We start from the raw sequence: 115,343 nt of genomic DNA on the forward strand, positions 1-115,343 counted from the left end.
GCAAGCGCATGGTCAATGGCGGCCGGCTGTCGGTGCCCTCGGTCTATGATACGCCGCTGTCGACGGAGGACCGCGACGAATGGCGCGGCGGCCCGCGGCCCGGCGCCTCGATGCTGGATGCGCCTGTTGCGGAGCGCGACGGTAAGCCCAGCTTCCTGACCGAGGCCTTCATCAAGCAGGGAACACGTTTCACGCTGCTGGCGTTTGGCAATGGAGCGGTCGCCGACGTGCCTGAAGGCGTCGGCAGGATCCAGGTCGGCGGCGAGGGCGGCTTGGTCGATGCGCAAGGTCTTGCCGCCAAGCGCTACGACGCCGCACCCGATACGGCCTATCTGCTGCGGCCCGACGGCTACGTCGCCGCGCGCTTCCGCAAAGCGCAGCGGCCGGCGCTCGATGCGGCGGTGGCGCGCGCATCCGGCCTGAATTGAGGTGTCGCGCATGGCGCTGTCGACCAGTTCGAATTTCGCAAGGCCCGATGACGCCTTCCGCGCCATCGTCGAGGCGCATCGCGGCCTCACCGAGGCCCAGAGCGCCGATTTCGCTGCCGCGCTGGTTCTGGTGCTCGCCAATCACATCGGTGACATCGATGTGCTGCGCGAGGCGATCGCGCTCGCGAAGCGACGGACGCTGGATGCGGGCCAACAGCAGCAACAGCAACAACAATAGCTCGACTTAAACGAACAGGATTGAACTGATGGCCAAAGGTTTCGCCTCGACCACCGACCTCGCGGAGAAGAAGGTCACCTTCTCCGAGATCGGAACCGATCTCTATGCCTTCACCGCCGAAGGCGATCCCAACACCGCCGTGATCGTCGGCGAGGACGGCTGCCTCGTGTTCGACGCGCAGGCGACGCCCGCGATGGCCAACAAGGTGATCGAGCGGGTGCGCACCGTCACCGACAAGCCGATCAAATATGTCGTGCTGTCGCATTATCACGCCGTCCGCGTGCTCGGCGCGTCCGCCTATCACGCGCAGGGTATCGTTGCCTCGCAGGAGACCTATCGGCTGATCCAGGAGCGCGGCCAGCAGGACTGGGATTCCGAGTACGGCCGCTTCCCGCGCCTGTTCCAGGATGCCGCGAGCATTCCCGGCCTGACCTGGCCGACGCTGACCTTCGAAGGCGAGATGTCGATCTATCTGGGAAAACGCGAGGTGCGGCTGATGCAGCTCGGCGCCGGCCACACCTCCGGCGATATCGTCGCCTGGGTGCCGGATGCCGAGGTGATGTTCTCCGGCGATCTCATCGAGTACCACTCGGCCTGCTATTGCGGCGACGCGCATTTGCGCGAATGGCCGATGACGCTGAACGAGATCCGCGCCTTCAATCCGAAGGCGATCGCGCCGGGCCGCGGCGATGCGTTGACCGGCCTGTCGACCACGCGCGATGCGATCGCAATGACCCGCGACTTCGTCACCACGCTCTATGGCGCCGCCGAAAGCTCCGTCGCCAAAGGCCGCACGCTGAAGGAATCGATGGCCGCGACGCGCGAGGTGATGGATCCGAAATTCGCAAGCTTCGCGATTTACGAGCATTGCCTGCCGTTCAACGTCTCCCGCGCCTATGACGAGGCGTCCGGGATCGACGATCCCGTGATCTGGACCGACAAGCGCGACCAGGAAATGTGGGCCGCCCTGCAAGGAGGAGGATGACCATGAATATCAACACCTCGCCTGATCAGATCGTTCGCAGCACCGCGCAGGTGACGCCGGGCTATATGTCCGGCTTCGGCAACAGCTTTGAGACCGAGGCGCTGCCCGGCGCGCTGCCGATGGGGCGCAACTCGCCGCAGCGCTGTGCCTACGGGCTCTACGCCGAACAGCTCTCGGGCTCGCCGTTCACGGCACCGCGGGGCACCAATGAGCGCTCCTGGCTCTATCGCATCCGTCCGTCGGTCAAGCATTCCGGCCGCTTCGCCAAGGTTGGTGCCGGGCTGTGGCGGACCGCGCCGTGCCACGAATACGACATGCCGATCGCGCAACTGCGCTGGGACCCCGCGCCGATCCCGAAGGAGGACAAGACCTTCCTGCAGGGCGTGCAGACCATGACCACGGCGGGCGATGCCAACACGCAAGCCGGCATGGCGGCGCACGTCTATCTCATCACCAAATCGATGGTGGACCAGCATTTCTACAATGCCGATGGCGAGATGCTGTTCGTGTTGCAGCAGGGCAATTTGCGCTTCGTCACCGAGTTCGGCCGCATCGATGCCGAGCCTGGCGAGATCGTGGTGATCCCGCGCGGCGTCAAGTTCCGCGTCGAGATTCTAAATGGTCCGGCGCGCGGGTATCTCTGCGAAAACTACGGCGGTGCGTTCACGCTGCCGGAGCGCGGCCCGATCGGCGCCAACTGCCTCGCCAATTCGCGCGACTTCCTGACGCCCGTTGCGTCCTATGAGGACAAGGACACGCCGACCGAGCTCTACGTGAAATGGGGCGGCTCGCTGTTCAAGACCACGCTGCCGCATTCGCCGATCGACGTGGTCGCCTGGCACGGCAATTATGCGCCGTACAAATATGACCTGCGCACCTTCTCGCCGGTCGGCGCGATCGCTTTCGATCACCCCGATCCCTCGATCTTCACGGTGCTGACCTCGCCGTCGGAGACCGCGGGCACCGCGAATATCGACTTCGTGATCTTCCCGGAGCGCTGGTTGGTGGCCGACAACACCTTCCGTCCGCCGTGGTATCACATGAATATCATGTCGGAATTCATGGGCCTGATCTACGGCGTCTACGACGCCAAGCCGCAGGGCTTCGTGCCCGGCGGAATCAGCTTGCACAACTGCATGCTGCCGCATGGCCCCGACCGCGAGGCCTTCGAGCACGCCAGCAACAGCGAGCTCAAGCCGGTGAAGCTGACCGGCACCATGGCCTTCATGTTCGAAACGCGGTTTCCCCAGCGCGTGACCAAGCATGCGGCGACGTCGTCGACGCTGCAGGACGATTATTCGGATTGCTGGAAGGGTCTGGAAAAGAAGTTCGATCCGAGCAAGCCGTAGAATTCATGTCAATCGTCCATCGCCGGGCTTGACCCGGCGATCCATCGGGGTTCCTGAAGATGGATGCCCGGGTCAAGCCGGGTATGACGACTTTCTGATTGGAGAAATCCGTGCCCCACCCCAACGACCCCAAACTCCGCTCCTTCATCGACGTCGCGCCGACCTCCGACTTTCCGATCCAGAATCTGCCTTATGGCGTGTTCTCGGCGAACGGATTGGCCCCTCGCGTCGGCGTCGCGATCGGCGACTATGTGCTCGATCTCTGGGAGCTCGAGCAGGACTCGCGGCTCGATGTCGGGCCGCTCGGCGTTTTCTCGCAGCCGTCGCTCAACGCCTTCATGGCGCTGGGGCCGAAAGTGTGGTCGGCGACGCGGGCGCGGATCAGCGAGCTGCTGCGCTCCGATCACCCGGAGCTACGGGACAACAGGGAATTGCGGGCGCGGGCGCTGGTGCCGATGGCTGACGTCAAGCTGCACATGCCGTTTGCGGTCTCGGGCTACACCGATTTCTATTCGTCGAAGGAGCACGCCACCAATGTCGGCGTCATGTTCCGCGGCAAGGACAACGCGCTGCAGCCGAACTGGCTGCACATGCCGATTGGTTACAACGGCCGCGCCTCGACCGTGGTGGTAAGCGGCACCAAGGTGCGCCGGCCGCGCGGCCAGCTGAAGCCGCCGACCGCTGAGGTGCCGAGCTTCGGCCCGTGCAAGCGGCTCGATTTCGAGCTGGAGATGGGCGTGGTCGTGGGACAGGCGTCGCCGATGGGCGAGATGCTGACCGAGAAGCAGGCCGAGGAGATGATCTTCGGCTTCGTCATCCTCAACGACTGGAGCGCGCGCGACATCCAGCAGTGGGAGTACGTGCCGCTCGGTCCGTTCCAGGCCAAGGCGTTCGCCACATCGATCAGCCCCTGGGTGGTGACGCGCGAAGCGCTGGAGCCGTTCCGGATGCAGGGCCCGGCGCAGCAGCCGGAGCCGCTCGCTTATCTGAAGCAGACGCAGCCGAACAATTACGACATGCAGCTCGATGTCGCGCTGCGTGCCGGGTCGATGAACGAGACGAAGACGATCTGCAGCACCAATTTCAAGTACATGTACTGGTCGTCGGTGCAGCAGCTTGTGCACCACGCCTCATCCGGCTGCGCCATGAATGTCGGCGACCTCTTAGGGTCGGGCACGATCTCCGGCCCGGAGAAGCATCAGCGCGGCAGCTTGCTCGAGATCAGCTGGAACGGGACCGAGCCGGTCGAGCTTGCCGGCGGCGTCAAGCGCTCGTTCCTCGAAGACGGCGATTCGCTCGTCATGCGCGGCTGGTGCCAGGGCGACGGCTACCGCGTCGGCTTCGGCGAGGTTGAAGGGACGATCGTCGCGGCGGAGTGATTCTGTTCGACGGTCGCAGCCGGTCGCTTAGCCTCCCCTTGAAAAGGGGAGGTCGGTTTGCGCTGAAAGCGCAAACCGGGTGGGGATCTTGCCTCTCCACGAACGCCGGCACCCGTGGCTGACCCCCACCCCGCCCTCCCCCTTTGCCGGGGGAGGGAGCCGGAGAGCGGGGCAAGCCTCACCGCTCCTCGGGGCGAATATCCTTCAGCCGCGCCGAATGCGCGGCGACATCCTCGAGGCTGTATTTCAGATGCACCCGCTTGTCTGACGGTGGCTGTTTCGCCGTGCACACGCCCGGCCGCCACTCCTTCGCGGGCCGGATCGGCCGCGGCGCGAAGCCGCCGCCGCAGTTCGGGCAGACATTGCCGAGCTTGGTGTCGGCGCAGTCCGCGCAGAACGTACATTCATACGAACAGATCCGCGCGTCTGTCGCGTTCGGCGGCAGGTCCTTGTCGCAATATTCGCAGTTCGGTCGCATCTGCAGCGCCATCGTCGTCCCTCTTGCCGGATGTTGGAGGAATGATCGCAAATCGGTCCGGGAAAGCGAATGACGGATTTCCCTCGATTTGCGCCAGAGCAGAGCGTTTTCCAGCGAAGTGGGACCGGTTCGCGTGAAGAAAACGCGCCAAAAAGGACTACCCCTGCAACGCCGTGAGCGGCAGCTTTGAGCTCTCCTTCAGCCGATCGAGCACGATCGAAGAGCGCACATGGGCGACGCTCTGGTGCGGCATCAGCACATTGTTGACGATGTCGGACAGGCTCTTGAGGTCGCGCAGCATCACCTTGAGCACGTAATCGGCATCTCCCGTCAGCGCATAGGCCTCCTGGATATCGTCGACGCGGTTGACCAGCTCGCGAAACCGCTTGGCGTTGTCGGGCGAATGGGTCGCCAGCGTGATGTGGATGAAGGCGATCAGGCCGAAGCCGAGCGCTTCGCCGGCAAGATCGGCGTGATAGCCGGAGATGACCTTTTCCTCCTCCAGCCGCATCCGGCGGCGCGAGCATTGCGAGGCGGACAGGCCGACGAGGTCGGCCAATTGCTGGTTGGTCAGCCGGCCGTCGTCCTGTAGCGCGGCGAGCATTTTAAGGTCGAAGGTGTCGACTTCAGTCATGCGTCAAGATCCAATTCTGTGCACATATCGTGCGCAATCTTAGCAAATCGTGAAGCATTTTGCACGCACCTTGCGCAGCAGGTGACGGAAACTGATCTCCAGACAAATCAGGGAGATATCGCCATGGGTCCGTTTCCGCACGATGCGCCGCCGGCCGAGATCAGCGCCGACAACCCGATGGGCACCGACGGCTTCGAGTTCGTCGAATATGCGCACCCAAATCCGGGCGAGCTGCATGCCCTGTTCAAGCTGATGGGCTTCGTCGCGGTCGCCCGCCACAAGGCGAAGAAGATCACGGTCTATCGCCAGGGCGACATCAACTATCTTGTCAACGAACAGCCCGGCACCCACGGCTTCAATTTTGTCGCCGAGCACGGACCGTGTGCGCCATCAATGGCGTTCCGCGTGGTCGACGCCAAGCAGGCCTATGAGCGCGCGATCTCGCTCGGCGCCGAGCCGGCGGAAGCCTCATCCGCGCAGAAGACGCTCGATGTGCCCGCGATCAAGGGCATCGGCGGCAGCCTGCTCTATTTCGTCGATCGCTACGGCGCCAAGGGCTCGGCCTATGATGCCGAGTTCGAATGGCTCGGCGCGGAGAATCCGCGGCCCGCGGGCTCGGGCCTCTACTACGTCGATCACCTCACCCACAACGTCCATCGTGGGCGCATGGATGTCTGGACCAGCTTCTATGCAAAGCTGTTCAACTTCCGCCAGATCCGCTTCTTCGACATCGAGGGCCGCGCGTCAGGCCTGTTCTCCCGCGCGCTGACCAGCCCGGACGGCAAGATCAGGATTCCGATCAACGAGGACGCCGGCGATTCCGGGCAGATCGAGGAGTATCTCAACATTTATCGCGGCGAGGGCATCCAGCACATCGCCTGCGGCGCCCGCGATATCTATCGCACCGTCGAGACGCTGCGTGACGCCGGTCTGCCCTTCATGCCGTCACCGCCCGACACTTATTTCGAGCGGATCGACACCCGCCTGCCGAAGCATGGTGAAGACGTCGCGCGGCTGCAGACAAACGGCATCCTGATCGACGGCGAGGGCGTGGTCGAGGGCGGCCAGACCAAGGTGCTGCTGCAGATCTTCTCGGCGAACGCGATCGGGCCGATCTTCTTCGAATTCATTCAGCGCAAGGGTGACGACGGCTTCGGCGAAGGCAACTTCAAGGCGCTGTTCGAATCGATCGAGGAGGACCAGATTCGCCGCGGCGTGCTCAAGGTCGATCACGCGGCGTAGGACTTCGTGGGTACGGCGCTACGCGTCCTTATCCACTCTGCGTTCTCTGCGCCGTCATTGCGAGCGAAGCGAAGCAATCCATTTCGCCGTTCGCGGAACGATGGATTGCTTCGTCGCTTCAGCGCAAAATTGCCTTGCATTTTTGTCGCGAGCTCGCATGACAGCGGAAGTTACCTCGCGACCTTCCACGCGCTCGTCACATCCCCGATCTTCGCCACCTCCGGCTCGCGGATCGCGGAGGGGGTGCGCGAGAAGCGCGGCGCGGGGGCGGGCTGGGTGACGCCGTGGCGCTTGACGAACACGTTGCGCGCCGCCATGTGCGGATGCTTCGGCGCCTCCTCCATGGTGAGTACAGGCGCGAAGCAGATGTCGGTGCCTTCCATGATCTTGCACCAGTCCGCGCGCGTCTTGCTCTTGAAGACCTTGGTCAGCTTCTCCTTCAGCGCCGGCCACGCCTTGCGATCCATCTGCGCGTCGAAATCGGCGTCGGTCAGATCGGCATGCTTGCGCAGCAGCGCGTAGAATTGCGGCTCGATCGAGCCGATCGAGATGAAGTTGCCGCAAGAGCATTCGTAGACGCCGTAGAAGTGCGCGCCGCCGTCGAGGAAGTTCTGGTCGCGGCCGCCGCTCCAGCGGCCCTGTGCGCTCATGTCGTAGAACATCGACATCAGCGATGCCGCGCCGTCGCACATCGCGGTGTCCACGACCTGGCCCTTGCCGGATTTCTGCGCTTCCAGCAGTGCGGCGAGCACGCCGACCACGAGATACAGCGCGCCCCCGCCGAAATCGCCGACCAGGTTGAGCGGCGGCACCGGCCTCTCCTTGGTGCCGATCGCTGCGAGCGCGCCCGTGATCGAGATGTAGTTGATGTCGTGGCCGGCGGCGTGCGCCAGCGGGCCTTCCTGGCCCCAGCCGGTCATGCGGCCATAGACCAGCTTCGGATTGCGCGCGAGCACGACGTCGGGGCCGAGCCCAAGGCGCTCCATTACGCCGGGGCGGAAACCTTCGATCAGGGCATCGGCATGGCTCAGCAGTTCGAGCACCTCTGTGATCGCGGCCTTGTTCTTCAGGTCGAGTTCGATCACCTTGCGACCACGCGTTGCGACCGCCTTCAGGTTCTTGCCGGCGCCGACGCGATCGAGGGTGATGACCTCGGCTCCCATGTCGGCGAGCAGCATGCAGGCGAACGGGCCGGGGCCGATGCCGGCGAATTCGACGATGCGGAAGCCGGCGAGCGGGCCGGAGGTGCGGGCGGCGGTTTGGGAGGCTGGTTTATCGAGCACGTTGTTGGTCCGTTGTAGTTAGGAGTTATGCGGATGAGGTCTCGTGGCTGCGGCGGTATCGCTGCGCGTCACCTGACGTCGGACTCATTCCACGGTCGTGGCAAACGGTGTGCGTCGGTGATGCCGAATGTCATGCGCGTCCTCGCCCCGTCCGTGCGACGGTATTTTTAATTAGCTGATTAGCTAAATTGTCTCGCCGAATACGCCGTGTGGCAAGCGGCTTTTTGTCCGTGCTCATCCGCAAAAAACGAACGGCGCGCATCGCTGCGCGCCGTTCTTGCACTTGTGTCTAGACGCTATCAACCCGCGGCGGTAACCGCGCGCTGTCCCATCACCTTGATCAGGTTGGCGCGATAGTCTGCCGAGCCGTGGATGTCGGCGAGCAGCCCGTTCGACGGGATCTTGACGCTATCGAGCGCACTGGGCGACCAATTCGCCTTCAGCGCGCCCTCGATCGCCGGGACCCGCATGACGCCGCTCTGCGATGCGCCGGTCGCCGCGGCGCGGACGTCGCCGGCGTTGGTCTTGGCGACGAACACGCCGGTCAGCGCGAAGCGCGAGGCCGGGTTCGGAAATTTCGCATAGCCCGCCTTGGCCGGAACGGGGAACGAGACCGCCGTGATGATCTCGCCGTCCTCAAGCGCGGTCGCGAACAGGCCTTTGAAGAAGTCCTCGGCGGCGATCGACCGCTTGTTGGTCTTGATCGTCGCGCCAAGCGCCAGCACCGCCGCCGGATAGTCCGCCGCCGGATCATTGTTGGCGAGCGAGCCGCCGATCGTGCCGCGATAGCGCACGGCGGGATCGCCGATCATCGACGCCAGATTGGCGAGCGCCGGGATCGCTTTCCTGACCGCATCGCTCTGCGCCACATCGTGATGCGGCGTCGCGGCCTTGATGGTGACAGTGTCGCCCGAAACCTCGATGCCGATCATCTCCGGCACCTTGGAGAGGTCGATCACGTCGGACGGCGCGGCGAGACGTTGCTTCATCACGGGGAGCAGGGTTTGTCCGCCGGCAAGGAATTTTGATTCCGTGCCCTTGGCGAAGGTTGCCGCGGCGTCGGCGACCGAGGAAGCGCGGTGATAATTTGTCTCGTACATGGCTCTTCCTCCCTCAACCGTGAATGGCGTTCCAGACGCGATCGGGCGTCGCCGGCATTTCCAGCTTGTTGTTGCCGATGGCGTCCGTGATCGCATTGATCACGGCAGCCGAAGCGCCGATCGCGCCGGCCTCGCCGCAGCCCTTGACGCCGAGCGGATTGCCCGGACACAGCGTCGTGGTGTGCGAGAGCTGGAACGACGGCAGGTCGTCGGCACGCGGCATGGTGTAATCCATGAAGGATGCGGTCACGAGCTGACCGTTGCCGTCATAGACCACGCCTTCGAGCAGGGCCTGGCCGATGCCCTGCGCCAAGCCGCCATGAACCTGGCCCTCGACGATCATCGGGTTGATCAGCCGGCCGAAGTCGTCTGCCGCCACGAAGTTGACGAAGGAGGTCTTGCCGGTGGTGGGATCGACCTCGAGCTCGCAGATATAGGCGCCGGCCGGGAAGGTGAAGTTGGTCGGGTCGTAGAACGCCGTCTCCTTCAGGCCCGGCTCCATGCCTTCGGGCAGGTTGTGCGCGGTGTAGGCCGCGAGCGCGACCATCGGCAGCGCGATCGACTTGTCGGTGCCTGTGACCTTGAACTCGCCGTTCTCGATCACGATGTCGCTCTCGGAGGCTTCGAGCGCGTGCGCCGCGATCTTCTTAGCCTTGGCCTCGACCTTCTCCATCGCCTTCACGATCGCGGTGCCGCCGACCGCGAGCGAGCGCGACCCGTAAGTGCCCATGCCGAACTGCACCTTGTCGGTGTCGCCATGGACGATCGAGACCTGGCTGAGCGGCACGCCGAGACGCTCCGCGATGATCTGGCAGAACGTCGTCTCGTGGCCCTGGCCGTGGCTGTGCGAGCCGGTGAGGACCTCGATGGTGCCGACCGGGTTGACGCGGATCTCCGCGGACTCCCAGAGGCCGACGCCGGCGCCGAGGCTGCCGACCGCTTTCGATGGCGCGATGCCGCAGGCCTCGATGTAGCAGGAGATGCCGATGCCGCGCAGTTTGCCGTCGGCCTTCGCCTTGGCCTTGCGGCCCGGGAAGCCGGCGTAATCGATCGCCTTCATCGCGGCGTCGATCGAAGCGTGGAAGTCGCCGACGTCATACGCCATGATCACAGGCGTCTGATACGGGAACTGGGTGATGAAGTTCTTCTTGCGCAGCTCGGCCGGGTCGACCTTCAACTGCCGCGCCGCGGTCTCCATCATCCGCTCGATCAGGTAGCTGGCCTCCGGGCGGCCGGCGCCGCGATAAGCGTCGACCGGCGTCGTGTTGGTGTAGACGCCCATCACCTCGGCATAGATCGCCGGGATCACATACTGGCCCGACAGCAGCGTCGCATAGAGATAGGTCGGCACCGCCGAGGAGAACAGCGACATATAGGCGCCGAAATTGGCGTGGGTCTTCACCCTGAGACCAAGGATCTTGTTGTCCTTGTCGAACGCCATCTCTGCCTTCGAGACATGGTCGCGGCCATGCGCGTCGGTGAGGAAGGCCTCGGAGCGGTCACCGGTCCACTTCACCGGGCGGTTGACCTTCTTCGAAGCCCACAGCGCCACCATCTCTTCCGGATAGATGTAGATCTTCGAGCCGAAGCCGCCGCCGACGTCGGGCGCGATCACGCGCAGCTTGTGCTCCGGCGCGATGTTATAGAATGCCGACAGCACCAGGCGGGCGACGTGCGGGTTCTGCGACGTGGTGTAAAGCGTAAAGTGCTCGTCGGCCTGGTCGTAATGCGCGATCGCCGCGCGCGGCTCCATCGCGTTCGGCACCAGGCGGTTGTTGGTGAGCTCGAGCGTCACCACGTTGGCTGCCTTGCTGAAGGCCTCCTTCACCGCGGCTTCGTCGCCGAGGTGCCAGTCATACACGACGTTGCCGGGAGCTTCGGGGTGAAGCTGCGGCGCGCCGGGCTTGATCGCGGCCTTGATGTCGGGCACCGCGGGAAGCTCTTCATAGTTGACGACGACCGCTTCGGCCGCGTCCCTGGCCTGATTCTTGGTTTCGGCGATCACGACCGCGACCGCCTGTCCGACGAAACGCACGGTCTCCGGCGCCATCGCCGGCCACGCGCCCATTTTCATCGGCGAACCATCCTTCGAGGTGATCGCCCAGCCGCAGATGAGGTTGCCGACCTTGTCGTCGACGAGCTGCTGCCCGGTCAGCACCGCGATCACGCCGGGCATCTTCATGGCCTCGGCTGAATCGATGCCCGTGACCTTGGCATGCGCATGCGGGCTGCGGATGAAGTGAGCATAGCTCATGCCCACCATCTTGATATCGTCGACGTAACGTCCCTGTCCGGTTATGAACCGGCGATCTTCCTTGCGCACGACACGTGCGCCGATTCCTTCAACACCCATGGTCTAGTCCTCCCGACCGGAGATTTCGATTTGCCGCCGTTTCCATCGAGATCGGCGGTGATGAGCTTGATCGTGCGTGGTCCTGTACAGCCCTTGGGGCTGCTATTCGGCGGCCTGCGCGACCTTCATGCGGCCGGCTGCATCGAGCACCGCTTTGACGATGTTGTGGTAGCCGGTGCAGCGGCAGATATTGCCTTCGAGCTCGTGGCGGACCGTTTCCTCGTCGAGATTGCCGCCATGGCGGTGCACGATATCGACAGCGGACATGATCATGCCGGGGGTGCAGTAACCGCACTGCAGGCCGTGATTGTCGCGGAAGGCCGCCTGCATCGGGTGCAGCTCGTCGCCCTTGGCGAGGCCTTCGATCGTGGTGACGTTGCAGCCGGCGGCCTGGCCGGCCAGCATGGTGCAGGATTTGACTGCCCGTCCGTCGACATGGACGACGCAGGCACCGCACTGGCTGGTATCGCAGCCGACATGGGTACCGGTCAGGTTCAGGTTTTCGCGCAAGAGATGCACGAGGAGGGTCCGGTCCTCGACGTCGACCGAGACCGCCCTGCCGTTTACCGTCAGTTTGACTGTAGACACGCGTTCCTCCCAAAGTCTCAATTATTGGCTCAGTAGAGCACGCTTCATGGGGGGCGTAACCGCGATCTAAGTCGTAGTCGCGACCCTGTCATGAAGGGTGCCGGGCCTGTGCTTCGATCCTAGCAGGCCGCCGGTGGATGGGCAATTTACAAGCCCGCACCGATCGTCCCAAGCGCACGTGATGCACCCGCCTTTATGGCGCTTGCGATCGCCAACCTGTCGATCGCGACGCGCGGCAAAGCACCGTCCGCGATGGCTACTACCTTCCGCCTATAACGGCCAAAAAACGTTGCTGTCATTTTCATCGGCGATGCAGCGACGAAAGATCGCGCGTTCATGAATTGGTTAGAAAGCCGCGCCCGCGACGCATCCGTCGCGGCAACGAAACCATATTGGAGGAAACAGATGAAGCTGAGGAGCGGGACTTTCTTTGCCGGCGTGTCGCTGGCCGCCATGCTGATGGCGAGTGTCGGCGTGTCGAGAGCGAATGATTCCGTCGTAAAGGCGGCATCGGATCCCAACGGGTGGGCCGTCGCAGGCCACGACTACGGCAATACGCGCTTCAGCCCCCTGAAGCAAATCAACTCCGAGAACGTCGGCAAGCTGCAGCTGGCCTATTCGATGTCGCTGGCCTCGCTGCGTTCCAACGAGTCCTCGCCGATCGTGATCGGCAAGACCCTCTACGTCTCGACCTCCTGGGGGCCGAAATACGTCTATGCGATCGATGCCGCGACCGGGGCGCGCAAATGGACCTATCAGCCTGATATCCCCGACGACGTGCTTCAATACGCCTGCTGCGACGTCAACAATCGTGGCGTGTCCTATGCCAACGGCAAGATCTTCGTCGGCCGGCTCGATGGCAAGCTGACCGCGCTCGATGCCGAGACCGGCAAGGAGCTCTGGACCTCGACCGTCGTCGACTACAAGCAGGGCTCGGTCATCACCTCGCCGCCGCTCGTGGTCCGCGACAAGGTCATCACCGGCTTCGGCGGCGGCGAATACGGCGTCCGCGGTGCGCTGCAGGCGTTCGACCTTAACACCGGCAAGCTGCTCTGGCAGACCTACACGGTGCCAGCGCCCGGCGAACCCGGCAGCGAGACCTGGAAGGGCGACACCGGCCTGCACGGCGGCGGCGCAGCCTGGCTGGTCGGCTCCTACGACGCCAAGTCCGACACGGTCTATTGGGGAACCAGCAATCCGGGTCCCTGGAACACCGGCGTGCGCTCCACCGGCGACGGCAATTTCGGCAAGCTGACCAACCTGTACACGGCGTCCACGCTCGCGATCGATCCCAACACCGGCAAGATCAAGTGGCATATCCAGGGCACGCCAGCCGACGCCTGGGATTATGACGGCGTCAACGAGCTCGTGCTCGCCAACCTGAAGATCAAGGGCGCCGAGACTCCGGTGCTGATGAAGGCGGACCGCAACGGCTTCTTCTTCGTCGCCAACCGCGAAACCGGCAAGGTGATCTCGGCCGAGAAATATGTCTTCGCGAACTGGGCCAAGAAGTGGGACGTCAACACGATGCGGGCCGAAGAGGATCCGGACAAGCGGCCCGGCCCCGGCCATCCCGCCAAGGACATCTGCCCGAACCTGATCGGCGGCAAGAACTGGCAGCCGATGTCGTTCAACCCGCAGACCGGCCTCGTCTACATCCCGACCAACAATGTCTGCATGGACTGGTCGGTCAGTGACGTGAACTACAAGCGCGGCGTGTTCTATCTCGGCGCCGAATTCCCGACCAAGGCAGGTCCCGGCGGCTTCCTCGGCGAGCTCGTGGCCTGGGATCCCATCGCCAACAAGAAGGTGTGGGGCCTCAAGGAAGACCTGCCCTTCAACGGCGGCACGCTGACGACGGCCGGCAACCTGGTGTTCTCGGGCAATCTGCATGGCGACTTCCGCGCCATCGATGCCAAGAACGGCAAGGTGCTGTGGAGCAAGAACCTCGGCAGCGGCATCGGCGCCGGTCCGGTGACCTACTCGGTCGACGGCAAGCAGTATGTCGCGATCGTGGTCGGACGCACGGCGTCGATCCCGGCCTTCCTCGGCGACATCGGCAAGAAGATGACCGCCGCGGCGCCCGAGGGCGGCTCGCTGTTCGTGTTCACCGTGCAGTAACGATTGTCGAGAACGGAGGCAGCATGTCCGTGTTCAGCATGACCCGAAACGAAGTGCGTGGATGTTCGCGTGACGCGCGGTTGGGACAGGCGATCCGTGCCGTGCTGCTCTCCGCAATATTGATGGCGCCGGCTCTGTCGGCCGGCGCCGAAGAGATCAAGCCGCTGCGGCTCTGCGCCGACCCGACCAACCTGCCGTTCTCCAGCGACGACCCCGGCAAGCCCGGCCTGTATCTCGAGATCGGCCAGGCGGTGGCCGGGAAGCTCGGCCGTGCGGTGAGCTACAACTGGTACAAGTCCTATTTCGGCAAGCGGACGGTTCGCGAAACCCTGCTCAGCAAGCAATGCGATGCCATGGTCGGCCTGCCGCTGGTCGAGGATTTCATGGGGCCGGCCGTGATCTTCTCGAAGCCGATCGCCCATGAAGGCTATGCACTGGTCGGCGCCAGGGATCGCAAGCTCGCCGGCGTCGACGACCTCAAGGGCCTGCGGGTCGCGGTGCAATACGAATCGGCGCCACAAAACCTGCTTGCGTCGCGCGACGACATCCAGAAAGTCACCGTGCTCAGCCCGGGCGAAGGGATGGCGGCGCTTGCGAAGGGAACGGTGGACGTCGCCTTCATCTGGGCGCCGGTGGCCGGCTGGCTCAACAAGACCGCCTATGGCGACAAGTATCAGGTCGTATCGACCGAAGGCGACGGCCTGCTCTGGAAGACCGCAATCGGCTTCGCCAAGGCGTCGGGCGCGCTGCGCGATGAGGTCGATGCCGTGCTGCCGTCACTGCAGCCTGACATCGCCGCCCTGTTCGTCAAATATGGCGTGCCGAACGGCGCACCGGTGAAGTTCGGCCAGGCGACCCAGGCTGCGACGTCGTCCACGGGGGCGAGCGAACCCGTCACGGTCGGGCAGGCTGCCGCGCCGGACAAGCCCATCCAGACCGCGGCAGTCACCGGAGACGCCAAGGCCGGGCGGGAAACGTTCAACGGCACCTGCGCCCATTGCCACGGCCCGGACGCAGTGCAGAGCGAACGGCGCATCGATCTGCGCCTCCTGAAGAAGCGTTACGGCAACGACATGGAAGCAACCTTCTGGAAGACGGTCCATGAGGGCCGGCCATCCAAGGGAATGCCGGCGTGGAAGGACGTTTTTAGCGACGACGAGCTGAAAAACGTATATGCCTATTTGCGGACACTGCAGGACTCCGACTCGTCGAACTAGAGCATTTTCGAGCGAAGTGGGCACCGGTCCGCGTGAAGAAAATGCGTCAAAACTAGAATCTGGAGCTTCGGTTCTGATTCAATCAGAACCGAAATGCTCCAGGGCACGACGGCGGCAACATCCGTACGAGGCTCCTTATGATGGGCTTCCTGATCATCGACGATCATCCATTGTTCGGTGAAGCGCTTGGCAACGCCATTCGCATCTCGCATCCGGACGCCCGCATCTACGAGGCCACCTCGATCAAGGGCGCGCTCGGTATCCTTGCGACCGAGCCGAATATCGACCTGGCTCTGCTCGACTTGCTGCTGCCTGATGTCGTCGGCTTCTCCGGGTTCCAGAAGATCCGGGATCGCTATCCCCGGCTTCCGATCGCCATCGTGTCGAGCGAGGAGGACAAGCATACGATCCGCGAGGCGCTGGAGATGGGCGCGGTCGGCTATCTGCCGAAGTCGACCTCGCTCGCCGAGCTGTCGGAGGCGATCGCCCGGGTCCTGAGCGGCTCGGTCTCGGCGCCGCGGGATTTCGTCGCGGTGGGCGCACTGGAGCAGTCGGAGACGGCGCGCACGTTGCAGGAACGGATCCAGAAGCTCACGCCGCAGCAGATTCGCGTCCTGCACCTGATTACCCGCGGCCTGCAGAACCGCGAGATCGCCGCGGAGCTCAAGCTCGCGGAGTCCACGGTGAAGGCCCATGTGACCGAGATCCTGCGCAAGCTGAAGCTGTTCAGCCGCAACAAGGCGATTATCGAGCTCGGCAAGGTCCCGCTTCCGCTTCCCGAGTCCTGCGCAGGTTCAAAGCCCGAGAAGGCGCCTTAGGGTTGCTGCGCTGCAAGGCGAGGGCATCGAACGTTCTATAGGCTGCACGTCGGCTTTGAGATAACGTCATGCCCGCAATGGCAGTCATGAGCGATCCGGGAGAGGACGGCGCAGCTTTGACCACAACCGCGCCTTTGGACGAACAGCCGGTGAGCAAGGCGGGTGCCCCTCGGCTGCTGATCGTCGAGGATCACCCGCTATTTCGTGCCGCCCTGATCGGCGTGATCGACACCGAATTTCCCGATGCCGAAGTGCTGCAGGCGACGTCGATCGACGGCGCGCTGGATGTCATCGCCGCGCGCGACGGCCTTGATTTGATCCTGCTCGATCTGTCGATGCCCGGGACCACCGGGCTATTGGGAGCCTATCGGGTGCGCGCTGCCGCGCCGCGCAGCGCGCTCGTCATCGTGTCGGCGCATGACGATTCCCGAATCATCGGCAGCGCGATCTCGCTCGGCATTTCCGGCTATATTCCGAAATCCACGCCGAAGGCCGAACTGGCGCGCCTGTTGCGCGGCATCCTCGAAGGCGCCGTGTGCCTGCCGACGCGATTCCGCGATGCCGCCGCTGCCCGGAAAGGCCAGGCCGATACGCGGGAGCTGATCCAGCAGCTCGGTCAGCTCACCTCGCAGCAGCTGCGCGTGCTCGACATGATCTGCCACGGCCTGCAGAACAAGCATATCGCCTATCAGCTCGATATCTCGGTCACGACCGTGAAGGTGCATGTCTCGGAGATCCTGCGGAAGCTCAACGTGCGGAGCCGGACCGAGGCGATCATCGCATTGTCGAAGCTGGATTTTGGCAAGCACGATCACGCGCCGGTCACGGCTGCGCCGTCGCGCGGCGACCAATCATAGCCGCGTTGCCGGCTGCTCCGCGGCCAGCAGGAACGACAGCAGCGAGCGCATCTCAGCGGGCTTGATCGGCTTCTTCAGCAGCTCGTGGCCGAAGGCCGACACATCGGAGGCCGCCTTGGCGGAGTAGTCGGCGGTGACGATGATCGCCGGAACGCCGGTCTTGATCTCGTTGCGGATCACGTCGACGGCCTCGATCCCGGTCTCGCCATTGTCGAGATGCAGATCGGCGATGATGGCGTCTGGAATTCCATCCAGCGCCCGGATGCGTTCAAGCGCCTCGGTCTTGGAGATCGTCACCGCGACGTCGCAACCCCATTTCTCCAGCAGGCTGGCGAGGCCTTCGGCGCTCGACAGGTCGTTCTCGATCAGCAGGATCTTCGCACCCTCCATGCCGCCATACCGATAATCGACGCTGGCCTGCTCGCGCGCCGGAATTGCGACTGGGTCGGCGGTGCGCGGGAGGGTGACGGAGAACACCGAGCCCTTGCCCGGACGCGACGTCAGCCGGATGTCGTGGCCCAGCACGTTGGCAAAGCGGCGCACGATGGAGAGGCCGAGCCCGATGCCGGCCTTGTCGCCGGCGCCGGCCTCGCCACGTTGGAACTCGACGAAGATGGCCTCGCGCTGCGTTTCCGGGATTCCGGGGCCGGTGTCGTGCACCTCGATGCAGATGTTGTCGCCGCTGTTACGGCAACCCATCAGCACGCTGCCGCGCTGGGTGTAGCGCAATGCATTGGCCAACAGGTTCTGCAGGATCCGGCGCAGCATCAGCGGGTCCGAGCGGACCACACCGGACGACGGCATGATCCGGAGCGAGAGGTTGCGCTTGGCCGCGACAGGGCTGAATTCCTGCTGCAGCGGTTCGAACAGCGACGCGATCGCGACCGGTCCGAACTCCGGCTTGAGCACGCCCGCATCGAGTTTGGAGATGTCGAGCAGCGTACGCAGCATGTCCTCGAGCGTCGCCAGCGAACGGTCGATCTGGTCGGTCAGGGCGACGCCCTTGGGCTCGGTGACCATTTCGGTCAGCGCCGACAGCGTCAGCCGCGCCGCATTCAGCGGCTGCAGCAGATCGTGGGTGACGGAGACCAGCACGGACGATTTCAGCGAGCTTGCCGCCTCCGCCTGTTGCTTCGCCTGCAGCAGCCGGCCATTGGTCTTTTCCAGCGACTGCAGCACCTGCTTGAGCTGCTGGGTGCGGTCGCGAACCTGCTGGTCGAGCGCGATCGCGGTCTCGAACAGCGAGAATGCGTTGAGCTGCTGGTCGGTCGAGCGCTCGACGCGCGACATCAGCGCCGCGTTGATCTTGCGCAGCTTCTCGGCCTCGCGCTCGAGCGTTGCAATGCGACTGGTGCCGGTATCCGTCATTGCGGAGCAACAGCTCGCTTGCCGATGGCGACGCCGGTCAGCGTCTGATTGACGTGCATGGAGCGATATTGCTCGCCATAGGTTTGAAAGCCAATCACATTGTTGCGGCGATAGAGTTCCGACATCTCCCGCGACAACTGGTGCTGCTCGACGTCGAGCCGTCGCAGCACGCATTCGAAGCCGATGAAGACCGAGATCTCGCCGAGTTCGTCGGTGATCTCCTTGAGCAGGTCGCTCGTCGCATCAATCGGATCGCGCTCGCGCGCTACCGTCAGCACCATCCCCTCGTCTATGGCGCAGAAGAACTGCAGCGACCCGTCCGGGTTGGTGCACTGGATCGACCGTGCGTAATACGCGCCGCCGACCCGGACCAGCAAGGGATGGGCGGCGAAGGAGAACAGTTCGAGCTTGGAATCGCTGAGGCCGACCGCGCGCGAATATTCCAGCGCGGCCGGCTCGGCGTTGATCTCCTTCACGATCCGCCGCTCGATGTCGGCGTCGGTCACGACCATCTTGGTCGCGGTCGGCTCGAAGTGATCGCATTTGAACAGGCGGAACGGCAGCCGGGTCCTGATCAGGATCACGACGGCGGCGTCGGTGTGTGCCTTGCCGTTGTGGAAGACCCAGGATTTCTCGAAGCGCAGGCCGTCGCCGGCCGAGCCGCCGACGATCGGAATGTCTCCCAGCGAGGCGTAGATCGCCGACATGATGGTCTCTTCGCGCTGGCACATTCCGTCGATGAACAGCAGCCCGAAGGACTCGTCGGCGGGATCGCATTGCTCGGTGCGTTGCGCGAACTCCTGCTGCAGCTCGGTGCAGATCGAGCGGCCGCGATCGACCCGGAAGGTCGAGAGGTCGAGCAGCGGGCGGGCCGCGATCACGAAGTCGGCCGCGTTGAAGCCCATCGCGACCACGCTGTCCTCGTCCCAGCCGGCCGGCGAGAGCTCGCCGGCCGTCGTGCAGCCGAAGATCGGCGTGTCCGGCATCCGGCGCGACAGCTCGGCGATGAAGGTCTCGGGATCGTAGAACGGCGAGACGAACACCGTGACCATGGCGAGCTTGGCACGCGCCAATTGACGGGCGATCTCGTCCGCGGCTTCCCGCGGCCCGTCGGTCTTTGCCTGCGCCACGACAATACTGTCGGCGGCACCGCTGTGCTTCTCCGCCAAAGGCTTTCTCCCAGACCAGGTCACTTTATTCTTCTTGGCGCGGATGGTTCCGCGCATACCGCGACGGCGGCTCAGGCCGGACGCGATCGAGGTACCGTTGGGTACCGTATCGTAGTGGGAGACATCATTGGCCGGCCAAGCTGCCGGCACGCCCATTTGACGCAAGCGCCGATAATAGCGCCATCCGCCGCAATGACATGGGACGCCTCCCGATATGTTTTTCCCGGCTGCGGGCAGCGGCCGGGCCTGCTTATAACCAGTCTAAATTAAAGAGGCCTGCTTTCCCGTCAATCGCGAATGCGAGGGACCAAGGTCGTAGGAGGCGCGTCCGGGCCGGTCTGGAATGCCAGCGGTCGGTGCACCGGCCTGCCGGTATCGCAGGGGGATCAGGCCGGGCGCTCGGCTGCCTCGAGCTCCGCGACTTCGTCGTCGCTGAACACCCGGCTGCGGGTCAGGAAACGGACGCCTTCCGGCGCCTCCAGCGAGAGGCCGGCGCCGCGTCCGGGCACCACGTCGATGATGAGCTGGGTATGGCGCCAGTATTCGAACTGGGCGGCGCCGATATAGACGTCGCAGCCTGCGATCCAGTCGAGATGCACGTCCTGGCCGCCGACCCGGAATTCGTTGGCCGGGTAGCACATCGGCGCGCTGCCGTCGCAGCAGCCGCCGGATTGGTGGAACGTCAGCGGCCCGTGCAGCGCCTTCAGCCTTCGGAGTGACTTCGACCCGGGCAACCATCATCCTGCTTCCGCTCGCATGGTTCGGAGTGATGCAGCGACCGCTCCAGGCCGCTGAATTCGCGTCCCGCGATGCCCGCCAAAGGGAGCGGGCGCGCCTTGGGAGGAGGAAGGGCGCGCCCGCGTGGTCGCCGCCGCCTCAGAAGAATCCGAGTGCGTTCGGCGAATAGCTGACCAGGATGTTCTTATTCTGCTGATAGTGCGACAGCATCTTCAGGTGGTTCTCGCGGCCGATGCCGGACTGCTTGTAACCGCCGAACGCCGCTCGGTGACCGAAGTCTTGCCCCAGGCTTCCCTTGCTTTGTGCGCGGCGTCGAGCGCGAGTTCGATGTCCTCGGCCGTCGATCGCGCCACCTGGCACAGCCGCCTACCCGTCACCGGGCTCGGATTGTCGAAATACTGGCCCTTGACCAGAGCAATCCACTTTCCGCCGATGAAGTTCTCGAACTTGTCGCGGATCAGCTTGGTTCGTCACCTTCGCAAGTGCTTCCTGATACATCGCTTCCTCCGTTATCGCCGGCGCTTGACGGTGCGTGTTCAAGCCTTGGTCCATGCGGTGCCGGACATTGCGATATATACATGTGAATACAACGGTGGCCAAGGTAGTAGTCGCCCGACGTGCGCCTGACGGCGCGGCGGGAGTAGTCCTGCGAGGCGGCAAGGGCGGCGGAGAGCTGCTGCGACGGGTCGAAGCTGGGGCGGCGCGTGGCGGACCCCCGCCTCCGCCCGTCGATTCCCGTATTCCGGCGCGCATCGGCGTTTACACAGCTTTATCCATTTCTGCCCTAGGTTTGCGCGCCGGGTTCGGGGCGGGGCGCCTCCGGACACCGCATGGTTTTCAGAATGAAGACGAGGGGGTGGGGATGCCGGGGTTCAAGCGATCGCGTTCGATCAAATTCCCAACCCTCAGGTTCCGCGCCAAGATCATGCTCGGCTTTGCCGTGACGCTGGCGATCTCGGCGGCCAGCATGGGTTTTGCCTATATGGGCTTCGAGCGGGTCTCGGCCGGCGTCGCCTCCTACCGCCAGAGCGTCGCGGAAGCCGATCTTGCTCGCAACATCGACCGCGAGCTGATTTCCTATCGTTCGCTGGCGCGGTATTTCGTGGTCACCGGCAAGGAGGACGACGCCAAGGCGGCGCTCGCCGCGGAAGCCAGCCTGAAGGACGCCATCCTGGCCGCGATGAAGGGCACCACCAACCCGGCCCGGCTCGATCAGGTCACCAAGCTGGAGCGCGAGTTTCGCACCTTCTCCAAGATCTTCGCCGACATCGTCAAACTGAAGGACGAGAGCGCACGGATCGCGCAGAACAATCTCAACCGCAGCGCAAACTCGATGCGCTATAAGCTCGACGATCTCCCGAGCAATGCCGACGATTCGGAGCTCCAGTCGATTCAGTTCGGCTCCAAGAAGGTCGCCGACCAGTTCCAGGCGGCGACCGCGCTCGCCAACATGTTCCTTGTCAATGCCGACAAGACGGTCGCGACCAGCGCGATGGCGCGGCTGAAGTTCGTCGAGAACTCGCTGCACGCGCTCTCCTCGAAGACCGAGCGGATCAATCAGGGGCTGAAGGAGGTCGCCGGGCTGCTCGACGAATACCGGCAATCGCTGGCGAAGCTGATCGAGAACTCGAAATCAATCGATGAGCTGACGGTCGAGATGACGGAATCCGCAACCGCCATCAGCCAGGGCTCGGCCGCGATGAAGTCCAACCTGCTCGCCGATCAGAAGCGGCTCGAGAACGAATCCCATGCCACGATCGGCGAGACCGAGCGGCTGATCCTGATGCTTGCCGCTGGCGGCTTCGTGCTGGGCCTCGCCTGGGCGTTCCTGCTCGGCAAGGGCATCTCGCGGCCGATTGCCGCGATGTGCGCCGCGATGCGCGAGCTCGCCGCCGGCAATTTCGACGTCGTGCTGCCCGGCCTCGGCCGCCGCGACGAGCTGGGCGAGATGGCTGGTGCGGTGGAGGAGTTCAAGGTCCAGGCGATCGCCAAGGCCGAGCGCGACGCCGCGACCCAGGAAGCGCAAAACAAGGCAAGCGCCGCCGCGCGGCGTGCCGAGCTGATCCGTTTCGCCGACGAATTCGAATCCGCCGTCGGCTCGATCGTCTCCAACGTGTCGGCATCCGCCGTGCAGCTCGAATCGGCGGCCGGCACCCTGACGCGGACCGCGGAGACCACGCAGAATCTGTCCAGCCAGGTCGCCGGCGCTTCCGAGGAGGCGTCCAGCAACATGCAGTCGGTTGCCTCCGCCACCGAGGAGCTGTCCGCTTCGGTCGACGAGATCGGCCGCCGCGCCAAGGAGTCGAGCCAGATCGCCGATTCCGCCGTGCGCCAGGCCGAGCAAACCGATGCGCGGATCGGCAAATTGTCGCGTGCCGCGCAGGAGATCGGCGACGTGGTCAAGCTGATCACGGCGATTGCCGAGCAGACCAATCTGCTGGCGTTGAACGCCACTATCGAGGCGGCGCGCGCCGGCGATGCCGGCCGCGGCTTCGCGGTGGTCGCGGCCGAGGTGAAGTCGCTGGCGAGCCAGACCGGCAGGGCCACCGAGGAAATCTCCAACCACATCTCGGGCATGCAGGCCGCGACGCAGGAATCGGTCGCCGCGATCAAGGAGATCGGCGGCACCATCTCCCAGATCTCCGGCATCGCGACCAACATCGCGAGCTCGGTCGAGCAGCAGAGCGCGGCGACGCAGGAGATCGCCCGCAGCGTGCAGAACGTCGCGCAGGGCACGCAGGAGGCCGCCGCCAGCGTCACCCAGGTCAATCGCGGCGCAACCGAGACCGGCGCAGCCTCCGAAGAGGTCCTGAATTCGGCCCGCTCGCTGTCGGTCGAGAGCGCGCGGCTGCGCGAGGAGCTCGACCGCTTCATGGCGAACATCCGCGCGGCGTAGGCGGGTACGCCCGAGCGGATAGACAATCGTCGTCCCGGCGACCCAGGGGCCCCATAACCACCGCTCGTTATTGCTGTAGACGCAACTAGCCGCGCGCCTGTTGCCATGGCTGCGGCGTATCGGTCCTGGCCTTCGCCAGGACGACGACATTAATCGCGGCCGAACTGGTGCTTCAACTCGACCTTGGCACGTTCGAGCCGCGAGCGTTGCGCCTGCGGCAGCGTCTTGCCGGCGCGGTTGATATAGAAGGTTAGCATCGACAATGCGGACCGGTAGGCGCCGCTCTTGCGGCGCTTGCTCTGTTCGGCGGACCGCTTCAGCGATGCCGCGATCTTCTTCGCGCTGGTCAGCTTGAACACGCCGCGCTTGAGGTCGAGCGCATCGCTCTCTTGCGTCACTCGCTGCGACCAGCGGTTGGGCGCCGTCTTTCGCGTTGCGATCTTGCGCCGTGCCGCGCCGGTCTTCCGTGTGGTGGACTTTCGTGCGGTTTTCCGCGTGGCTTGCTTGCGTGCCGCCATGGCTGGCTCCTTGACATCTCAGCGGGCAACTGTGGCCGCCATGTTCCGTTCCTGTCCATCGATATGGGAACCTCTGCACGACGCGGGCGTTATCGCCGCGTGGCGGGCATCCAGTTTGCCGCAATTCCGGCGGTGAGAGCCTTGGAGCGTTTCGTTCCGGGGTTTTTCCCATTACTCAGGCGCGATGACTCTGCAGCGGACACAGCTCAGCACTGCGACAACGGGCGAGGCGGCGGCGCCGGCCGCGGAGAGCGATGATCGCATCATCGAGACCTCGATTCCGCTTCGGCTCGACAATCTGTACTGGAGCGGATTCCATACCCGCGTGGTGCTGGCGCTCGGCATCACCTGGATCCTCGACGGGCTCGAAGTGACGCTCGCGGGCGCATTGTCGGGCGCGCTGAAGGACAGCCCGGCGATGCGGTTCTCCAACGCCGATGTCGGCTTTGCCAGCAGCGCCTATCTCGCCGGCGCGGTGCTCGGCGCGCTGGGCTTCGGCTGGCTGACCGACCGCATCGGGCGCAAGAAGCTGTTCTTCATCACGCTGGCGCTGTATCTCTCGGCAACCGCGGCCACCGCGCTGTCGTGGAATGTTGCGAGCTACGCGCTGTTCCGTTTTCTCACCGGCGCCGGCATCGGCGGCGAATACACCGCGATCAATTCGACCATCCAGGAGCTGGTGCCGGCGCGCTATCGCGGCTGGACCGATCTCGTCATCAACGGCAGCTTCTGGATCGGCGCCGCGATTGGCGCCTCCAGCGCGATCTTCCTGCTCGACCCTGCGGTGCTGGCGCCGGACCACGGCTGGCGGATCGCCTATTTCACCGGCGCCGTGCTCGGCCTCGTCGTGCTGTTCATGCGGATGTGGATCCCCGAGAGCCCGCGCTGGCTGATGATCCACGGCCGCCCCGACGAGGCGCACCGGATCGTCGACGGCATCGAGACCTCCGTCCTCGGCAATACCCAGCCGAGCGGGGATTTCGACAAGATCAGGATCCGGATGCGCGATCATACGCCGCTGCGCGAGGTCGCAACCACACTGTTCTCCACCTACCGGCAACGCTCGCTGGTCGGGCTCGTGCTGATGGCGGCGCAGGCATTCTTCTACAATGCGATCTTCTTCACCTTCGCCCTTATTCTGACCGACTTCTTTGGCATTCCCGCGAGCGATGTTGGCTGGTACATCCTCCCCTTTGCTGCCGGCAATTTCCTCGGGCCGCTGCTGCTCGGCCGCCTGTTCGACACGCTTGGCCGCCCCACCATGATCACGCTGACCTATGGCGTGTCGGGCGTGCTGCTGGCGCTGTCCGGCTATCTGTTCTCGATCGGCGCGCTCAGCGCGCAGAGCCAGACCATCGCCTGGATGGTGATCTTCTTCTTTGCCTCGCCGGCCGCGAGCGCCGCCTATCTGACTGTCAGCGAGAACTTTCCGCTCGAGGTCCGCGCGCTCGCGATCGCTGCGTTCTATGCGATTGGCACCGGCATCGGCGGCGTGGTGGGGCCCGCATTGTTCGGCGTGCTGATCGACACCGGATCGCGCAGCAGCGTTTTCGCCGGTTACCTTCTGGGGGCGGCGCTCATGGTCGGAGCCGCAGTCGTGGCGTGGCGTTACGCCGTCGCGGCCGAGCGAAAATCGCTCGAATCTGTCGCGCGACCGCTGGCAGTTGTGGAGTAGAATGACATGAAGCATGACCTGGCCGAAATGCCCGTGGATGACGACATCGCCCCTGACGACAATCTGGCGCCGGACAGCGTGCCGGTGCCGGCATCGCTGGTTCCGCGTCTGAAGGAGACCGCGGTGCTGCTCGATATCGACGGCACCTTGCTCGATTTCGCGTCGACGCCGCGCGAGGTCTGGGTGCCGCCGGATCTGGCGGAGACCTTGAGGCTTCTGCACGAGCGCACTGACGGCGCGCTGGCGCTGGTCAGCGGCCGCTCGCTCAACGACATTGACCTGATCTTCGCGCCGGATCTGTTTCCCGCCATCGGCGGCCACGGCGCCGAGATGCGGCTGCAGCCGGACAGCGACGAAGCAGTCGCCGCGCACGCCCCGGCGCTGGACAAGGAGTTGAAGCGCCGTCTCGCCGCGATCGCCAAGCTCAGCCCCGGGATCCTGCTCGAGGACAAGGGCTACTCGCTGGCGCTGCACTACCGGCTCGCGCCGCACGCGGAGAAGGCGATCTATGAAGCGGTGTCGCTGATCCGCGCCGATCTGCCGAGCGCGCCGATCGAGGTGATGCCGGGCAAGAGCGTGTGCGAGATCAAGCAGGCCGGCTTCACCAAGGCGAGCGGCGTGCGCGAACTGATGACGCACGAGCCGTTCAAGGGACGGCGTCCGTTCTTCATCGGCGACGACGTCACCGACGAGAGCGTGTTCGAGATCATGCCCGACTTCAACGGTCTCGCATTTTCCGTGGGCCGTCGCGCGACCGGGGTCGCCGGCCATTTCGACACACCGAGCGACGTGCGCGAATTCCTCGCGCGTCTGCTGGAGCGATGACGAAAGGCATGTGAGCCCGTCCTAAGCGGCTCACCGTATCTCGCCACCTCCGAATCGAATGCGGTGCTTTTGCGTCGCAGGCGCCACCTCGCGCGCAATTTTCTTTTCGCGAGTTCCCGCGAGTTCCTGCCGTCTTCGCCAGAATTTGGTTTCATTTGGGAGATTCCTTGATGAGGAACCATCTTGATGAATGGTTGTTAATACGCGAGTTGAGCAACAGGAGGGAACCGGGTGAACCTCGTCGTCGTTTCGAACCGCGTGGCGCGCGGAAAACCCAATGAACCCATGACGGGGGGGCTGGCTGCGGCACTATTGCCGGTGGTGGAAAAGACAGGGGCGATATGGGTTGGTTCCAGCGGCCGCGTCCGCGACGGGAGCTTGAAGGAGCCATTTGCGGAGGTCGAAGCGCTCGGCGCCGGCGCGCTGGCGATGCTCGACCTGCCGGCCGCGCATTACGGCGGCTACTACGAAGGATTCGCCAATTCGGCGCTGTGGCCGGCCCTGCATTCACGTGCCGATCTGATCCGCGCGTCGCGAGACGATTATGCGAGCTATCGCGAGGTGAACGCCTTCATGGCGCGCGCGCTGCTGCGATTCCGCAAACCCGATTCCGTGTTCTGGATCCAGGATTATCATTTCCTCGCGCTCGGCGCCGAGCTGCGCGATCTCGGCGTGACACAGCCGATCGGCTTCTTCCTGCACACGCCGTGGCCCACGCGCGCGGTGATCTCCGGCGTGCCGAACCATCGCGAGCTGATCGAGGCGATGCTCGCCTATGACCTGATCGGCTTCCAGACCGAGGAAGATTGCGAGAACTTCCTCGCCTATGTGCGGGACGACCTCGACCTCGCGGTCCGCGACGGCGTCGTCACCTCGTCGTTCGGTCGCGCGCGCGTCGCGGTGTTCCCGATCGGCATCGATCCCGAGAGGTTCGCGCAGCAGGCCGCCAAGGCGATGACGCATCCCGACGTGACGCGACTGCGGCGCAGTCTCAACGGCGAGAAGCTCGCGATCGGCGTCGACAGGCTTGACTACTCCAAGGGGCTCGGCAATCGCATCAAGGCGTTCGACAAAATGTGGATGCTCTATCCGCACCTCAAGCGACGGGTGTCGTTGCTGCAGATCGCAACGCCCTCGCGCGGCGTGATCGAGGCCTACGGCAATTTGCAGAGCGAGATCGCCAGGCTGGTCACCGACGTCAACGGCGCGCATGGCGAGGTGGACTGGACGCCGATCCGCTATCTCAACAAGGGTTTTGGCCAGAGCGTGCTCGCGGGGCTCTATCGCACCGCGCAGGTCGGCGTGGTGACGCCGCTGCAGGACGGCATGAACCTTGTCGCCAAGGAATATGTCGCGGCTCAAAGCCCGGCCGATCCCGGCGTGCTGGTGCTGTCGAAATTCGCCGGCGCCGCCAACGAGCTCGACGCCGCGCTCCTGGTCAACCCGCATGACATCGACGGCATGGCGCGCACGATTGCTTCCGCGCTGGTGATGCCGCTGACCGAACGGCGGACGCGCTGGGAAGCGATGATGACGAAGCTCAACACCCACACCATCCAGCAGTGGTTCGCCGACTTCATCGACGCGCTGCAGAGCACGCATGATTCGGGCGACACCGCGCTGCCCGAGCCGCCGACCGTTTGGCCGCGCCGCGCATCGGATGTCGCGGCGCGGTATCACTGAGCGACCTGCTATCCTTGCTGGACGGCAGGCCGCAATCACACTTGTTAGCGCTGAATGGACAGTCCGCGTCCCCCACGTAGCAGCTTCGCTGCTGTCGCTGAGTAGCGCGGAACGCGCGTCGCGACGCATGCTGAGATGACGCATGCTGAGATAAGGCTGGACGGCAATCACGAAGGCGCTGCGCTCCCTCTCCCGCTTGCGGGGGAGGGCGGGGGTGGGGGCTCTCTCCGCGAGTCGCATTGGGGGGAGAACCCCCACCCGTATCGCATCTTCGATGCGATACGACCTCCCCGCAAGTGGGAGAGGTGCAGCCAGCAAGACCGATTTAGCCGTACTTCATCCCGCCGGAAGAAGCATGCACGCCGCCCGCGGCCGTCTGCTTCGGGACGGCTGCGTTGCGGCCTCTCCGCGATGATGGCGGGCTCGTACCCGATTCACATATCAAACAGCCTGGCCGCGCTGTCATCACCCGCGCATGCGGGTGATCCAGTATTCCAGAGACGCCGGGGCTTGAACCGAGAGGCCGCGGCGTACTGGATGCCACGCATGCGCGGGGGCATGACAACCGCGAGGATGTGACTCGCATTCTCGCGACACGATTTGCCCGAGTTCTGCCGTTCGTTTCGCCCTCTCAATCCGCAGAGGGCGCAGGGAAAGCCGGGTGCCGATCGCACCCATGGGCCCGGTGCAACAAAAAAAGCACCGGGGGTAGGACCACAGGTGAAACCGGAAAACACGCCGGCTTTCCCTGCACGATGGTTTACGGCTTACTTCGTGCTCTCCCCGGCGAGACTTGGCTTTTTTGTCACCGTCTTCGCAAAGACGCGTTCGCGTGCTTAGCGAGGAGACACCTGCCACTGGGGCGTCGAGACCACACGACTTCACCGTCCGCCTCATGCGCACTCGTCAGTTGCGCAACTAGCGTCCACCGCATCTCACGCCGCGTTCGTGACGATCGCGATCCGCCCCTCGTGTCGGGTGAGACGGCGCGGATGATAGACTGAGTTGCGTTTCTGTAAAACAGAAATATTTTTGCGTGAGGGTCTTGCGCCGTCGAGGCTGGGCAAGAACTCGGCATTTTTTGGAGTTGATGTACGATTCGGCGCATGGCGAATCGGACGTTCAAGGCCGGCGACAGCCGGGAGCAACCCAGTCTTCTTCCTCCCCGGATTGAGGACTATGTCGGACAGCAGAATCCGGTGCGGGCGATCGACAGTTTCGTTGGCGCGCTCGACCTTTCAAAGCTCGGCTTCCGCCATGCGGATCGTGCCGCGGACGAAGTGGGGCAGCCGCCCTACGATCCGGCCGATCTGCTGAAGCTCTACCTTTACGGCTACATCAACCAGATCAGGTCGTCGCGGCGGTTGGAGCGGGAGGCCTGCCGCAATCTGGAGCTGATCTGGCTGTTGAAGAACATGAAGCCGGGCTATCGGACGATCGCCAACTTCCGCAAGGAGAACTGGGCGGCGCTCAAGGCCGCGAACCGCAGTTTCGTGCTGCTCCTGCGCGACCTCGGCCTGATCGGTGGGACCTTCGTTGCGATCGACGGGGCGCTATTCCATGGTAACGCCAGCAAGGGCAGCATCTTCACGCAAGGGAAGCTGGCCAAACAGATCGCCGCGTTGGACAAGGAGATCGAGGCTTATGGCAAGGCCCTTGAAGCCAACGATGCCGAGGAAGCCAAGCGATGTGCCGGTCCGGGAGATGGCAGCAAGGGCAGCGGCGATGTCGGCGAGAAGGTGAAGGAGCTGATGGCCCGGCGCGAGCGCGCGCAAGCCGACCTCAAGAACCTGGAGACAAGCGACAAGGGGCAACTCTCGAAGACCGATCCCGACGCAAGGCTTCTGAGCAAGGGCGACCAGACCATTGCGGGTTACAACGTGCAGAGCGTCGTTGACGACAAGCACACGCTCATCGTTGCCAGCGAGGTCGTCAACCGCAACGACGCGGGCCATCTTCATGAGATGGCAAAGGCGGCAAAAGAGGCCCTCGACGTCGAGACTCTGCAGGTGGCGGCCGATGCCGGCTATTCCACCAGCGAGGACCTGAAGGCCTGCGAGGATGACGGCATTGTTGCCTATGTGCCGCTGCACGAGGGCAATGGCAAGCTCAAGGAAGGCCGCCTCAGCCGCAAGGACTTCAGTTACGATGCGAACGCCGATGCCTACCGTTGCCCGGCCGGCGAGCTGCTGCGCCCGACGGAAGGGCGCTGGACGAACACGAGCGGCCGCATCGAGATCCGCTACCTGGCGCGCAAGGCGGCCTGCGCAGCATGTCCCCTGAGCGCGCGGTGTCTTGCCCCGAAGGCGCCTTACCGGAGCATCGCGCGCTGGGAACACGAGGACGTTCTCGAACGTCACCGCATGAGGATGCAAAGCGCCGAGGCTGCCACATTGATGCGCCGCCGTTCCGCCATCGTCGAGCACCCTTTCGGAACACTCAAATGCCGCGCCGGCTATCAGCACTTTCTCGTGCGCGGCTTCGACAAGGTCCGCGGCGAATGGAGCCTGATGGCGCTTTGCTACAACTTCACCCGCGTGCTCAGCATTCTCGGCTTCGACCGCTTCGTCGCGTACCTTGCAGAAAAGACGCGCATTGCCGGCGCAAACCTCCTTGCGGCCACTCTGCGCGCCATTCGGCTTGCTTTGCGGCCCTTCCGCGCCAAAATCTCGCTGTCGCTCGTCGTCAGTGCTTTCCGAGCCGCCCCAGCCCCTTAGTTGCCATTCTTGCCCAGTCTCGTCGGGCAAATCAGTGATTGGCCTGTTAGGAAGCCACCGGCGATAGGGAGCCTGAGCAACGTGCTCGCCTCACCATTATTCCGGGGCGACGCGTAGCGTCGAGCCCGGAATCCATTCATCCATGGAGCGTATGGCCCGATCGGTTCTCAGATGCGCAGTTGCGCATCATAGGTCTCGGGGGGCTTGGTCATCGAGCCGCGCCGTGCGCGGACCGTGTTGGAAGACCCGAAATGACAGGCGGTTGCCGGTGAAGCGTGTTGGGCACCGCCGATGATTTGCGCCGGTCTCTAACCAATCGGTGCCAAAACCTGCCGCGTCTCCCGGCCATGGCGCCGGTAACGGCGCGGCCTCAGGCCGAAATTATCCAACAATCCCAGTGAGTTGGGGAAATTTCCGGCCGCGGCCCCACACTCCCTTGCAAAATCCGCCTCGTCCCTTCAAGAGAGGGCCTCCCGGAGAGATGGCCGAGTGGCTTAAGGCGCACGCTTGGAAAGCGTGTGTGCGGGAAACCGTACCGTGGGTTCGAATCCCACTCTCTCCGCCACTACACTGTTCTCCTCAGTATCCATTCGTTCGAATCGACAGCAAAAACAACGAGTAGCGCCGCAACGATGTTGCCGGCGATGCCGCGATGTTGCTCCTAGTCATCGCGCAAACCGTAGCTTTTGACGTGGGTTCGGAGGACGGATTTTTGTGATGGAGAACACATGGCCGGCAGACTCAAACCCCTCGACGTCGAACGCGAAACTCAGCCCGGCAAATATCCTGACGGTGATGGTCTCTACCTCGTGGTCGCGAGCGCTACGTCGAAGAACTGGAGCTGCCGATACTGGAAGGACGGCAAGCAGCGCTGGCTCGGCCTGGGTTCCCTCAAGGATGTGTCGCTCAAGGAGGCCCGCCTAGCTCGTGATGCAGCACGGCTCCGAGTGCGAGGCGATCCACCGACTTCGACGAGTGTGTTCGCCAGCAGCCGCGCAAAGCGAGTTTTTGAGTTCGTGCGAGATCTCAGCGCCGCGTCCGCTTCGGCCAGTGCGCTCAGCAACTAAATCCGGCGACCGTTCGGGTAAAGCTATCATGTCCATAACCGCCAGGAATGCTCCGTGAAGTCGGCGTCGAAGCTCCACGACGAGGAAAAATCCGTGAGCGCACACGTAACGGCTTGATGGTTTTCCCGCTCGCGAACGGCGAGCGGCAATAACGACCGTTTATCGACTCCATGGCGAGAGGTGATTTCCGTCGCCGGGGTTGCAAGGTCATTCTCCAAAGCATCGTCGAGCTGAAACTTGCGGTTTCGCGATCGACACGCGGAACACGAGAGCGGCAGCGCCATCGAAATCAAGTTCGAGATCGGCATCAGAACGGCGGTGCGAATGCTGCCGCCCGTATTGCGCCGGCCGACGGTAGCAGTGCGACCTGTCCAATTTAACTGCAACATTCTGGGTCCTTGGAGATACGGAAGTGAGTACGACTGACATAACGGAGCATCCGGCTCGGGCGCCCGGTTTGTTTCGTCGCCTTCCACGATGCGGCGGCGCACCGATCGTTCTGCTGTTCGCGCTGGCGCTCGCGGGCTGCGACCAGAAGGCGCAATCGCAGGCCGCGCCTCCGCCGCCACCCGTGACCGTCGCGCAGCCGGTCAAGCGCACCGTCACCGACTGGGACGAGTTCACCGGTCGCTTCGAGGCGATCGAGGAGGTTCAGGTCCGCGCCCGCGTCGGCGGCTTCGTCAACAGCGTCGAGTTCAAGGACGGTGCGATTGTCCATGCTGGCGATCTGCTCTACATCATCGATCCGCGTCCATTCGAGGCGGTCGCCTCGCAGGCCCAGGGTCAACTCGACGACGCGCGCGCCAAGGCGGAGCTTGCCAAGCGTGAACTCGACCGAGGGCTGAACCTGGTCCAGACCAGCGCAGTTTCCGTACAGGTCGTCGATCAGCGCCGTCAGGCCTTGCAGGCGGCTTATGCGGCCGAGACGCAGGCCGAGGGTGCGCTGAAGGCCGCGCAGCTCAATGTCGAATTCACTCACGTGCTGGCGCCGATCACCGGCCGCGTCAGTCGCCACCTGGTGACTCCCGGCAACCTCGTGCAGGGCGCCGATAGCGGCGCGACGTTGCTAACCTCGATCGTGTCGCTCGATCCGATCTACATCTATTTTGACGTCGACGAGGCGACCTATCAGCGCAACAGCAAGCTGTGGTTCGAAGGCAAGCGGCCGAGTTCGCGCGATACGTCAAATCCTGTGCAGGTAGCGCTGACCGGCGAGACCAAGCCCTCGCATGAGGGGAAGATGGACTTCCTCGACAATCGACTGGACATCTCGACCGCGACGCTGCGCAGCCGCGCGATCGTCCCGAACAAGGATCTCTCGATCCTGCCGGGGCAGTTTGGCCGCGTCAGAATTATCGGCTCGTCGCCCTACGAGGCGCTGCTGATCCCGGACACTGCCATAGCCACCGACCAGTCGCGCAAGATCGTGTTCGTGGTCAAGGCAGACAACACGGTGGAGGCAAGGCCGGTGATGCTCGGGCCGCTTGATGAAGGGCTGCGCGTGATTCGCGAGGGCCTTAAGGCGGAAGATCACGTCATCGTCGACGGGCTGCAGCGTGCCCGCGTCGGCGCCAAGGTGACACCGAAAATGGCGCAGGCAGGCGACAATGCTGCGGCAGGTATCAAGCCATGAATCTCGGAAAGCTTTCCATCAACCAGCCCATCCTGGCGATGGTACTGTCGATCGTTCTTTTGATCGTCGGCACGATCGCCTATGCAAACGGCCGATCCTGATCGATCCGCGTGTACATGTCGGCGACATGCTTCTGAATGAGCGCAGCCACTTCCGGATCGTCCGATTCGGTGACGGTCCGGACACCGTCCGAGAGAGCCGTCACTTTGCGGTGGATTGCGGCGTGGCGGCGAAAGAGCTGCATGCCGGTCCGCATCGGGCCCATCATGTCGCCCATGCCGCCTCTCATCATGCCGCCCATATGGTCTTCCATCATTCCGCCCATGCCGGGCATCATGGTCTGGGCGCGGCCGAACCGGGCGAGCAGGAAGCTGATGACAGTTCCAGCGGCGGCGAGCACTCCCTTGAGCAATGACCTACGGTGCATGACCGGCATCTTTATCTCCAATGATTCGCTCGATTGGCGTTCGACGCTCCCGCCGCGCGAGGTCGGATTCGGCGGCCTCGCGCCGACGCCGCGGCTGACAGCGCGCGGCCGGACTGAAGATCATCCAGGATCGGGCAGTCTGGCCTGTCGTCGCCCCGGCATTTTTCGGCGAGGTGCAGAAGGGCCTTCTTGATCGTTTGCAACTCGGCGATCTTGCGATCGAGATCGTCAATGTGGCGCAGCGTAAGGCGTTTCACCTCGGGACTTGGCCGCCTGCGGTCGCGGTAGAGTGCAAGGAGTTCCTCCACTTCCTGGAGCGAGAAACCAAGGCCTCTTGCGCGATTGATGAAGCGGAGGATCTCGACCTCCTTGTCGCCGTAGGCGCGATACTTGTTCTCTCCGCGCGCCGCCGGGCTGACGAGCCCCACACTTTCGTAGTAGCGGATGGTCTTCGGCGGTACGCCCGAGCGCTGCGCCGCCTGGCCGATCGTCATCGCATCCATCTTACGGTCCTCCAACTTGGGTTACCGCGGTGAGCGCCGGGTCAGATGGCTTGACAACACGCGACGCCTTGCCGACGCCAGCCGGCCGCCAGCGACGCAATAGCAGCGCGTTCGTCACCACGCTCACCGAGGACAGAGCCATCGCTGCGCCCGCGATCACTGGACTGAGCAGCCCGAAGGCGGCAAGCGGCAGGCCCACCACATTGTAGATGAAGGCCCAGAACAGGCCCTGCCGAATCTTGTTGTAGGTTGCTCGGCTCACCGAGATTGCATTCCCGACCAGCAGCGGATCGCCGCGCATCAGCGTGATTCCCGCGGTCTCCATCGCGACGTCAGCACCGGTACCCATCGCGATACCAACATCAGCTGCGGCGAGTGCCGGCGCGTCGTTGACGCCGTCCCCGACCATGCCGACTCGCCTGCCTTCCTTCTGCAGCCGCTGCACCTCGTTCGACTTCTCGCCGGGAAGAACGCCCGCGAGCACGCGGTCGATCCCGACCTGAGCCGCGACGGCCGCAGCGGTCCGCTCGTTGTCGCCCGTCAACAAAACGGTCTCGATTCCGATATCGTGCAGGTGCCGCACGGCGTCGCTCGCCGTCGGCTTCACCGGATCGGCTACGGCAATGATGCCCAGCAATTCGGCTGAGGTGGTGAGCTCGGCGACCCACATGACCGTGCGGCCTCGCTCCTCTAGGCGAGCGGGCTCGGCAACGAGCGGATCGAGGCTCACGCCGTGCTCAGCCATGAGCCGGCGGTTGCCGATCACGATCCTGTGCCCGTCGACGTTGGCCGTCAGACCAAGGCCGGTGTGGCTCTGGAAATCCACGAGCTTCGGGAAGCTCAGTCCCTTTGCTTTCATCAGCACGGCCTTGGCGAGGGGATGCTCACTGCCGGTCTGGGCGGCGGCTGCGAGCACCAACAGCTGCGCTTCATCGACGTCGTGGCAGACAATTTCCGTGACCGCGGGCCTGCCCTCGGTGATCGTGCCGGTCTTGTCGAAGATGATCGTATCAAGCCGGTGCGTGCGCTCGAGCGCTTCGGCGTCGCGGATCAGGATGCCTGCTTTCGCCGCAGCACCCGTGCCGACCATCAGCGCAGTTGGCGTTGCGAGGCCGAGCGAGCAAGGGCAGGCGATGACCAGCACCGAAACCGCGGCAACGACGCCCGCCGTCATATCTCCGACCATCAGCCACCAGCCCAAAAAGGCCGCTAGGGCGATTGCCAGCACGATCGGCACGAAGACCGCAGCAACGCGATCGACCAGGCGCTGCACTGGCGGCTTCTTCGTTTGGGCATGCTCGACCAAGGCGATGATCCGCGACAAGGTTGACTGGTCGCCGACCGCGCTCGCCTGCGCGCGAATGAGACCGCCGCCGTTGATCGAGCCTCCGGTGATCTTGTCGCCGGCGGCCTTCGGCACCGGCAGGCTTTCATCGACCTCGCTGCGTCCGGTCAGTACCGTGGCGTCGACTGGAATTTTCCCTCCTGGCCGGACCACAACGATCTCGCCGACTGAGACGTCGGCGACCGGAACTTCGATCTCGCCGCCATCGCGCTCGATTCGCGCACGCGCCGGGCGCAGCGACATGAGCGCCCGGATAGCGGCGGTGGTGGAGCGCTTGGCGCGCACCTCTAGCCAACGACCGACCATGATCAAGGCAATGACCACGGCCGCTGCCTCGAAGTAGAGATGACCGCCCGGCGGGCCCGCGAGCATCAGGTAGACGCTATAGAAATACGCGGCCGAGGTACCAAGCGACACCAGGAGATCCATGTTGCCAGTGCGGGCTCGCAGGGCTCGCCATGCTCCTGTGTAAAAGCGCCAGCCGACGCCGAACTGGACGGGGGTGGCGAGCGCGAACTGCAGCCATCCCGGCAGCATCATCCCGAACATCGGTACGAGCAGCGGCGCGCTCAGCACGACCGCGGCGATGATCCGCCATGTCTCGCGCCGGAGGCGGCGGTCTTCGGCTGCGACGATCGCTTCATCGCGTTCGCGGTCACCGGTCAGCAATTCGGCCCCGTAGCCGGCGTTCTGAACTGCAGCAATTAGATCGGATGGTCGCAAGATGCCTGCGATGCCCTCGACCGTCGCCTTCTCGCTCGCGAGGTTCACTTCGGCCCGCATGACGCCCGGTACCCGCTTAAGGGCCGCTTCAACGCGCCCGACGCAGGTGGCGCAGCTCATGCCCGAAATCGCAAGCTCACGCATTTCGCGTGGCACCTCGTAGCCGGCGCCCACCACGGCTTCGGCGAGGGCGACGGGGTTCACCTTGGAGCTGTCGAATTCGACATCCGCGTGCTCGCTCGCGAGGTTTACGGTTGCCCTTACACCCGGCAGCGCTGAAATCGCCCTCTCGACCCGCCCAGCGCAGGTCGCGCAGCTCATGCCTTCGATCGGCAGAACAACATGCCTCGGTTCAATAGCAGTGGTTTCCGCGGTGTTCATTGTTCCTTCCATTTGTCGCACTCTCGCAGGGATATTCATACTTCGGAGGCGCCAAAGCCCGCAGCCTCGACTGCGGCGATCAGCGCCGGCGGGGTGGCCGCTCCGTTCACGACAGCGAGACCGAGATCGAAGTCGACGGCCGCGTTCTCCACGCCAGGTACCTGTCGCAGCACCCTCTCGACTGTCCGCGCGCAACCGGCGCAAGTCATCCCTCGGATCGCGAGCGTCACGGCAACGGGGCTCGAATATCAGCAGATCCATTCATGGCAAACTTCCCGCATACATTCCTGTTAGCTGGAATGTGCACCTTCCAGTCGCTGGAAGGTCAAGGGGACTCGAAAGAAAAAGAAGGTGTGAGGGCTCAGACTGAGAACTCGGCGGGATCTCGTCGCATTCAGTTGAACCATCCGGGATAGACTCCCGCCGCGCCCGCGCTACGCTATGGAGCGACAGCAGCCCGAGAGCCGTGCCATGTCCATTTCTGCATGGATCATTCTTGCCGTCGTCGTGGCCGTCGTGCTGTTCGGGTTTGCGAGCTACGACCGGCTGGTCACGATGCGCCAGCAATGTAACCAGGCTTTCGCCGATATCGACGTTCAGCTTAGACTGCGTCACGATCTTGTCCCCAACCTCGTCGAAACCGTGAAGGGCTACGCCGGCCACGAGCGCGGGACGCTCGATGCGGTGATGCAGGCAAGGAACGCCGCGGTGGCGGCACAAGGCCCCGCGGCAAAGGCAGAGGCCGAAACCGTGTTTGGCGGTGCGTTGCGCCAGTTATTCGCGTTGGCGGAGGCTGATCCGAACCTCAAGGCGAACGCCAATTTCCAGCAACTCCAGACCGACTTGACCAATATCGAGAACAGGCTTGCTGCGGCACGCCAATCATTCAATGCCATGGTGCAGGGATATAACAGCATGGTCCAGCAAGTCCCGACCGTGCTGTTCGCGCGCACTCTTGGCTTTGCACCGCACGAATTCTTCAGCGTCGGCGAGGAACGCCAAGCGGTCGACGAGAGGCCGCAAGTAAGGTTTTGATACCTGGATGGACTTTGAGCACCGGCGGTCACCAGCGCAGCAAGCAAGGGCTGAGCGGGGCGCCGATGCACGGGCTATCGTCGAGCCGTACCAGATTGCCACGAAGGCCACTGCAAATTGCAAGTCGCCACGATCCGCCGATCCTGTCTTCAGGTCAACCCGCTCTCATGGAACACGCGTGCCAGTCACGTTTGGTTCACGTCGTTTCACTGATTTCGTTGCGGTGCTCTCGCAAAGAACGAGCGCCGGCACCGACCAAGGCTCTATCCATTTTTCTATGCGACCTTTCGACGATTGAGGGCGAAGCCTATAGCCAAAGCCGCAATCATGAGTACCTGAGCCGCCACGGTTTGCGTCGTTGGGAACAGACCAACCAACGAGATGCGTGGCACCGAGCGTAAGGGTACGATGCTGACGATGCCGGCCTCCTGCAGGGCTGCGATGCCCTTGCCGGCCAGCACGACCGTCAGAACCGCCATGAGCCACGAACTGTAGGTGAAGAACTTGCCGATCGGTAGCCGGCGGCTATAGCGCAGCATCGCCCACGCGATGACCGCCAGCGCCGCGCACGCGCTCAGTGCCCCGGCGAGTATCATGCTGCCGCTTCCCTGGGCCCACAGCGCCGCGTAGAAGAGGATCGTCTCGAACACCTCTCGGTAAACGACGATGAAAGCGAGCCCGAACAGCAGCCAGGCCGAACTTCCGGACAACGCCTTCGCCATCTTTTCGCGAATGTAGCGTTGCCATTGATCGGCCTGTGCCTTGCCGTGCATCCAAATGCCGACCGAGAGCAGGACGACTGCGGCGAAGACCGACCCGAACCCCTCCGTCAGCTCTCGGCTCGCGCCGCTGATACCGACCACCCAGGTCGCGACGACCCAGGTCAGGAGGCCGGCGACGAGGGCGCCCACCCAACCCGCATGGACATAGGGCATGACCTCCATCCGCTCGGCCTTACGGAGGAAGGCGATCATCGCAACGACGATCAGCAGCGCTTCCAGTCCCTCGCGCAGCAGGATCGCCGCCGCCCCGAGAAACGTTGAGAGGCTGCTTGCTGCATCGGGGGAAAGCGACGCCTCCGCGTCGTCAAAAAGATCGTCGAGAACCTGCACGCGATTGGCGAGCGCGTCGGCATTCTCTCCGCTTTGGATCGCGGCGCGGTAGTCGCCCATCGCTCCCTCGATCCGCTCCATGAGCGTACGATCGCGGGCGCTCAACGTCGGTTCGACCGGCTCGAATCCATCGAGATAGGCAGACAAAGCCAGCTCAGCGGCATGTTGGCGGTCCCCTGCACGATAGGCGGCAAGGCTCTCGGCGAGCCGGCCGCGCACCAGTGACAGGGCTCGCGCCTGCTGTTGCATGACTGCGTCGGGGTGACGACGCAAATAAGCCATCAGAGCGTCCGCCTTGTCTGGACCAATCTTGCTCGCAAGCGCTGCGGGTGTCGTGCCGACGAGCGCTTTCAGATCGGGAATGAGCCGGTGCAGCGAGGTGTCCTGCTTCCACAGCCGTTCCCCTTCGGCCGCAGCGGGATCGGGGAAGGCGAAATGACCGGCGTACAGGGCCAGAGCCCAACGATCATCGCTCGGAAGACCATCGAAGCTCGGCATCGCGGTGCCATCGAGACCTTGGGTGATCACCTGGTAGAGCGCGAACACGCTGCGCTGGCGAGCGCGCTCGGCGTCCGTGAATGCGATCGGCGGGGTATCAAGCTTGACGGCGTCTGGTCCGTGGCCATCGCCAGCCTCGCCATGACAGGAGGCGCAATTCTGACTAAACAACGTCGCGCCGCGCGCGAAATCCGGAACCTTGTTCGGCGCCAGCGGCACTGGGTAGGCCGCAAGCAACGCAGCCCCCAGGCCATGCGCCATACCCGCGACTTGCTCGGCATCAGCCTTGTCTGCGATGGCCCGCTGCAGGCGGGCGGCTTCGGTCGCTAGCGCTTGCCGTTCCGGCTTGGGTGGGAGCGCAGCGAGCTTTGCGGTAACAGTAGCCGCGAACTCGTTCTGCTCGGCATATTCGGAAGGACTTAAGACCGCGCCATGCGACACGGCGCCGGCGTAATCCACCGCGATGTAATCCAACAGTCGCCACGTGGTTTCGACATCGCTCGTCTCGGCCCTCGCTGCGCCAAAGAAGGCCAGAGCCAGCAGCATGGCCAGCACTGCAAGACGCGATGGTAAGGATAGCAGCCTCACGGGATGCCAAGTTGAAGGGTTGGGTCCGACGACGGTCGTACCGCCGGTTTCGGATCGGTGCAATTTGAGCCGTTCTAATTCCGCTCCAGGTCAACTCCTTTTGAGGCTCGTCCGCCGGCTCTCTCGCGACGGTAACGCTCGCCGCTAACGGCGCGAGGTGCGAACCTTCCAGAATTAGAATGGGTCTAGCCTGCAGCACCCCCGTCACCGCCGAGGTGATCCCTTCGGACTTCACTCAGAGAACGAGCGCGCGAGCAATCGATATGAGGGGCGCCGGACCTCGAAATCCAAGCCAAGTGGGCCCGCACTGCCTTTTTAGCATGCTGAAGGGCTTAGCGCTTTCGAGCTTTCACCATCGAAATCCGCCCAACCCCAACCGAGTGCGAGAATTCTCGTCGCGCGCCTGCGACGCCGACCTTCGCGAGAACTCCAATCCAACTCCCGTCTAAGTGTGAGGCCACTGCGAGCGTCCCTGAGACGCGTCTGCCAAGTTCGAGAATCCGCCGTTCGCCGGGAGTTTCTGGTTTATCAAAATCAACCAGCCTCAACGTCCCCGCATGTCGCAGGACCCTGGTCATCTCTCTAATAAGGCCGAGCTTCTCGTCCGGGGGACTATCATGGAGCGCAAGCATGCAAATCACCGCGTCGAACGAGCCCGCGTTCACCGGAAGTTGGTGGGCCCGAGAAACATGCATAACAGTGACGTTCTCGAGCCGCTTGCGAACGGCAGTGAGCCGGGTCCATTCGGCAGCCTTCGAGCTTGGATCCACAACCACGAAAGTTGCGTTGGGATTGTGAAGCGCGAGCAAAATCGCCGACGACGAACTACCGGGCCCAAAAAGGAGCGTCCGATCGCCTCCCTTGGGCTCAAGCGATGAGAGGAGGTCTTCCTGCCAGGCGGTGTCGCGCAGCAGAATAGCAAATGAAAGATCATAGATGAGTTTGGCGGCCCAAAAGCGAGGTCGGACTAAGATTCCTAGGGCGTCGAACTTGATCATGGTTTGATCACCATTCGTCTCCGGCAGCACCAAGTATGCAATCGCATCGGGAGCCGTTTCGGCTTTGCGCGTGTTGTAGGAACAGCGAATAATCTCATTGGAGGCCTCTTACCGTTACTCGTCATTTGTCATGGCCCGTCCACTTTCGAGTCGAGGCCATTTCGCGTGCGGCCTAATCGACATTAGTAGTCGCCCATGTTGACGGTTTGGATGGGACCCCCGTCCAGTTGCCTAGAAAGCCTGAGCGCCGCTTCCGAAAACATCCCGGAACCGATAGCCTGATTGCCAACAAATTTTCCAACGCGCCCATCCGCATCGCTGGCAAATATCGAAGCCGTGTGAATGCCGACAACGGCGTAAGCCGATCCCTCCGGCAGCAATAGCGGAGCTCCCGACGAACCAGCCTTCACCGTACAGGTGTGGATGAGTGTGTCCCAAGCTAGATCGCGAACGGTGCAGTTCGGATCGACGCTGAGAGCTTCGGCATCGCCGACATCATTCGAATAGGCCGGCAAGAGGATTTGTCGCTCAAGAAATTCTAAGGCCTTCGGCGAGTCATGACGGAGAGCAAATGGACGAACGCCAACCGGTGCGCGATCAAGTATGAGTATCGCCCAGTCTTTCGATGCGTCGTGGATTGATTCTTGCGCGAAGCTTTGCGTCGAACCAACGGCCCAAAGGGTGGCCTTAAATCGTCCAAGGTCGGTTCCAGTCTGATATGCCAGCTGGAACGACAATTTGGATCGTCTTGTCGTGCCGTCTCTTTCCGTGACGCAATGACCTGCCGTGATGATGATTCTTGGATTCAGAACGATCGCTGCTGTACACGTCATCGTTCCTCTGAATTTTCCGATTGCCGAATAAGGTGACTGGCGTGCATCGACGATTCGGGGAGGATCGCCTGCAGGGCTGAAGACGGAGGGCAACTCAGTTAACGCGACTGGAAGCAGAACGGCAAGGCTCCCAAGAGCGGCCAAGGTTTGTGAAGCTATCATTTCGTACTCCCAGCACTCGGCATTCGTAGTTGCGACGAGATGCAGCCTCGGCTGTTGCCGACTGATCTGAGCGCTGTGCGTCGGGATTATCGGCCGTCAGCAAGCTTGCTCATTGGCAGCCAAATGAATCGTTCGCAGTGTGCTGTTGGATGCCTGACCTGATGCGCACAGATCTACGATGGCCGCAGCGGGCCACTTCAACCGATGAGGATAGGTCTCGGGGGATGCGGCTCAGGCGGGATGCCGTGATCAAGAACGGCCTTGAACATGGATGCCCATGCTGTGGGAGGAGCGCTCGATGTCGAAACAACAACCAGGGAAGCGAGGGCACTCGCCGTACCGCAATGAGCACTGCAAGCCACGGTAAATGCGGCGCATGCCTTCCCGCAGCAGCGATGGCACGTCATCGCCATTCGACCCGTGTGATAGGTCATTGCGACTTGCACGAAGCCGGTCTGAATCATAGCTGGGGCTTCTGCGCGCGCGTTCGTTCGCTCAACCGCAGGCAGCATCGATGCGGCGACCAACAATAGCAAGGATAACGCGCGAGCCATGACTTGCATGACGATAGAATAGCAGGGAGATCCGGCTAAGCCACCAAAATAGCTGCCAACCAAGACAAGATCGGGACCGTCGGCAACGCGGATGTACCGCAGCGCTCGGCCAAAAGGTGCTGTTGCGATGCGAAAAGCCGAACCTCGTAACTCGCGCGTCTATTCGCGTGTAGCCTTTCCCGCGAAACCTTCAATCTTGCAAATTTACGAGATGGATGGCGGGATGCAGCGTGCCGAGCATCCCGACAAGCGCGAAAATTACGAGGCCCAAGGCGATCTCGATGGCGCTATTGCGCGTGAGGCGACGAAGCGCCTCGGCTCTGCGCCTCGAACTGAGGCGTCAACCAGGACCGAGTCTCGGCTTGTGCCTCAGTGCCGACCGCATCGCACTAGGGCGGCGTTAATCCCCAATGCACAATCGCGAGTAGGAGGAATGCCAGGAGAGAGCCGAGAAAGGCGATCCGGCGGGTTCTCGACTGGGCGATAGCCGGCCTTCGCCTGTTAGTCGCAAGTATCGCCAGCGCGCTGCTATCGCTTTCAACGGCTATCCGCTCCTGCCGCCCAAAGAGGCGTCGGAACAACAGAGCGCTTCCAACCACCAGACTCAGTGCAATGAGCACGCCTGCGGCAGTAACCGCGAGCAAGCCTAATCCCCAAGCCAGATCGGACTCGTCCATAGGCATTGTGACCTCCCTGATCCACTCCCGCGCAAAGCTCTTTTGGATGCGGGATCTTTTCGGGCTTTACGACGCCCAGCTTTGCCGCACAGCGGCTCCGGTCGAATCATGGGCGCCGACCTTCCAGGCAGAGGTGACTCGCTGCTGGAGCATTTCAGAACAGATCGCCGTTCAAAGGAGGCGATCAGCTGAAGGCGACGCGTTTGGGAGGATGCGGATCTGGGGAAAAGCGAACGCCGACCAAAAGACCGAGCGTATGATAGGGACGTGGTTGAGCGGTGACAGTGTCAATCGTCGTCACCTCGGACGCTACCGCAACCATGCCGGCGCAATCCAAGGAACAAGCCTTGGCGAGAGGGCCACTCTTCATTCCAGAGCAGCCAATGGAATTGCTCGGCGCCTGCATCCCATTCAGGGTAGCTGGGACTGCTTTTGAGATCATCGACGCGGCATGCATATTGGTCGCCACCGGCCCCAACACGAGTGATAGGGTCAGCAGGATCGTCGAAAGTCGAACAAAAGCACCCGCTGTCATGGCAAGACGATATCAATTGCCGGATAGGAGGGCGAGAACGGCCCAAGGTCCGGCGCGATGATGGTGGTAAACTCGGCGTGACCCACAGGACTGATGCCGAGTCCAATCAGCATCGCATTATCACTCGTCGACCACCCGGGGAAGAATGCTTACGGCCAAAGCGAAGCCCTGGGGCAATGACGCTTTCGGTAAGGGGGGATGGCATGTATGGGCGTGCACGCGCGACGATCGAGCGCGTGCTGTCGCGGGTCCTGGACGTGGAGCGCGCCAACGTCGCTGTAATGATATCTTTCCTTTCGATTCGGGTGTCGCATGCTTGCCCGGCACCACAGGGCCTACCGACCGCTACATTCCTTCTTGATGAACCCGCTGATCTCGTCGGGTGCAGCGAAGATTACGTCCGCGCGATCACCCATCATGCTCGCGCCGACCAAGGCGGGCGCGCCTTTATCCGGGCCGTCGCCGCTGCTGTCCGTCTTGAGGCGCAGGTTGCGTTCCCAAAAAGCATGCATCTTGCCGTCGCCGGTCGTCACCCGATAGGTATCCCCACAGTAAGTGATCGCCTCTACGCGCTGTTCGGGATCGGGCTTCTTCAGATTGGGAACGCCGCCCCCGCCGCCCATGCCCCCCATCCCGCCCATCTGCGGCGGCGCGTGTCCCGGCTGCGTTGCCTGCTTGAGAAACGCCAACAAATCTGCGCGCTGCTGATCGTTCTTGATACCCTGGAACGTCATGCTGTTGCCGGGAACAAGATGCTGCGGGTCTTTGAGCCAGTCGTCGAGGGTCTTGTCGTTCCAGACAATCGTCGAAGATTTCAGGGCCGACGAATAGCGTGGAAAGCTAGCGAGGTTCCCAGCCTTGCGATTCCAAAGCTCTGCCAGGCTTGGTCCGGTCATGCTCCGGTTCGGCTCCAGCGAATGGCACGCCGCGCACGCTCCAAAAACGCGCTGGCCCCGGTCAGCGTTGCCTTGTGCGGCAAGCGCTGACGAAAGCGCGCTCGATGCGAACGCCACGAGCGTCAAGAAGAAAGGCCAGCGCATTGTTCTCTCCAGAATTCACGCGTCACATCCCATCCGTATCCCGGTGCGCGCCGCTATCACAAGTGGACAGGCGGCGAACCTTGGCTCCACGTCTGTCGACAAGTCCGTCCATGGAGCAGACGGCTCGTCCGGGCCGAGCCGCTTCAACTCCCGTATTTGACGAGCGTACCAACCTCCGCAGGCGACGCGAAGAACAGCGTGACCCGGTCATCCATCATGCCACCCGGCATGATCACTGGCTTACCGATGAGCGGGCCTTTTTCGCCCGTGTCGATTTTGATGCGAAGGTCGACTTCCCGGAAGGCCATCTTTCGACCGTCTGCTGTCGTGACTTCAAAAGTGTCGCCGAGGTGTTGAATAGCAGTCACCTGGGCCTCTGGTCCGACTGCTTTCAGGTCGCACAGCTGTGCTGCCGATCCCGACCTCGCATTGGTCAAGCCAGGGACGTCGTCGCCGCTTGCCATGACCATCGGTCCGTCCTCTTGGAAGTGGGATCCGGCACGCGCTCGCCGTGACCCAGTGATCATGCTGACCATGCCTGCGACGGCGAGCATGACGGTCTTTCGTCGATTCATAGCAAATCTCCTTCGTTGTGCATTTTCTCGGGTCCAATGTTGCTTTTCCGTGATCAAATGCGACTGGTAGCCACCTTAATCGCGGTCACCTTGTAGAAGGTGCTCACTTGACCGATCGAGGATCGTTCCTTGCCTGTGCGACGAACGCCTGCAAGCTGCTCAGGTCTCTTGCGCCGGTCGAGACCTGTTCTCCGGCCACGAAGCCGGGCGTTCCGGTGATGTGCAGGGCTTCCCCGAGCTTGACGTTCTTGTCCAGCATGCTCTCGATTGCCTTGTCTTGCATGTCCGCTTTCAGCCGCTCGACATCAAGGCCAACAGCGCGCGCCACTTCCAGCACCTTGGCTTCGGCAACCGCGCCCCGAACCTGATAAAGCGCACGATGCAAGGCCTCATACTTGCCTTGCTTGTTGGCTGCGAGTGCCGCCTTGGCGGCATACACGGAGCCCTCGCCGAGAATCGGAAATTCCTTGTAGACGATGCGCAGCTTGGGATCGGCCTCAGCTGCTTTTTCCATCAACGGCGCCATCATTTTGCAATAAGGACAATTGTAGTCGAAGAATTCGACCAGCGTGACATCGCCGTTGGGATTTCCGCCAATGGGGCTGTCGGGGTCCTGAAATACTTCGGACGCATGGGCTTTTAGCGCAGCCTTCCCCTCGGCAGCATCCTGCTCGCCGCGCTTCGCCTCGAGCCGACTGAGCGCTTCACCGATCACCTCCGGATGTGCAAGCAGATAGTTCTTTACTCGCTGCTCGAATTCATCCTGGGGCATCTCTGCCGCAGCTGCTCGATTTGCCAGAAGCAGTTTCACAGAGTTTGTAAAGTGCATGCCACCAACGCCAAGGACGAAGGCTGGCAATATGGCCAAAATCATGATGCGTCGAACCATGGGTCTGTCGACCATAGGTCTCTCCCTCGTTCCTTCAAAATTGACTGCTCGCGTAGGCTTCCAGCATCGGGCACCGGCACCTGACAGCGCTGCGGCGTGCCACGGCAAGGCCAGTTGCGGCTGCAAAGAGAATGCTGATGCTGCGCATTTGCTTTGTCCTCCTGATCAAGGCCTCGGGACCGATTGGTTTCAGTCTCTACTGTGACACGTGACCGACTACACGGAGATCAGGCCGTACCCGTACTTCCGGAGATGTGCCCGTTTTGCGATTGCTATCGGCGGGGCTTTGCGCGACCGCCCGGGGCAGGGAGCCTTGCCTTATCGTCCGGCTCTCCTCCTGCAGATAAGCAATAATGTCTCGCCGGGCAGACGGCTCAATCACGCGAACAGGCATTTTCGTGCCCGACTTGAACTTGCTGGGATCGGTGAGCCATCGTTCGAGGTTATCGGCGCTCCAGTGCACGTCGAGATCGCTGAGTGCAGGCGAATAGCTGTATCCGGCAGCCGAGCCGGCCTTGCGGCCGAAGACCCCACCAAGCTTTGGGCCGGCCTTGTTGATGTCGAGCCCGTGGCAGGCCGCACAGCGTTGCTCAAACAGCTGCTGCCCGCGCACGGGATCAGGCTCGGCGGCCGCCGTAAACCGCGAGAGGTCCTTGGGATTGTCGGGATGGACAGTACGAAAGAATGTATATGAGAGCGTGATCGTATCGACGTCACGAGTTTCGGGATCGTTTGCCAACGCGGGATCGACAAAGAAAACCACCGGCATGTCGACCTTCTCATGCGCGTTGAGCCGCTCATCGTCAAAGCAGAAGCACTGGATCTTGTTGAAATAGATGCCAGTGGTTTGCGGCGTCACATTGAAAGACGCGTGTCCGATAACTTCCTGATCGGAGAGGTTCTCGGCTGTGAAGAACACGAGCTTCTGCTCGCCAAGATGCACCTTGACCTCGCGCTGCACTGGCTCAAATCGCCACGGCAGTTCCGGAGCAACATTGGTGTCGAACTGGACGTTGATTGTATGCTCGGACACCGAGCCAGAATCGGAGTCCGCCCTCTGTGTCGTGCCGCCATATCCAGTCGCAGCGCAGAACAGTCGATACAGCGTCGGAGAATAGGCCACGAGGCCGAGCATGATGCCGATGCAGGCGATGCACGGCAGCACGATCTTCAAGTTTCTGCGTCGCAGAGGATGCATCTTCGTCACCAGATCCCCAAGCCTGCTTACTTCTTCATCATATCGTCGTGGCCGTGCATCATCGGAGCCATACCGCCGGGCTGCATGGCGCCGACCTTCGCAACAGGGACCGTGACATCGACCTCGCCCGCCTTTGCAAACGTGAGAGCCAGCGGGAATGTCTGGCCTTCCTTCAGCGGCTGCTTCAGGCCGACCAGCATGATATGCATGCTGCCCGGATCAAACGTGACCTTCGCGCGCGGCGACAGGTCGACGGTGGGCATTTCGCGCATGTGGGACACGCCGTTCTCTTCGATGGTGCTGTGAAACTGAACCTTGTCGGCAACTGGCGTTGATGCGCCGAGAAGCTGATCAGCCGAGTCCTCGTTGTTGATCAAGGTCAGATACGCCGCGCCGGTCTTCGCCCCGCCCGGCGTCGCTCGTGCCCAGGCGTGCTCGACCACGATCGGGCTTGGGCCAGGTGTTTGTGCATGCACCTGAATGCCGGTCGTGAGCACGAACATGATGCTCAATATCAAGTTGATCGCTCGTTTCATCGATGATTCCTTCATCCGGTCGGGTGAGCTATCTTCTTGCGCAGCCATTCCGCAATCTCTTCTCCCGATTCACTCCCCTGAGCGACGTCCACAAATCGGCCCTGCGGATTCATCAGGTAGACGTATGCGCTGTGCGAGACGAGATAGTTGCCGTCCTCGGCCTCGGATTTCTGCCGCGCGACATAGATCCGGTATTCCTTGAGGACGCTGTCGATCTGCGCTTGCGTTCCACTCAATCCAACAATTCGTGGATCGAAGGATTTCAGATATTCGGCCATGACCTGCGGAGTATCGCGCTGGGGGTCGACGGTAACAAAGAGCGGCTGGAGCTTGCCCGCATCCGGACCGAGCTTTTCCAGGGCCGCGCTGATGTTGGTGAGCGCTGTCGGGCAGGCATCTGGACAGAAGGTGTAGCCAAAGAAAATGAGCAGCCATTTGCCGCGATAGCTTTGGTCACTGACGCTCTTCCCGTCGGTGCTGACCAGAGTGAACGGCCCGCCAATCGCTGCGGTACCTGAAGTGATGCTCTTTGGCGGTGGCGGAGCCACAAGCAAAGCTCCGACCGTTGTCAGCGCGCCGACGGCCGCGAGCACGAGGGCTAAGAGTAACAATCTTGGTCTTATCTTCATGGAAGTCACCTCGCCTGAGGCGTGGACCGGGTTCGCGGCCACGAGATCAACCGCGCGCATGGATCGATCGAGCAATTAGCTGTTTACCTCATTCCTTGCTGCCATCCTCACGCGATGGCGGATTGCGCCACTGATCGTTGGGCCGGCCACTGGAATGATCGCCTCTCATCATCGTGCCGCAGTGGTCCATCATGCCGGTCATCCGACCCATCATTCCTCCGCCCATCATTCCCCTACCGGCCATCATCCCGCTTCCCATCATCGAGCTAGGCGCGTCGTCAGAGTCGCGAGCGTAGACCGCCGCAGAGAGGGCGACGACCGCAAGAGAGATAGTGGCGAGCAACAGTGTCGACTTACGCATGGGTGCTCTCCTTCACTTGAGTTCCAGGATTTTCTGCGAGCGTATCCGCAGGAACTCCCAGACCTTCTCCGCAGCAGTTCGAGCCGTATGCAGGCGTGCTGTCGGGTGCTGGCCGAGCAGAAACCGCTGACGGATCAGCCGCTGGCGATCCGGGCGCGCGAGGCGCGCCGGAGCCGCCGATAAATTTGTGCATGCACAGGCCAAGGCCACACATAACAAGGCAAGGCAGCACGCTCAGGAGAACCGATGCAATTCCCGCTGCAACGAGCCAACTCCAACTGGCGGCCGTAATGCCAATCAGCGCCAAGCCAGCGACCGCGAGCAGAAACCATTTGTTGGCGACATAGCGCCGAATTGCCATCCGGCTTACGGCGCCCGCCATCGTGTTCACCGAACTGGTTGATTGAGGTCCATTCATTGTCTTTCTCCGCATTTTCACCAGGTCAGGAGCGCCTTCACCCAATGGACGCCACGCATGAAGGGACCTGATCCATCCGGAACATCCGACGATGATGGTGGACTGCCTCGATCGGCGTGATTGATGGGGACGGTGTGATCCGCAATGTAGGGCTTGAGGAACTCGGCAATCTCGGGCGCGTCCCATTCGGCCGGGCCCACGATGCGGCCGATCTCCTGTCCGGCCCGACTGACGAGTAGCGTCGTCGGCAGACCGAGTGCTCGCACTTGGTGAAGCACCTGGCCGGAGGAATCGGAATACATTGCGAGATTGTGGACGCCGATTTCGTTGTAGAATTTGCCGATCGTTTCCATTCCGCCCCGGTCGATGGAAACAGGGATCACCTCGAAGCCCGCGCCGCCTAACGTCGCTTGCAGGCGATCCAGCGCCGGCATTTCCTTGCGGCACGGCACGCACCACGTTGCCCAGATGTTGACCAGCAAGACCTTACCGCTGAAATCGGCAAGGCTGCGCGTGTGCCCGCCGGCATCGTTGAAGCTGATCGTCGCGATGGGAGTCGGCTTGTCGAGGAGGACAAAGTTCTTCGGCGCTTCGGCGGCATTTGACATGTGTAAGGTCGCAACAAGCGTGGTTGCACACAGCCATGTGGCGAAACCAATAGACTTTGCGCCGGTGTTACGCGTCATTGCTGTTGAAGCCTCCGGATCAGCGGAATGATTTCGCTTTCCAACACCTCCTGAGTGAGCGGGCCGATCTGCTTGTAGGCGATGCGCCCGTCCCTGCTGATCACAAAGGTCTCGGGCACGCCATACACGCCCCAGTCAATGGCGGCGCGGCCGTTGAGGTCGGCGCCGGTGCGCGTGTACGGATCGCCGAATGTATCGAGCCACTTGGCAGCATCATCGGCCGGGTCCTTGTAGTTGAGGCCATGGATCGGTGCGATCGCGTCACTCCTCATCTGTAACAGCAAGGGGTGCTCGGCTCTGCATTCCGCGCACCACGACGCGAAGACATTCACCACCGACACTTCGCCCGTCAGATCGGTATTTGATAAGCCGAGCGTGCGGCCTTTGACAGGCGGCAGCGTGAACTGCGGCACCGGCTGTCCGATCAGAGCCGACGGAATCCGGTGCGGATCACGATTGAGGGCCCACGCGAGCATGAGAGCCAGCGCCGTGAAGACCATGATTGGCAAACCATAGCGCAGCCGGGCAGTCGACCGCCGTTTTGGCGCGGACGAAACTACGACGGTTTCTGTATTCATCTTGGCCTCGTGCTCCCTAGACCCTTCATTAGGTCTCGAACTCGTTGCATACAGGTGGTCACACAGTCGCGTAGAGCGTAGGTGGTTTGCCGTCCTTGGTGACCGCGTAGATCGAGAAAGCCTGTGTTTTTTGACCGTACATCCCGGGCGATCCCGCCGGCATGCCGGGAAGCGTGATGCCCGCAATTGCGGGTCGTTCCCTGAGGAGCTTGCGGACAATCTCCACCGGCACGTGACCGTCGACGACGTAACCATCGACAAACATTGTGTGGCAGCCCTGATACTTCTCAGGCACGCCGGCCTTTTGACTGATCTCCGCGAGATCATTGGTCGGCTTCACTTCGACTGCGAAGCCGCTCTTCCGAAGATAAGCGGCGTAGCCTTCGCAGCAGGTGCATTGCGGGTTCTTGTACAGGGTTGCCTGGATCGGCTCGGCGATGGCCGGCATCGGGAGCACGAACATCGCAATCGAGGCACCGAGGCAGAAGGTCCGTCTATTCATCTAGCTCTCCTTGTGAAGCGCGGGTTCCATCGAGTTCTTACGAGTCAAATGATACGGAGTACGGTCATCAGTCCCGACACCTGGTGGTCCGCAACATGACAATGCAGCATCCAGTCCCCGGGATTGTCGGCAACAAACGCAACTTCGACCGTCTCCCTCGGCGTCACCAGAACGGTATCGGCCCATTGACGATGCGGCTCCGGTGAGCCGTTGCGGCTCAAGATCTGAAAGCTCGAGCCATGCAGATGCATCGGATGCCACCAAGCGGTTTCGTTGCGAAATGTCAGGACGCAGCTCCGTCCACGCAGCACAACGAGAGACGGCGGCATGTCGGGGCTTCCATTGCAGACCATCGAGGTACCGTTGATGGCCCAGCTTGCACCCCGCCCGATGCCCTCCGTTCCGCCCAGCCCCATCATCGCACCGCCGCCCATCATGCCGCCTTGCAGCCGCAACTCATGCCGCTCTGCGGATGCGAGGTCTGGCTCAGGCAGAGGATTGCGGGGGAGTGCAGGTACGGCACCCGGCGGATGCGAGCGGATCGGCGGCATCTCGTCGTACGCCAAGTGCGTGAGCCAATAGGAAAGGTCCTGATCGAAGTCGTCGATCACCCGGTATCGCCGCCCGGGCTCGCCTTGCATGTCGAGCACGACGTCCAGGCGCATGGCAGGGCCAAGAAGGAGCCGGTCTCCCTTCGGTTCGTGCGGCTCGCAGGGTTGCCCGTCGATCGCGACGATGACTGGGCGATGGTCCTCGAAGCGAAGCGCCATGATGCGTGCCAGCGCGGCGTTGACAAGCCGCAGGCGGATGCGCTCGCCCGCGCGCACGGACACCTCCTCGGAGACAGTTCCGTTGATCGTCACCGTATTGCCGACACGGCCGGACATGGCGGCTTCCATCGCGTTGCCGAAACCGGCCGCTATCTGCGCGCCCGACGTGAGGCGCCAATCAGAGATCACACAAAGAAGGTCTCGATCGACAGCGACGGGCTCCGCCTCTTCCACGATCAATGCGCCAGCGAGCCCTCGCCCAAGTTGCTTCAGGCTGTCCGCATGCGGATGATACCAAAAAGTCCCCGCGTCTGGCGGCGTGAACTCGTAGGTGAACTGCTCGCCCGGTTTGATCGGCGGCTGAGTGAGACCAGGCACTCCGTCCATAGCATTTGGCAGCCGGATCCCGTGCCAGTGCACAGTAGTCTCCTCTGGCAACTGGTTATGCACGACGATGCGGACGCGCTCGCCCTGCCGTACGCGAATCTCGGGTCCGGGGATGCGGTCCCCGTAACACCACACATCGGTCGCCGGGTAAGCACGGCCGACCATTCGGGCGCGGCCAGGCGCCGCGGTGAGCTCGACCTGGTTTATCGAATTTGCGACGGCGCGCACTGCAAGCGGCAGCGCAGTCCCTGCCGCGAGACTTGCGCTCCCCACAAGAAGCGAACGCCGAGTGATTGTCCGAACCGCGGACATGTCGGGCCATCCTGTGCGTAGTGCACTGCACCACGACATTCGAGACGGGTGCAACGCATGCCGGAATCGCGCCTGAGACGCCGCAGCGTCGAACGCGCGTCGAGGTCCGATCGCCCAGAAGCGATCGGCCTCAGCTCAGGACAGTAGGCCTAGGAGGATAGGGATCGGGAGGATCGGAGCGGCCGATCAAGTCCGGCGTAGTCGTCGGAGTCAGTCTTTCGACCAGAACCGAGTAAACAGTTACTGACGCCGACGGCATCGCCATCGCGCCGCAAAAAGCGGAACATGCCGCCGCAAGGCCCTTTTCGTCGCCAGCACAGCCGTTGCACTTGCCTGGCACGGTGCCTGCGCCCGGCATATCTTTCGATACAGCCATGTCGTGGGACATCGGAATATCGCTCGCGACCATAACCGACTTGGCGAAAACGCCTGTACCATCGAAGGCGTGCAGGACCAGTCCCACAGCCAAGGCGAGGGCCATCAACAACGCTGGTATCCGTCGAATCCTCTCAAGCGACATGTCGGCAGACTAACAACTGACAGAGGCTATTGCTAGGGTGGTCGGTCGTGAGAATCGGAAGGTTACGGCACTCCGCAAGAAATCCCTCCGCTGCATTCTCACGAGTTCGTGACGAGGTTTGGCTTCTTAGACCAAATTGAGGTCAAGCGCGATCCTTTACGGCCTCAATAGTCTTGACGACATCGAGGTAAATGTTTTCCACACGACGTAGTCGGAATCCCGCCTTCTGTACGTTGCCTACGGTATCTCGATTGAGCTCCGGCCCAATCTTACGCGTGAGCTGTGTCATCAGATCCATCATGACTCCCAAGGGACCGATGGCAGCGCTACGGACGTGCTCCAACATCAGAATTTGCCCGCCCGGCTTCAGCACGCGGTAAAGCTCCCGCAAGCCCGCAATTGGCTTGGGCACCGAGCAAAACGTGAAGACCGTTACAACCGTATCGAACGTCGCCTCAGGGTAATCCAGATTGCAAACATCGGCTTCGCGGAGCTCGATTGATCCTTCATAGCTCGCGGCCTTCAATTTGGCGCGTTCCAGCATCTTGGGGCTGATATCGATCGAGACAATATCCGCTCTCGGAGGAAGGAATTTGAAGTCGTTTCCGGTTCCGGCGGCCACATGCAACGTTTTGCCCCGCGCCTTACTCAGCAACTTCCGCTTTTCAGATCCGAGGCGTCTGTCATCGACCGCAGAAAAGAAATCATAGGTGCGGCTTGCGCGATCCCATTTGCTTTGTGTCTGAACATCCATTGTCGACTCCATCAATCGCCAGCTTCAATCATCGTCCCCCTCAAGACGTAATTGTACACCTTCACCGCGATAGTCATCGCGATCCCGAAAATCGCACCGACAGTGATCACGGCGGTCATGGTTCGCGACCCCGCTGCCATTGAGTCGCGCATCGCGAACAGCATGCCGCCATACATCCCGATCAATGATCCCGGCACCATTGTCTCAACAATACCGAGCATTGGGGAAAGCATGTATCCGAGTATCAGCGATACGATCGTACCAATGCCCATGCCGATTAGCATCGCCAGCACCATATCGAATCCCGGCGAGACCATGACGCGCACGATCACGGCTGTTGCCACGCCGATCACTGCGCCAGCCAGATAGTCTCCGATCTGGAATAGCATGATCATCTCCTCCTAAAGCACGTGCCGTGGCTACTCCCGCGTTCCGCTCATTGACAACCTGTCCCCGTTCCCGAGCGCGCTCGCCGCGCTTTCTGCAAATCAGTGGGATTTCGGGCCGCCCTGATAACGCCAGGCGGGCGCCGCATCGGTTCCAGTCGCAGGGGACAGCGAGGGAGATACGGCAGTGTCATACGCGAAAGCGGAACTCGTTTCGCGCGGCATTCCGACAGTGGCGTTGCGCGCAGCTCGCCTCGCACTCGGCCAATAGCTCTTATCCGAAATCGTCGAGCCCGCCTAGCATTACAGTTGTAATTTTTGCTTGAGATGCGCTTTGCGCGCGTTGGCTTGATGAGCCCTGCGCCAGGATGACCATGCGAGGATGTGGGCATGCGGGATGCGCCGCTGGGCGAGCTTCATGGCGATGCGGCGGATTTCCTGGATCGACCAGCGGATCAAGAACGATGCTTCGGTCGGGGCCGCGGTCGCGTTTTTTTAAGCAATGCTCCGGTGTTGGCCCGATGACGGATGACGGCCATCGTGGCGAAGGCAAGCATGACCAGTGAGACATGGCGATGCCAGCCATGCCAGGAGCGGGTTTCGTTGTGATCAAGACCGAGCTCGTTCTTGGCGGTTTCGAAGCTGTCTTCGATGGCCCAGCGATGGCCTTCCACGGATACCAGCTTCTGCATGGACGTGCCCTTGGGGCACCATGTGGAGAAGAAGGCTAAGCTGTTGTCGGCAATATTGCGGCGGATCAGAAGACCTCGGGTCCATTCCCCGGCAAGGTCGTCGTTGTATTCGCCGGCGTCGAGATCGGCCAGCTCAAGATAGGCCCAGTCGTGCCAGCGCGGACCTTTGGTTCCTTCGCCGGACGGCAGGCGGCGCCAGGCCTTCTTGGGAAGGCTCTGCGCGATCGTAGAGGCAGTGCCGGCGACAGGCTGCTGCTTGCCCCAGGAATAGAACACGTGATTGGAAGCAACCCCCAGAACATAGCCTTTGCCCGCCTTGCGCAGCAGGGTTTCGATCGCTCCCGTGCCATACACGCTGTCCGCTGCTACGAACGAGAACGGCACCTTTGCGGCGATCGCGCGAGCGATCATTTGATGCGCGATCCGGGGCTTCGTCGCAAAGCTCACATCGCTCGGGACATGTGCGGCCTTCAGGCGAGCGGGTTCGTCCGTCCATTCCTTTGGCAGGTAGAGCGCCCGATCGATGAAGGCATGGCCATGCCGCGACACATAGGAGGCAAACACTCCGATCTGGCAATTGGTGATCTTGCCCGCCGAGCCAGTGTACTGGCGCGCGACCCCACACGAGGCCTTGCCCTGTTTCAAAAAGCCGGTCTCATCGATGACCAGAACCGCGTCCTCGTCACCCAGCGTTTCCAGCGCGTACTCACGTACAATATCGCGCAGCGCGTCGGCATCCCACTGCCCCCGACCCAGAATCGCCTGCTGGCGCCACGGGCCTGGATCGCCAGCCGCTTCCGCCCGCATCCAACCCGTCTTGCGCGGCTCGTTGCCCAACAGTCCGTCGAGAAATTGCCCCGCCGAGGCCGCGACCCGCTCTTGCGTAAACAGCGGACGGATGCGTTGCTTGGCATCTCGCAACGACGAAGCCCACAGCGTCAGCGTATCCTCAACCGACGCGCCACCAATCATCAGATCCCGAATCATGGTCGCCCATAGATTCAGAACCTTCAGGAAGATGCAACTGTAATGCTAGGCGCTTGCAGATACAGCCGTCAGCGGCAATACGAGCGAAATCGTAAGAAGGCGTCTTAAGAACATGGTCCGGCTAAGCGCGTGATGCACTTCTGATGATGAGTTCGGAGAAAATCGCTGGCCGGTTACCTCACGCTCACGTGAGGCGCGGTTCCGAAATCGCTTACCAACACAGTAGTCGCAGTCCCAACGCACCGCCCGCGAGCTGTACAAAACTATCGCGCCGTACCAGACCGCAGGAAGGCCAAGGAAAGAGCACGTGCAGCAGCGCTAAAAGGCGGCCCGCAATCATGCCGTTCGTCATGATGGGTGATCGAGCTTCGGTGACCGTTGCCGCACCTGACGAACTCAAAGAGATTGTCGAAGCGAAGTGCTAATCACCGAACCCCTTGGCTCGATGGCCGTTGTAACGCACGTGAAGCAGGGGAAATCGCCGACGATGGAATCGACCTTTCGCGCGCTCAGTATGGCGTTTGCCATGGGATGGGAAATCCTTTGGCCGCTGATCCTTGGCTTCACGCTGTCGGGGGTCGTGCAGGCGGTTGTCTCTCATCGGGAAATGGCTCGGCTACTGCCGGATGATCGGCCTCGTTCGACCGCAACAGCGCTTGCGCTCGGCGCGGCCTCTTCGTCGTGCTCCTACGCAGCGGTGGCGCTGGCCCGCTCGGTCTTTCGCAAGGGCGCCGATTTCACGGCCGCAATGGCGTTCGAAATGGCTTCGACTAACCTGGTCCTCGAGCTCAGCATCATCATGCTGGTGTTCCTCGGCTGGCAGTTCATGGCGGCCGAGCTGATCGGCGCGCCGATCATGGTCGCGCTCTTGGTTCTTCTGTTTCGACGGTTTCTCGGCCGCGATCTTCGCGCGCAGGCAAAGGAGCAGGCGGACAGAGGCATAGCCGGGCGTATGGAAGGCCATGCTGAGATGGACATGTCGGTCACTGAAGGCGGAAGCCTTTGGCAGCGCATAACCTCGGACCGGGGGCTTACGGCTATCAGCCATTATTTTGTGATGGACTGGGTCTCGGTCTGGATGGATATCGTCGGCGGCCTTCTGATCGCTGGAGCGCTCGCTGCCTGGGTTCCGAACGGGTTCTGGCAGTCGTTCTTCCTGGTGGATCACCCGACGATTGCGAAGATCTGGGGACCGATCATTGGGCCGCTGGTCGCGGTGATCGCGTTCGTTTGCTCCGTTGGAAACATTCCGCTCGCCGCCGTGCTCTGGAACGGCGGCATCAGCTTCGGCGGCGTGATCGCATTCATCTTCGCCGACCTAATCGTTCTTCCCGTCCTTAACATCTATCGCAAGTACTACGGATTGAAGATGACGGGATTTCTTTTCGTCACGTTCTATGCAGCCATGGCGATCGCAGCGCTGATTGTAGAAGTAATTTTCGGAGGACTTGGTCTCGTCCCGCAACAGCACAACGCGCGGGTGGTTGAGGCTTCCCTTAGCTGGAACTACGCGACCTGGCTGAACATCATATTCCTTGCATTTGCAGCCGCACTGGTGTGGCGCTTCCTGAAAACAGGTGGGCCCGAGATGCTGCGAATGATGAATGCCCCACCCCGGGATCATCCCCAGAGCCATGCTCACGTGTGATTCGGGAGCTCACCAGCGCAGCAGCTTCGGCCCCAGGAGGGCGCCGATCACAGTGCAAAGCGCGATGGTGAGACCGTACCAGAGCGCGATGAAGGCGAGCGAGTCGTCAGTGCAATGCAGCGCGTAGACGACCGCGCTGATGCTGCCGGCGGCGAGCCCCGCAAGAGCACCGGCGCGTGTCAAATTTGTCGGCAACGCAAACTCGCGCATCGCGAAAATGATGGCCGCGAATGGGAAAATTGCGTTTAGCGGGATGCACGAGATACAGAGCAGCCAATGCTCGCCGAAGATCATGGCCTGCCATGCGGACGGTGGCGCCAGGACAAGCGTCACCACGAGTACGACAAGCGCGGCAGCAAACGGAAGAACAACCAAAGCCAGCGATACCCGCTGCTCGCCGCCGGGGTGCGCGACCCTAACCAGATATGCAAGCGAAATGGCAACAAGGGCGCCTGCGAACGCAAACTTCACCGCGAGGAAGATCCAGGCGCGAAGGTCAGATATGTCCGTGCGCGGGCCGAACAGCAGCATCATCCCGGCAAGTGCTGCGATGGCGCCAAGGGCGGCGGCGCTCAAGAGCCTACGGGAGACGCCGCGCCAATCGACCGCGTCAAGGTTCGTGCTCAGCATATCCACGAGATCATCAGTCTTCATGACCTTCGTCCCTTGGCGACCAAAGCAGCGAGCGCCTTCATTCCCCGGTGTACGTTCACCTTAACGGCGGGTTCGGATAGTCCCTCGCGCGCTGCGGTTTCCGCCACGCTCAGCCCTTCCAGTTTTACGTGCCGAATTGCCGTCTGGAGTTTGGACGGCAGCCCGTCCAGCAGTCGGTCGAGATCGAGCGAACTCTCGCTCGCAGTCTGGTCATCGTGAGCAACGATTTCCTTGACATCGTCAATCGATACGTTTCCAGCGGAATTGCGCGTCCTCCTATAGTGATCGATGAGCTTGTAACGCGCGATAGCATACAGCCACGGCGTGAAAGGTTGTGCTGGATCATACGTGTCTCGACGCGCATGCAACGCCATCAGCGTCTCCTGGACCAGATCCTCGGCATCTGCAGCTCCGCGGGCCGCCTGCGCCAGTTTGGCTTTGTAATAGCCACGCAGCAACCGGCTCATTCGCCCAAGTAGCTCGCGGTACGCGCGCTCGTCGCCCCCGAGCGCAGCGATCATGAGACCCTTTAGTTCGGCCTCGACGGAGCTCATATGGGGTTCCTGTTCTACGCATTCGTAGCCGGGGACGTGCCGGTTACAGCAGCAACGAAATTTGTTCTGCGCGCACCCGAAGCGCAGGTGGGGTCAAAGGCTTTTACCACGACTGCCGGTGCGGTCACGCTGTCGTGAGGGTGTAACCGCAAGGCGCTGGCATGCGGAGTCCCCAAGAGTCGCGCACTTTGGAGCACACCGGAACGCGCGACGGGAACGCAAAACGCAGGTAAATGGAGCTGTAAAATGACGTGGAGTAATCGAGTAATCGGCGCAGGCATCGGGGCCACTTTGTTGCTAGCAGGCTCGTTGGCCGCCGCGGAAACCACTTCGCAGCCAACGCCGGAAACCAGCCAACAGCGCTCGGAAGCCCATCCTCAAAGCTCCGGCCAAACCAACCGTATGGTCGAGCACTGCACGCAAATGATGGCGAACTGGTCGCAATAGGGCGGCGGCGAAGTTGCGACCTAAGCCGCGGCGCCCTTGCACTCAACCAAATCACCAGGGCGCAGCCGTCGCATATTCTGCGACCAAAGGACAACGGACGGAGCGAACTAATGATGATGGATATGAGCGGAATGTCGATCGGGATGATGGCGGGGATGGGCGTGATCTGGCTGTTGCTTCTCGCGTTTGTCGTGTTGGGCATAGCCGCATTCATCAAATATCTGCGCTCCTGACCTCGAATCGACAAGTATGAAGGAGAGGAAGAATGGGCATTTACGCTGACTGGCTGTTTCCACGCATCCTCGACCTCTTGATGCGGCAGAAGCAGATCGCGCCATATAGAAGGCGGATCGGGCAGGCCGCGAAAGTGCGTGTGCTCGACATCGGAATCGGGTCGGGCGTCAATTTGATGTTCTATGGCACAGGTGCCGAACGCATTTGTGGCGTCGATCCGTCACCAGAGTTGTTGCGGTTCGCCGGTGAGCGGGCTCATGATAACTCCGCGCCCGTTCAAGGCGGCTAAAATGACGCGCGCTAAGCCAAAGCCAGATTGATCGAGAACAATCCAAAGCCTTCATATTGAGAAGGCGCGCGCGAGATCGAAGCGGACGAGGACAAGTCAGCGGCTGACCTGATGAAGCGCCTAGCAGGCAGGAAGCCAGAGCCGAGGAAGGCTGCTAAAAGCTAGGGCGCCTCGGGAACCGACTTAACTTAAGTTAGTTAGATCTGTATGGCGGATGCTTTGGAATCTTCCGAAGAGCTGTTCGACCGCGCTGCCGCAGCTATCGCAGAAGGGAAGCGGCTCACCGAGGAAAACCTCGCATTGCAGCACGAAATACTCTCGGGCCTAAGGCGAATGCGCATCATCAGTTTCCATCCGCACAGCCTTAAGCTTTTCTCACCGCTGGATTTTTCGGAGCTGCGGCAGCGAAAGTGAGTTGGATCGCTCGCGGCCCGTACTTGTCAAGTATTATGACTCCCCAAAATTGACCCGCCCTGCCGGCGGCCCAAAGGGTGAGCGGCCACTTCTTGGCTGATGTCTGAGTTGTTGATCTGCTCCGATGCGGCGGCATGACGAAACCGTCCGCAACGAGCGATAAAGCCCTCTCCACCGGATCGGGTCGGCGGAGCAATCCGCTGTGGTTCGACCGCACTGCTGGTGTGGTGTGGCGGTCGCGGCGGTTGATGGGATGCCTTCGAGCCGATGCCCTCCTGCCAGGCTGCTTGGCCCACGTCCATATCGGCCTTTTGCTGGCGGATCACGCGCCACAATACGCTCGCTATGCTCGCCAACCTTTGCCCGCAATGGCTTCTTCGCGATCTTCTTCCCCTGCCGCCCAGCGGCGGCATTCCTCGCGAGACAACAAGATCGCTCAATCCGCCATCCTCCGCTTCGCTACGGGCCATGGCTGCGGAACGGTCGTTGTGGCGCTCAAAGATCGCCATCAAGGCCGCGGTAGTCGCGGACTTGGAAAACAGCAACAGGAGATCACGATGGCTCAAATTGGCACCTTCACCCGCGCCGAAGATGGCTCGTACACCGGCACCATCAAGACGCTCTCGCTCAATATCAAGGCGCGCTTCCTTCCCGCCGAACCTTCGGGCAATGAGAAGGCTCCGAGTCTGCGCATCATGGCGGGCAACGTCGAAATAGGTGCCGCATGGCAGCGGACCTCGAAGGACAACACCGTGTATCACTCGGTGAAGCTCGACGACCCCTCCTTCCCGGCGCCAATCTATGCCAACCTCGTCACCATCGATGACGGCTACGCGCTGGTCTGGTCGCGCTGAGCGTCAGCTTACGGCGTCTCGCCTCGCGCGAGACGCCGCGGTTGCGCACTTGGTCCTGTGTCGTGCAGGTGTAAATCAAGATTACACAATGGCCGCAGCGGCAGAGCCACGCGAGGGCAGTAGCGCGCTGTGGCGTGCAATTTGGCCGTTCTGCCGCCGCTTAGCATATGCCACCCTCGGCCGAACGATGGTGATGGCTCGCGCCCGTGGAATCGGCCTAGCTCTGCCAGCGTCGATTAGAACGTTTCGTGGATTGAGTGACATCGTGCCTGAGCACTCTGCGATCGCCTGTCATCCCAAAAAGGGATCAGCCTAGCGAACTTTGTTCGGCGCGGGATTAGTTTCTGCCGTCCCGAACGCGCGGAGGGTAAGCTTTGTGGCTGCTCGGGATCGCCATGGTGCCGCCAATCGTAAACCCAGGTTTGGCGTCGGCCGGTACTCCGAGGAGCAGCGTCTTTTTAATGACTGAAACCCCTCCGAGCCGCCCGTTCGACGAAACCGAAGCGCTGGCTTGGCTACGCTCCCAGCCGGATGGGCGGGTGACGGCCAGCGCGGCGGAGCTCGGGCGTCAATGGGGCTGGAACCGTATGCGAGCCGGTCGGCGGCTGAGGGCGTGGCAGAAAGCTGGTCATATCCTGCGTAACGCTGAGGAGATCGTCGTAACAGCGTCCGTCGCACCGGCTGTTACAGAAGCTGCAGGCGTCGCGCCCGAAGCAACTGCCACGCGGCGTTCGATGACACCTGTCAAGCGCGCCGCGTTCATCGTTGCCCTGGTGCTCGCATGCGTATCGGCGGCCTTCTCTATTGATGGTCTTACCGCCATCTTTGCCGGCGCATTCTGGCCCGTGATTATTATGGGTGCTGCGCTAGAAGCCGGAAAGCTGGTCGCCGCGGCATGGCTGACCGAGAACTGGCGCTCGGCACCGCCCCTTCTGTGTCTGGTTCTCGTCGTGATGATTGGTATCTTGATGGGCCTGAACGCAATCGGAGTGTTCGGCTTTCTCACGCGTGCTCACCTCGACCATATGGTGACCGTCGATCTGGCGCTCGCGGATAGGACCGCCGACACTGAGGCGCGCCTGGCGATCCAGAGTCAGAGCGTCGCCGACCTCGATCGACGCATTGCCCAGATCGATGCAGCGATCGAGGAATCGACGCGGCTCGGCCGTCCCATTGGAGCGATGAGGATTGCCGACCAGAAGCGCCGCGATCGCGCCGATATCGTCGCCGCGCGTCAACACGAGGCACAGGCCCTTGCAAACCTCCGGGTCGAGAAAGCCAAGATTGACGCCGAACGTCGCCGCGCCGAAGCCGACGTTGGCCCCGTGCGGTATCTCGCCGAACTGATTGGCATGCCAGCTACCGACCTCGAGCGATCCGTTCGGATGCTGACCTTGGCGCTTGTCGCCGTGCTCGATCCGATGGCGGTGGCCCTCCTGCTCGCCGCCGGCGCGCACACCGGGCGTGCGCTGCGCTGACCATTGTTGGGATCCGTTATTTGAGACAAGCTGTTGCTGACACTCTGCCGAGATGGTGCGGAAACTACTGCCCGTCACATGATTGGAAATCTCGGACCAATATCGCGCCAGATGCGAATGTGGCGAGAGACAGCTCTGCGGTGCATTTCGGATGCTCCGTGCCGCCGAAGTTCATCATTCCACATGCATGCCCCATGCCCCAGAACGCCCAAAAGAGCAATCGGAGCGTTATTCGTGCGCGCGCTGTAACGATAGCGGCGAGGCTTCTTTAGCGCTTCGACGGTCGCTGTTTGTGCTGCCGCTTCGACGTTTTCCGGGGTAAATTTCCGCAGATATTCTGCACATTTGGGCTGATAGCAAATGTTGCGCTCACCGCATCAAACCTGTCGTCGAGAGACCATGTTTCCGGCAGTAGTGCTCCGCTTCCAATGCGCTTCGATAGCAGGCCACATGCGCCGACCAGAACGAGTTGTTGGTCTTTCCCAGCAACGACGCGGTGCCATCGGCTTTTGGGTTTGCTACTGAATGACCCTCGCTCACGCGGCAAGAGTTCGCGGAGGAGTGCGCAATTAACGTGCTGATGGCATACGGGCGATGCCTTCGGCCCGCGCTCTACTCGTCGCTTCGCTCCTCACCGAGCCACCCTACGGGTGTCTCGGCCCTTCGGGGTGTGTTGCAGAGATACGAAAGGAGAAAGGAGTGCATATGGAGTAATCACGTATCGTAACGCTGCGTGAATGATGGAGGAAGGCCCTCCGGAGCCGGCTTTCAGGAGCAGGCTTCAAACCAGTCCGAGCTGCTGCGGTAAAGAGCCGTGGTGGTGAGCGTCGGATGAAAAGTTCGGACGTGATCCGAGCAGGTGGGTGTCCGAAAGACGAACGAAAGTGAACCCTTCGAAGAAGCGTCGTCAGCCGTAGAAGCGTCGTCGAAACCAGGATCTCCCGAAGGTTCTGGGACAAGTCTGCCAGGTGCCTGATGACTGGGCAGGTGGCGACCGGCGTAAAGGGGGCGTGAGTCGGACACAGGCGTTCGCGCGGAACTGCAAGAACCAGGCTCTTGATGTGAAGGGAGAAGCCCAAGCGGAGCAACCGTGAGGCGAGAGTACCGATGCAAGAGGTTGGGACGGACCGTCCCGTAGTAGCGTTGAAAACCCTGTAATGGGGTTGGAGCAAAGGGGGCGGGTCAGGCCGTCGTATCGTTTGAAACAACTGGAAACAGGATGACTTCGGAAAGTACGACAAACAAGCCGTTTCGAATTGAGAAACGACAGGTATTTGAAGCCTACAAGGCGGTCAAGGCCAACCACGGCGCGGCCGGGGTGGATGGGCAATCTTTGGAAATGTTCGAGAAGAATCTTGCGAGAAATCTCTACAAGATTTGGAATCGAATGTCTTCGGGGACCTACTTTCCACCACCAGTTCGCGCCGTCTCGATCCCGAAGAAGTCGGGAGGCGAGAGGATTTTAGGTGTGCCCACTGTTGGCGACAGGATTGCGCAGATGGTGGTCAAACAGATGATTGAACCGGACTTGGAAGCTATCTTTCTTCCTGACTCCTATGGATACAGGCCGAGGAAATCGGCCTTGGATGCCGTCGGTGTCACACGCCAGAGGTGCTGGAAGTTTGATTGGGTTCTGGAGTTCGACATCAAGGGGCTGTTTGATAATCTTCCGCATGAACTTTTGCTGAGAGCAGTCAGAAAGCATGTCAAGTGCAAATGGGCGCTGTTGTATATCGAAAGATGGCTGACAGCTCCGATGGAGAAGAATGGCGAAGTTTTAGAGCGGACACGCGGCACGCCACAAGGCGGTGTCGTTAGCCCCTGCCTCGCCAACCTCTTCATGCATTATACGTTTGATCTGTGGATGACGCGGACACATCCTGATCTTCCATGGTGTCGGTACGCCGACGATGGACTTGTCCACTGTCGGAGCGAACAGCAAGCCGAGGCCCTCAAGGCGGAGCTTGGTGCTCGACTGGCAGAATGTGGACTTCAGATGCATCCGACCAAGACCAAGATCGTTTATTGCAAAGACAATAGGCGCGAAGGGAAATACTCGAATGTTGTGTTTGACTTCCTTGGGTATTAATTCCGCCCTCGGGAGGTTCGTAACACGCGAGACAGTACGTTCTTTTGTGGCTACACGCCGGCGGTTAGCCCAACGGCGATGAAGTCGATGCGAAAAGCGATCCGGAGCTTGAACACGTTGCGACTGACGTCGGTGACGCTGGCTGACATCGCTAAGGAGATCAATCCGCTCCTTCGTGGGTGGATTGCCTACTATGGGCGATTCAGTCGTTCGTCCCTGGACATTCTGGTTACCTACGTTAACCGGAAGCTCAGGGATTGGACCATGCGCAAGTTCAAGCGCTTTCAGCACAGCAAGGCACAGGCCAGCCTCTTTCTGAGAAAGCTGGCCCGTGGAAACCCCGGGCTGTTTGAGCATTGGAAGGCGTTCGGAACGGCCACCGTTTCGGCCTGATGGGAGCTGTATGACGCGAGAGTGTCACGTACAGTTCTGCGAGCGCCCGGAGGTGAAATTCCTCCGGGCGACTCTCCTAACGATCGCTATCGCAAACGCTCGCTTCGCTCGCAAACAGTGGGGGCTTGGCAAGTCAACTGCCAAGTCGCGGCGGCTCTTTCGCAATGAATCGGCCACCGGCCGACGTGTTCGGGCAGGGGCTATTGGAGGATCCACCGCAATGACCCGAACTGCATTTTGTCGCAAATCGCCGCGAGTACCGAGAGTCTATTGGCTTGGAAGTTGGGCCCTGGGAACCAGCGACCGAGGAGGGCGAGGAGCGAGGAGGGCAAGATAAAGCGAACTGACGTTCGCTGGCTCCCTCCGGTCGCAAAGGGTTGTCTGCACATTGGTTTTTGCACCTTGCGACGCCGTCTGAACGGCACCGCGCGAGGTGGCGCGGCGCCGCTTTCAGAGATTTTCTTTTTGATTTCAATTCATCAAGCGATGGCGCCCGCAATGTGTGTCGATGAGAGAACCCGCTGTTTGTTCGCTATACTACGCGTTGACGCGATTTGATGCGATCGATGTTCGGCAGCTCTTGTGTGGGCTCATTTCGACGTCAATCGTCTCGTCATGGCGAGGGATGAGAGCGAAAATTTTCGGGTCAGGCCGGGGCGGTCGCGCAGCGATGGAGCGCGCATCAATCCACGCAATCAGCCGTTCTTCAAGCAGGTCCAAATCGCAGTCCGGAAGGCAGGTGGTGATCCCCGCCGCATCGGTGCGGGAGCGCGATCGGGCGGGAGCCGGGAAGGAGGAAGCACAGGCCGGTTCAATGCCCGCGGCCGGGGCGCGAAGGTCGTTGCCTCGTTTCCCCGAGAGGGTGGAAGTGGAGGCTGGCAACGAGATTCCGCGGGCCGCTTCCGCGCGCGTCGGGTAGTGGTCAAGGCGAGGGTGGTCCGGTTCAATCCGCAAGGGAAGGGTGTGCGGGGGCCCAAGATGCGGACGACGATGACCCGGGCGGTCGACGCCCATCTCCGCTACCTCGAACGGGACGGGGTGATGCGGGACGGTGAACGAGGCAGGGCCTATTCCGCTTTCGAGAACGAGGCCGACGGCAAGGCGTTTGTGGAGCGCGGCCGGAAAGATCGCCATCAGTTTCGCTTCATCGTCGCGCCTGAGGATTCCACCGAAATGGCTGATCTTCGCGGCTTCACCCGCGACCTCATGCGCCGGGTGGAATTGGATCTGGACACCCGCCTCGACTGGATCGCGGTCGATCATCACAACACGGGCCATCCTCACACCCACATCATTGTCCGGGGCGTCCTCGACGATGGCCGCATCCTCAACATCGCCGGAGACTACATCGCCCATGGCGTTCGCCACCGGGCAAGCGAACTGGTCACCCGGGAACTGGGCCACCAGAGCGAGATCGAGCTCCAGACAAAGCTGCAGAACGAGGTCGAGGCTGAGCGTGTGACCCGGCTCGACAAGATGCTCTTGAGCGAGCAACAGGAGCAGGGCGAAATCGACCTGCGCCCCGGGGAGGGCGCGACCTTCCTCGTCCGGGAGAACCGCAAACTCATGATCGGCCGCGTGCGGCACCTGGAGCGCTATGGAATAGCAACTGAGCTGGAGCCGGGGCGATGGGCCCTTTCCGACCGCGCGGAGCAAGTCTTGAAGGATCTGGACCACCGCAATGAGGCTATCAACTCGATCCATCGGGCGCTCACCAGGAATGGTCTCGCCGAGGAGCGTGGTGTCGGCCAATTCGCCCTTCACGGCGAAGGCGCAGGCGAGAAGATCGTCGGTCGCGTCCTGGCTAAGGGCCTGGCCGGAGACGAGATGGGCGAGCGGGTTTACCTGGTCGTCGACGGTATCGATGGCCGGGTCCATCGCATGGAGTTCAAGGACCTGAGCCGGATCGAGGAGGTCGCGCGGGACATGATCGTCGAAGCCGCCCCAGTCGTTTCCGGTCCAAGACCAGCCGACCGCAACATTGCCGGCAATGTCGGAGAGGACAACGGCATCTACCGGCCGAGCCGGCACCTGGAGCGAATTCGCGATAGCTTTGAGCGGCAGGGCAAGGACCCCGAAGCTTTCGTGCGTTCTCACGTCCGCCGTCTGGAAGCGCTGCGCCGGGCGGGCCTTGTCGAACGGATCGATGCCGACAATTGGAAAGTCCCGAAGGACATCGTCGCGCGCGGGCAGACTTACGACCTGAGCCAGGGCGGCGACGGGCTGAGAATACGGACGCTCTCGGCCATCGGCCTCGACCGGCAGATTGCCAGCGATGGTGCGACGTGGCTCGACCGACAGATTATTGCCGAGGACCGCTCGGAAATCAGGGACAGCGGTTTTGGCAGCGAAGCCAACAGAGCTATCAGCCGTCGTGCCCGGCGGCTTGTGGACATGGGCCTTGCGACCGCCAAGGATGGCAACGTTCGCGTCCCCGTGGACACGTTGGCGACTCTTGAGCGACGGGAGGTTGAGCGTGTCGGCCATCAGATGGCGAGAGAGCGCGGCCTAACCTACATGCCAGCAAACGCTGGCGAGCATGTCAGCGGCCGCCTCGCTGGCGTCGCCAGCCTCGTCAGCGGCCGCTTCGCCATGATCGACAACGGGCTCGGCTTTCAGTTGGTGCCTTGGCTACCGATGCTTGAGAGGCACATCGGCCGGCACATCAGCGGCCTTCAACGCGACGACGGCGGAATCGAGTGGACTTTTGGAAGAAACCGGGGGCTAGGCCTGTAATACAGTCGCCGAGCGGGGCAACGTCCCGAACGCTATGTCACCAAGGTGGCGGTGTCTTAATCCACGGGTACGATTGGCCTACTCAGCAGCGCTGCGTCTTCATCTGATGGATTCAATAAGATCAAATGGATAGGCAACAAGTTCGGAACAAAATAAGAACATTTACCTCTGGTTAACCGTGACGTGTCAGTTTATCATGCAACCGGAGCGAGACATGGGCCAGACTTCGAAAATTGAATGGACGGATTCAACATTCAACCCATGGGTCGGCTGCACCAAGATCGATCGGCCGGGCGGCGCTCCTTCGGCTTGCGATTTTTGCTACGCGGAGGGCTGGTCAAAGCGAAGCGGTCACGTCAAATGGGGCAACAATCCCCGCCGGAGAACAACGGAATCGTATTGGCGATCTCCGGTGAAGTGGAATGCTTCCGCGCAAGGGTTTCAGCGGCGACACGGACGTCGCCAGCGCGTCTTCTGCGCGTCCTTGGCTGACGTCTTTGACAATCAGGTCGACCCGAACTGGCGCACCGACCTTTGGCGGTTGATCCGCGAATGCGATCATCTCGATTGGCAGCTGCTCACCAAGCGTCCCCAGAATATTAAAAAAATGCTGCCCGAAGATTGGGGGCGCGGATATACAAATGTCTGGCTTGGCACGACTGCCGAAGATGCCGCGGCCTATCAACAGCGAGGAAAGCATCTCCTGGCTGTCCCGGCCGCAGTACATTTCGTGAGCTACGAGCCGGCAATGGGCCCCCTCGGATCCCTATCGATAGCTGGCAAAGTGCCTGATTGGGTAATCATCGGGGGTGAAAGCGGCGTGGCTCTGGAAAAGACCAGACCTACTCATCCACAGTGGGCGCGAGACGCGATTGCCGAATGTCATCGCATCGGGTCTGCGCCGTTCCTCAAACAGTGGGGTCGCTATGCAAATAACCCGCTGGTGGTGGAACAGGGCATGACAGAGCGCGAAGCCGCTGCGGTCGACCCGGGCGAGAACGGGAAGGGCGGTGGCCTGTTAGACGGCAGGCTTCACCGTGATTTCCCAAAAAGTGTGGGATTCGAAGTAGCTGCGGCTTGAGATTGACCAGCTGATGCTCCAGCATCGGTTGCATGAACAAACAAGGCGTCCTTTTCGGCGATCTTCCGCCCACCGACCGGCCACTTCGCTTTCGGTCGCCGGACCGTCCTATTTGGACGGAAAACAAAGCGAAGTTGATCGAGCGGTACCTCTACTACTTCGTGATGATCACCAAGCACGGCGCTTACATCGATGGCTTTGCAGGACCTCAGTACCCAGGCAAAGAGGATGCATGGGCCGCGAAACTCGTGATCGAATCCAAGCCGCCCTTTCTAAGAAAATTCTGGTTGTGTGAGCAGGCCAAAGAAAAGCTGCCTGCGTTGTACGAGCTTGCAGCGTCCAACAAGATGAAAAATAGAACGATTAAAGTCCTGCCTGGCGATTTCAATGCGAACCTTGCTGGGATTCTTAGCAGTGGCGCAATCACAGACAAGATGGCGACGTTTTGCTTGCTTGATCAGCACACTTTCGAGTGCGAATGGAGTTCGTTGCAGGCGCTGGCAACTCACAAGTCAGGCAATAAGATTGAACTGTTTTATTTTTTGGCCACTGGATGGCTTGATCGAGCCATGGCCGCAACCACGCGCAACCAAGATATTCTTTCCAAGTGGTGGGGTGGTAGTGATTGGAAAAAACTACAAGGCATGAAATCGTTCGACCGCGCTTTGCTTTTCGCGAGCCGATTTAAAGGCGAGTTCAACTACAAACATGCGCATGCGTGGCCCATTTACGATAAAGAGGGCGGCGCGCGCCGCGTCATGTACCATATGATCCATGCATCGGATCACGATGAAGCACCCAAGCTAATGAGTCGCGCTTACCGCAAGGCCAATGAGCCAAAAGAGGACTTGGCGGAGATACAGCGAGAACTCTTCGGCCTTGAGAGTTTTCAGAAGCGATGAAACTGTGCCGACATAGAAAGCTTTCAGACAAAACAGCGGCTTGACTCTCATTGACACGATATCAAAAAACTCCAGCGCGCCCTTTCCAAGATGTGAGGCAATTTCGGCAGCGGTAAGAAAACCGATTTGTTAAATGGCCCTAAGAGTCGAGCGATATGGTGGCGACGGAACGACCGTTCCTTACGGCGAACTATTCGACGACATTCGGAATAACTCTGGCTTTGTCGACACGCGCGGGCGTCCAGATGTCGCCGCGAATATCCCTGAGGGAGCTGCGTCCCCAGCCCTAAAAGGGCTGCTTGTGCGGATCGCATCAGAGGGGAAATATTTCTCACTTGGATGTGACCTTGGAGGCCATGAGGAACCTGAAAGCCACTCGACAAAACGGTTTGTTGCTGGCGGCTATGTTCAGTTGACGTGCTTCCAGTATCAATTCGCTACCACTTATCAGCATGATGCCTTCGCGAGCGCGATCGAGAAGAACATGCGCAAGCGCTCGCGCGGCAGAAATTGGCGAATGTGGCTGGAAGGCCGCTGGGTGAATTTTGAGCTCGAATGCTGATTCCGCTCGATGTCGCCCAGGATTCCGGAATGATCTCGCCCACCGTTCCGATTTGATGTCGCCCACCATTCCGAGATGATCTCGCCCACCATTCCGGGATGATGTCGCCCCGGGGTGACGAGGCCTCTTCTGGCTCCGCTACGGTCCTGCCTTTCGGCTTTGCGAAGGGGACCTGGATGCCGACGGAGAGGTTTGCGATGCGCCATGTGCGCGATGTGATCAGATTGAAGTCGGCCGGGATGCCGACCCGCGAGATTGCGCGGCGGGTCGGAACGGCACCTTCGACGGTGCGGTTGACGATCCGCCGGTTCGAGGCGGCGGGGCTGACCTGGCCGTTGCCAGACGACGTCACCGACACGGTGCTGGAGGCCCGGCTGTTCGCCAGCGCCGGAGCCGGTCCGGGCACCCGGCGGGGCCATCGGCGGCAGCCCGAGCCGGACTGGGCGGCGGTGCATCGCGAGCTCAAGCGCAAGCACGTGACGCTGTCGGTCCTGTGGGAGGAGTACATCGCGGGCGAACCCGGCGGGTATCGCTATTCGCGGTTCTGCGAGCTGTACCGGGCCTGGGAAGGCCGGCTGTCGGTGACGATGCGCCAGTCGCATGCAGCCGGCGACAAGCTGTTCGTCGACTATGCCGGCGACGGCGTGCCGGTGGTGATCGACCGGTTCACCGGCGAGCGGCGCGCCGCGCAGATCTTCGTCGCGGTGCTCGGCGCATCGAGCTTCACCTACGCGCAGGCGACCTGGACGCAGGGGCTCACCGACTGGATCAGCGGCCACGTCGGCGCCTTCGAGGCGATCGGCGGCGTGCCGGCGCTCTTGGTGCCGGACAACACCAAGGTCGCGGTGATCAAAGCCTGCCTCTACGATCCGCAGATCAACCGCAGCTACGCCGACATGGCGGCGCATTACGGCACCGCCATTCTGCCGGCCAGGCCACGGCGGCCACGCGACAAGGCGAAGGTCGAGCAGGCGGTCCTCATGGTCGAGCGCTGGCTGCTTGGACGGCTGCGCCACCGGACCTTCCACAGCCTCGCCGAGGTCAACGCGGCGATCGCCGAGTTAATGACCCGGCTCAACGAGGAGCGACCGATCCGGCGGCTCGGCGTGACCCGCCGCAAGCTATTGGAGGAGATCGACCGGCCGGCACTCAAGGCCTTGCCGGAAAGCCCTTACGTGTTTGCCGAGTGGCGGATCTGCCGGGTCAGCATCGACTATCACGTCGAGGTCGAGGCGCATTACTACAGCGTCCCGCATCGCTTCGTCCGCGCCGAAGTTGAGGTACGCGTCACCGCCCGCACCGTCGAGATTTTCCACAAGGGTGAGCGGATCGCCGCGCATCAGCGCATGAGCGGCAACCACAAGCACACGACCGTGCCGGAGCACATGGCCTCCAGTCATCGGCGCTACGCCGGCTGGACCATCGAGCGCATCCGCAAGGAGGCCGCCATCATCGGACCGGCCACCGCGGCGCTGTGCGATCTGATCCTCGATGAGCGTTCGCATCCGGAACAGGGCTTCCGCGCTTGCCTCGGCATCATCCGGCTCGCCCGATCCTACGGGCAACAGCGGCTCGATGCCGCCGCCATGCGGGCGATCGATATCGGCGCGCGCACTTACGGTTCGGTCAAATCGATCCTCGCCAACAACCTTGATCGGCGTCCTTCACCCAAGCGCTCCGCGGACGACGCGCCGATCCTTCATCCCAACATCCGCGGGCCGCGCTACTACAACTAGGGAGATCACGCCTTGCTCACCCATCCGACCCTCGATCAGCTTCACGCGCTCGGCCTTCATGGCATGGCCAAGGCTTTCGCCGACATCGAAGCCGGCGGCGAGGCCGCCAGCCTCGGCCACGCCGAATGGCTTGCGCTGCTGCTCGAACGTGAAGCGTCGCTGCGGCGCGACAAGCGACTGTCGAAGCGGCTGCAATACGCCAAGCTGCGCCAGCAGGCCTGCGTCGAGGACATCGACTATCGCACCCCGCGCGGCCTCGACCGCAGCCTCTTGACGATGCTGGTCGAAGGCCAATGGATCGACGACCACACCAATCTTTTGATCTGTGGCCCGTCCGGCGTCGGCAAGAGCTGGCTCGCTTCGGCGCTCGGCAACAAAGCCTGCCGCGACAATCGCTCCGTGCTCTATCAGCGCGTCCCGCGACTGTTCAGTGATCTCGCCTTGGCGCGCGGCGACGGCCGCCACCCGCGTCTGCTGCGCGCACTGGGCCGTGTCGATCTGCTCATCCTCGACGACTGGGGCCTCGAGCCGCTCGACGCCGCGGCCCGGCACGACCTCCTGGAGATCCTCGAGGACCGCTACGGCCACCGCTCCACCATCGTCACCAGCCAGCTCCCCGTCGATCAATGGCACGCGCTGATCGGCGACCCCACCTACGCCGATGCCGTCCTCGACCGCCTGGTCCACAATGCTCACCGGATCGATCTCAACGGCGAGAGCCTGCGGCGAACCCGCAAGCCCGGCCGAACGGCCTGAGCCAGTGGCGCTGTGGACATGCCGCTGCGCGTGGACAACGCGAAGGGCGTTGCCCACATGCCCACAGCAGGAGCAGCAAAAAAACAAGTCCTTCGAGCCGCGATTCAAGATTGACCACGCGGCTTCGCCGATGCCAGAAACCAAACAGCCAGAACGCCTCGCGCCCGGGCGATATCAAATCGGAATGGTGGGCGAGATCATCTCGGAATCCTGGGCGAGATCAAATCGGTACACCCGGGCGAGATCATCGGAATCCGCACTCGAACCCAAAATCAAGGCTCCGACCACTTGGGTTTGGTTTTTTACACTGGAAAGATCGGATCACCGCGCACGAGAGGAGCGGGAGACTATGATTAACGAACTTTCGGATGCCCTTCATGACGGCGAAGTAATTGGGGTCTTTCGGTAAGCTGCGCCGCACCGGCTGAAGAAGACAACGTTGTCCACTCCATCGCCTCTTTAGCTAGACTTGGGCGGCGGCTCCTTGGGCAGTTCGCATTAGCATACGGCTGTCCGAGATTGTCTCGTCGTATCGCTCCACGAACTTCACAAACTTCGAACGGTCCTGGTTATAGCTCTCGATCCATCGGCTAAGCGCTCCCTGGAAGGCTCTCACGAGCTCCATGAACCCGAAGAAGTAGGTGCCATCGGCATCTGTTTCCGGCTTACCGCCAACACGGATCGAGATCCTCCGCACCTTCTTCTCATTGACCTTTCGCGAGCTCAAATTTGTCATGTGGAGAAGACTGTTGCGGAGCTCCCAAAGCTCCTCCGGTGTGACCCCGACAATTGATAGGTCGGCGTAGGTGGACAGCCATCGCACGAAAGGTTGGAAGTCGCGCGCGTCGCCAAACTCGATATAGGCGACGCTATCAATGCATGAGACCAGCAGCTTGGCAGCAGAGACGTGAAGGCCCGCGTTAAAGGTGAGCTTGATCGCCAGAAAAAAGTCGTCGTGGATCAGCTGGGGAAGGTCGATGCCCTCCTCTCTCGTGTACTTGATCAGCCAGTCGTCCATCGTCGCATCGCCGATCGTCTGGGGCGTGAGGTAAAAGTGGGTGTCATGGTGATGCACAGTCGCATTGACCATGACGCGCCCGTTACAAACCAGACTGGTCACGAACAGGGGCGCTTTGCCAGCGCCTTCCTTCTGGAATATTTGGTCGTAGAGCTCGTGGCCCCGGCCTAATCGGCAATGCGAGTAGTATTCGGAGCGCGTGAAAGTACGCGGCAGATCGATTCGCGTAGCGACCTTCAAATCGTCGTCAATGCAGTTCTGAAGGAAGCGTACTCCCGCTTCATCGTCGCCGGCGAACTCGTGAGCCACATAGAGCGCGTGGCCGCATCGCTCGTCTTTGAATGGCAGGAAAATGTTGAAGATGGTTTCGCTCATAACCCCCCGGAGCGGGTCTAACTCGCAATGGGTCCCAAATCCAGCGATGCTGCTGCCCCGCAGCGTCGAAAGGCTCGAACAGATGTGCGTGAAGGATATCGCCGGCATGTCGCCTTCAAGCACGTTAGGGCCTCGCCAACAAAAAAGCCGAGACTCAGTCCGGACTGCCGAAAATACCAACGATCCCACCACGTTTCCATATTCGCACGATTGTTATTCACTCCAGAAAGGTGATATTCGCAAGGTTTTCAACTCACGGTCATACGATGTCCCAGCCCGACGAATGGATTCAGATGTTCACCTTGCCGAACATCCTGATCGAGGAGCCCGTTGAGATCGATGGCGTCGCGATGGTCCCCGCACACGATCCTCGCGCGCTGGAGCTGGCGAAGCGCCATAAGCAGTTCGAGATGTACCTCAACCGCTTCACCTCAGAATTCGGTCAGCAGGTCAGCCCGAGCATCATTCTGGTGAAGACAGAAAAGTTCGAGCAATACCGATCAGCAGAAGCTCTTGCAGGATTTCGAGACGCGGTGGCGATGTCCACAATTCCCTACGCTTGGGCGCACGTCCTCAGGTTCGAGAACAATCACAATATCAAATACGCCAATTGGTTTTCGTTTTACCCGTGGTTGGTCGATTCCAAGTACGGAGGACTTGTCATGCAGAGTATGGTTCAGACCGGCTGGCATGAAGTCCGGGCGATAAAGGGCCAGACGAGCCCCGGTATCCCCCATATGGCCCTCCCGGCCAACATGGTCGACAAAGCACTTCTCCCGGCACTCCTAGAGCGATGGGTGGCACGGTTCGGTTCAGCCAATCCGTCCAAGAAGGACACTTCCTTATTCCGCTCGCTCAACATGGCGCTATCAGCGGCGATGTTGCCCGGCAACGTCGAGGTGACGATTTACGACCTTGGGCGGTCGATCGCACTGTGGGTCAGTGCCTTCGAGATTCTGACTCCTAACGGGACCTGTGAGGAGGTCTACAAGCTGTTAGAAAGTACGAAGTGGAATCTGTCCGATAATGCCGATGCGATCTATGAACCTCACAAATACAAGCCCGGCCAACCCAAGCGACCGCTACCTGTCTGGCTCTACGGCGCGATGAACCACGCGCGGAATGACTTTCTACATGGCAATCCCATTGACCCTATGCGGTTGATCGTTGCGCCGGGCAAACGACCGCTCCACCTCTACAGCGCCCTTCTCTACCGCATGGCGCTGACCGCATTCCTTGACCTCAAGCCTCCTCCGCAGGTCAAAAAGGACGGAGAATCCGACTACGACACTCACTGGCGGCATATGCACGAGTTCGGCTGGTACCAGAGCAACATCGAAGCCGCGATAGCCACGGTCATTTTCACCCAGGATGAATACCGGGCTATGAGACAGGGGAAAGTCGGCCAGGCAATGATGCGCAGCCGGCACAAACCAGTGAGCCAGTGATGTTCCCGATCCACTCTCGTTTCCCGAAGGAAATGGCGGTCATCGGCCGGTTGCTGGTCGATTACGGCGACCTTGAGCTAGATCTCATGAATTGCGTGCAGGTCATGCGGGGTTATGACCTCAATAGCACCCTAAAGACGATGTTCAGGGTCAGAGGTGAGACAAGCAGGATCGATATCGCCGATGGGCTTGGACGTGTGCCCTACACCGCAGTCAATATGGCTTCTGAGTTCGATGCCGTTATCGCAGCGATGCGGCAGTGCTTGAAAATCAGAAATCGGTACGCCCACGCCTTCTGGCATGACCCCAACCAAGGCAGAGCGCTTTGCTACGTTTCGCTTGAGGAACTGGCCAAGGAGGTCGACGAGGTTCGCGACCTCACCTCACTGACCTTCTTCTATATCGACGAGGCGCTGTTGCTCAAACAGGAGCAGTTTTTTGAGTACACCCGCGCGCTCATCAACCACGTGAACCATCAGGGGCAGTTCAAGAGCGGGAAATCCTTGCAACAGCCTTTCCCATTACCCAAGGCCGTACCCAACCCTCCAGCCTATACCCGAAAAGCTTAGCTAAAAAGTCCCGCCAGGTAGCGTACGGGCTCAAACGCCAAGAGGTCGAAAACGCGCCGAACATCGAAGTGATTGTCTAACCAAGCCTGCTAAGCCCCCGCCTATGGCGGGGCGAAAACCGGCAGTTCTACAGCTGCGGGAATGAAGTCATGGAGTCTCCTTGGGGAACCGCCAAGAACCCTCAAGGAGACCATGATGGAAGCAGAGTACAATCATCTTAATCACGCGACTTGGGAGTGCAAGTACCACGTCGTGTTTACGCCGAAGTACCGCAAGAAGCTGCTGTTCGGGAAGATCAAGCGACATCTGGGCCAGGTATTTCACGATCTGGCACGACGGAAGGAGTGCCGGATCGAGGAAGGTCACCTGATGCCGGATCATGTCCACATGCTGATATCGATACCTCCGAAATATTCGGTGGCGCAGATCATCGGGTATATGAAGGGGAAGAGTTCGATCTGGATCGCGCAGAACGTCGAACGGAAGATGCGAAATTTCCTGGGCCACAAATTCTGGGCACGCGGATATTTTGTCACGACCGTCGGCCGCGATGAGGAAATGATCCGGGCCTACATCAAGAATCAGGAAATGGCCGACCAGCAACTGGATCAGTTTGAGCTAAAGATTTCAGCTGCCCCAAAATCCAAGCAATCGTCCTAACATCCCTTAAAACCGCCTTTGGCGGTTCCCAATCAAACCTCCAGCTTTGCTGGAGGTTATTGGCTGGCTTTGGCGGCTAGCTGCCTCAACTTGGCGACACCATTGGCGATAGTCTCGGCTTCCGGGGCTCTGAGAGAATTCGCTGCGTGAAGTGTAGCGGGACTTGTGGAGCTGACGGTGACTGACGGCCAGCGCCGCGACCCTTACGTTCGCGAATAGTGGGGATGCCGGCACGGCTCTTCGCAGAAAGCCAGACGCGAACTAATCAATCCAGGGGCGTTACGCCGAAGGTAAATCGCGACGCATCATCTTCAAGTCGACGGACGTTTACATCGAGCGCTGAGTGGCAACTGCGACGGTTTGCAATCATCGAGGCTTGACTAAGAAATTTGGCGCGCCATTCAGAATAAAACTGCGAACTCATATGTAATTGAAATTGCTATATAATTTTTTTGATCGATTCCATTGGGGCGCCACCTCAAGTGCCATGTTCCCCAATTCGGCGAATAGGCGGCGCAAAACGCGCCACCGGCTCTCTCACATCCGCCCAGCGTCCCTGAGGACTGCGATCGTCCGCAATGCGATATCGCGCATCAATCCGATCTCCGTCACATCCTGTCCGTCGACGAGCGCTTTTGCAACGATCGCGAGCTCGCGCCAGCATAGGTCGGCCTCCGGTGGAGCCTCGCGCATCCACAGGGCCGTGCGCAAAACAATATCAGCCCATCTGTCACGATGTCGCGCAATGACGCTCTGCAATAGATACGTAACAAGTTTAGCACGATCACGGCCGCGGGCGCGCGCCACCGCTTGAGCGACCTGCGGGTCGTCCTCGAACCAGGATTGTGCGACGGCCTCCAGCTCGGCAAGTTCGTTGCACTTCCGCAGCACCGATGCGAGCGTGGCGGGCTCACACATCGCCTTGGGGACCTCGGCGATTAGCCCGGCGAGCGTTTCACCAAAGGCCATGCGCGCGGGTTGCCAATCGGCACCGCCGATAGTTTCGGCGACCTGGAGCAGGCCGAACGGCGGCGCTTCCCGTTTCTCGATACTGAGCGCCAGTTCGTGCGCCACGATGCGATCGAGATATGATCGGGATACGGCAAGCGTAGGGGTATCCATCCCGGCGGCGGCGAGACTCGTCTCGATCTGGCGGCGCGATTCCGGCTCGCCGCTCCAGGCATCCGCTATCCCGCCTTTGGTCAGGACCGATGATATCCGCTTTTTCCGTCCGGCCGGGGATATCAGCAGGAATCCCTGCGCTGTGGCGCCGTCGACGGCAGTGGCGACGATTGCCTCGATGCTGCCAGCCTCCCATGGCGCGCAATCGATCCCAGCCGCCCGCGCCTTGCGTATGACCGCGTCGACTTCGGCTCGCTCGTTCTCGGGTCGCCAATTGCGCATTGCGATCAGCCGCCGGACATCTGTCGGCGTCAGCGAGGCGGCGACCTGCGCAAGCGCGCCGGCAACCGCCCGGCGCACAGTCGAATTTGGGTCGAGCAGGAACAGAACCGCGGCGCCACGCGCTTCGGGGATGCCAGCAAGCGCCAGGCCCACGGCCAAGGCGCTGCGGGTTTCCGCCGGCATGGCATGACCGCTTTCGATCAGCGAGCCCACGGCCAGGAACGGATCGCCGTCGCAGGCTTCGAGGATGCCGGCGAGAGCGGCGTGGACGTCGGTCGGAAGCGGTCCGTCCTCGTCCGGGTCGACGGGCTGCCTTGCCGACGCCGCGGCAAGCTCAGGCGATGCCGGGATTTTCGACTGGTGCAGGGCTCCTCCCACAAAGGGAAGCATGCGGCCGTCGACGTTTCCGGCCTCGACCTGCGCGACGACGTCGGCCTGAAAATCCGCGATCAGTTTGGCTGCGTCTGCGTAGCCGCGATCGGTGCGATAACGTAGATGCTCGAGCAGCCGCTGCAGCAGAAACAGATAACCGATCGCAAGCGGCTCATCCTGGCCAGCCGGAGGCATGTGGCGAGCCGCGCCCGTGAAGGCGGCAAAGATTTCGCGTGGGGAGCTTTCGCAGTACCGATCGAAGGCATCATTGAATGGGGGCGGTCGACCCTTGGCGATCGCCTGCGCGATCCGTCTCGCATGCTCATCCGTCGGCGAGGATTTTGGCTGGGTTCGGCTCATCGAGGCGCCTCCGCGAATCATTGCAATGATAGCCGGGAGTTGGTCTCGTTCCTTTCGGAGCTGGCGATATCCACTCACAAAATCCGCGCCCTTGGCGCCGGACAGGCTGAAAAGGAATTATTCGGCTTGGCGGCCTCTTGTAGTTCCGCCCGCGCTCTTCTAACTATTTGGCCGCTTGACTATCGCGCAGCGAGTGCGCTCGATGTGACTATCTGGCCGGAAAACAAATCGCGACCCAATATCTTGTAACCAATTGACTGATAGCCAAGGCGGCGTTTCGCAGCCATGCGGGCCAGAACCGGCACTCTCATGTCGACATAATCATATATGATCACCTCGCGCTTGGCGTCGTTGAGACGATGCAACCGTCCGGCATACTGGGCAAGCGTGCCTTTCCAAGCGATCGGCATGGTAAGAAAAAGGGTATCGAGGCGAGAATCATCGAAACCCTCGCCGAGGTAGCGTCCCGTCGCGACTATGACACGTTCCTCGCCTTCGGGAATTGCTGCGAGCCGTGCGGCGCTGTCGCGCCGCTGCTTCTCGCTTTGCCCACCGCGCAATACGATCACATGCCTCGCGAAACGCTCAAGACGCTTTGCGATGATCTCTAAGTGGGCGGTACGCTCCGTTATCACGACGGGTGAACGACCCGCTTCCAGCGCACGCAAGACGTCATCGAATATAAGATCATTGCGCGCTTCATCAACGACCATTTCCTTGAAAACATCCTGGATGGAAGGAGAAGAGGTGCCCAATGTGGCTTGGAGTTGGAAGCTGGTATCCCTGATCCGCACCACGTGATCGAATGGGCGCTTGGCGGCCTCGGATCGCGCATCTACACGATGGCGGATGGGGCCACATTGCATAACGATGATCGGGTGATGCCCGTCTTTTCGGGTCACCGTTGCCGACAGGCCTAGGATGTAACGTGGCTTGCTGCGGCGCGCGACGAGTTCAAAGCTCACCGCCGACAAATGGTGGCATTCATCGACTACGAGATGCCCATAATTGCCGACGATATCATTGACCTCTCCTTTGCGAACAAGGCTCTGGATCAGTGCGACATCAACCTGACCCTTTGGTTCGCGACGACCACCGCCTATCATGCCTATCGCATCGCGCGGCAGGCTTGAGAACGCGGTAAGCCGCTCAATCCATTGATCCATTAGTTGACGGCGATGAACGAGGATCAACGTATTCAATCCGCGTTCGGCCATCATGCGGATAGCTAAGACCGTTTTGCCGAACGCCGTCGATGCCGCAAGCACGCCGGTATCGTGCGGCAACAGGGCTGCGATCGCGCGCTCCTGGTTTGGGCGCAGTGCCCCGGTGAATGCGAATGGGATCGGCGCACCGGTAGTGCGGCAATCTTCGATTGTTACTGCAATTCCAACTGACGCAAGGAGATCGCGAACGGCGTCGAAGCACCCGCGAGGCAGAGCAACGTGATGGCTAGTCAACTCCGCGCAAGAGATGATCCGAGGCTTGTCATGGGTCGATCGGCGCATCGCTTGTGCAGCGTAGAATTCGGGGTTCTGGAACGCAGCGAGACGAATAAGGCGAGCGATCAAGGGCGGCGGTAGCGCGTGACGCGGGATGTAAACCTGGTCAGCCTGCACGATGGTGATCGCGCTTGGCAGTGGCCCGCTTATTGTTGGCGGTGGCTGTCGGCGCGATGGCGGGGCAAGCCACGGTTCTTCGTCTTCGTCGACAAGAGGAATGCGTACGCCGAGAATTTTTCCAGATGCACTCGCTTCCTCGACCAGATGATCCACCCCCGATCGCGCCATAGGTTCAATCGCTGACAGGAAGGCCCATTGATCCAGATATGGCGAACAAGACTCATCGATGAACACGCTGTTGCCAGAACTTCGCGCGAGTCCCTGAAGCGGCAAGGCAATCAAATTACCGAAGCCACCCACCGGCATTGTATCCTGGCTCGGAAAAAACCGATCGTAGGATCCGAATCCGATATCGGGGACACGTTCCATCGTGTCGGTGATTAGGAAGGCCCCGAGACGGCGCGCCGACGCCGCCGGTATCGGTTCCTCGAAAAAAATCCAAGCGTGAGCACCGTTTCCGGATCGCGACCGCTCAATGGCAACAGGAATTTTGTGGCGCTGGCAGGTCTCCCTGAAAGCGAAGACATCTCTTCGCCATTCCCCTTCGTCGAAATCCGCGGCCAGGAACGAACAGGTATTATCCGCAAGCATCGGATAAACGCCCATAACGAACGGGGCGCCATTCGTGTCGGTCCCGCGTAGATGGCGTTCGATCGACACTTCATCTACGGCCTGGAATGCCTGATTTGGACATGCCGAACATTTGACTTTTGGTTTTTCGCAAATCCCACGCTGCCACTCATTCGTACAGGCAGGTGCATACCCGCTGCGCCCTGTCGTGCGATTCTCCCAACGGATGGGGAAGACATCTGAGCGGCCGCGGAAAAGCCGGCGAAACAGAGCAATCTTCTTTTCGATTGTCGAATTCCGGTCGATGGGATCGCCGGCTTTTGCCGAAGGGACCGCTTTGACAGCCGCGGCCTCTTCACTCCGCACCGATCGCAGGGTGTTGATCTCGGCTAAGATCTCCGCGCGCTCTCCTTCCAGCGCCGTGAGCCGCGCCACGAGTTCGGTAATTCTGGCGTCCATTTGCGTCATCGTGAAGATTGGCTTGCGCCAATATTATCCAATATCAGCTTCGCGCAATTTTGCTTCGCCCGATAGCTGCGCAAGAAGGGGGCCGATCACAAACGGCCGATCCAAGCCCTGAGTTCGCGGTTCTATTCTGAATGGCGGCAAAATGGTGCACCCGACACGATTCGAACGTGTGGCCTTCGCCTTCGGAGGGCGACGCTCTATCCAGCTGAGCTACGGGTGCTTACTGCTTACGCAGTGCTTACGCGGATTTCGCAGATGAGTTAACCCCAACGCACGGCCCTCGCAAGCCTTTGTACTTCAATATGCTTTCTTCCTCGCTTTTCGCACCAGCAGACTTGACACCTGCCTTCGGAGGGCAACGCTCTATCCAGCTGAGCTACGGGTGCGTGCAGGGCTTCATTTAGCTGATTGGCCCATGAACGGCAACGACGTTGTCCGGTCCCGCGTGGACTGTAAAATGGCCCTGCCAATATGACGGTCCGCTGGAAAAAGGGCTGTATTTCGAGGGAGATCGGCATGCGTCCGCTGGAATTCGGCTGGTATTTGCCCACGCATGGCGACACGACGGCCTATGGGCTGATGGAGGCGCAGGTCGCGGGCTCGCCGGAACTCTGCGAGCGGGTGGTCAAGGCGGCCGAGGACGCGGGCTTCGAATATCTGCTGATTCCGGTCGGCTCGGTGTGCTGGGAGGCCTGGATCACGGGCGCGTTCATGGCGGCGCGCTCGGCCCGGATCAAGCCGCTGATCGCGGCGCGGCCCGGTTACATCAACCCGGTGCTGCTGGCCAAGATGATCTCGACCTTCGACCAGATGTCGGGCGGGCGGATCTGCATCAATCTGATCGCCGGCCAGAACGAGAGCGAGGTCGAGGCCGAAGGCGTGCGCTACGCAAAAGAGGAGCGTTACGCGCTGATGGAGGAGGAGGTCTCGATCCTCAAGGCGCTGTGGACCACGCGCGGCCCGGTGCATGTCGAGGGCAAGTTCCACACGATTGCGGGCGCCCACATCCGGCCGCGGCCAAAGCAGCAGCCGTTCCCGAGATTCTATCTCGGCGGCGGCTCGCGGCAGGCCTGGGAATTGTCGGCGAAGCATTCCGACGTGCATCTGTTCTGGGGCGACCTGCCCGAGCGCATTGCGCAGAACATCGCCGAGATCAGGCGGATGGCGCGTGCCCATGACCGGCTTCGGCATGCGGCTGCAGGTGATCTGCCGCGAGAACGAGGCGGACGCCTGGGAGGCGGCCGACCAGCTCGTGCGTCACGCCACCGAGCGGCAGAAACAGGAGATGAAGACGCTTTACAACCGCTCGGAGGCCAACCAGCGCGTGCAGCAGCTCGCGCGCGAGTATGGCGATCTCCTGATGCCGCATCTGTGGACCGGCATCACCAAGGTGCGGCCCGGCGCCGGCATCGCCGTGGTTGGAAATCCCGAGCAATGCGCCGCCACGCTGCAGCAGTTCATCGACGCGGGTTGCCACTCCTTCTGCCTGTCCGGCTATCTGCACGACGAGGAAGCGGAGCGGTTCGGCCGGCTGATCCGCCCGATCCTTGCCGCGAACAACCGCGGGCGGCTCACCGCCTGACGCCTGATCCGGAAGATGTGAAGCAGGTTTTCCGAAAGTTCATGCGCGGGTCGCAGTCGGCACGGCGACAGTGTTCGATATTCCCGGCTGCGCGGCCGCGCACTGGTCGCGAGATCGGCGCGTTACGCCGGCACGATCGCCTTGCCGATCGGCCACAGCGCGATGCCGGCGAGCTTGAGATGCGCCCAGGCGAAGGGGATGCCGATGATGGTCACCGCCAGCAGCAGCGCGGTGATCAGGTGCCCGATCGCGAGCCACCAGCCGGCCAGGACGAACCAGATTACATTGCCGATCAGGCCGAGCGGCCCGGTTCCGACATCGCTCTGGCCGGTCAGTTCGTCGCGGCGCACCGCGCGCGAGCCGAACGGCAGCAGCGTATAGACCGCGATGTTGAAGGCGGCGCGTGCCCAGGGCAGGCCGATGATGGTGATCGCCATGATCACGGCGGCGACCAGCCAGCCGAACGCCATCCATGCGCCGCCGATCAGAATCCAGAGAATGTTCAGGAGGATAGACACAGGCTGCATGGCTGACACCTTCGCGCCACGTGGGATCGGCCCCAATATAGGCTGGCGGCCGGCGCTACGGTAGAGTGCGGCTGAGGTCATGACGCGATTAGAATGAATCGCATCATGATCTCATCTTTTCGTTTGAGCATGATCCTTTCGGAAAACCGGTTTCCACTTTTCCGGATCATGCTCTAAGCGTGCGCGAGCGCAGGCGCGGTGGACGCAGCGAGCAGGCGTTTGAGCTCGGTGGCCGGCTTCGGGGCGCTGAACAGATAGCCCTGCATCTCGGTGCAGCCGAGCTCGCGTAGCAAATCGCGCTGCTGTTCGGTTTCGACGCCCTCCGCCGTCGTGGTCATGTTGCGCGAGGTGGCGATGTTCACCACCGATTGCACGATCGTCGCCGAGCCGTCGACGGCGATGTCGCTGACGAAGCTGCGGTCGATCTTGATCTTGTCGAACGGGAAGCGCTTCAAATAGCTCAGCGACGAATAGCCGGTGCCGAAATCGTCGAGTGCGATCCTGACGCCGAGGGCGCGCAACTGGTGCAGGATCGCGAGCGCCACCTCGTCGTCGCCGATCAGCACGGCTTCCGTGATCTCGAGCTCGAGCCGGCTCGGCTTCAGGCCGGAGGCGTCGAGCGCAGTTGCAACCTTCAGCGCAAGACTGATGTTCTTGAACTGGATCGGGGACACGTTGACGGCAAGGCGGATGTGATCCGGCCAGGTCGCGGCCTCCATGCAGGCCGTCCGGAGCACCCATTCGCCGAGCTCGCCGATCAGGCCGGTGTCCTCCGCAACCGGGATGAACTCGGCTGGCGAGACCGTGCCGCGCTCGGCGTGCCGCCAGCGCAGCAGCGCCTCGCAGCCAGTCACCTCGTTGCTGTTGAGGTCGAGCAGCGGCTGATAGTGGATCTCGAAGCCGCCGTCGGTCATCGCCTGCCGCAGATCCTGTTCCATCGTCAGCCGCGCGCGGGCCATCGCGCCCATCTCCGGCTCGAAGAAGCGGTGGGTGCGGCGGCCCTCGGCCTTGGCGCCGTACATCGCGATGTCGGCATTCCGGATCAGCTGGTCTAGGTCGGTGCCGTCGCGCGGCGCCAGCGCGACGCCGATGCTGGCGTCGGTCGACAGATGATGGCCGAGGCAATCGCAGGGCTGCCGGATCGCGCGATGCACGCTGGCGACGAAATCCTCGACATCGCCGATGCCGCGAATCGCGGTCTGGATCACCGCGAACTCGTCGCCGCCGAGCCGCGCGATCAGGTCGCCTTCGCTCAGGCAGGCCTTGATGCGGCCGGCGATGGTCTTGAGCAGCTCGTCGCCGACATGGTGACCGAGCGAATCGTTGATGCCCTTGAACTCGTCGATGTCGATGTAGAGCAGGGCGAACTGCTGGCCCTGCCGGGCCCGTTCCAGCTCCCGCTCGATCTGCTCGCGGAACAGCACGCGGTTCGGCAGGTCCGTCAGCGCGTCGTAATGGGCGAGATGGGCGATCCTCTCGTTGGCGCGCCGCCGCTCGGTGACGTCGTCCACGACGGTGATGACGTAGCGCGGCATGCCGGCCTCATCGCGGATGCCGATCCGGTGCGACGTGATGTAGTGCTCGCCGGTGATATGGCTGAGCCAGCGGTGCTCGTCCTTGAAGAAGCCGTCGGCCGATTGAAGCGCGGTGTTGTCGTCTTCGGCGATGACCGCCGCGAGCGCCGGCGGGAAGATGTCGCGCGCCGTCTTGCCGATGATGTTCTCGCGCGTGGTGCCGAAATGGGTCTCGGCAACGCGGTTGACCAGCAGATAGCGGCGGGTGTGCGCGTCCTTCACCGTGATCTGCGAGGGAATATGGTCGACGATTTCGCGCAGGAAGGCGTTGTTGCGGTCGCGCTCCTGCTCCAGGTTGCGCCGTTCGGTGATGTCCTCGAGCGTCGCGACCCAGCCGCCATGGGCCAGCGGCTGGTTGACGATCGAGAAGCTGCGCCCATCGGCGGTCGTGGTGACGACCTCGGTCACCTGTCCGTTGGCGATATTGGTCCGCACCGTGTTGCAGAACTCGTCGACGTCGCCGACGAACGACCCGGTCACCTTGCGATGCCGCATCACCTGCTCGACGGTGCAGCCGGGCTTGATGAGCTCGGCCGAGAGCCCGCACATGTCGAGATAGCGCTGGTTGCAGACAACCACGCGCGCTGACGCGTCGAACAGCACGAGGCCCTGGATCATGTTGTTGAGCGCGGTGTCGAGCCGCTGCCGCTCCGCCACCAGCCGCTGCTGCGCCTCGTGATTCTGCCGCAGGATCTGCCTGATCAGGACATACAGAACCATCGCGACGACGATGGCTGCGAGCGTCGCGGCGGAGATCAGAAAGCGGGTCTGCGCCTGCCAATCGGCGAGCGCGGCCTCAACCGTGTTGGTCGCGATGACGACGACGGGAAAATGGTGGAGCTTCGCGGCCGAGCCGAGCCGCGCGGTGCCGTCGACCGGGCTGATGGTGCGCATCGTATGCTGGCCGCCCTTGCGCATCACGAGATTGATCAGCGACGCGTTGGAGAGCTTGCGGCCGATCACCGCGTCGACATGCGGATAGCGCGCGAGCAGGGTCCCGTCGGTGTGGACCATGGTGATCGCCGCGCTCGCCCCCGGTGCGACCGAGGCAAAGAACTTCTCGTAGTTCAAGGGATCGATGCGCCGCGTCATGACGCCGAGAAAGCTGCCGTCCGGCCGGCTCAGGCGATGGGCGATGATGGTGCTGAAGCCGTCGACCAGCAGGCTGCGCAAGGTGTCCGTGCGCACCGGTTCGGGGTGCGCATCGAACTTGAAGCTCTTGAAATAGTCGCGCCCGGAGATGTCGAGCCTGGCCGGCGGCGGCAGATCGCCCGACCAGGTGATGATCTTGCCGTCGGCATCGAACAGCGAGATCTTGCCCAGGAAAGAGACGCCTCTGGCCTTGAGCATCTGATGCGTTTCCGGCGCCGCCATCTTTGCCCTGAAGAGCTCCGGCGAGCTGATCTCGGAGATCCGCAGCTCGTCGATCACGGTCTCGGCGATGATGTCGGAGTCCTCGAACTGCTGATCGAAGTGGCGGGCGAGCAGCAGGACGGTGTTTTCCAGCTCGCGCTCGCTGTTGACGAGCGCGCGTTCGCGGAATTCGCCGATCATCATGATGGTGCCGGCGAAGATCGCGGCCACCAGCAGGGCGCCGCACACGGTCAGCCACAGCACCGGCCCGCGGAGGGCCGCCGCGACCCGCCACCTTCTCGCACCCTGTTCTGACGGGACGTCCGCCTGCCCTTGTATCGATCCACGCATGCCATACCCCATGCCGGCATGGATAAGCCGCAGAGTTCGCACAAGCCGTTAGCAAAACCGGTTACTCAACGCTTAATCGGCGAGTTGTCGCGCCAAGCGCACTGGTTGTAGAGCGATTGGCGGTATCCTGTTGCGTCCGCATCGACCGCCGTTCGGCTGAAGTCAATCCGACCCTAGCGGTGGAAGCCGTTGGCGCGCGAATAGGTGGCGCGGGTTTCCTGGGCCGGACGCGGGGCAAGGCTCGCGCGGCTTTCGCTGGCGAGCGGGGTTGCGGGCTTCAGATCCTCAAGGAAGATCGGCTTGGCGAAGTAATAGCCCTGCGCATAGCGGATCCGCGTCGCCGCCTGCAGATAGGTGAGCTCCTCGTAGGATTCGATGCCCTCGGCGATCACGGTCATGCCGAGCGCCTCGCTCAGCGATTCGATTGCGCGCAGGATGCCCTGGCTGCGCGGCCGCTTATGGATGTCGGTGATGAAGGAGCGGTCGATCTTGATCTCGTCGGCGGTGATGTCGGCAAGCGCCGACAGTGACGAGTAGCCGATGCCGAAATCGTCGATCGAGATGCCGACGCCGATCTTGCGCAGGATCGGCAGGATCTGGTCCTGGAAATGCGATCGGGTGACGAACGCATCTTCGGTCACCTCGATCATGAAGCGCTTCGGAAAGCCGGTTTCCTCGAGCGCGCGGGCGAACGAGCGCATGAATTCGGGATTGGTGGCCTGCTTGGCGGCGACGTTGATGCTGATCGTCGTGGTCGGACCGAATGTGTCGTTGATCAGGTCGATCGACTTGACGATCTCCGCCAGCACCAGAAGCGTCAGATCGTCGATCAGCCCGAGCTCGACGGCGAGGTTGATGAAGGTGCCGGGCGCCTGGATCACGCCCTCATCGTCGCGCAGCCGCACCAGCGCCTCGATGCCCTTGATCTCCTGGGTGCGGATATCGACCTTGGCCTGAAACGCGCAGCAGAAGCGCTTGTCCAGGATCGCCAGCCGCAGCGACTGCTCGATCTTCATCCGCGCCAGCGCCTCTCGCTCCATGCTGGTGTCGAAGAACGCGGTCGAGCCCTTGCCGTTGTTCTTGACGCGGTACATCGCGATGTCGGCGTTCTGCCGCAGGGCCTCGTAGCTCCTGCCATGCATGGGATAAAGGCTGACGCCGATCGAGGTCGAGGCGAAGATCTCGGATTGATCAATGAAGAACGGCGCCTTCAGCCGCTCCTGCATGGTGCGGATGAACTCCGCGACCTCCTGGCCGCCGCTGATCGGGTTGAGCAGCAGCAGGAATTCGTCGCCGGAGATGCGCGACAGGATGTCGGTCTCGCGCAAGGCGAGTCCGAGCCGCTTGGACAGCTCGATCAGCAGCGCATCGCCGATCGCATGCCCGTAATAGTCGTTGATATGCTTGAAATTGTCGACGTCGAGGAAGGCGAGCGCGAACTGGCCCTGTGATCCGTCGCCCCGGATCAGGCTGTTGACCCGATGCTCGATCACCCGTCGCGTCGGCAGGCCGGTCAGCTCGTCGTAATACGCCGAGCGGAACAGCTGGTCTTCGAATGCCTTCTGCTCGCTGATGTCGGTCGAGCTCGAGATCAGGAGGTTGCGTCCGGCGATCTGCACCAGCCGGTGCGAGGTGAGAAACACGTGTTTGGAGGCGCCGCAGCTGAGCGTCTCCTCGAGCACCACCGCCCGGCCGCTGCGCAGCTTGTCGAGAGAGGCTTCATGGCGGCCGTCCCCCGACGACGGTCGGTCGGCGTTGGCGGCGAGCTGCAATTGCGCCGCGGCGGCTTCGTTCACGATGATGAATTCGCCGTGCTCGTCCTGGACTGTCACGCCCGCAGGCAGCAGGCGGAGAAGGTGGCGCAAGATGTGCAATTCATTGCTGGAAATGTTTTCATTGCCGGTCGCAGACAAACCGGGCTGAAAGTCGTGTTTGGTGAAATTATGCATGGGCCGAGCTTGGCAAAGTCCCTTGTAGTTTTGGTTAAGCGGAACTGTGAAAAGCCGTGACAAAATGAGCCCACGACGGCTTTCGCAAGCGGTCGCGGCGATCGTCATTAACAGAGTATCAATGCTAGGCAGCACCGCTTGCGAAAGTGATTGTGGCTCGCGCGGTTGCTGCTCGCATGCGAAACGCGGCGTCGTCGCGCGGTTGTCGCGTCAGCTGCTGGGAAGCCGGCACTGCATGGTGCAGTGGACGCCGGTCTTCAGATAACTGATCTCGGTCTTGCCGTCGAACGGACGCAGCGCCGATTTCAGGAGTCTTGTGCCGAAGCCGGCTTCGCCGACGGTCTCGACCGCGGGTCCTTCGGTTTCGTCCCAGATCACGTTGAGACGGTCGTCGTCCACCGTCCATGACACCTGCAGGAACCCGCGTGGCGACGAGAAGGCGCCGTACTTGCCGGCGTTGGTGGCGAGTTCATGGAAGATCAGCGCCAGCGACACCGCGAGCTTGGCGGGCAGGAACAGCTGCTCGCCATTGAGGTTGAACCGCACATGGCCGTAGGGCCCGAGCTCCGAGCGCAGCAAATCCTTGATGTCGCAGCCGTAGCCGTCGACCCGCGCGATCAGATCGTCGGTCGCCGAGAGCGCGCGGATGCGGTGGTCGATGCGCTCCCAGACCTCGGGCCGGTCCTGCAGCGCCTGGTGCAGCACGGCATGAATGGTCGAGGACTTGTTCTTCAGCCGATGCTGCAGCTCCTCGACCACCAGCTTGCGGTATTGCTCCTCCTCGATCAGCCTCTTGGAGACCTCGCGCTGCTGCATGACCAGGGAGCGATAGTGTTCCACGCCCCAGATCGCGATGCCGCACACCGCCCAGAAGATCATCAGAAGCGCAAAGCGCGCGGGATCGACGGCCGCGCTGTTGAAATTGAGGACGACGCCGAGCAGCCCGCTCGCCAGCGCCGTCGCGATTCCCACCCTGAACCCGCCAAAGGCGGTCGCGAAGAACACGGCCGGAAAATACGGCGTAAAAAACACATCCGGCCTGATCTGGGCCAGCCCGTAGCGGGCGGCCGTCGCCAGAACGAGACAGAGCAGCGCAAAGGCGATCGCAACCGGCTGCGAGGGCTGGGAATTGCCCTGCCAACCTTGCCTGAACTCGTCGATCCATTTCGTCATGTGTCGTTTCACTTCACGTGATTACACGACCCAAAATAAGGCCGTTGCGACCGAAAAACCGCAGTTGTGTCCTTCCGGCCACAGGCGGACCTCGTGCAGTGTTGACGCCAGCGCGCGCTTGCGTTGGCCCCGGGGGGCGCAGGGACAATCGACGCCATCGAGCGCGGACGGCGCCGTCACGAGCGAAGCGAAACAGCGTAGCAATGAATCGCTGCATCGCCGTGCGATGACGAGGGGAGGAACACGGCAATGGTCGACATCGCAGGCACCCCCCGACCGCTGCCGCGCGTGAACGCCAGGCTCGAACGGAAGCTGCAACGTTTCGCTGCCGTGATCGTGGTCGCTACCCTGTCCGGTGTCGCCGTCGGCCTGACCCGCAGCGGCAGCGGAGCTGCGTCGCTGATGGCCGGCGCCACCTACGGCTTCCTGCTCGGCTTCCTCATTGGGGCGGTCGAGCTGTTCGTGCTCGAGGATTGGGACTGGCTCAACCGCGGGCTTAATAGCTCTATATGAAGTTCGGGCTCGCGGAACGACGGCGGGGCCGCAAGCCCGGCAGATCATGTGACAAACCGTAACCAGGTCGAGAAGGCTTCGATGCTGGGCTGCTCGGGATGATGGGCGACGTGAACAGCGTAATAGCCGTAGCCCGGCAGCGACAGATCGTGAGCCTTGACGAGAACTCCACTCTTGAGCTCGCGTCCAACGACAACGTCGCTAAAGATCGCGATTCCTTCACCCGCGGCCACAGCATCAATTGCGTGCAGTTCTTCCCTGAAACTCAAGTGCCACGCCTTGTTGGTCTCTTGAATAGCAGGATCAATTGATCGCGCGGTCGCGAGCCAGCGGGACCACGTCGGCGCATCACGGTCGCGATTCATCCAGTCGAAGTGGATTAATGGATAGTGCAGAAGATCGGCGGCGCGTTCGATTCGTCGTCCTCCCCTCGCCAACAATGCGGGACTGCACACTGGAAAAAACGAGTCGCGAAAGATCTCCTTGCCGCTCAGATCAAGCGGCATGTGCCGCGCGTAGCGAATTGCGATGTCGGCTTCTCCAGTGCGCAAATCGAGCACCGCGTCGGTCCCGATGATCTCCAATGGAATCTTCGGATGGGCCTCGCGCCACTTTGGCAGTCGCGGCACCAGCCATCGGCTGGCAAAGGCATTTGGACTCGTCACTCGCAACCGGCCGTGACTGACGCGCGGGGACGCAGAGGCGATCGCGCTGGCGAATGTATCGAAACCGCTCCTGATCACCGGAAACAGTCGTTCGCCGGCACTTGTCAGTTCAAGGGGACGCGGGCGACGACGAAAAAGCGGCTGACCACAAATATCCTCAAGGATCCGGATCTGGTGGCTGATCGCGGTCGGCGTCACGCCGAGTTCGTTGGCCGCCTCGCGGAAGCTCATATGCCTCGCGGCAGCCTCGAAGGCGCGAAGAGAACCCAATGGCGGAAGCTTTCGCATTGCGCAAGCGTAGGTGAATTCCACTCATGTGGCGACTGAGAAATTCGATTTTGCCGGTGATTAAGCGCCGTGAGACGCTTCGGACCGTCAACGCCGCGTTGCAGCGGCGGATCGGGAGGCCGCCATGGACGCAACCAGGCTCACGGAGAGACGCAACGGTCAAGCTTCTGACGTCGCCATTCTGAGGCGGGCGGTCCGTGGCGAAGTCGTCGTACCGGGCGATGTAGCCTACGATCAGGCCCGAAAAGTCTGGAACGGCATGGTCGACCGGCACCCGGCCGCGGTCGTCTATTGCGCCGGCTCCGACGACGTCATTGCGGCCGTCGATTTCGCGCGGTCGCAATCCTTGGCGGTTGCCGTGCGCGCCGGCGGCCACAACATCGGCGGCGCTTCGGTGTGCGACGATGGGCTCGTCATCGATCTCTCGCGCATGAAGCAAATCGAGGTCGATCCAATCAGACGGACGGCGCGAGCGCAGGCGGGTCTGAATCTCGGCGAGTTTGATGCCGCAACACAGGCGCACGGCCTCGCGACCACGATGGGAGTTAACGCCGACACTGGGATCGCCGGACTGACGCTGGGCGGCGGCTTCGGCAAGCTCGGCCGCAAACATGGCCTCTCTTGCGACAACCTCATTTCAGCCGAGATCGTGACGGCGGACGGCCGATTGTTGCGGGCAAGCGCTACCGAACATCCGGACTTGTTCTGGGCCATCCGCGGGGGCGGCGGTAATTTCGGCATTGTCACGAACTTTGAGTACCGGTTGTTTCCGGTCGGTCCAATCTTGTTGGCTGGCTCGGTCTTGTACCCGCACGATCGCGCACGCGATGCGATGCGCTTCTATCATGCGTTTGCGAAGGCCGCTCCGGACGAGCTGAGCCTGGATGCGGCGCTGGCGACCACGCCCTCAGGCGAGCGGGTCTTTAGTGTTTCGGCCTGCTATGTCGGTCCGATCGATGAAGGCGAGCGGGTCGTCAGGCCGCTGCGCGGATACGGAGCACCAATTCAGGATGAGATCGCACCGCGTCCCTACGTGGAAATCCAGGCCGCCGGAGATCCTGTTTTTCCGCGCGGCCGTCGGTACTACTGGAAGGCACAGTTCCTGCGCGAACTGTCCGACGCTGCGATCGATACGCTCTTGGCGTCGTATGCGACAGCCACGGCGGAATCGCTGCTTGTGTTGCAGCATGTCGGCGGCGCGATCGCGCGCATACCGGCCAACGCCACGCCCTATGCCAACCGTGATGCGCTGTACGATTGCTTCCCCATTTCCATCTGGGACGATCCGGCAGAGGATACGGCCCGCATCCGCTGGGCGCGCGAGTTGTGGGACGCCATGCGGCCGTTCTCGACTGGCGGCGTCTATGCCAACAATCTCGGCGAGGAAGGAACCGAGCGCATTGCAGCGGCCTACGGCGAGAATCTTGCGCGACTGGTTGCGCTCAAGAACAAGTATGATCCGACCAATTTCTTCCGGTTGAACCAGAACATCAAACCGACAGCAGGAACGACGCGCGGACGTGCCGATTGATCCTGGCAGATCGAACCCGGCGTTGAGCGAACGCGCTTTCTCTGGCCCGCTCGGGGTCAAAAGCCGCCGATCGCGGCCGGGCCCGGCGATGTCCGCTTCATCCTCGAAAGGCGGCGGAGGGGCCGGCATGAACGCGTGTCGGCCTTGGGCCAATTCCGGAAGTGAATAACCAAATTTTCCGCCTCCGTCAGGAAGCGGCCGACTATCCGGCGACGCGGCCGTGGCGGCGTGATTCGCTCATTCCTGTGCTGCTTCGAGCTTCCTCGTGTCTACCGTGAGCTTCGGCCGGCCTGCGCAGGCGCCGACGGGCGCTCGTTGCATTATGCGGCGAGTTCCTCAGCACGCGCTGCGAACTGCTCATAGGCTTCTTGAAGGGGATCACGCACGTCAATGAAGTACGACGCTCCGATCCCGAGCAAAGCGCGCAAGTGCGCTGGCCCTGTACCCAGGTTCGGCGCGACCAGTGGAATCGTCGAACAAGGATCATTCGGGTAGAGGCGCTTGTACTCGGAAAAGTTGTCGAACAGCTCAAGACCGTTCCCACCGAAGGTCTCGGCGGGAGCCCCCTCGGCCCAGACTACTTCATGTGTGTTGAGCACAATCTGGAAGTACTCGATGGTCTCCATGTCCGGCGGCAAGGCCGGCGCGATGGAAGTTTCGTTTACGAGATCCCTCACCGGCATAAGGAAGCCGTCGATAAAGAGTGCGTGTAGGGGCGAGAGATAAAGGTCGGTGTGAGGTGTCTTATCGTCGATGGCGAAGCGCGACACGCGGATCGGCATGACGCGCTTATTCCAAGAAGCCCCATTCCGTCTAAAGGTGTGTCGCCCGATCCATCTTATCGGCAAATCCTCGCCGCGCATCGTTTTGACGAGATCGCCAATTCCAAGGTCCTCAATCTGTGCCTCGCCACGCGAAGTCAGGACCCGCGTGCCTTTGAGGAAGCAGTGACCGCGACCGCCGCCGTGCCCGCCGCCGTAACCGCCACCGTTACCGGGTGTGGCCTGAGAGCTCGGCGGCAGGGCTATCGATGCGAGAGCTGCGATACTAGCCAATTTGCCAGCAAACGCGACCGATGCACGCATGAAGTGGCGGCGTGCGGGGTTAAGTGTGTGTTGGTTATTGGAAGCAGGCATGGCAGCCTCCTGCATGATTACACTTCGGCATTTTAGCTTCATCCAAGCCGGCCGTTTCGGTCAATTGGGTTGACGCGAGTTCACCTTGTTCTTGCGAAGTACCTCTTCGGAGGGACGCGGAGCAATGCGGCCAGCATACAACCGCCCACAGACCTGAACGCCTGAGGCTTCTGATGCGCACGGTAAAGACGTATGCATGCGGCACCGCCTTGCAGGCGAAGGTGAAGGCCTCCTAGCGCGTGATGAGATTAGGTTGAGCTGGAGCGGCAACGGAGGTTCACCTCTCCCCGTCGGGGAGAGGTCAAGCGAATACGCGGCCGGACCGTATCGATCCAAACTCATCTTGCTCTAGGGTCAAAAGCCGTCGATTGCGGCTAAGCCGGGCGATGTCCGCTTTGCCCTCGAAGGGCGATGGAGAGGCCGGCATGAACGCATGTCGGCCTTGGGCCAACAGCTGACCTGACCGACTCAAACTAATTCGCTCGCTTCCAAATCACATCGACGACATCTCCGGTCGGAGGACGAACTGTCAGCGTCAGTTGGTCCCCTGTTATCGACACAAAGCGCCTCTGATCTGTGCCATTCCAGTTCGGAAAGGAACTGCCTTCGACGTGAATGGCGATGCTGCTATCCGCCTCGTTTGTCGAATACGTTCCGAAGTAGGTTATCGTGCCATCCGCCGTTTCTTTGTTTTCCTGAGGCGTGCCCTGCCACAACGCATTGCTCGCGTATTTGGCGCGATCTGATCGCATCACCGTAATGATGTATCGACCGCCGGCATCAAAGAAGGCGATACCCTTCGGGTTGTCACCATAGCGTTCAACCTTGGTGCCGTCACTTCTCCTCTGCTCCCACGAGAGCAGCGTCCAAGTACCAACCAGTTGGTCTTTAAGCGATTGTTTCTGGCCGAGCGCGTCGAATGTCATGATGGACGATCCAAAAATCGCGACAGTGCATGCGGCAAAGATCACTCGCAATCTCATTGGCCTCTCCCAAAGAGAAGACTGCATGGCGCTGATCCGGCAATACCGCACGTACCACGCCGGTAAGAAACGAGTAAGACTTGCATCGGCATGCCCGCCTCGGATCAAAAAGCCGCCGATCGCGGCCGAGCCCGGCAATGTCCACTTCACCCTCGAAGCGCGACGTGGAGGCAGACATGGATGCATGTCGGCCTTGGGCCATAGGACTAAACCGCTCGCGCGGTAGGGCGCTGGGGCTGGCGACGCAGCCAAGACGATAGCGCGACGGGGCGTCCTGTTTTGAGATGAGGGGTTCGCAACCTTCACTCAAAACAGGAGCATCCCCAATGACCAAGCAGGCCATCAGTCCGTTGCGCCAGCGCATGATCGAAGACATGGCGATCCGCAAGTTCGCGCCCAAGACCCAACACGACTACGTGCAAAGGGTCAAGGACTTCGCGGTATTCCTCGGCCGCTCGCCCGACCTGGCCCAGTCGGAGGACGTGCGCGGCTTTCGGCTGCATCTGGCGTCGAACGGCGCCGGCGCGCCAAAGATCAACGCCACCGTCTCGGCGCTGCGGTTCTTCTTCAATGTGACGCTCGATCGGCCCGAGCTTGCCAAGCACCTGTCGTTCATGCACGAGCCACGCAAGGTTCCGGTTGTTCTCAGCCCGGAAGAGGTTGCGCGCTTTCTGGAGGCGGCGCCGAGCATCAAATACAAGGCGGCGCTCAGTGTCGCTTACGGTGCAGGGTTGCGTGTCTCTGAGGTCGTCGCGTTGAAGGTATCCGACATCGATTCCGAACGCATGATGCTGCGCGTCGAGCAGGGCAAAGGCCGCAAGGATCGCCACGCGATGCTTTCCCCTGTGCTGCTCGAACTTCTGCGCGATTGGTACCGCATTTCCCGCCCGCAGGGCTGGCTGTTTCCGGGACTGAAGCCGGCCAGCCCGATGACGACGCGCCAGCTCACGCGCGCCTGCCACGCGGCGGCCCACATGGCCGAGATCGCCAAGCGGGTGACGCCGCACACCCTGCGCCACAGCTTCGCGACCCACCTGCTCGAGCAGAACATTGATATTCGGGTGATCCAGGTCCTGTTGGGCCACGCCAAGCTCGAGACCACGGCGCTCTATACCCGCGTCGCCACCAACACCATCCGCGAGGTCATGAGCCCGCTGGATCACCTCACCCCGCTCCGCGCCAAGCGAGACGAGCCGCCTGCCTGACGCGCAGGCCGCGCATGTCGCGCCCGGCTTTGGAGGTTGCGGATATCTTCCGCAGCCATGGCCTAGCATGGCGTCAAGCCCATGCCGGTCATATCAGCCTCGACCAGATGAAGGTGATGTCGGCGATCGAGCGCTGCCGCACGGCGGCCCTCGGGGGCCACGTCGCGCGCTGCGCGGACTGCGCTTATACCACGATCGCCTACAACTCCTGCCGCAACCGGCACTGCCCGAAGTGCCAGGGCGCCGCCGCGAAGGACTGGCTTGCCGACCGCGAGGCCGAGCTGTTGCCGGTGCCGTACTATCACGTCGTGTTCACGCTGCCGGCGGCCATCGCCGACATCGCCTACCAGAACAAGGCCGTGGTCTACGATCTGCTGTTCAAGGTCTCGGCCGAGACCATGCTGACGATCGCCGCCGATCCGAAGCATCTGGGTGGGCGGATCGGCGTCACCTCCGTGCTGCACACCTGGGGTTCGGCGCTGACCCATCACCCCCACGTGCACATGATCGTGCCGGGCGGCGGCATCTCGTCCGACGGCCAGCGCTGGGTGTCGTGCCGGCCGGGCTTCTTCCTGTCCGTGCGCGTGCTCTCCCGCCTGTTCCGGCGACTGTTCCTGGAGAAGCTTGTCGCCGCCCACCAAGCCGGCCGCCTCAGCTTCTTCGGCGACCACGCCCATCTCGCCGAGGCGCAATCCTTCGCGACTCATCTCGCCCCGCTGCGCACGGCCGAGTGGGTCGTCTATTCAAAGCGGCCGTTCGGCGGCCCTGAGGCGGTGCCGGCCTATCTGTCGCGCTACACCCATCGCGTGGCCATCGCCAACAGCCGATTGATCGCCTGCGACGAGGGCGGCGTCACCTTCAAGTGGAAGGACTACCGCATCGAGGGCCGCGATCGATACAAGCAGATGACGCTCGCCACAGATGAGTTCATCCGCCGCTTCCTCATCCACGTGCTGCCAAAAGGCTTGCATCGCATCCGCCACTACGGCCTGTTCGCCAAAGGCGCTTGTGCCGCCAACGTCGCACGCGCCCGTGAGCTGCTCGCCGCTGCAAAACCTGAAGGCCAGCCTACCGCCGATCCCAGCAAGCCGAGCTGTCCATGCTGTGGCGGCTGCATGATCGTCATCGAGGTTTTCGCGCGCGGTGCAACGCCGCGGCATCGGCCGACAGCTCCAATGAACCGCATCAGGATCGACACCTCATGATCACGTCTCAATCCTGCAAATCTGCTCGTCGTGCCCGCTGGCTCTCGACCGGCCACGGCAGAGCGCGCTCAGATTTCCCCCAGCCGTCGCAAATCGACGGACAAATTATGGAGTTCGATGCCACCCGTGGCCCGTTCGTCAGCCGCTCAACCGTCGAACAACCCGCTGCATCGGCTCGATTCAAATCAGCCATCTCGCCCGCGGCGCTCAAATCCCCATAGTCCCGGCCGCACAGCCTTACGTTCCCTTACCCGCGGTTTCCTCCCTTGGAGGCTTTCGGACGCCGGCCGCCGAATGCGCGGCGCTGTCCCTCAAACGGCCGGCATCCGAAACCCTTCACATAAGCGGACATCAGCGAACTTCCCGAAAGCGGACGCGTTGTCGATTGCGGGGGACGTGAATCTAGCTTTGCCAAAGGGACATAGCGCCCCGACAGTTGGTGTCACGGTTGCGCGCAGACGCATTCAATCTTGCTGGAAGGAGGATAGCGAGATGACAGAACGAATTTCGTTGGAGGGAAAGGTCGCGGTTGTGACTGGCGCAGGTCGCGGGCTTGGGCGGGCCTACGTCGAACTTCTCGCCGAACGCGGCGCCCGGGTCGTTGTGAACGACCTGGGGACCGAGGTATCGGGGTTCGGGAAGGATTCCACGATCGCGGAACAGGTGGCCGATTGCATTCGATCCCGTGGAGGCGAGGCAATCGCGAATGACAGCAATGTTTCCACCCCTGAAGGTGGCAGTGACCTGATCGCGACGACCATCGAGCATTTCGGGAGAATAGACCTCCTCGTGAACAACGCTGGTATTTGCGGAAGCCAGCTATTCGAGGACGCCACCCTTGACGATTTCGATCACTATTGGCGGGTGCACCTCGGCGGGCCGGTTAACACGGTGAAGGCTGCCTGGCCGTATATGGTCGCACAGCGCTACGGGAAGATCATCTTCACGACGTCAGTCAGCGGCCTGTTTGGGTTACGTGGCCAAGCCACCTACGCTGCGGCCAAGTGCGCAGTAGTTGGATTGATGCGCATTCTTGCAATTGAAGGCGCTGAGCATGGGATTCTCGTGAACACCATTTCGCCAGCCGGGTACACGAGGATGCACCCAGCGGCGGTTGCGGATCCCGCTTGGCTGAAGCAGAGCGAAGCCACAATGCCGGTTGAGGCTGTTGCGCCAGCGATCGTCTGGCTGGCAAGCGATAGTTGTTCGGAGACGAACAGGATCTACAACGTGGAAGCCGGAGTAATCCAACGTATCGCTATCGTCATGGGACCTGGCTTCAACGATCCACATCTGACACCCGAGAGCATCGCCGAGAACTACGCAAGGGTCGAATCGATCGAGGGCTTCTTCGAGCCGGGTCCGTTCGAGCCCGGTCAGATACCCGCAACGGCGAAGTCTTGAGGAACGAGGTTACGTCATGGCGACGTTCGACTCTGGCAGACAGCGTTACTCTAGGAACTTCTACGCAAGTCATCAGCGGCCGCTCCAGCGGCGGAGCTACACTGGCCGCCCAAGCAGACCTGCTGAAGGTCAGCTAAGGGGTCAAAGGCCGTCGATTGCGGCTAAGCCCTGCGATGTCCGCTTTACCCTCGAAGGGCGACGTGGAGGGCATGTCGGTCTTGGGCCATAGGACTAAACCGCTCGCGCGGTAGGGCGCTGGGGCTGGCGACGCAGCCAAGACGATAGCGCGACGGGGCGTCCTGTTTTGAGATGAGGGGTTCGCAACCTTCACTCAAAACAGGAGCATCCCCAATGACCAAGCAGGCCATCAGTCCGTTGCGCCAGCGCATGATCGAAGACATGGCGATCCGCAAGTTCGCGCCCAAGACCCAACACGACTACGTGCAAAGGGTCAAGGACTTCGCGGTATTCCTCGGCCGCTCGCCCGACCTGGCCCAGTCGGAGGACGTGCGCGGCTTTCGGCTGCATCTGGCGTCGAACGGCGCCGGCGCGCCAAAGATCAACGCCACCGTCTCGGCGCTGCGGTTCTTCTTCAATGTGACGCTCGATCGGCCCGAGCTTGCCAAGCACCTGTCGTTCATGCACGAGCCACGCAAGGTTCCGGTTGTTCTCAGCCCGGAAGAGGTTGCGCGCTTTCTGGAGGCGGCGCCGAGCATCAAATACAAGGCGGCGCTCAGTGTCGCTTACGGTGCAGGGTTGCGTGTCTCTGAGGTCGTCGCGTTGAAGGTATCCGACATCGATTCCGAACGCATGATGCTGCGCGTCGAGCAGGGCAAAGGCCGCAAGGATCGCCACGCGATGCTTTCCCCTGTGCTGCTCGAACTTCTGCGCGATTGGTACCGCATTTCCCGCCCGCAGGGCTGGCTGTTTCCGGGACTGAAGCCGGCCAGCCCGATGACGACGCGCCAGCTCACGCGCGCCTGCCACGCGGCGGCCCACATGGCCGAGATCGCCAAGCGGGTGACGCCGCACACCCTGCGCCACAGCTTCGCGACCCACCTGCTCGAGCAGAACATTGATATTCGGGTGATCCAGGTCCTGTTGGGCCACGCCAAGCTCGAGACCACGGCGCTCTATACCCGCGTCGCCACCAACACCATCCGCGAGGTCATGAGCCCGCTGGATCACCTCACCCCGCTCCGCGCCAAGCGAGACGAGCCGCCTGCCTGACGCGCAGGCCGCGCATGTCGCGCCCGGCTTTGGAGGTTGCGGATATCTTCCGCAGCCATGGCCTAGCATGGCGTCAAGCCCATGCCGGTCATATCAGCCTCGACCAGATGAAGGTGATGTCGGCGATCGAGCGCTGCCGCACGGCGGCCCTCGGGGGCCACGTCGCGCGCTGCGCGGACTGCGCTTATACCACGATCGCCTACAACTCCTGCCGCAACCGGCACTGCCCGAAGTGCCAGGGCGCCGCCGCGAAGGACTGGCTTGCCGACCGCGAGGCCGAGCTGTTGCCGGTGCCGTACTATCACGTCGTGTTCACGCTGCCGGCGGCCATCGCCGACATCGCCTACCAGAACAAGGCCGTGGTCTACGATCTGCTGTTCAAGGTCTCGGCCGAGACCATGCTGACGATCGCCGCCGATCCGAAGCATCTGGGTGGGCGGATCGGCGTCACCTCCGTGCTGCACACCTGGGGTTCGGCGCTGACCCATCACCCCCACGTGCACATGATCGTGCCGGGCGGCGGCATCTCGTCCGACGGCCAGCGCTGGGTGTCGTGCCGGCCGGGCTTCTTCCTGTCCGTGCGCGTGCTCTCCCGCCTGTTCCGGCGACTGTTCCTGGAGAAGCTTGTCGCCGCCCACCAAGCCGGCCGCCTCAGCTTCTTCGGCGACCACGCCCATCTCGCCGAGGCGCAATCCTTCGCGACTCATCTCGCCCCGCTGCGCACGGCCGAGTGGGTCGTCTATTCAAAGCGGCCGTTCGGCGGCCCTGAGGCGGTGCCGGCCTATCTGTCGCGCTACACCCATCGCGTGGCCATCGCCAACAGCCGATTGATCGCCTGCGACGAGGGCGGCGTCACCTTCAAGTGGAAGGACTACCGCATCGAGGGCCGCGATCGATACAAGCAGATGACGCTCGCCACAGATGAGTTCATCCGCCGCTTCCTCATCCACGTGCTGCCAAAAGGCTTGCATCGCATCCGCCACTACGGCCTGTTCGCCAAAGGCGCTTGTGCCGCCAACGTCGCACGCGCCCGTGAGCTGCTCGCCGCTGCAAAACCTGAAGGCCAGCCTACCGCCGATCCCAGCAAGCCGAGCTGTCCATGCTGTGGCGGCTGCATGATCGTCATCGAGGTTTTCGCGCGCGGTGCAACGCCGCGGCATCGGCCGACAGCTCCAATGAACCGCATCAGGATCGACACCTCATGATCACGTCTCAATCCTGCAAATCTGCTCGTCGTGCCCGCTGGCTCTCGACCGGCCACGGCAGAGCGCGCTCAGATTTCCCCCAGCCGTCGCAAATCGACGGACAAATTATGGAGTTCGATGCCACCCGTGGCCCGTTCGTCAGCCGCTCAACCGTCGAACAACCCGCTGCATCGGCTCGATTCAAATCAGCCATCTCGCCCGCGGCGCTCAAATCCCCATAGTCCCGGCCGCACAGCCTTACGTTCCCTTACCCGCGGTTTCCTCCCTTGGAGGCTTTCGGACGCCGGCCGCCGAATGCGCGGCGCTGTCCCTCAAACGGCCGGCATCCGAAACCCTTCACAAAAGCGGGCAATGACGTAGCAGATTACACCACCTGAAAAACCTCCAGTCTTCGCGCGTTTTGCGGCGAGCGAGCCGCTGGCAATCGCGCAGATGCGGTTCAACCAGCCATATTTTTCCGAGCTCGTCTCGAAATAGGGTGTGGCCCGGAAATAGTCCGTCCCCGGGTCAACGGTTTCGTTGCGATGCAAGCGGTCCAAGACATCTTTCGGAACGTGGCGAAGGCCCTTCCAGTGCATATAAATTTGATGCTTGTCGTCGGTCTCGAGCATCAGCCGCACTTCGATATCCAACACGTCGTCGCAGCGCAGAAGCGTCCATGCGCCACCCCCCCGGCAATACCACGCCCTTGAGCTTTGGGCCTTCGAAGCTGCCGGTATTGAGCCTTGCGATGCGCCGGATGCCATAAGGCGTGTCACCTAGAATCGAGATTTCAAAATCCAGGTCGATGGTGAAAAGAAACTCGGTCTTGATCTCGGGCATGGGTTCCGTTCCCAGGACGTGCCACTATGGACCATATAGACTATTGCAGCGAAGAAGCCGGCCATTGTCGGATGTCGCTGCGCTCATTCATTTTGAGTCAAACGTCCGCTGAGTATCAAAAGCCGTCGATGACGGCCGAGCCCAGCAATTTCCGCTTGTCCTCTGGCCGCGACGTTCATGAATGCTCGCCCTACGCCGGCTTCACGATCACCTTCAACCCGTCGCGCGGCTTCGGAATCGGCCACATCTGCCAATCGGCCTTGTAGCCCGCCGGCAGCGACACATCGAGATTCTGCACGAAGTGGCGGGCAAAGCACTTCGCCTGCATGTTGGCGAAGTGCAGGCCGAGGCACATATGCGCGCCGCCGCCGAACGGCACCCAGGCGAAGCGGTGGCGGCCGCGCTGCGCCTCCTCGGTGAAGCGCAGCGGGTCGAATCTTTCTGGCTCCGGCCAGATGTCCTTCATGTGATGCGTGAACAGCGGATTGACGCCGACCATGGTGCCGGCGGGGATCGCATATCCCCTGAAGGAGAAATCGCGCACCGCGCGTCGCGGCATCGACGGCACCGGCGGCTTCAGCCGCAGCGCTTCCTTGAACGCCATCTCCGACAGCGGCATCGCGTTGAGATGCTCGAGGCTGGTCGGCTGATCCGCCGCGATTCCGAGCGCGGCGACCTCGTCGCGCAGCTTCTGCTGCCATTGCGGATGCGCGGCGAGTTCGCCGACGAACGAGGTCAATGACGAGGTCAGCGTGTCGTGCGCCGCCATCATCAGGAAGCTCATGTGGTCGATGATGTCCTGCTCGGAGAGCAGCGCGCCGTCGTCATGCTTCAGTTGGCACAGTTGCGAGAACAGGTCGTTGCCGCCGCCGCGGGCGCGCCGGATCGGAATCTGCTCGGCGAAATAGGCGACGATGCGCCTGCGGCCTTTGACCCCGCGCGCCATTTGCGTGCCCGGCAAGGGCTTGCGGATCGGCGCCACTGCCGCAGCCACCATGTCGACGAAGGCGCGGTTGATCTCGTCGACCTCGGGGCCGATGTCGGCGCCGAGGAACGAGGTCGCTGCGAGGTCGAGCGTCAGCTGCTTCATCGCCGGATAGATCAGCATCTCCCCTCGTTTCGTCTTCCACTGCGCCACGCGCGCAGCGATCCCCTTGTCGAGCTCGGTGAAATACGATTTCATCGGCTCGCTTTTGAAGGCGACCGACAGCGCGCGGCGATGCAAGCGGTGCTCCTCGAAATCGCGCAGCATCAGCCCGCGCGGAAACAGCAGGCCGAGGATGCGGCCCCAGCCATGTTCGGATGAGAACTGCTTGGCCTGGTCGAACATCACGAGCTCATTGGCCTCGGGTCCGAGCAGCACGATGCTGGTCTCGCCGAACAGATGGCTGCGGTAGCACAGGCCGTATTTCGCGGCGTTCTTTTCGATATGACCCTTCGGGTCGGCGAGCACTTCCAGCGTCTTGCCGATGATGGGCCAGCCCTCGTCGCCCGGGATATGCCTCAGCGAGTTACGCTTCGGCGGTGTGAGCGCGTAGGGGGTAGGTGCCACATTCTGCATCGACATGGCCATTGCTCCGATTGGGACGCCATCGTCTGGAAACGGTCGGACAAGGTGGAAACCCGTCGTCCGAAAATCATCATGCTCGAGAAATAGGTTTGGTCAGTAAATAACCCTTTGCCTCTCCCGCATCAGCTTCCGCCTCGTGCGGGAGGCCGCGCAGGGCTGTGCCAGTCTAGCCGAAAACGACGCCTGCGCGGGGAGAAAACAGCGACGCCGGCGGCATTCCTGCGGATTTGTGATCGCACAGTCATTGGCTCTTACCTCTGCTGGGTCCGCCGCGATCCAGGCGCGCAGATCAGACCGACGATCACGATGCCCGGTCCGGACGAGCCGAAGAATGTGCTCTTCGTCACAACAGTCTCTAGTCTCTTCGTCGTCTGGGAATGGGGACGAGGGGTGCGACAAATTAACCCGACGGGCAATTTTCCGCTTCGCGATTGACCCAACTCAGATGTTCAATCCCCCCGTCTCACCCGATTGAGGGGCGCGTCGCGATCGTCACGAGTGTTGCGGTGAGATGCGGTGGACGCGGATGTCACGACCGACGAGCGTGGCTGAAGCGGACGGTGAAGTCGTGTGGTCTCGACGCCCCAGTGGCAGGTGTCTCCTCGCAAGATGCGAAGCATCTTTGTGAAGACGGTGACAAAAAAGCCAAGTCTCGCCGGGGAGAGCACGAAGTAAGCCGTAAACCATCGCGCAGGGAAAGCCGGAGTGTTTTCCGGTTTCACCTGTGGTCCTACCCCTGTGCTTTTTCACCGCACAGGGCCCATGGGTGCGATCGGCACCCGGCTTTCCCTGCGCCCTCTGTTCGATAGACGGGCGAAGATCGATGAAAACCTCGGACACGTCGTGCCGCGAGAATGCGGATGTATGACCCACAGGCCGTGCAACACATTCAGTGTCGTCCTGGCGAAAGCCAGGACCCATTACCACAGATGTCAGTTGTCGCGCGACGCTGGGCCAAGATCGCGTTCATCACCAAGTGCGGTGGTTATAGGTCCTGGCTTTCGCCAGGACGACGAACGAGGAGCCCCGCTCACAACGCAGGCCACGGCGTATGTGTCCCGGCCTTCGCCGGAACGACAGTCGTGGATGCGGCGCGACGCTCATGCGTCAACGAACGCCTGGCCTCACGCCTTCTGCTTGGCGGCCGCCTTCTGCAGGTCCGGCGCATTCACCGCGGGGATGGCGACGCGGCCGGGGCCGGTCTGTTGAAGAGCGGCGGCGGCCTTGTCGTTCTCCATGATCTTGGCCATCACCGCTTGCCCTGCACGCTCGAACACCGCGCGATTGTCGATCAGGAACTGGCGCGACTTGCGCAGGCCATCGATATAGCCGTTGATCTCCGGAATCACGTAGCGCGCGACCAGGTCCCAGCTGCGGCGCGTGTTCTCGGGGTTGGCCCAGTCATGGGCGAAGCCCACGATGGTGCCGACGCCGCCGGACACCTGCACGAGATTCTTGATCATCCTCACGAGATCATCCGGTGTGCCGATGGTGGAGGCGGCGCCGTCGACAAAGGCGGTCTTGTCGACGGCTTCGTCCGGCGAGGAGAACGCGGTCAGGCCCGGCCGCATCAACGTGCCGACATTGTACTCATTGTGCCAGCGCATCAGGCCGGCGCCAGCCTCGCGCCGCGCCTGCTCGCGGGTCTCGGCGATGTGCCACGACAGCAGCACGCGCCAGTTCGAACGGCTCACGGTGGTACCGGCCTTCTTGGCGGCGTCCTCGGCGAACTGCCATTGCTGCGGCAGCGCCATCAGGCCCTGAGTCGACATCGAGCCAAGCGAAATGATGCCGATGCCGTATTTGCCGGCGAGCGTCATGCCCGACGGAGAGATCTGCGAGGCCACCACGAACGGCATGTCCTCCTGCAGCGGCAGGATCTGCAGCGCGGCGTCGTGCATCTCGAACCAGTCGCTCTTCGCCGTGACGCGCTCGCCGTTGAACAGGCGGCGGATCACCGCGATCGCCTCGTCCTGGCGGTCGCGCTGCGTCATCGGGTCGATGCCGAGCGTGTGGGCGTCGGAGGCGAGCGCGCCGGGGCCGGAGCCGAAGATGGCGCGGCCGCCGGTCATGTGGTCGAGCTGCACCATGCGCTGCGCGACGTTGAATGGGTGGTGATAGGGCAGCGAGATCACGCCGGTGCCGAGCTTGATGCGCTTGGTCCGCTCGCCGGCGGCGGCCAGGAACATCTCCGGCGACGCGATCGTCTCCCAGCCCGAGGAATGGTGCTCGCCGCACCAGAACTCGTCATAGCCGAGGTCGTCGAGCTGCTCGACAAAATCGAGGTCGCGGCGGAATTGCAGCATCGGATGCTCGCCGATCGGGTGATGCGGGGCGAGGAAGGCTCCGAACTTGAGGCGCGCCATAGGTCGTTCTCTCCGGCTTATTTGTTATCGGGGGCTTTCGGTCAACCTACGGGGTGGGCCGGGGCATGGCAATGCTTGGGGGCTGCAGCGCCCGCATGGTTGTTGCGCAAATCGGCGGCGCTTGCCGCCGTCCGGAATGTTTCCCAGCGCGTCAACACAAGTTGGCCCCCGAGGCCGAACTCCCGTGATCCGTTTCTTACCTCGGAGGTAATCGAACGGATGACCGGAATCTGCTGATGTCAGGCGTCTCATTGTTTCGGGCAGGGCCACAGCGCATGCATCAGATCGTTTCGGCGCGAGCGGACACATCCCGCCGCTGGTGGGTGCTTGCGATCGTCGTCGCCGCGCAGTTCATGTTCGGCGTCGATGCCTTCATCGTGAACGTGGCGATCCCGACGATTGCAACGGAGCTGAAGGCGACGCCGGCGCAGATCGAGGCCGTGATCGCGATCTACCTGATCGCCTATGCGACGCTGGTGGTGACCGGCGGCCGGCTCGGCGATATCTACGGCACGAGGAACGTGTTCATCGCCGGCGTCGCCGGCTTTTCGCTGACCTCGCTGTGGTGCGGCCTCGCGCAATCCGGCCCCGAGCTGATCGCAGCAAGGCTGGCGCAGGGGGCGACCGCGGCGCTGATGGTGCCGCAGGTGCTGGCGACACTGCATCTGTTGTTCTCGGATGCCGCCCGCGCGCGGGCCTTCGGCATCTACGGCGTCGTGCTCGGGCTCGCGGGTGCCGCGGGCTTCATGCTCGGCGGCGTGCTGGTGACGCTCGATCTCGCCGGCCTCGGCTGGCGCGCGGTGTTCTTCGTCAACGTGCCCTGCGGCGTCATCATCATCGCCGCGGCGCTGAAGATCATGCCGACCGTGCCGCGCCGCGTCGGCACGCGGCTCGATATAGCAGGCGCGCTCGTGCTGTTCGCGGGCCTGCTGTGCCTGATCGGCCCGCTGCTGTTCGGCCACGATCTCGACTGGTCGGGTGAGGTGTGGCTGGTGATGGCGGCGGGCGTTGCGATCGTGGCCGGCTTCGTGCGGCTGGAGCGCATCGCGGCACGCCGTGGCGGCATGCCGCTGATCGATCTGGCGCTGCTGTCGGACGTCGCCTTCATGCGCGGATTGGTCGCCGTGTTCTTCTTCTTTTTCGCCAATCTGTCCTTCTACCTCGTCATGACCATCTTCATGCAGAAGGGCTTGCAGATACCGCCGCTGCAGGCGGGACTGGTGTTCGTGCCGCTGGCGTTGACCTTCGTGGCCGCCTCGCGCCACAGCGGCGTGCGCGCCCGGCATCGCGGCACGCTGGTGCTGATCGAGGGCTGCGCCTTGCAGATCGTCGGTCTTGCCGCGCTCGTTGCCGCCGTCGAGATGATCGCGGCGCCGCCGGCGCTGATGCTTGCGCTGGTGCTGATGATTGTCGGCTATGGTCAGGGACTGGTGATGGCGCCGCTGTCGAGCGCGGTGCTCTCGAGCGTGAAGCCTGCGAGCGCCGGTGCAGGCTCGGGCATGTATGGAACGACGACGCAAATCGGTAATGCGGCCGGTGTCGCCGCAATCGGCGCGGTTTTCTTCGCCGTCGAGACTGCGATTTCATCACGCGTGGCGCTGTTTGCGGCATGCGCATTGTTTGTGCTGTCGGTCGCGATTTCAGCCGCATTTCTGTCATGGATGCGTCGCGCCAGCGCATGATCCGAAAAGGTAGAAGCCGTTTTCCGAAACATCATGCTCAAATCAGGAGATGATCACGCGTTAACGCCGAATCTCACGATTCAGAGGGAATGACAGCACACGGCCTTTTCAGTTTGCAGTGCAGCAACTATCTGGTTTGGTACACCAGAAGAAGAATCACCTCAGGAGTTGCTGTTGTCACTGGTCAACAACGTCGAATTTCTGCGTCATCTGCCCAAGATGAACGCGTTCAACGGCCTGGGCGCGCTCGCTCCCGCCGTGCCGACGCCGCTCGTCGAGACGACCGAATTCGGCGCCAATCCCGGCGCACTGAAGATGTTCTCGTTCGTGCCCGCGCAGCTTGCGCGGTCGCCGGCGCTCGTCGTCGTGCTGCATGGCTGCGGCCAGACGGCTGCGTCCTACGATCTTGGCACCGGCTGGTCGACGCTCGCCGGGCATTACGGTTTCGCGCTGCTGATGCCGGAGCAGCAGGCGATCAACAACGGCAATACCTGTTTCAACTGGTTCAATCCGGAGGACATCGCGCGCGGCCACGGCGAGGCTCGTTCGATCAGGCAGATGATCGCGCACATGGTCAGCACGCATCAGGTCGATCCGCGGCGCGTCTATGTGACGGGATTGTCCGCCGGCGGCGCGATGGCCTCCGTCATGCTCGCGACCTATCCCGATGTGTTCGCGGGTGGCGCGATCATCGCCGGCCTGCCGTACGGCGTCGCCAGCAATCTGCGCGAGGCGCTGCATGCGATGATGCATGCGAGCGCGCTGTCCGCGCCTGAGCTCGGCGGTCTCGTCCGCAAGGCCTCGAAGCACAAGGGCGCGTGGCCGAAGATCTCGGTATGGCACGGCAGCGCCGACCGCACCGTGCATCCGGCCAATGCCGATGCGATCGTACGGCAATGGCTCGATGTCCACGGCCTGCCGCTTGCCGCGATGTCGAAGTCCGATGTCGACGGTCATCCGCGCGAGGTCTGGTGGAATGCCGACGGCGAGACGCTGGTCGAGTCCTACAGCATCACCGACATGGCGCATGGCACGCCACTCGGCCTCGCCGACAATGACGAGCGCTATGGCGTGGAGGGCGCGTTCCTGATCGAGGCCGGAATCTCGTCATCCTATCACATCGCGAGCTTTTTCGGCCTGACCGATCGAGCGCGTCAGCCGCATGTGGCGCCGACGGGTGTCCCGCGCGAGCGCGCCGACACGATCTCCATGACGATTCCGGTGACGGCGTCGGAGCCCGCCACCGCAGCGGCATCCGGCCGCCGCAGCACGCGGCCGCGCAAGGCGCGGAGCCGCGGCGTCGATGTCAGCCGCGTCATCGCGCGGGCGCTGACGGCCGCAGGGTTGATGAAATAGCAGGCGAGGTTGGCGCCTGAGCAGCTCACATCTCGCCGGTCAGGAACGGGTTCGTCATCCGCTCCTGGCCGATGCTCGAGCCCGCGCCGTGGCCGCAGACGAAGCCGACATCGTCACCGAGCGGCAGCAGCTTCTCCTTGATCGACTGGATCAGCGTCGCATGGCTGCCGCCGGGCAGGTCGGTGCGCCCGACCGAGCCCGCGAACAGGACGTCGCCGACATGCGCGAAGCGCAGCTCCCTGTTGATGAACACCACGCTGCCCGGCGAATGGCCGGGGCAGTGCAGGATGTCGAAGGTGAGATCGCCGATCGAGACCTGGTCGCCCTCGTCGAGCCAGCGGTCCGGGCCGAAATTGCGCACCCCGGTCATGCCGAAGCGCTCGCCGCTCGAGACGACATTGTCGAGCAGATATTTGTCGGCGATGTGCGGTCCCTCGATCTTGACCTGCAGCGCGTCGCGCAGCTCCGCGGCGCCGCCGACATGGTCGATATGACCGTGCGTCAGCCAGATCTTCTCCACCGTCACGCCGGTCTGCTTGATCGCGGCCTGGATCTTCGGCACGTCCCCGCCGGGGTCGATCACCACGGCCCTCTTGGTCGGCTCGTGCCAGATGATGGTGCAGTTCTGCTCGAACAGCGTCACCGGCACGATGATCGCGCCGGCCCTCGGTTTGGTTTCGGTTTTCTCGTCCATGACGTCACCATAGGCTTCCAGGAAAAGCCGTCAACACGGACTGGAAATGCGCCTGACCCGGCGTGTGATCCCAAAACAGACCGTGATAAGGTCGTGCCTGGCAGAACAAATTCGTGAGCAGCCCGGTACGCCGCTGCTCTCAACCATGATCTAGGTCCTCGCAGTCCGGAACTCCATGACCCAGGCCTCAAAACCACCGCTCGGCGGACACCGGACCACTGCCCGCGCATTCTTCGTCGCGGACCGCATCAACACGTCCGGCCTGGAGCGCGGCGACGTGCTGGCCACGACGCCGCTTGCATTCCGCGTCAACGACACTGGCGTCGCCATTCTGTTCCGTTACGGCGTCGTCGTCCTGATCGGTCTCAACGCGCTGGAGGAGGATGAATTCCTCCGCAGCCTGCAGTCACGCATGACCGGCCATTTCACCCGGCGCGAAGAGGAGATCGCGATCATCGAGGTCGCCGCGGAGAAGGACGATCAGATTCCGCCCGGCGGTCCGATCTATCTGCAAGGCCTGTCGCCGGAACGCCTGATCATTGTCGGCGAGGCGCTGGCCAAGAGCGTGGTGCTGGCGCGGCACGAGCGCGAGGTCGCGGCCGTCTTCGACATGACCGAGCCGTTGGCGCGTGAACTTGCCAAGGGCGGGCGGATCTACGGCGGGCGCGCTGCGATCCTGAAGCACATCGGCAATGCGCTGTTGGTCCGGCATCGCGTGTCCGGTCCGGTCGAGGTGTCGGAGAAGCCGGACATCCTGTGGGACAAGCCGCAGCTCGAGCGGCTCTACGCCCGGCTCGAGGATGAGTATGAGCTCAAGGAGCGTGCCGAGTCGCTGAATCGCAAGCTTGCCGTCATCGCCGAGACCGCCCAGGTCCTGACCGACATCATCGACACCGGCCGCTCGCTGCGGCTGGAGCTGATCATCGTCTTCCTGATCCTGTTCGAGGTCCTGATCACCATCTTCCAGATTGTGACGGCCCGGCACTGAGCCCCGCCGTCATTTTTCCGTCCCGAATTGTGCGTCATCCGTGAACCCGGCGGTGGCACCGGGCGTTGCCCCGCTTGGGCCGGGCGGCGAGCTTGGGGTGCGGGATGGATCAGGGCGACACGGACTGGTGGCGGCACGGAATCTTCTATCAGGTCTATCCGCGCTCGTTTCAGGATACTGACGGCGACGGCGTCGGCGACATCAGGGGGATCATCGAGCGGCTGCCTTATCTGATGGAGCTCGGCGTCGATGCGATCTGGCTGTCACCGATCTTTCCGTCGCCGATGGCCGATTTCGGCTACGACATCTCGGACTACGCCGGCATCGATCCGCTGTTCGGGACGATGGAGGATTTCGACGAGCTTGTCGCGGCCGCACATGATTCCGGCCTCAAGCTGATCCTCGATCTCGTCCCGAACCACACTTCCGAGCAGCATCCCTGGTTCATCGAGGCGAAGAGCTCACGCGAGAACCCCAAGCGCGAGTGGTACATCTGGCGCGATCCCGCGCCCGACGGCGGTCCGCCCAACAACTGGCTGTCCGAATTCGGCGGCAGCGCCTGGGCGTATGACGAGGCCTCGGGGCAATATTACTATCACGCCTTCCTCGCCCAGCAGCCCGATCTCAACTGGCGCAATCCCGAGGTGCGGGCGGCGATCTACGACGTGATGCGCTTCTGGCTGCGCAAGGGCGTCGACGGCTTCCGCGTCGATGTGATCTGGCACCTGATCAAGGACGCTGAATTCCGCGACAATCCGCCGAACCCGCACTATATCGAGGGCCGGCCGCCGTACGAGACATTCCTCACGCAATACTCGACGGACCAGCCCGAGGTGCATGCGGTCATCACCGAGATGCGCCGCGTCACCGAGGAGTTCGACGATCGCGTGCTGATCGGCGAGGTCTATCTGCCGCTGCACCGGCTGGTCGCCTACTACGGCAACGATCTGCGCGGCGCGCAGATGCCGTTCAATTTCGCGCTGCTGTCGACCATGTGGAGCGCGCGTTCGGTCGAAAAGATCATTGTCGACTACGAGAAGGCGCTGCCGCCGGGGGCATGGCCGAACTGGGTGCTCGGCAATCACGACCGGCCGCGGGTGGCGAGCCGGGTTGGGCTCGCACAGGCGCCGGTCGCCGCGATGCTGCTGCTGACGCTGCGCGGGACGCCGACGCTGTATTACGGCGACGAGATCGGGATGCGTCAGCTCGCGATGGCGCCGGACCAGGTGTGCGATCCCTTTGAGAAGAACGTGCCGGGCATCGGTGTCGGCCGCGACGGCTGCCGCACGCCGATGCAATGGAGCGCAGAGCGCCACGCCGGCTTCTCGACCGTGGAGCCATGGCTGCCGCTGGCGCGCGACTTCGCCAGCGACAACGTCGCCAGCCTGGAGGCGGACGGGGCGTCGATCCTGAACCTCTACAAGGCGCTGATCGCGCTGCGGAGGCGGATGCCGCAGCTCGTCCGCGGCAACTATGAGCCGGTGGCGGCGCATGGCGACGTCCTGCTCTACCGGCGGCGCAGCGCGGAAGGCGCGGCGGTGATCGCGCTGAATCTTGGCACAGAGGCCGCGGCGATCACCTCCAGCGCCATCGGCTTCAGCAATGAGATATTGCTGTCGACGTTCATGGACCGGCAGGGCGAGAAGATCGAAGGCAAGCTCGAACTGCGTGGCAACGAGGGCGTGATCCTCGGCCTGCCGTTGTCGTGACGTGACGTGACGCCTTTCGTGATGTGAGCACAATCCTCGGGCTCCCCCTCCCGCTTGCGGGGGAGGGTTGGAGTGGGAGTCTCTCCGCAGTGGGATTGGATGGTCGATCCTGACTATCCGACCTGCGGCAAGGCGGTTCCGTCGCGAATTCGCGGCCGAATCCGGCGCTGCCGCCACGCAACGGAATCGGCTAATCTGGCCGCGATGGAATCGCCCGCCCGCCAGATCGCGCTTGCGCCCGCGCCCGACCGACGCCAGTCGGAGACCGCGCTTGCGATCGCGCGCGGCACGGCGAGGCTCCTGAGATCGCTGGGCTTTTCCTGCATCAGCGAATTGCCGCTGCCGTCCGGCCGCCGCGCCGACCTGGTCGCGCTCAATGAGCGCGGCGAGATCTGGATCGTCGAGATCAAGTCGTCGGTGGAAGATCTGCGCGCCGACCAGAAATGGCAGGACTACCGGATGCATTGCGACCGGTTGTTCTTCGCCTTTACCCAGGATCTGCCGTGCGAGATCTTTCCCGCCGATACCGGCCTGATCATCGCCGACGCCTATGGCGCGCATTTGCATTGCGAGGCGCCTGAGCATCGCCTGCCGGCGCCGACGCGCAAGGCGATGACGGTGCGCTTTGCCATGGCCGCGGCGCAGCGGATCAACCGGCTGGTCGACCCGCAGGGACATAGCGAGTTTTGAAGACGGTCACGTAGCCCGGATGAAGCGCAGCGCAATCCGGGCGAGCGTTCCACGGGTGGGTCCGCCCCGGATTTCGCTGCGCTCCATCCGGGCTACAAAAAAAGCAAATGGCCGGGACGTCCAGCGCGAAGACGCGCTTCCCGCTTTTGCCCGGCCGTCACGAAGGAATGTAAAACGACGCTTACCGCGGCGCGCGCTTGGCGAGGATGCGCTGCAGCGTGCGACGGTGCATGTTGAGCCGGCGCGCGGTCTCCGAGACGTTGCGGTTGCACATCTCGTAGATGCGCTGGATGTGCTCCCAGCGCACGCGGTCGGCCGACATCGGGTTGGTCGGCAGCTCGGACTTCTCGGTGCCACTCGCCAACAGCGCGGCGACGACGTCATCGGCGTCGGCCGGCTTCGACAGATAATCGACGGCGCCCATCTTCACCGCGGTGACGGCGGTGGCGATGTTGCCGTAGCCGGTGAGCACGATCGCACGCGCATCGGGACGCTTGCGCTTCAACGCCGAGACGACGTCGAGACCGTTGCCGTCGCCAAGCCGGAGGTCGACGACCGCGAAAGCGGGCGCGGCACGGCTGATCTCGGCGAGACCATCGGACACAGTATCGCATGACGTCACCGAGAAGCCGCGTGTCTCCATGGCGCGCGACAGGCGCTCCAGGAACGGCTTGTCGTCCTCGACAATGAGGAGCGATCGGTCGGTGTGCTCATTCAGTTCAGCGATGGCGTTCACTGTCGATTTTTCCCTGTGGCAGACCGCCACTATATGGGGGCGCAGTGCGGCGCTGCCAAGGCAGCCGAAAGTCGCGGCCGCTGCACCAGTAATGCCAGACGTGTGATTGAGAATTGTTCTTAAGATGCACTCTCGGCGTTCGGTGCAGTGCCCTCGAAGCGCTCGCGCGGCCAGACGATCTGAGCGACGGCGCCGTGATCGGGGAAGATGCGGTTGGTAAACGACACCTTGGCGCCGGTGCGCTCCAGCAGCGTCCTTGCGATGAAAACGCCGAGACCCAGGCCTCCGCGGGTATTTTGAGCCTCATCTGCGCCCCGGCGGCGCGACAGATAGGGTTCTCCGATCCGCTTCAGCATGTCCGGCGCGATGCCCGGACCGTCATCGGAGATCACAATCTCAACGGTTTCGGCATTCCACCACGCATTCACCTCGACCGTCTGGTGCGCGAAATCGACGGCATTTTCCAGAATATTTCCGACGCCATAGAGAATCGCGGGGTTGCGGGCGCCGATCGGCTCGGGTGTCGCTGCGACAGCAAGCCGCACCTTGATATTGACGCCGAAGTCGCGATGCGGCGCCACCGCCTCCTCGATCAGCGTCGACAGCTTCATGTTGTCGAACGGCGCGCCGCTCGATGACAACTGCGCGATCTTGCTCAGGATGTCGCGGCAGCGCTGCGCCTGCTCGCGCAGGGTCTTCAGGTCACCTGCGAGGCTCGGCTCCTGCACCGTCTTCTCGAGTTCGCGCGAGATCAGGAAGATCGTCGACAGCGGGGTGCCGAGCTCGTGCGCGGCGGCGGCGGCAAGGCCGTCGAGCTGGGTCAGATGCTGCTCCCGCGTCAGCACCAGTTCGGTGGCCGCGAGCGCGTCGGAGAGCTGACGCGCTTCCTCCGTCACCTGAAAGGCATAGAGGCTGGTGACACCGATCGCGAGCAGGATCGAAAACCAGACGCCGATCAAATAGATCGGCGGCAGCACCAGCGGATCGTCGGCGTCCCACGGCAGCGGAAGATGGTAGAAGAACAGCGCCGAGGCGCAGGCGACCGCTAGGCAACCAAGCGCGATGGTCAGCCGGACCGGCAGCACCGTGGCCGAGATCAGCACGGGTGCGAGGAACAGGAACGAGAACGGGTTCTGCAGGCCGCCGGTGAAATAGAGCAGCGCGGCAAGCTCCACAATGTTGAGCGCGAGCAGGGCAGCGGCGTGGGTCGGCT

The 115,343-nt window shown here is 62.2% G+C and carries 102 protein-coding genes, 2 tRNA genes and 4 pseudogenes (2 of these 108 running past the window's edge); 52 read left to right on the forward strand and 56 right to left on the reverse strand.

Annotated features, from left to right (window positions below; translation table 11 throughout):
* The 5 genes from MTX19_RS02410 to fahA all read left to right on the forward strand — a co-directional run.
* Positions 1–428, forward strand: the final stretch of a protein-coding gene (locus MTX19_RS02410; RefSeq protein ID WP_280985824.1) for an FAD-dependent oxidoreductase. The gene continues 1,201 nt to the left of window position 1, outside the view; the window shows 428 of its 1,629 coding nt (coding positions 1,202–1,629); the start codon falls outside the window, past its left edge; its stop codon occupies positions 426–428.
* A 10-nt stretch (positions 429–438) separates the two neighbouring features.
* Positions 439–666: a DUF2783 domain-containing protein gene (locus MTX19_RS02415; RefSeq protein WP_280982287.1), complete on the forward strand. Its 228-nt coding sequence runs from the start codon at positions 439–441 to the stop codon at positions 664–666.
* Between the two features lie 28 nt (positions 667–694).
* Positions 695–1,651, forward strand: coding sequence for an MBL fold metallo-hydrolase (locus MTX19_RS02420; protein WP_280982288.1), 957 nt, complete (start codon positions 695–697; stop codon positions 1,649–1,651).
* A 2-nt stretch (positions 1,652–1,653) separates the two neighbouring features.
* Entirely contained in the window at positions 1,654–3,000 is a 1,347-nt protein-coding gene (hmgA, locus tag MTX19_RS02425) for a homogentisate 1,2-dioxygenase (protein WP_280982289.1), read from the forward strand.
* A gap of 110 nt (positions 3,001–3,110) precedes the next feature.
* On the forward strand, positions 3,111–4,379 hold the full coding sequence (gene fahA, locus MTX19_RS02430; protein WP_280982290.1) for a fumarylacetoacetase: 1,269 nt from the start codon (positions 3,111–3,113) through the stop codon (positions 4,377–4,379).
* Positions 4,380–4,557: 178 nt separating this feature from the next.
* Here the strand turns inward: fahA and MTX19_RS02435 are convergent, their stop codons facing one another.
* Both MTX19_RS02435 and MTX19_RS02440 read right to left on the reverse strand, forming a co-directional pair.
* Complete coding sequence (locus tag MTX19_RS02435; protein ID WP_280982291.1) at positions 4,558–4,869, reverse strand: DUF1272 domain-containing protein; 312 nt, start codon at positions 4,867–4,869, stop codon at positions 4,558–4,560.
* A gap of 145 nt (positions 4,870–5,014) precedes the next feature.
* On the reverse strand, positions 5,015–5,491 hold the full coding sequence (locus MTX19_RS02440; protein ID WP_280982292.1) for an Lrp/AsnC family transcriptional regulator: 477 nt from the start codon (positions 5,489–5,491) through the stop codon (positions 5,015–5,017).
* Positions 5,492–5,614: 123 nt separating this feature from the next.
* On the opposite strand from MTX19_RS02440, the gene hppD reads away from it, so the two are divergent.
* Entirely contained in the window at positions 5,615–6,733 is a 1,119-nt protein-coding gene (gene hppD, locus MTX19_RS02445; RefSeq protein ID WP_280982293.1) for a 4-hydroxyphenylpyruvate dioxygenase, read from the forward strand.
* Positions 6,734–6,903: 170 nt separating this feature from the next.
* Here hppD and MTX19_RS02450 read toward each other — a convergent pair whose 3' ends face one another.
* The 4 genes from MTX19_RS02450 to MTX19_RS02465 all read right to left on the reverse strand — a co-directional run bounded on the left by MTX19_RS02450 (position 6,904) and on the right by MTX19_RS02465 (position 12,057).
* Positions 6,904–8,016 carry a CaiB/BaiF CoA-transferase family protein gene (locus MTX19_RS02450; protein WP_280982294.1) on the reverse strand — a complete coding sequence of 371 codons (1,113 nt, stop codon included), beginning with the start codon at positions 8,014–8,016 and terminating at the stop codon, positions 6,904–6,906.
* A 299-nt stretch (positions 8,017–8,315) separates the two neighbouring features.
* Positions 8,316–9,116, reverse strand: a complete 801-nt coding sequence (locus tag MTX19_RS02455; protein WP_280982295.1) for a xanthine dehydrogenase family protein subunit M — start codon at positions 9,114–9,116, stop codon at positions 8,316–8,318.
* 13 nt (positions 9,117–9,129) lie between these two features.
* On the reverse strand, positions 9,130–11,469 hold the full coding sequence (locus MTX19_RS02460; RefSeq protein ID WP_280982296.1) for a xanthine dehydrogenase family protein molybdopterin-binding subunit: 2,340 nt from the start codon (positions 11,467–11,469) through the stop codon (positions 9,130–9,132).
* Between the two features lie 102 nt (positions 11,470–11,571).
* Complete coding sequence (locus tag MTX19_RS02465; RefSeq protein WP_280975074.1) at positions 11,572–12,057, reverse strand: (2Fe-2S)-binding protein; 486 nt, start codon at positions 12,055–12,057, stop codon at positions 11,572–11,574.
* A 405-nt stretch (positions 12,058–12,462) separates the two neighbouring features.
* On the opposite strand from MTX19_RS02465, the gene MTX19_RS02470 reads away from it, so the two are divergent.
* The 4 genes from MTX19_RS02470 to MTX19_RS02485 all read left to right on the forward strand — a co-directional run bounded on the left by MTX19_RS02470 (position 12,463) and on the right by MTX19_RS02485 (position 17,070).
* Complete coding sequence (locus tag MTX19_RS02470; protein ID WP_280982297.1) at positions 12,463–14,178, forward strand: PQQ-dependent methanol/ethanol family dehydrogenase; 1,716 nt, start codon at positions 12,463–12,465, stop codon at positions 14,176–14,178.
* Between the two features lie 23 nt (positions 14,179–14,201).
* Entirely contained in the window at positions 14,202–15,395 is a 1,194-nt protein-coding gene (locus MTX19_RS02475; protein WP_280982298.1) for a transporter substrate-binding domain-containing protein, read from the forward strand.
* A 137-nt stretch (positions 15,396–15,532) separates the two neighbouring features.
* Positions 15,533–16,213 carry a response regulator transcription factor gene (locus MTX19_RS02480; RefSeq protein ID WP_280982299.1) on the forward strand — a complete coding sequence of 227 codons (681 nt, stop codon included), beginning with the start codon at positions 15,533–15,535 and terminating at the stop codon, positions 16,211–16,213.
* 68 nt (positions 16,214–16,281) lie between these two features.
* A complete protein-coding gene (locus MTX19_RS02485) occupies positions 16,282–17,070 on the forward strand; it encodes a response regulator transcription factor (protein WP_280982300.1) in 789 nt (262 codons plus the stop codon).
* Here the strand turns inward: MTX19_RS02485 and MTX19_RS02490 are convergent.
* From MTX19_RS02490 to MTX19_RS02505, 4 genes and pseudogenes are all read right to left on the reverse strand, one after another.
* Positions 17,065–18,438, reverse strand: a complete 1,374-nt coding sequence (locus tag MTX19_RS02490; RefSeq protein ID WP_280982301.1) for an ATP-binding protein — start codon at positions 18,436–18,438, stop codon at positions 17,065–17,067. The genes MTX19_RS02485 and MTX19_RS02490 overlap by 6 nt on opposite strands.
* The gene (locus MTX19_RS02495) at positions 18,435–19,607 is read right to left on the reverse strand and encodes an FIST N-terminal domain-containing protein (RefSeq protein ID WP_280982302.1); all 1,173 of its coding nucleotides are present in this window, start codon (positions 19,605–19,607) and stop codon (positions 18,435–18,437) included. The genes MTX19_RS02490 and MTX19_RS02495 overlap by 4 nt, the downstream gene beginning before the upstream one ends.
* A 386-nt stretch (positions 19,608–19,993) precedes the next feature.
* A complete protein-coding gene (locus tag MTX19_RS02500) occupies positions 19,994–20,341 on the reverse strand; it encodes a DUF779 domain-containing protein (RefSeq protein WP_280982303.1) in 348 nt (115 codons plus the stop codon).
* A gap of 264 nt (positions 20,342–20,605) precedes the next feature.
* A pseudogene (locus MTX19_RS02505) lies at positions 20,606–20,806 on the reverse strand (aldehyde dehydrogenase family protein); the annotation flags it as partial.
* A 401-nt stretch (positions 20,807–21,207) separates the two neighbouring features.
* On the opposite strand from MTX19_RS02505, the gene MTX19_RS02510 reads away from it, so the two are divergent.
* Positions 21,208–23,241: a methyl-accepting chemotaxis protein gene (locus MTX19_RS02510; RefSeq protein ID WP_280982304.1), complete on the forward strand. Its 2,034-nt coding sequence runs from the start codon at positions 21,208–21,210 to the stop codon at positions 23,239–23,241.
* A gap of 149 nt (positions 23,242–23,390) precedes the next feature.
* On the opposite strand, the gene MTX19_RS02515 is transcribed toward MTX19_RS02510, so the two are convergent.
* Positions 23,391–23,759, reverse strand: coding sequence for a DUF3175 domain-containing protein (locus MTX19_RS02515; RefSeq protein ID WP_280982305.1), 369 nt, complete (start codon positions 23,757–23,759; stop codon positions 23,391–23,393).
* A 184-nt stretch (positions 23,760–23,943) separates the two neighbouring features.
* Between MTX19_RS02515 and MTX19_RS02520 the strand changes: the two genes are divergently transcribed.
* From MTX19_RS02520 to MTX19_RS02545, 6 genes are all read left to right on the forward strand, one after another.
* Positions 23,944–25,434 carry an MFS transporter gene (locus tag MTX19_RS02520; protein ID WP_280982306.1) on the forward strand — a complete coding sequence of 497 codons (1,491 nt, stop codon included), beginning with the start codon at positions 23,944–23,946 and terminating at the stop codon, positions 25,432–25,434.
* Positions 25,435–25,440: 6 nt separating this feature from the next.
* Positions 25,441–26,259 (forward strand): trehalose-phosphatase, encoded by an 819-nt coding sequence (gene otsB / locus MTX19_RS02525; RefSeq protein WP_280982307.1) that lies wholly within the window; start codon positions 25,441–25,443, stop codon positions 26,257–26,259.
* Between the two features lie 231 nt (positions 26,260–26,490).
* Positions 26,491–27,942, forward strand: a complete 1,452-nt coding sequence (locus MTX19_RS02530; protein WP_280985825.1) for a trehalose-6-phosphate synthase — start codon at positions 26,491–26,493, stop codon at positions 27,940–27,942.
* 1,106 nt (positions 27,943–29,048) lie between these two features.
* Positions 29,049–30,659 (forward strand): IS1182 family transposase, encoded by a 1,611-nt coding sequence (locus MTX19_RS02535; protein WP_280978673.1) that lies wholly within the window; start codon positions 29,049–29,051, stop codon positions 30,657–30,659.
* 475 nt (positions 30,660–31,134) lie between these two features.
* Positions 31,135–31,224, forward strand: a tRNA-Ser gene (locus tag MTX19_RS02540).
* A 163-nt stretch (positions 31,225–31,387) separates the two neighbouring features.
* Positions 31,388–31,726 (forward strand): Arm DNA-binding domain-containing protein, encoded by a 339-nt coding sequence (locus tag MTX19_RS02545; RefSeq protein ID WP_280982308.1) that lies wholly within the window; start codon positions 31,388–31,390, stop codon positions 31,724–31,726.
* A gap of 26 nt (positions 31,727–31,752) precedes the next feature.
* On the opposite strand, the gene MTX19_RS02550 is transcribed toward MTX19_RS02545, so the two are convergent.
* On the reverse strand, positions 31,753–32,115 hold the full coding sequence (locus MTX19_RS02550; RefSeq protein WP_280982309.1) for a hypothetical protein: 363 nt from the start codon (positions 32,113–32,115) through the stop codon (positions 31,753–31,755).
* A 104-nt stretch (positions 32,116–32,219) separates the two neighbouring features.
* On the opposite strand from MTX19_RS02550, the gene MTX19_RS02555 reads away from it, so the two are divergent.
* On the forward strand, positions 32,220–33,359 hold the full coding sequence (locus tag MTX19_RS02555) for an efflux RND transporter periplasmic adaptor subunit (protein ID WP_280984669.1): 1,140 nt from the start codon (positions 32,220–32,222) through the stop codon (positions 33,357–33,359).
* Between the two features lie 79 nt (positions 33,360–33,438).
* Here the strand turns inward: MTX19_RS02555 and MTX19_RS02560 are convergent, their stop codons facing one another.
* From MTX19_RS02560 to MTX19_RS02575, 4 genes are read right to left on the reverse strand one after another with little or no spacing between them, the layout of a single operon-like run.
* Positions 33,439–33,795, reverse strand: a complete 357-nt coding sequence (locus MTX19_RS02560) for a hypothetical protein (protein ID WP_280982310.1) — start codon at positions 33,793–33,795, stop codon at positions 33,439–33,441.
* A gap of 2 nt (positions 33,796–33,797) precedes the next feature.
* Positions 33,798–34,280 carry a Cu(I)-responsive transcriptional regulator gene (gene cueR, locus MTX19_RS02565; RefSeq protein WP_280984639.1) on the reverse strand — a complete coding sequence of 161 codons (483 nt, stop codon included), beginning with the start codon at positions 34,278–34,280 and terminating at the stop codon, positions 33,798–33,800.
* 10 nt (positions 34,281–34,290) lie between these two features.
* Positions 34,291–36,777, reverse strand: coding sequence for a heavy metal translocating P-type ATPase (locus MTX19_RS02570; protein ID WP_280985826.1), 2,487 nt, complete (start codon positions 36,775–36,777; stop codon positions 34,291–34,293).
* A complete protein-coding gene (locus tag MTX19_RS02575) occupies positions 36,774–36,947 on the reverse strand; it encodes a heavy metal-associated domain-containing protein (RefSeq protein WP_280985827.1) in 174 nt (57 codons plus the stop codon). Before MTX19_RS02575 ends, MTX19_RS02570 begins: the two co-directional genes overlap by 4 nt.
* A gap of 262 nt (positions 36,948–37,209) precedes the next feature.
* On the opposite strand from MTX19_RS02575, the gene MTX19_RS02580 reads away from it, so the two are divergent.
* Positions 37,210–37,773 (forward strand): LemA family protein, encoded by a 564-nt coding sequence (locus MTX19_RS02580; protein WP_280986158.1) that lies wholly within the window; start codon positions 37,210–37,212, stop codon positions 37,771–37,773.
* Between the two features lie 275 nt (positions 37,774–38,048).
* On the opposite strand, the gene MTX19_RS02585 is transcribed toward MTX19_RS02580, so the two are convergent.
* From MTX19_RS02585 to MTX19_RS02685, 21 genes are all read right to left on the reverse strand, one after another.
* Positions 38,049–39,929 (reverse strand): cytochrome c/FTR1 family iron permease, encoded by a 1,881-nt coding sequence (locus MTX19_RS02585; RefSeq protein ID WP_280982313.1) that lies wholly within the window; start codon positions 39,927–39,929, stop codon positions 38,049–38,051.
* Positions 39,930–40,303: 374 nt separating this feature from the next.
* Positions 40,304–40,969, reverse strand: a complete 666-nt coding sequence (locus tag MTX19_RS02590) for a class I SAM-dependent methyltransferase (RefSeq protein ID WP_280982314.1) — start codon at positions 40,967–40,969, stop codon at positions 40,304–40,306.
* Positions 40,970–41,151: 182 nt separating this feature from the next.
* On the reverse strand, positions 41,152–41,964 hold the full coding sequence (locus MTX19_RS02595) for a trypsin-like serine protease (protein WP_280982315.1): 813 nt from the start codon (positions 41,962–41,964) through the stop codon (positions 41,152–41,154).
* A gap of 1,415 nt (positions 41,965–43,379) precedes the next feature.
* Entirely contained in the window at positions 43,380–43,730 is a 351-nt protein-coding gene (locus MTX19_RS02600; protein ID WP_280982316.1) for a hypothetical protein, read from the reverse strand.
* Positions 43,731–44,065: 335 nt separating this feature from the next.
* Entirely contained in the window at positions 44,066–44,770 is a 705-nt protein-coding gene (locus MTX19_RS02605) for a c-type cytochrome (protein ID WP_280982317.1), read from the reverse strand.
* Positions 44,771–44,913: 143 nt separating this feature from the next.
* Positions 44,914–45,345 (reverse strand): hypothetical protein, encoded by a 432-nt coding sequence (locus tag MTX19_RS02610; protein WP_280982318.1) that lies wholly within the window; start codon positions 45,343–45,345, stop codon positions 44,914–44,916.
* A 103-nt stretch (positions 45,346–45,448) separates the two neighbouring features.
* Entirely contained in the window at positions 45,449–46,249 is an 801-nt protein-coding gene (locus tag MTX19_RS02615; protein ID WP_280982320.1) for a DsbA family protein, read from the reverse strand.
* A 181-nt stretch (positions 46,250–46,430) separates the two neighbouring features.
* On the reverse strand, positions 46,431–47,432 hold the full coding sequence (locus tag MTX19_RS02620) for a cytochrome c oxidase assembly protein (protein WP_280984670.1): 1,002 nt from the start codon (positions 47,430–47,432) through the stop codon (positions 46,431–46,433).
* 26 nt (positions 47,433–47,458) lie between these two features.
* Positions 47,459–48,016, reverse strand: a complete 558-nt coding sequence (locus tag MTX19_RS02625) for a copper chaperone PCu(A)C (protein ID WP_280982322.1) — start codon at positions 48,014–48,016, stop codon at positions 47,459–47,461.
* Positions 47,980–48,657, reverse strand: a complete 678-nt coding sequence (locus MTX19_RS02630; RefSeq protein WP_280982323.1) for an SCO family protein — start codon at positions 48,655–48,657, stop codon at positions 47,980–47,982. Before MTX19_RS02630 ends, MTX19_RS02625 begins: the two co-directional genes overlap by 37 nt.
* A 28-nt stretch (positions 48,658–48,685) precedes the next feature.
* On the reverse strand, positions 48,686–48,958 hold the full coding sequence (locus MTX19_RS02635) for a hypothetical protein (RefSeq protein WP_280982324.1): 273 nt from the start codon (positions 48,956–48,958) through the stop codon (positions 48,686–48,688).
* Positions 48,951–49,376 carry a hypothetical protein gene (locus MTX19_RS02640; protein ID WP_280982325.1) on the reverse strand — a complete coding sequence of 142 codons (426 nt, stop codon included), beginning with the start codon at positions 49,374–49,376 and terminating at the stop codon, positions 48,951–48,953. The genes MTX19_RS02635 and MTX19_RS02640 overlap by 8 nt, the downstream gene beginning before the upstream one ends.
* Before the next feature lie 17 nt (positions 49,377–49,393).
* A complete protein-coding gene (locus MTX19_RS02645) occupies positions 49,394–50,062 on the reverse strand; it encodes a TlpA disulfide reductase family protein (RefSeq protein ID WP_280982326.1) in 669 nt (222 codons plus the stop codon).
* Positions 50,059–50,640 (reverse strand): DsbE family thiol:disulfide interchange protein, encoded by a 582-nt coding sequence (locus MTX19_RS02650; protein ID WP_280982327.1) that lies wholly within the window; start codon positions 50,638–50,640, stop codon positions 50,059–50,061. The genes MTX19_RS02645 and MTX19_RS02650 overlap by 4 nt, the downstream gene beginning before the upstream one ends.
* A 58-nt stretch (positions 50,641–50,698) precedes the next feature.
* On the reverse strand, positions 50,699–51,142 hold the full coding sequence (locus MTX19_RS02655) for a DUF411 domain-containing protein (RefSeq protein WP_280982328.1): 444 nt from the start codon (positions 51,140–51,142) through the stop codon (positions 50,699–50,701).
* Positions 51,143–51,186: 44 nt separating this feature from the next.
* Positions 51,187–52,611 carry a multicopper oxidase family protein gene (locus tag MTX19_RS02660; protein ID WP_280982329.1) on the reverse strand — a complete coding sequence of 475 codons (1,425 nt, stop codon included), beginning with the start codon at positions 52,609–52,611 and terminating at the stop codon, positions 51,187–51,189.
* Positions 52,612–52,741: 130 nt separating this feature from the next.
* Positions 52,742–53,098, reverse strand: a complete 357-nt coding sequence (locus tag MTX19_RS02665; protein WP_280982330.1) for a hypothetical protein — start codon at positions 53,096–53,098, stop codon at positions 52,742–52,744.
* A gap of 175 nt (positions 53,099–53,273) precedes the next feature.
* The gene (locus MTX19_RS02670; RefSeq protein ID WP_280982331.1) at positions 53,274–53,885 is read right to left on the reverse strand and encodes a class I SAM-dependent methyltransferase; all 612 of its coding nucleotides are present in this window, start codon (positions 53,883–53,885) and stop codon (positions 53,274–53,276) included.
* Between the two features lie 11 nt (positions 53,886–53,896).
* Positions 53,897–54,274 (reverse strand): hypothetical protein, encoded by a 378-nt coding sequence (locus MTX19_RS02675; protein WP_280982332.1) that lies wholly within the window; start codon positions 54,272–54,274, stop codon positions 53,897–53,899.
* Between the two features lie 300 nt (positions 54,275–54,574).
* Positions 54,575–54,730 carry a hypothetical protein gene (locus MTX19_RS02680; RefSeq protein WP_280978692.1) on the reverse strand — a complete coding sequence of 52 codons (156 nt, stop codon included), beginning with the start codon at positions 54,728–54,730 and terminating at the stop codon, positions 54,575–54,577.
* Entirely contained in the window at positions 54,727–55,950 is a 1,224-nt protein-coding gene (locus MTX19_RS02685; protein ID WP_280985451.1) for an IS701 family transposase, read from the reverse strand. Before MTX19_RS02685 ends, MTX19_RS02680 begins: the two co-directional genes overlap by 4 nt.
* Before the next feature lie 487 nt (positions 55,951–56,437).
* On the opposite strand from MTX19_RS02685, the gene MTX19_RS02690 reads away from it, so the two are divergent.
* Complete coding sequence (locus MTX19_RS02690) at positions 56,438–57,598, forward strand: permease (protein WP_280982333.1); 1,161 nt, start codon at positions 56,438–56,440, stop codon at positions 57,596–57,598.
* Positions 57,599–57,607: 9 nt separating this feature from the next.
* Here MTX19_RS02690 and MTX19_RS02695 read toward each other — a convergent pair whose 3' ends face one another.
* Positions 57,608–58,252, reverse strand: coding sequence for a DUF1109 domain-containing protein (locus tag MTX19_RS02695; RefSeq protein ID WP_280982334.1), 645 nt, complete (start codon positions 58,250–58,252; stop codon positions 57,608–57,610).
* A complete protein-coding gene (locus MTX19_RS02700) occupies positions 58,249–58,806 on the reverse strand; it encodes a sigma-70 family RNA polymerase sigma factor (RefSeq protein WP_280982335.1) in 558 nt (185 codons plus the stop codon). Before MTX19_RS02700 ends, MTX19_RS02695 begins: the two co-directional genes overlap by 4 nt.
* Between MTX19_RS02700 and MTX19_RS02705 the strand changes: the two genes are divergently transcribed.
* From MTX19_RS02705 to istB, 13 genes and pseudogenes are all read left to right on the forward strand, one after another.
* Positions 58,807–58,944 (forward strand): hypothetical protein, encoded by a 138-nt coding sequence (locus tag MTX19_RS02705; protein ID WP_280982336.1) that lies wholly within the window; start codon positions 58,807–58,809, stop codon positions 58,942–58,944.
* A gap of 419 nt (positions 58,945–59,363) precedes the next feature.
* Positions 59,364–59,486: a hypothetical protein gene (locus MTX19_RS02710; RefSeq protein WP_280982337.1), complete on the forward strand. Its 123-nt coding sequence runs from the start codon at positions 59,364–59,366 to the stop codon at positions 59,484–59,486.
* Between the two features lie 32 nt (positions 59,487–59,518).
* Entirely contained in the window at positions 59,519–59,776 is a 258-nt protein-coding gene (locus tag MTX19_RS02715) for a class I SAM-dependent methyltransferase (RefSeq protein WP_280982338.1), read from the forward strand.
* A gap of 219 nt (positions 59,777–59,995) precedes the next feature.
* Positions 59,996–60,190, forward strand: a complete 195-nt coding sequence (locus tag MTX19_RS02720) for a hypothetical protein (RefSeq protein WP_280982339.1) — start codon at positions 59,996–59,998, stop codon at positions 60,188–60,190.
* A gap of 557 nt (positions 60,191–60,747) precedes the next feature.
* Positions 60,748–61,044 (forward strand): DUF736 domain-containing protein, encoded by a 297-nt coding sequence (locus MTX19_RS02725; protein WP_280984671.1) that lies wholly within the window; start codon positions 60,748–60,750, stop codon positions 61,042–61,044.
* A 461-nt stretch (positions 61,045–61,505) separates the two neighbouring features.
* Positions 61,506–62,522: a hypothetical protein gene (locus MTX19_RS02730; protein WP_280982340.1), complete on the forward strand. Its 1,017-nt coding sequence runs from the start codon at positions 61,506–61,508 to the stop codon at positions 62,520–62,522.
* Between the two features lie 1,219 nt (positions 62,523–63,741).
* Positions 63,742–65,004, forward strand: a pseudogene (gene ltrA / locus MTX19_RS02735) (group II intron reverse transcriptase/maturase).
* Between the two features lie 978 nt (positions 65,005–65,982).
* A complete protein-coding gene (locus tag MTX19_RS02740; RefSeq protein ID WP_280985828.1) occupies positions 65,983–67,740 on the forward strand; it encodes a DUF3363 domain-containing protein in 1,758 nt (585 codons plus the stop codon).
* A gap of 214 nt (positions 67,741–67,954) precedes the next feature.
* A complete protein-coding gene (locus tag MTX19_RS02745; RefSeq protein WP_280982342.1) occupies positions 67,955–68,821 on the forward strand; it encodes a DUF5131 family protein in 867 nt (288 codons plus the stop codon).
* 32 nt (positions 68,822–68,853) lie between these two features.
* Complete coding sequence (gene tcmP, locus MTX19_RS02750; RefSeq protein WP_280982343.1) at positions 68,854–69,723, forward strand: three-Cys-motif partner protein TcmP; 870 nt, start codon at positions 68,854–68,856, stop codon at positions 69,721–69,723.
* 133 nt (positions 69,724–69,856) lie between these two features.
* Positions 69,857–70,285, forward strand: coding sequence for a hypothetical protein (locus MTX19_RS02755; protein WP_280982344.1), 429 nt, complete (start codon positions 69,857–69,859; stop codon positions 70,283–70,285).
* Between the two features lie 197 nt (positions 70,286–70,482).
* On the forward strand, positions 70,483–72,021 hold the full coding sequence (gene istA / locus MTX19_RS02760) for an IS21 family transposase (protein WP_280984672.1): 1,539 nt from the start codon (positions 70,483–70,485) through the stop codon (positions 72,019–72,021).
* A gap of 12 nt (positions 72,022–72,033) precedes the next feature.
* The gene (istB, locus tag MTX19_RS02765) at positions 72,034–72,777 is read left to right on the forward strand and encodes an IS21-like element helper ATPase IstB (protein ID WP_280978725.1); all 744 of its coding nucleotides are present in this window, start codon (positions 72,034–72,036) and stop codon (positions 72,775–72,777) included.
* A gap of 463 nt (positions 72,778–73,240) precedes the next feature.
* Here the strand turns inward: istB and MTX19_RS02770 are convergent, their stop codons facing one another.
* Positions 73,241–74,293, reverse strand: a complete 1,053-nt coding sequence (locus MTX19_RS02770; RefSeq protein ID WP_280985829.1) for a hypothetical protein — start codon at positions 74,291–74,293, stop codon at positions 73,241–73,243.
* 143 nt (positions 74,294–74,436) lie between these two features.
* On the opposite strand from MTX19_RS02770, the gene MTX19_RS02775 reads away from it, so the two are divergent.
* From MTX19_RS02775 to tnpA, 3 genes are all read left to right on the forward strand, one after another.
* On the forward strand, positions 74,437–75,618 hold the full coding sequence (locus MTX19_RS02775; RefSeq protein WP_280982346.1) for a hypothetical protein: 1,182 nt from the start codon (positions 74,437–74,439) through the stop codon (positions 75,616–75,618).
* The gene (locus MTX19_RS02780) at positions 75,618–76,187 is read left to right on the forward strand and encodes a hypothetical protein (RefSeq protein WP_280985830.1); all 570 of its coding nucleotides are present in this window, start codon (positions 75,618–75,620) and stop codon (positions 76,185–76,187) included. Before MTX19_RS02775 ends, MTX19_RS02780 begins: the two co-directional genes overlap by 1 nt.
* A gap of 195 nt (positions 76,188–76,382) precedes the next feature.
* Positions 76,383–76,847 carry an IS200/IS605 family transposase gene (gene tnpA, locus MTX19_RS02785; protein ID WP_280984622.1) on the forward strand — a complete coding sequence of 155 codons (465 nt, stop codon included), beginning with the start codon at positions 76,383–76,385 and terminating at the stop codon, positions 76,845–76,847.
* Positions 76,848–77,384: 537 nt separating this feature from the next.
* Here the strand turns inward: tnpA and MTX19_RS02790 are convergent.
* Positions 77,385–78,464: a hypothetical protein gene (locus tag MTX19_RS02790; protein ID WP_280982348.1), complete on the reverse strand. Its 1,080-nt coding sequence runs from the start codon at positions 78,462–78,464 to the stop codon at positions 77,385–77,387.
* Between MTX19_RS02790 and MTX19_RS02795 the strand changes: the two genes are divergently transcribed.
* Together MTX19_RS02795 and MTX19_RS02800 are read left to right on the forward strand one after the other, a co-directional pair.
* Positions 78,438–78,746 carry a hypothetical protein gene (locus MTX19_RS02795; protein WP_280982349.1) on the forward strand — a complete coding sequence of 103 codons (309 nt, stop codon included), beginning with the start codon at positions 78,438–78,440 and terminating at the stop codon, positions 78,744–78,746. The two genes, MTX19_RS02790 and MTX19_RS02795, sit on opposite strands and share 27 nt — an antisense overlap.
* Positions 78,747–79,232 (forward strand): hypothetical protein, encoded by a 486-nt coding sequence (locus tag MTX19_RS02800; protein WP_280982350.1) that lies wholly within the window; start codon positions 78,747–78,749, stop codon positions 79,230–79,232.
* Here the strand turns inward: MTX19_RS02800 and MTX19_RS02805 are convergent.
* Both MTX19_RS02805 and MTX19_RS02810 read right to left on the reverse strand, forming a co-directional pair.
* Positions 79,163–81,634 (reverse strand): DEAD/DEAH box helicase, encoded by a 2,472-nt coding sequence (locus MTX19_RS02805; protein ID WP_280985831.1) that lies wholly within the window; start codon positions 81,632–81,634, stop codon positions 79,163–79,165. The two genes, MTX19_RS02800 and MTX19_RS02805, sit on opposite strands and share 70 nt — an antisense overlap.
* Positions 81,635–81,786: 152 nt before the next feature.
* Positions 81,787–81,863: transfer RNA gene (locus tag MTX19_RS02810), tRNA-Arg, on the reverse strand.
* Positions 81,864–82,222: 359 nt separating this feature from the next.
* Between MTX19_RS02810 and MTX19_RS39185 the strand changes: the two are divergent.
* A pseudogene (locus tag MTX19_RS39185) lies at positions 82,223–83,225 on the forward strand (LLM class flavin-dependent oxidoreductase).
* A gap of 122 nt (positions 83,226–83,347) precedes the next feature.
* Here the strand turns inward: MTX19_RS39185 and MTX19_RS02825 are convergent.
* The 4 genes from MTX19_RS02825 to MTX19_RS02840 form a co-directional block, all read right to left on the reverse strand.
* Entirely contained in the window at positions 83,348–83,752 is a 405-nt protein-coding gene (locus tag MTX19_RS02825) for a YccF domain-containing protein (RefSeq protein WP_280974559.1), read from the reverse strand.
* Between the two features lie 173 nt (positions 83,753–83,925).
* Positions 83,926–87,030, reverse strand: a complete 3,105-nt coding sequence (locus tag MTX19_RS02830) for an EAL domain-containing protein (RefSeq protein WP_280985832.1) — start codon at positions 87,028–87,030, stop codon at positions 83,926–83,928.
* A gap of 173 nt (positions 87,031–87,203) precedes the next feature.
* Positions 87,204–88,979: an EAL domain-containing protein gene (locus MTX19_RS02835; RefSeq protein WP_280982355.1), complete on the reverse strand. Its 1,776-nt coding sequence runs from the start codon at positions 88,977–88,979 to the stop codon at positions 87,204–87,206.
* 210 nt (positions 88,980–89,189) lie between these two features.
* Complete coding sequence (locus tag MTX19_RS02840; RefSeq protein WP_280985833.1) at positions 89,190–90,152, reverse strand: HWE histidine kinase domain-containing protein; 963 nt, start codon at positions 90,150–90,152, stop codon at positions 89,190–89,192.
* Between the two features lie 249 nt (positions 90,153–90,401).
* On the opposite strand from MTX19_RS02840, the gene MTX19_RS02845 reads away from it, so the two are divergent.
* Positions 90,402–90,665 carry a hypothetical protein gene (locus MTX19_RS02845; protein WP_280982356.1) on the forward strand — a complete coding sequence of 88 codons (264 nt, stop codon included), beginning with the start codon at positions 90,402–90,404 and terminating at the stop codon, positions 90,663–90,665.
* A gap of 44 nt (positions 90,666–90,709) precedes the next feature.
* Here the strand turns inward: MTX19_RS02845 and MTX19_RS02850 are convergent, their stop codons facing one another.
* A complete protein-coding gene (locus tag MTX19_RS02850) occupies positions 90,710–91,561 on the reverse strand; it encodes a LysR substrate-binding domain-containing protein (RefSeq protein WP_280982357.1) in 852 nt (283 codons plus the stop codon).
* A gap of 316 nt (positions 91,562–91,877) precedes the next feature.
* Here MTX19_RS02850 and MTX19_RS02855 point away from each other — a divergent pair.
* Positions 91,878–92,237: pseudogene (locus MTX19_RS02855) on the forward strand (FAD-dependent oxidoreductase); the annotation flags it as partial.
* A gap of 30 nt (positions 92,238–92,267) precedes the next feature.
* Positions 92,268–93,149 (forward strand): BBE domain-containing protein, encoded by an 882-nt coding sequence (locus MTX19_RS02860; protein WP_280984673.1) that lies wholly within the window; start codon positions 92,268–92,270, stop codon positions 93,147–93,149.
* Between the two features lie 320 nt (positions 93,150–93,469).
* Here the strand turns inward: MTX19_RS02860 and MTX19_RS02865 are convergent, their stop codons facing one another.
* Positions 93,470–94,285 carry a Hint domain-containing protein gene (locus tag MTX19_RS02865; RefSeq protein ID WP_280982358.1) on the reverse strand — a complete coding sequence of 272 codons (816 nt, stop codon included), beginning with the start codon at positions 94,283–94,285 and terminating at the stop codon, positions 93,470–93,472.
* A gap of 473 nt (positions 94,286–94,758) precedes the next feature.
* Complete coding sequence (locus MTX19_RS02870) at positions 94,759–95,256, reverse strand: lipocalin-like domain-containing protein (protein ID WP_280982359.1); 498 nt, start codon at positions 95,254–95,256, stop codon at positions 94,759–94,761.
* A 338-nt stretch (positions 95,257–95,594) separates the two neighbouring features.
* Here MTX19_RS02870 and MTX19_RS02875 point away from each other — a divergent pair, with 338 nt between their 5' ends.
* From MTX19_RS02875 to MTX19_RS02895, 5 genes are all read left to right on the forward strand, one after another.
* On the forward strand, positions 95,595–96,473 hold the full coding sequence (locus MTX19_RS02875; RefSeq protein WP_280979743.1) for a tyrosine-type recombinase/integrase: 879 nt from the start codon (positions 95,595–95,597) through the stop codon (positions 96,471–96,473).
* A 14-nt stretch (positions 96,474–96,487) separates the two neighbouring features.
* Positions 96,488–97,678 (forward strand): IS91 family transposase, encoded by a 1,191-nt coding sequence (locus MTX19_RS02880; RefSeq protein ID WP_280979744.1) that lies wholly within the window; start codon positions 96,488–96,490, stop codon positions 97,676–97,678.
* Positions 97,679–98,170: 492 nt separating this feature from the next.
* Positions 98,171–99,082 (forward strand): SDR family NAD(P)-dependent oxidoreductase, encoded by a 912-nt coding sequence (locus MTX19_RS02885; RefSeq protein ID WP_280982360.1) that lies wholly within the window; start codon positions 98,171–98,173, stop codon positions 99,080–99,082.
* Between the two features lie 351 nt (positions 99,083–99,433).
* The gene (locus tag MTX19_RS02890; RefSeq protein WP_280979743.1) at positions 99,434–100,312 is read left to right on the forward strand and encodes a tyrosine-type recombinase/integrase; all 879 of its coding nucleotides are present in this window, start codon (positions 99,434–99,436) and stop codon (positions 100,310–100,312) included.
* A gap of 14 nt (positions 100,313–100,326) precedes the next feature.
* On the forward strand, positions 100,327–101,517 hold the full coding sequence (locus MTX19_RS02895) for an IS91 family transposase (RefSeq protein WP_280979744.1): 1,191 nt from the start codon (positions 100,327–100,329) through the stop codon (positions 101,515–101,517).
* Positions 101,518–101,828: 311 nt separating this feature from the next.
* On the opposite strand, the gene MTX19_RS02900 is transcribed toward MTX19_RS02895, so the two are convergent.
* From MTX19_RS02900 to MTX19_RS02910, 3 genes are all read right to left on the reverse strand, one after another.
* Positions 101,829–102,263: a DUF3237 domain-containing protein gene (locus MTX19_RS02900; protein ID WP_280985834.1), complete on the reverse strand. Its 435-nt coding sequence runs from the start codon at positions 102,261–102,263 to the stop codon at positions 101,829–101,831.
* Between the two features lie 266 nt (positions 102,264–102,529).
* Positions 102,530–103,906 (reverse strand): cytochrome P450, encoded by a 1,377-nt coding sequence (locus tag MTX19_RS02905; protein ID WP_280985835.1) that lies wholly within the window; start codon positions 103,904–103,906, stop codon positions 102,530–102,532.
* A 1,127-nt stretch (positions 103,907–105,033) separates the two neighbouring features.
* The gene (locus tag MTX19_RS02910; protein WP_280982363.1) at positions 105,034–106,275 is read right to left on the reverse strand and encodes an LLM class flavin-dependent oxidoreductase; all 1,242 of its coding nucleotides are present in this window, start codon (positions 106,273–106,275) and stop codon (positions 105,034–105,036) included.
* Positions 106,276–106,550: 275 nt separating this feature from the next.
* Here MTX19_RS02910 and MTX19_RS02915 point away from each other — a divergent pair, with 275 nt between their 5' ends.
* Positions 106,551–107,957 carry an MFS transporter gene (locus MTX19_RS02915; RefSeq protein ID WP_280982364.1) on the forward strand — a complete coding sequence of 469 codons (1,407 nt, stop codon included), beginning with the start codon at positions 106,551–106,553 and terminating at the stop codon, positions 107,955–107,957.
* Between the two features lie 174 nt (positions 107,958–108,131).
* A complete protein-coding gene (locus MTX19_RS02920) occupies positions 108,132–109,313 on the forward strand; it encodes a PHB depolymerase family esterase (RefSeq protein WP_280982365.1) in 1,182 nt (393 codons plus the stop codon).
* A gap of 25 nt (positions 109,314–109,338) precedes the next feature.
* Here MTX19_RS02920 and MTX19_RS02925 read toward each other — a convergent pair whose 3' ends face one another.
* The gene (locus tag MTX19_RS02925) at positions 109,339–110,007 is read right to left on the reverse strand and encodes an MBL fold metallo-hydrolase (RefSeq protein ID WP_280982366.1); all 669 of its coding nucleotides are present in this window, start codon (positions 110,005–110,007) and stop codon (positions 109,339–109,341) included.
* Positions 110,008–110,182: 175 nt separating this feature from the next.
* On the opposite strand from MTX19_RS02925, the gene MTX19_RS02930 reads away from it, so the two are divergent.
* From MTX19_RS02930 to MTX19_RS02940, 3 genes are all read left to right on the forward strand, one after another.
* The gene (locus tag MTX19_RS02930) at positions 110,183–110,995 is read left to right on the forward strand and encodes an RMD1 family protein (RefSeq protein ID WP_280982367.1); all 813 of its coding nucleotides are present in this window, start codon (positions 110,183–110,185) and stop codon (positions 110,993–110,995) included.
* 104 nt (positions 110,996–111,099) lie between these two features.
* Complete coding sequence (locus MTX19_RS02935; protein WP_280982368.1) at positions 111,100–112,704, forward strand: alpha-amylase family glycosyl hydrolase; 1,605 nt, start codon at positions 111,100–111,102, stop codon at positions 112,702–112,704.
* Between the two features lie 204 nt (positions 112,705–112,908).
* Complete coding sequence (locus MTX19_RS02940) at positions 112,909–113,394, forward strand: MmcB family DNA repair protein (protein ID WP_280984674.1); 486 nt, start codon at positions 112,909–112,911, stop codon at positions 113,392–113,394.
* 181 nt (positions 113,395–113,575) lie between these two features.
* Here the strand turns inward: MTX19_RS02940 and MTX19_RS02945 are convergent, their stop codons facing one another.
* Both MTX19_RS02945 and MTX19_RS02950 read right to left on the reverse strand, forming a co-directional pair.
* Positions 113,576–114,130: an ActR/PrrA/RegA family redox response regulator transcription factor gene (locus MTX19_RS02945; protein WP_280982369.1), complete on the reverse strand. Its 555-nt coding sequence runs from the start codon at positions 114,128–114,130 to the stop codon at positions 113,576–113,578.
* A gap of 119 nt (positions 114,131–114,249) precedes the next feature.
* Positions 114,250–115,343, reverse strand: the 3' portion of a protein-coding gene (locus MTX19_RS02950; RefSeq protein WP_280985836.1) for an ActS/PrrB/RegB family redox-sensitive histidine kinase. Its footprint extends 229 nt past the window's final position; only the last 1,094 of its 1,323 coding nucleotides appear in the window; its start codon lies beyond the right edge, outside the window — the gene reads right to left on this strand; its stop codon occupies positions 114,250–114,252.

Origin of the sequence: Bradyrhizobium sp. ISRA464 (assembly GCF_029910095.1) — a bacterium.
GTDB lineage: Bacteria > Pseudomonadota > Alphaproteobacteria > Rhizobiales > Xanthobacteraceae > Bradyrhizobium.

Excerpts from the sequence above, each read along its gene's own strand:
- MTX19_RS02415 (WP_280982287.1), top strand. The coding sequence starts at position 439 with ATGGCGCTGTCGACCAGTTCGAATTTCGCAAGGCCCGATGACGCCTTC.
- MTX19_RS02420 (WP_280982288.1), top strand. The coding sequence starts at position 695 with ATGGCCAAAGGTTTCGCCTCGACCACCGACCTCGCGGAGAAGAAGGTC.
- hmgA (WP_280982289.1), top strand. The coding sequence starts at position 1,654 with ATGAATATCAACACCTCGCCTGATCAGATCGTTCGCAGCACCGCGCAG.
- MTX19_RS02435 (WP_280982291.1), bottom strand. The coding sequence starts at position 4,869 with ATGGCGCTGCAGATGCGACCGAACTGCGAATATTGCGACAAGGACCTG.
- MTX19_RS02440 (WP_280982292.1), bottom strand. The coding sequence starts at position 5,491 with ATGACTGAAGTCGACACCTTCGACCTTAAAATGCTCGCCGCGCTACAG.
- hppD (WP_280982293.1), top strand. The coding sequence starts at position 5,615 with ATGGGTCCGTTTCCGCACGATGCGCCGCCGGCCGAGATCAGCGCCGAC.
- MTX19_RS02455 (WP_280982295.1), bottom strand. The coding sequence starts at position 9,116 with ATGTACGAGACAAATTATCACCGCGCTTCCTCGGTCGCCGACGCCGCG.
- MTX19_RS02460 (WP_280982296.1), bottom strand. The coding sequence starts at position 11,469 with ATGGGTGTTGAAGGAATCGGCGCACGTGTCGTGCGCAAGGAAGATCGC.
- MTX19_RS02470 (WP_280982297.1), top strand. The coding sequence starts at position 12,463 with ATGAAGCTGAGGAGCGGGACTTTCTTTGCCGGCGTGTCGCTGGCCGCC.
- MTX19_RS02475 (WP_280982298.1), top strand. The coding sequence starts at position 14,202 with ATGTCCGTGTTCAGCATGACCCGAAACGAAGTGCGTGGATGTTCGCGT.
- MTX19_RS02480 (WP_280982299.1), top strand. The coding sequence starts at position 15,533 with ATGATGGGCTTCCTGATCATCGACGATCATCCATTGTTCGGTGAAGCG.
- MTX19_RS02485 (WP_280982300.1), top strand. The coding sequence starts at position 16,282 with ATGCCCGCAATGGCAGTCATGAGCGATCCGGGAGAGGACGGCGCAGCT.
- MTX19_RS02490 (WP_280982301.1), bottom strand. The coding sequence starts at position 18,438 with ATGACGGATACCGGCACCAGTCGCATTGCAACGCTCGAGCGCGAGGCC.
- MTX19_RS02510 (WP_280982304.1), top strand. The coding sequence starts at position 21,208 with ATGCCGGGGTTCAAGCGATCGCGTTCGATCAAATTCCCAACCCTCAGG.
- MTX19_RS02515 (WP_280982305.1), bottom strand. The coding sequence starts at position 23,759 with ATGGCGGCACGCAAGCAAGCCACGCGGAAAACCGCACGAAAGTCCACC.
- MTX19_RS02520 (WP_280982306.1), top strand. The coding sequence starts at position 23,944 with ATGACTCTGCAGCGGACACAGCTCAGCACTGCGACAACGGGCGAGGCG.
- otsB (WP_280982307.1), top strand. The coding sequence starts at position 25,441 with ATGAAGCATGACCTGGCCGAAATGCCCGTGGATGACGACATCGCCCCT.
- MTX19_RS02535 (WP_280978673.1), top strand. The coding sequence starts at position 29,049 with ATGGCGAATCGGACGTTCAAGGCCGGCGACAGCCGGGAGCAACCCAGT.
- MTX19_RS02545 (WP_280982308.1), top strand. The coding sequence starts at position 31,388 with ATGGCCGGCAGACTCAAACCCCTCGACGTCGAACGCGAAACTCAGCCC.
- MTX19_RS02550 (WP_280982309.1), bottom strand. The coding sequence starts at position 32,115 with ATGTTGCAGTTAAATTGGACAGGTCGCACTGCTACCGTCGGCCGGCGC.
- MTX19_RS02560 (WP_280982310.1), bottom strand. The coding sequence starts at position 33,795 with ATGCCGGTCATGCACCGTAGGTCATTGCTCAAGGGAGTGCTCGCCGCC.
- cueR (WP_280984639.1), bottom strand. The coding sequence starts at position 34,280 with ATGACGATCGGCCAGGCGGCGCAGCGCTCGGGCGTACCGCCGAAGACC.
- MTX19_RS02570 (WP_280985826.1), bottom strand. The coding sequence starts at position 36,777 with ATGAATATCCCTGCGAGAGTGCGACAAATGGAAGGAACAATGAACACC.
- MTX19_RS02575 (WP_280985827.1), bottom strand. The coding sequence starts at position 36,947 with ATGACTTGCGCCGGTTGCGCGCGGACAGTCGAGAGGGTGCTGCGACAG.
- MTX19_RS02580 (WP_280986158.1), top strand. The coding sequence starts at position 37,210 with ATGTCCATTTCTGCATGGATCATTCTTGCCGTCGTCGTGGCCGTCGTG.
- MTX19_RS02585 (WP_280982313.1), bottom strand. The coding sequence starts at position 39,929 with ATGCTGCTGGCTCTGGCCTTCTTTGGCGCAGCGAGGGCCGAGACGAGC.
- MTX19_RS02590 (WP_280982314.1), bottom strand. The coding sequence starts at position 40,969 with ATGATCAAGTTCGACGCCCTAGGAATCTTAGTCCGACCTCGCTTTTGG.
- MTX19_RS02595 (WP_280982315.1), bottom strand. The coding sequence starts at position 41,964 with ATGATAGCTTCACAAACCTTGGCCGCTCTTGGGAGCCTTGCCGTTCTG.
- MTX19_RS02600 (WP_280982316.1), bottom strand. The coding sequence starts at position 43,730 with ATGACAGCGGGTGCTTTTGTTCGACTTTCGACGATCCTGCTGACCCTA.
- MTX19_RS02605 (WP_280982317.1), bottom strand. The coding sequence starts at position 44,770 with ATGCGCTGGCCTTTCTTCTTGACGCTCGTGGCGTTCGCATCGAGCGCG.
- MTX19_RS02610 (WP_280982318.1), bottom strand. The coding sequence starts at position 45,345 with ATGAATCGACGAAAGACCGTCATGCTCGCCGTCGCAGGCATGGTCAGC.
- MTX19_RS02615 (WP_280982320.1), bottom strand. The coding sequence starts at position 46,249 with ATGGTCGACAGACCCATGGTTCGACGCATCATGATTTTGGCCATATTG.
- MTX19_RS02620 (WP_280984670.1), bottom strand. The coding sequence starts at position 47,432 with ATGCATCCTCTGCGACGCAGAAACTTGAAGATCGTGCTGCCGTGCATC.
- MTX19_RS02625 (WP_280982322.1), bottom strand. The coding sequence starts at position 48,016 with ATGGCTGCGCAAGAAGATAGCTCACCCGACCGGATGAAGGAATCATCG.
- MTX19_RS02630 (WP_280982323.1), bottom strand. The coding sequence starts at position 48,657 with ATGCGCGCGGTTGATCTCGTGGCCGCGAACCCGGTCCACGCCTCAGGC.
- MTX19_RS02635 (WP_280982324.1), bottom strand. The coding sequence starts at position 48,958 with ATGCGTAAGTCGACACTGTTGCTCGCCACTATCTCTCTTGCGGTCGTC.
- MTX19_RS02640 (WP_280982325.1), bottom strand. The coding sequence starts at position 49,376 with ATGAATGGACCTCAATCAACCAGTTCGGTGAACACGATGGCGGGCGCC.
- MTX19_RS02645 (WP_280982326.1), bottom strand. The coding sequence starts at position 50,062 with ATGACGCGTAACACCGGCGCAAAGTCTATTGGTTTCGCCACATGGCTG.
- MTX19_RS02650 (WP_280982327.1), bottom strand. The coding sequence starts at position 50,640 with ATGAATACAGAAACCGTCGTAGTTTCGTCCGCGCCAAAACGGCGGTCG.
- MTX19_RS02655 (WP_280982328.1), bottom strand. The coding sequence starts at position 51,142 with ATGAATAGACGGACCTTCTGCCTCGGTGCCTCGATTGCGATGTTCGTG.
- MTX19_RS02660 (WP_280982329.1), bottom strand. The coding sequence starts at position 52,611 with ATGTCCGCGGTTCGGACAATCACTCGGCGTTCGCTTCTTGTGGGGAGC.
- MTX19_RS02670 (WP_280982331.1), bottom strand. The coding sequence starts at position 53,885 with ATGGATGTTCAGACACAAAGCAAATGGGATCGCGCAAGCCGCACCTAT.
- MTX19_RS02675 (WP_280982332.1), bottom strand. The coding sequence starts at position 54,274 with ATGCTATTCCAGATCGGAGACTATCTGGCTGGCGCAGTGATCGGCGTG.
- MTX19_RS02685 (WP_280985451.1), bottom strand. The coding sequence starts at position 55,950 with ATGATTCGGGATCTGATGATTGGTGGCGCGTCGGTTGAGGATACGCTG.
- MTX19_RS02690 (WP_280982333.1), top strand. The coding sequence starts at position 56,438 with ATGGAATCGACCTTTCGCGCGCTCAGTATGGCGTTTGCCATGGGATGG.
- MTX19_RS02695 (WP_280982334.1), bottom strand. The coding sequence starts at position 58,252 with ATGAAGACTGATGATCTCGTGGATATGCTGAGCACGAACCTTGACGCG.
- MTX19_RS02700 (WP_280982335.1), bottom strand. The coding sequence starts at position 58,806 with ATGAGCTCCGTCGAGGCCGAACTAAAGGGTCTCATGATCGCTGCGCTC.
- MTX19_RS02705 (WP_280982336.1), top strand. The coding sequence starts at position 58,807 with ATGGGGTTCCTGTTCTACGCATTCGTAGCCGGGGACGTGCCGGTTACA.
- MTX19_RS02710 (WP_280982337.1), top strand. The coding sequence starts at position 59,364 with ATGATGATGGATATGAGCGGAATGTCGATCGGGATGATGGCGGGGATG.
- MTX19_RS02715 (WP_280982338.1), top strand. The coding sequence starts at position 59,519 with ATGGGCATTTACGCTGACTGGCTGTTTCCACGCATCCTCGACCTCTTG.
- MTX19_RS02725 (WP_280984671.1), top strand. The coding sequence starts at position 60,748 with ATGGCTCAAATTGGCACCTTCACCCGCGCCGAAGATGGCTCGTACACC.
- MTX19_RS02730 (WP_280982340.1), top strand. The coding sequence starts at position 61,506 with ATGACTGAAACCCCTCCGAGCCGCCCGTTCGACGAAACCGAAGCGCTG.
- MTX19_RS02740 (WP_280985828.1), top strand. The coding sequence starts at position 65,983 with ATGCGGACGACGATGACCCGGGCGGTCGACGCCCATCTCCGCTACCTC.
- MTX19_RS02745 (WP_280982342.1), top strand. The coding sequence starts at position 67,955 with ATGGGCCAGACTTCGAAAATTGAATGGACGGATTCAACATTCAACCCA.
- tcmP (WP_280982343.1), top strand. The coding sequence starts at position 68,854 with ATGAACAAACAAGGCGTCCTTTTCGGCGATCTTCCGCCCACCGACCGG.
- MTX19_RS02755 (WP_280982344.1), top strand. The coding sequence starts at position 69,857 with ATGGCCCTAAGAGTCGAGCGATATGGTGGCGACGGAACGACCGTTCCT.
- istA (WP_280984672.1), top strand. The coding sequence starts at position 70,483 with ATGCGCCATGTGCGCGATGTGATCAGATTGAAGTCGGCCGGGATGCCG.
- MTX19_RS02775 (WP_280982346.1), top strand. The coding sequence starts at position 74,437 with ATGTCCCAGCCCGACGAATGGATTCAGATGTTCACCTTGCCGAACATC.
- MTX19_RS02780 (WP_280985830.1), top strand. The coding sequence starts at position 75,618 with ATGTTCCCGATCCACTCTCGTTTCCCGAAGGAAATGGCGGTCATCGGC.
- tnpA (WP_280984622.1), top strand. The coding sequence starts at position 76,383 with ATGGAAGCAGAGTACAATCATCTTAATCACGCGACTTGGGAGTGCAAG.
- MTX19_RS02795 (WP_280982349.1), top strand. The coding sequence starts at position 78,438 with ATGACCGCTTTCGATCAGCGAGCCCACGGCCAGGAACGGATCGCCGTC.
- MTX19_RS02800 (WP_280982350.1), top strand. The coding sequence starts at position 78,747 with ATGCTCGAGCAGCCGCTGCAGCAGAAACAGATAACCGATCGCAAGCGG.
- MTX19_RS02805 (WP_280985831.1), bottom strand. The coding sequence starts at position 81,634 with ATGGACGCCAGAATTACCGAACTCGTGGCGCGGCTCACGGCGCTGGAA.
- MTX19_RS02825 (WP_280974559.1), bottom strand. The coding sequence starts at position 83,752 with ATGCAGCCTGTGTCTATCCTCCTGAACATTCTCTGGATTCTGATCGGC.
- MTX19_RS02830 (WP_280985832.1), bottom strand. The coding sequence starts at position 87,030 with ATGCGTGGATCGATACAAGGGCAGGCGGACGTCCCGTCAGAACAGGGT.
- MTX19_RS02835 (WP_280982355.1), bottom strand. The coding sequence starts at position 88,979 with ATGCATAATTTCACCAAACACGACTTTCAGCCCGGTTTGTCTGCGACC.
- MTX19_RS02840 (WP_280985833.1), bottom strand. The coding sequence starts at position 90,152 with ATGACGAAATGGATCGACGAGTTCAGGCAAGGTTGGCAGGGCAATTCC.
- MTX19_RS02845 (WP_280982356.1), top strand. The coding sequence starts at position 90,402 with ATGGTCGACATCGCAGGCACCCCCCGACCGCTGCCGCGCGTGAACGCC.
- MTX19_RS02850 (WP_280982357.1), bottom strand. The coding sequence starts at position 91,561 with ATGAGCTTCCGCGAGGCGGCCAACGAACTCGGCGTGACGCCGACCGCG.
- MTX19_RS02865 (WP_280982358.1), bottom strand. The coding sequence starts at position 94,285 with ATGCCTGCTTCCAATAACCAACACACACTTAACCCCGCACGCCGCCAC.
- MTX19_RS02875 (WP_280979743.1), top strand. The coding sequence starts at position 95,595 with ATGACCAAGCAGGCCATCAGTCCGTTGCGCCAGCGCATGATCGAAGAC.
- MTX19_RS02880 (WP_280979744.1), top strand. The coding sequence starts at position 96,488 with ATGTCGCGCCCGGCTTTGGAGGTTGCGGATATCTTCCGCAGCCATGGC.
- MTX19_RS02885 (WP_280982360.1), top strand. The coding sequence starts at position 98,171 with ATGACAGAACGAATTTCGTTGGAGGGAAAGGTCGCGGTTGTGACTGGC.
- MTX19_RS02890 (WP_280979743.1), top strand. The coding sequence starts at position 99,434 with ATGACCAAGCAGGCCATCAGTCCGTTGCGCCAGCGCATGATCGAAGAC.
- MTX19_RS02895 (WP_280979744.1), top strand. The coding sequence starts at position 100,327 with ATGTCGCGCCCGGCTTTGGAGGTTGCGGATATCTTCCGCAGCCATGGC.
- MTX19_RS02900 (WP_280985834.1), bottom strand. The coding sequence starts at position 102,263 with ATGGCATCCGGCGCATCGCAAGGCTCAATACCGGCAGCTTCGAAGGCC.
- MTX19_RS02905 (WP_280985835.1), bottom strand. The coding sequence starts at position 103,906 with ATGTCGATGCAGAATGTGGCACCTACCCCCTACGCGCTCACACCGCCG.
- MTX19_RS02910 (WP_280982363.1), bottom strand. The coding sequence starts at position 106,275 with ATGGCGCGCCTCAAGTTCGGAGCCTTCCTCGCCCCGCATCACCCGATC.
- MTX19_RS02915 (WP_280982364.1), top strand. The coding sequence starts at position 106,551 with ATGCATCAGATCGTTTCGGCGCGAGCGGACACATCCCGCCGCTGGTGG.
- MTX19_RS02925 (WP_280982366.1), bottom strand. The coding sequence starts at position 110,007 with ATGGACGAGAAAACCGAAACCAAACCGAGGGCCGGCGCGATCATCGTG.
- MTX19_RS02930 (WP_280982367.1), top strand. The coding sequence starts at position 110,183 with ATGACCCAGGCCTCAAAACCACCGCTCGGCGGACACCGGACCACTGCC.
- MTX19_RS02935 (WP_280982368.1), top strand. The coding sequence starts at position 111,100 with ATGGATCAGGGCGACACGGACTGGTGGCGGCACGGAATCTTCTATCAG.
- MTX19_RS02940 (WP_280984674.1), top strand. The coding sequence starts at position 112,909 with ATGGAATCGCCCGCCCGCCAGATCGCGCTTGCGCCCGCGCCCGACCGA.